The following is a 115343-nucleotide window of genomic DNA, read 5'->3' on the forward strand; positions in this document are numbered from 1 at the left end:
ACTTGAAATCCGTCATCGTTCCGTCCGTCCAATCTCCGCCAAGCATGCTCAAGCTTCACGATTTTTGCAACAGAGCCATCACGGGCGAATCCATCCCCGCAGAGAAGAAGGACGGCGACCAGGTCTTCGCCGGCACCTGGCTGCGCAGCGGCGCGCTGCGCGTCGAGGCTGTGGACATCGGCTCGGATACCACCCTGGCCAAGATCATTCACCGCGTCGAGAACGCCCAGGATGACCGCGCGAAAACCCAGACCTTCCTGGAGAAATTCAGCCGCTGGTACACGCCGGCCGTCATGATCGGCGCGATTCTGGTCGGCCTGATCACCCGCAACACGGAGCTCGCCCTGACCCTGCTGGTCATCGGCTGCCCAGGCGCGCTCGTCATCAGTATCCCGGTGTCCATCGTGGCCGGTATCGGGCGCGCGGCCCGCGACGGCATTCTCATCAAGGGTGGCGAGTACCTGGAGCAGGCCGCGAAGGTGGACGCCGTGGTCGTCGACAAGACGGGCACGCTGACCCTTGGCCGCCCGGCGCTGACCGATGTGCGCACCCTGCCGGGTTCGCGCTGGTCGGAAAAGGAAATCCTCCAGATTGCCGCGGACGTGGAGAGCGCCTCCGAGCACCCCCTGGCCGCCGCCATTGTGGAAGGCGCGGTGGACCGGAGCGTGCGTGAGGCCGGATTCGTCGCTGATATTCAGGACGCCGATCCGGTGGTGGCCCAGGGGATCACAGCAACCGTGCCGGGTGTCGGCCGAGTGTCCGTGGGCACTGCCGAGCTGCTGGATGATGCGGCGAGCGGCGTTAATGCCGCCCTGGCAGCGGTGGCCGAGCTCAACGAGCAGGGCAAGACCGCGATGATCGTTGGCGTGGACGGTGCGCCAGCCGGCGTGGTGGCCGTGGCTGACGAGGTACGGCCGGAAGCGCGGCCTGCGGTGGAGGCACTCCACAAGGCCGGGGTGAAGGTCGTCATGGCAACGGGTGATGCCGAACCGGTGGCGCGCAACGTCGCCGCCGAGCTGGGCATCGATGAGTTCCACGCAGGCATGCTGCCCGAGACGAAGGTGGACGTGGTCCGCGGGCTGCAGTCTGAGGGCCACACCGTGGCGATGTTGGGCGACGGCGTGAATGACATGCCCGCGCTAGCCACCGCCGAGATTGGCGTGGCGATGGGCGCGGCCGGGTCGCCGGCAACCATCGAGACCGCGGATATCGCGCTCATGGCCGATCGGCTCACGAGGCTTCCTCAGTCGCTGATCCTGGCCAAGCGCACCGCACGCACCATGCGGGTGAACATCTTCATCGCGCTGGCAACGGTGCTGGTCCTGCTGCTGGGAGTGTTCCTCGGTGGCGTGACCATGGCGGTGGGCATGCTGGTCCACGAGGCGAGCGTGCTGCTGGTCATTGTGATCGCCATGACGCTGCTGCGACCCGTGCGGACCTAAGGCCCGCTGGGCGGGGGCCGGCCCTTTCTGGGCCGGTCGAGGCTTGGACCAGTTTCCTCTGGGCTTCAGCCCTGCTACTCCGGGCGCTCGAAGCGCTCCTGGCGGCCCAAAGTGTGCAGCTGGAGCCACTCGCGGAAGCCGGCGACGTCCTTCCTCTGGACCAGGAAGAACCACGCGAAGCGCGCGTACTCCTGCGGCAGCAACCGCCGCATGCCCGGCTGCGACATGAGGTAACCGCGGTTACGGTACGTGAAGTAGCGCTTGAACTCGCCGTCCGGGTACTGCGTGTGCATGCGCCCGCCGAGGATCGGCTTGAACTCCTCCGAACCATCTGGGTGCGCATAAGCACAGGTCAGGCTCGTGCCGAAGCGTAGGCCGCTGCGGACGATGCGGCGGTGGTATTCGACCTCGTCGCCGCGGATGAACAGCCGATAATCCGGCACGCCGATGATCTCCATCGCGCGGGCGGAAATCAGCGCACCGTTGAAGAGGCTCGCGATGCCCGGCAGGAAATCCCCCTCCAGCTCGGATACGCGGCGGCGCCACGTCAGCCCCTGGCGCAGCGGGAACGCCAGGCGATCTGGGTTGTTGATGTTCGTGACCAGCGGAGATACCTGCGCGAGCTGCTCGCGTTCGGCGACGTCCAGCAGAGTGGCGAGGACGTTCTCGTCGGCGGGGCGGCCGTCGTCGTCGGCGCACCAGATGGCGTCCGCGCCCAGGGCCAGTGCCGCGAGGAAGCCGAGGGCGAAGCCGCCCCCACCGCCCAGGTTCGTGCGGCTGGGCAGGTACATCGGGCGGGGACGTCGCTGGGGGACGTCGCCGGCGGAACCGGACGCGCCGGAGCTGGGCGCGGACGTTGACGTCGTGTCGTCGTCGTTGTTGGTGGCGGCGCCGGTGGTCGGGACGTCGTTGGCAGCCTCGTCGGAGGCCTTCGTGATGGCGGCCCCGACGGTCTGGATCTCCGCGAAACGGCGGGCGGCGATCTCAGCGGACGCGCGGCGGGACTGCGGCTCACCGCCGAGCTTCGCGTGGACCAGGGTTTCGACCGCGGGGTCGGCGCCGTTGTCCACGACGATGACCCAGTCAGGACGACGGGTCTGCTTGGCCACCATGTCGAGACTGCGTTCCAGCAGGTCAACGCGGTTGTGGGTGACGATCACGGCGGCGATGGTGCCGCGCGGGTCGATGGCATAGCGCCCCGGGTTGGGTGCGGTGTGAGTCGCGGCCGGGGTGTGCGGGCCGGCGGTGGTGTTCGGGGCGTGCGGGCCGGCGTGTGAGTGCGCGGTGTGCGGGCCGGCGGTGGTGGTGTCCGAGGATTGGTCGGTGGTGTTGATGGTGCCCTGGGAGCCGGTGATGCGGGCGATAGTGCTGGTGGCAGCGTTTTTGAGTCCTCGGAGCGCGCGTTTCATGGGTGCTACTTTACCCGGTCTGCGTGAGGCCTCTGGCGATGCGCGCCGGGCTGGCGCGTGCCCGCGCCCCTGCCCTGGCGTGGGGCCGAGCATGAGCCCGTGCTCCTTGCACTTCACCCGGTTGCGCTCCACCCCACCCGCACCCGGTTTTGGGCTGTATCGTGTCAGGTTTTGTTTGTTTTGTGGCACGGCACGGCCCAAAACCGCGTTTGCGCGCACCCGGCCATGCGTTTCTCCCGTGTTCCCAACCGTGTGCCCGTACGTGCCCCATCCCCTGGCGATGCGCGCCGGGCTGCGCGTGCCCGGCTCCCTGTTCCGGTTTTGGGCTGTAGCGTGTCAGGTTTTGTTCGTTTTGTGGCACGGCACGGCCCAAAACCGGGCCGGGAACCTCAGCCTCGAGACTTGTGGCGGATGATGGCGCGCACCCGGTCCAGCACTCGCTCTGGATCGCGCATGCTTCGGGCGCTCAGCCTCAACGGGGTGAGGCCAAGGGCGGTCAGGCGTGTATTCACTTCGGTATCCCATTCGCGCTGGTCGGACGACGAGTGATACGCGCCGTCATAGAAAATCATGAGTCGGGTTTCCCACGAGCCAAGATCAGCAGTCGCAATGGGGCCGTCTGCGTCCGCAATCCGCACCTGGACCTCCAGATCTGGCAGCACAGGTTTGAGAAGAAGACGCAGCCACGTCTCGGGTGGGGAGTCAGCACCGAGCGCACCATGCTTCAGCACTACCTGTTGCACCTCGCGGGAGACGGGGAGCACATCGTTGACCTGGGCGATAAGTTCAGCTGGAGTGAGATTTGTGAAGGTGCACAGGGCGTCGGCTCCTTGAACGATGCGGAGATGGCTGGGTTTGATGCGGGGAAGCTGGGCGCTGTACCAGGTGTGTTTTTGCTGGCAGATGCTAGTTAGGAACTGACTGGCCGCGATCGGTAGCGGAGCCAGCGGTAGGTTCGGCAGGAGTCTGTCGTGACGAATGATGGGCTCGAATGACACCTTCACCGTGCTTCGTCGAGCTTGTCTTGGGTGCTGTGCGCTTTTCCGCGAGCTCGGTGTGATCATCTGAGCCGGCTGACCCTCGTGGAAGTACGGAAATCCCTGTATCGCCAGGGCAGAGATCCCGCCTGCGATCCAGGATGGATGAGCCATGAAATGCCCGCGAACCCGAACATCGTGCGGAAACTCCAGCGGAGGGCGGCTGGCGTGGCGCTCGAGAATCGCAGCTCGTTGCTTCGCGGTTTGGGCCAGTTCCAGAGCGCGAAGAATTTCGGGTGGCTTCGCGAGCCAAGTCTTAAAGGTGCACGGCTCGAAGTATCGATGGAGCATGGTGCGGGTAACCCCAAGCTCTTGCAGCTGTTTCCAGGTGTGGGGCACCTCCTGGTACCTGCGGTTCGTGAAGTTGCTCGGCAATAGCATTGGTCCCCCCGTTTCTTTCGCCGGGCAGCCCGCCGACCAGGTGCGCGGCTATCGCGCGTGGTGAGCAGGGCGCGCTCGCCAGGCTGTCTCACTCCCCACGTGCGCTTGCCTGGCTGTCCCCACGTGTTCGCTCCCCGGGCGTAGCACTCCGGCTAGAGCGCCAGTGAATCCCCCGCAGCGATATCCGCTCAGTGATGTCCCCTGGTAGCCCCTGAGTGTCGGGCCAGTCGAAGTGAATTGCTGTTGGTTTCTTAGCTATTAGACAATCCGGCGGGCGCTTTGGTTCCCGGTCCGGGCAGATGAATGCAGTTTTGGGCCGTCACGTGTCACGTTCTGCCGGTTTTTTGACACGCCACGGCCCAAAACCGGCGTTTGCCCCAAGACAGCCGAAAACCAGCGGTGGATGCCAAGGCGGGGTCAAGGGCTGCCATCATGGCTGCTCCCGCTAACACGGGCAGGTGCGCCCCCGTTTTGGGCCGTCACGTGTCAGGTTTGGCCTGTTTTGTGACATGGCACGGCCCAAAACCGGCGGTAGCCCAGCCACCCCGGGACCAAGCCCAAGCTCTCGCCCCAGCAATCCCCGGTAACCGGCCCGGCTACCGCCCCAAGTCGCGCAGGACGTTGCGCACGTGCTGCCCGGCCTCGGGCCCCTCGTAAGCCTCCACGACCTCATCCACCGGCCCAGCCTGACGAATCTCACCGTGGTCAATCCACAGCGCGCTATCGCACAGCTGCGCCAGGAACTCATTGGAGTGCGAAGCGAACACCAGGATGCCCGAGCGCTTCACCATCTCAACCAGCCGCGACCGCGCCTTCGCCATGAACGCCGCATCCACGGCCCCGATGCCCTCGTCGAGCAGCAGAATCTCCGGATCGATGCTGGTCACCACGCCCAGCGCCAAACGGATGCGCATACCGGTGGAGTACGTCCGCAGCGGCATCGCGAGGTAATCCCCCAGCTCCGAGAACTCCGCGATCTCATCCATCTTCCGGTGCATCGCCTTGCGCGTCTGCCCCAGGAACAGCCCGCGGATAATGATGTTCTCGTAGCCGGAGATCTCCGGGTCCATGCCCACCCCCAGGTCGAACACCGGCGCCACGCGCCCGCGCACCACGGCGGACCCCCGTGTTGGCTCGTAAATCCCGGACAGCAACCGCAGCAGCGTGGACTTACCCGCACCGTTGTGCCCGACCAGGCCCACGCGGTCGCCGTCCTGCAGGTGCAGGTTGATGTCCTTCAGAGCCTCCACCATCACGGTGTTGGACTCGTTCCGCCCGATCGCGCCACCGGCCGCACCCAGGAACGTGTGCTTCAGCGACCTGGTCTTCGCGTCGAAGATCGGGAAATCCACGCAGGCGTTGTAGGTGTCGATGCTGACTTGCTGCTTCATTCTTTTTCTTTCTTTTTTAGGACGCCAACCCGTTCGCCTTGTTACACCCAGTAGCTAACCCGGAAGCGCCACTTCCGCATGGCCAGCAGGGCAAGACCCAGGCCCACCACGGTCATGGCGATCACGATGTACCAGGAGGACGCCTCGACTGGCACGTTGATCATCGGCCCGCGCACGATCTCCAGGTAGTGGTACAGCGGGTTGAGCTTGGCCAGCGCCGCCCGCTCGGCGACCGCACCACCTTGATCGGTGAGGGTTTGTGCGGTCCACACGATTGGCGTCATATAAAAGGCCAGCTGGACGAGGGAGTCGAGCAACGGGGCGACGTCGCGGAAACGGGTCGCGACGATACCGAAGAACATGGTCACCCACACGCCGTTGATGATGAGCAGCGCGAGCCCCGGCACTGCCAGGAGCACCTCCCACCCGACGGGGATGCGGAAGATCGCGAGCAGTGCCAGCCAGATCACGAGGTTGTGCAGCAGGAAGAGGAACTGCCGCCACACGAGCCGGTAGACGTGCACGGATAGGGCGGAGGGTAGCTGTTTGATCAGGCCTTCGTTGGAGATGAAGACCTCCGCGCCTTCCTTGATGCAACCGGCGATGAAACCCCACATGATGAGGCCGACGGCGACGTGCGGCAGGAAAACGGCCACGTCGATGCCGAAGAGCTGGGAGTACAGCAGGCCCAGGGCGGCGGCCATCACGCCGGTGGCGATGGTGATCCACAGGGGGCCCAGGACGGAGCGGCGGTAGCGCTGCTTGATGTCCTGCCAGCCGAGGGCGAGCCAGAGCTCACGCTGCTGGAATCCCCGTGTGAGATCGTCCCAGGCGGCGGCGAAGGTTTGCGAGCGCGAGGCTGGGATGTCGCCGTCGTGGGTTGCGGTGATCCTGCTGAGGTCTGTCATGAGTATCGCATTCTAGTAGGAGGTGCGGACACGGTCGCTCAAGCGCGCCGGGGCTGCCCGCGTGGCCTCTGATGTTGCGACGCGTGTCACGCTGCAGTTTGCGCTTTGTGCGCAGCGGAATCGCGGTTGTGGTGGCCGTGAGCCCGCGGTGCCGCTCCTGAGGCGGGGGCGGAGCAACTCTCGGGTTCAGGCCGGATCGCCCTCGGCTTCTGGGGCGGACGTTGTCAGGTGGCGCTGGTATTGTTTTGGCGTGACGGAGCCCGGGTCGCCGCGGATGCGGTTGGCCTGCGGTTTCACGCCGGTGCCGATGGTCGCTGGTTTGCTACGACGTCAGCGCCTGGTTCCGGTCGGTGTCAGAGCTCGGCGCCAGCGTCCGGTGCCAGCCGCCAGGACCTTAGGACGTCAGCGCCTGGTTCCGCTCGGTGCCAACGCGCGGTGCCAGCGTCCGGCGTCGTTGCCCGGTGACGCCGCGCCGCGAGCGCCGTGGGGTCACGGTGTTGCTAGAGACGTCGGCACCACGGCCCCACCGGCACCCCGGCTCACGCCGGCGCCAGTAGTTTTTCCAGGAAGGGAGATGGCTTGTTCGACAACGCACGGTTCGACAACCCCAGGGTGCGTGGTCTGTACACCTCCCTTTCCGACGGCTGGGTCTATATGAACGCAGCGACGGACCCTCAGCTACCCGAGCGCGTCTCTGGGGCGGTTTCGCGCGCCTTCCGTTCCGCCCCGCTGGCCGCCCCGATTGAGGAAAACCACGGGGAGCACAGCCGCGCCGCGAGCCCTGGCACGCGTATCGGCGAAAGCCACATCAAGTCCGCCCGTGTCGCGATCGCTGACCTGGTCGGCGCCCGCCCGGAGCATGTGATCCTGGGCAGCTCGCGCACGCAGCTGATCAGCCAGCTCGCGGAGAGCCTGTCTCACCGCCTGCGCCTGGGCCGCCAGGTCGTCCTCTCCCGCGTCGACGACGGTGCGAACATCGACCCATGGCTGCGCGCCGCCGACCTCTACGGCGCGGACGTCCGCTGGGCGGAGGCCGACCTGTCCACGGGCGTCCTCCCCGCCTGGCAGTACACGGAGCTGGTCAGCCCGGAGACTGCGGTCGTCGCGGTGGCAGCCGCGAATGAGCACGTCGGCACGGTCACGGACGTCGCCGCGATCGGCTGGACCGTGCACGCGAAGTCGGACGGCATCTTCGTCGTCGACGCGAACGCCGTCGCCCCGTTCCACGTGATCGATATCGCTGACCTGGGCGCGGACGTCCTGGCGCTGGACGTCGCGACCATCGGCGGTCCGTCGATCGGTGCGCTGGTCTTCCGGTCGGTGGAGCTGATGGGGGAGCTGTTCCCGCACCCGCCGCGCCAGTCCCGCGCCCGCGCGGCGGCCCGTTTCGGTGCTCATAAGGACGTCGCCCCCGGCCCGGGTGGTCTCGCGCTGCGCGGTGCGGTGCACCCGTCGGTGGAGCGCGCCCGCGAGTGGCTGGAGCTGGGCGGATTGAGCGAGGGTCTGCTCGGAGGGGTGTCCGCGGCGGTGGATCACCTGGCGGACCTGGCGTCCGATGCGGAGGGGGACTCCCTGCAGGGGACGCGTCGACGTCGCTTGCGTGGTGGGCTTCCCCTGGCGGAGGACTATGTGCACGGCCTGGCCCGGATGCTGGTTGATGGGCTGCACGGTCTGCCGGGCGCGCATGTCATCGGCCTGGAGGGGGAGTATGAGGAGCACTTCGACTACGACTCGGTGGAGCGCATCCCTCGCTTGAGCTTCTTCATCGATGGGGTGCCGGCGGAGGCGGTGCACGCCCGCTTGTTTGCGCAGGGTGTGGTCACCAGTGTGATTCCCCCGGGTGATTCGGAGCTGCTGGAGCAGATGGGGGTTTTCGAGTCCAGCACGGGAGCGGTGTGCGTGGGGCTGAGCGTGCACAACACGGTCGGCGATGTGAATCGCCTGCTCCGCGCGGTCGCGAGCCTGCGCTAGCCGCAGCCCGGCTTGGGTGAGGGGGCCCTAGTCCTGCGGGACCTCGAAGACCACCTTGCCGGTGACCTCGCCTGCCAACAGTGCCTGGTGGGCCGCGGCGGCGTCCTGAATGGGGACGGTGCGGTCGATGTGGTGGCTGATCTTCCCGCTTTCGAGCAGGGGCCACATCTCCTCGAGCGTGCCGCGCACGATGCGGGCCTTATCCTCTGCGTCGCGGTAGCGCAGCCCCGTCGCGGAGATCGTGCCGCGCTTGTTGAGCAGGCGGGCGATGTTGAGCTCGCCCTTCACCCCGCCCTGCATGCCGATGATCACCATGCGGCCGTCCATCGCCAGGGCCTTGACGTTGGAGTCCAGGTATTTCGCGCCGATGATGTCGAGGATGACGTCCGCGCCGCCGAGCTCCCGCAGCACCTCCGCGAAGTCCTCTTCCTTGTAGTTGATCAGCGTGTCCGCGCCGTAGCGGCGGCACACGTCGAGCTTCGCCTGGCTGCCTGCGGTTACCGCGACCTTCGCGCCGATGGCATGGGCGTACTGCGTGGCGAAGAGGCCGATGCCCCCGCCGCCGCCGTGGAACAGAGCGCGCTCGCCTTCGCGCAGCCCCGCGATGTCCGCGACATTCGACCACACGGTGCACGCGACCTCCACGACGCTGGCGGCCTCCGCGAGGCTGTAACCCTTCGGGATCGGCATTAGCTGACCTGCGGGGACGGCCGCGTGCGTGGCGTAACCGCCACCGCTGAGCAGGACGGCGACCTCCTCGCCCTCCTGCCAGGGGGTGCCGTCCGGCTTCGTGGTACCGTTCGGATTTTCGACGACGCCGGCGGCCTCCAAACCGATCGTCTCCGTCACGCCCTTTGGTGGCGGGTAGTGCCCCTGGGCCTGCAGGGTGTCGGCACGGTTGAGCCCGGCGTAGTGGATGCGGATCAGGGCCTCGCCCTCGGCGGGCTGAGGCTTGTCGATGGCCTGCCACTCGAGGGAGCTGGGGTCCTTCGGGTCGGTTTGGATGATGGCGTGGGCGGTGTTTGTGCTGGTGGAAGTCATGGCGCCCAGCCTAGCAACGGCTGCAGACACGGGCCCCGGATTCCGTCGATGCCCTTGTGCTGGCTAGGTGCGCGTGCCAGTTTGTGCCCGCTAATTGCCCAATTTTTGCCCAATCTTGCGTCAGCGGTGGCGACCGTCTGCAAGTGTCGGCTCCCTTGAGCGTTGGGTTGCATTTCGCACGCTGATCGAATGTTCCCGCGCTGACCAGGCGTTTTGGGTGCTGGACTGGACGGCGAAGCTCAAAGAAACGGGGGATGCGAACATCCCCAGGTAGCTGGTGCTACCTGGGGATCTCCATCAGCGGAAGTAGAGGGATTTGAACCCCCGGATGGTTGCCCATCGCTGGTTTTCAAGACCAGTGCATTCGGCCGCTCTGCCATACTTCCGTGCGCGGGTTAGCTTACCCGGTGCCCCTTTAAACCGCACACGGAACTGTGCCACGCCTGGCCCATCGGGGCGTCGGGTCGTGCTGGAGGAGTCCACCTTGGTGACGCTTACCGGTTTTGGGCTGTGCCGTGTCGCATATTGGGCAAAACCTGACACGCTACGGCCCAAAACGCTTCTTGCTCACTCGGCAGGCGGGCGCGCGGGCTCGGGCCAAGCGGGTGAGCGGCGTGCGGGCTCGGGGCCAACTTGGTGACTCTTACCGGTTTTGGGCTGTGCTGTGTCACGTATCGGGCAAAACCTGACACGCTACGGCCCAAAACGCTTCTTGCTCATCCGGCAGGCCGGCGCTGGGCCCGGGTCAAGTGGGTGAGCGGCGTGCGGGCTTGGGGCCATCCCGGGGCATGACTGGTTTTGGGCTGTGCTGTGTCACGTATCGGGCAAAACCTGACACGCGACGGCCCAAAACGCTACTCGCTGGGCCAAACGCTACGGGCCCGCCGAAACCAGTCCCGCGGCCAGGCGACGCTGAGGCCGGCCAGCAAACGAGCACGAGCTCGCCCTAGGCCAGGACCTTCGATTCCGCGATGCCCTCGTCCATGCGCCGGTTGTAACCGTCCAGCCCCTTGCGCAGCACCAGACCCAGCAGCAGCGCCGGCAGGATAAACACCAGCAGCCCCAGGATGTCCAGCCAGTAATCGCCCTGGTAGGTCCCCGCGATGGAGGAGCGGAACGCCCGGATCGCGTACGTCGCTGGCAGGAATGGGCTCATGGACTGGAACCAGCCAGGCAGCAGCTCAAGCGGATACGCGCCACCCGCACCCGAGACCTGGAACACCAGCAGCAGCACGCCCAGCGCCTTACCCGCGTTACCGAAGGAGATCACCAGCGTGTACACCACCAGCATGAACACCATGGAGCTCAGCCAGCAGGCCAGCGTGAACAGGAACGGGTGCGCGGGCTCGATACCCACGAAGAAGATCAACCCGGCCGCCATCAGCAGGCTCTGAACCGTGCCAATCAACGCGAAGATCCCGAACCGGCCCAGGTAGGCCTGCGCGCGGCTGTAGCGCTCCGTGTCGAGCGCCTCCTCCGTTTCATCCCCGTGCTCGGAGATGCGGGTGTGCACCACCACGGAGGTGATCAGCGCGCCAACCCACAGGGCCAGCGAGCCGTACAGCGGGGTCATGCCCGTACCGAAGCTATTCACCTCGTTCAACGGCTCCCGCTTCACTGCCGTGGGGTTGGCCATGTGCTGCGCCAGCAGGCTCGGGTCGTTGCCGATCATCCGTGCCAGCCGGGAGAGGTCACCCGTCTCACCGGCCCGCTTGATCTCCTTGGCCAGCTTGTCCGCGTCACCCGCGCGCTGGTTCAGCTTCTCCGACAGCTCCGCGGTGGTTGCCTGCATCGACCCCAGCGAGTCCGCGAGCGACGCGTCCCCGAGCGTGCCCTTCGCCCGCTGCAGGTCCGCCTTCACGCCCTTCACGCTCTGGCTGAGCTGCTGCACGGAGTCTCCCAGCTTTGCCAGCTGGGGCTGCAGGTCGTTCGCGTAGCTGTTCTTGGCCTTATCGACGGCAGCCACGGCGGTCGCGATCGCGGACTTACTGTCCTTGCGTGCCTGCTCCATGGACGTCTTCCCGGAGCGCAGGTCCTTGGCGGACCGCCGGAACGTGTCCCGCAGCTCGGTGGCCCGCGCGATGGATTCGTCGATGTTGCTCAGTACCCGGTGGTACGCGGGCTTCGCGGTGATCGGCAGCGCTGGGGCCACGCGGGTCTCCAGCGTGTTGCGCAGGTCGTTTAGCCCGCCCAGCTGCGCGTCGAAGCGGTCGGCCATCCGGTCCAGCTCGTTCGCGGAGGCCTCCGGGCTGCTGTTCGCGCGCCCGAAGACGCGGTCGATGCTGTTGCCCACCGCGGTGTAGCTGTCGCTGGTGGCCTGCAGGGACTCACTCAGGGACGACGCCGCCCCGGCGAAGGTCCGGCCCAGGTTGGCCAGCGCCTCGTCGCTCGCGCCGGAAGCCCCGCCAGAGCCACCGGAGCCGCCAGTTCCGCCCAGGTTGAGGGCGTCCATCTGGGCGCCAGCAGAGTCAGTGATGCGCTCGGCGCTCTGCGCCAGGGGGATCGTGGACTCCACCAGGGAGGACAGCGAGGACACGGAGTTGCTGCCCTGCCGCAGCTGGCGGGCCACCCCGTCGACGCTGGCTTCCATCCGGTCGAGAACAGCCTTCGTGTCCCCTTCCGTGAGGACCTTGTTCAGGTCCTTGACCAGCCCCAGGCCGACGTTGTTGACGACCTCAGAGAAGGACTCGTTGATCTGGTCGATCGCGCCGGTGGCCGCCTGCTCGGTGATCATCGGGGCCAGCGAGTTCTTCTTCTGGTTTGTGTACATCGTCAGCTCCGTGGGTTCGGTGCCGGCGATGTAGAAGGTCATCAGATCCTTGGAGAAACTCGGTGGCAGCACGATGCTGGCGTAGTACTCGCCGGAGCGGGCGCCTTCGAGGGCGTCCTCCTTGCTGGTGATGGTCCAGTCGATCTGTTTATTCAGGCTCAGCTGGGCCAGCACCTGCTCGCCCAGGTTGAGGTTCACCTGGGCCAGGTCGGTGTCGTGGCCCTCGTCCTCGCTGCTCACCGCGATCTTGAGCTCGTCGGTGTTGTCGAAGGGGTTCCAGCTGGCGAGCACGTTGAACACGGTGAATACCAGCGGAACCACGGTGAGCCCGAAAAGCACAATCATGGTGATGACGTTCTTGCGGGCAGACCGCAGGTCGTGGCGCAGGATTTCGCGGATCTTGCTCATTAGTTCTCGCCCTCCTGCTTCTCGACGTCACTGTTGCCGCCGCTATCTCCACCGGCACCCTCGCCACCGTCGGCGGCCGCATCGCCACCCCCGGCCTTCTCGGCGTGGGCGCGCGCGAGGTGTTCTTCGTGCTCATCATCAAAGGTATATTCCTTGGACCCGGCCGCCTGGGTGGCGGCAACGTACTGCAGCTCATCGCTATCCAGGTCACCCAGCTCCTGGGCGTGCAGGTAGCTCTGGCCGGTGTACTCCCGCGCGCCGATGATGAAGATGATCAGCAGCGCCCAGGCGATGCCGATCGCGAAGATCAAGGCACGCTCGGTGTCCAAGACGGCGTTGACCACGCCCAGCACCGCGAGCCCGATCAGCCCGATGATGGCCGTTCGGCCGATTTGCTTCGGCGTATCCCGCAGCACCTTTGCTGTGCGCTCCTCGGTGAACTCGTTGAATTGCTCGTGGTTGTTCAGCGCGTGGATGACATCCGCCATCCGGTAGCCGGAACCGACCACCTGAACCTTGTCGGAGACCAGCAGGCCGGAACGGGCGAGCTGCTGGTTCAGGATCAGGTTCACGTGCGACAGGCGTCGTCGGGCGACCATGCCCACGAACAGGAAGGCCAGGGACATCAGCCCCAGCACCCCGAGTGCCTGCCAGTAGTGGGAGCCGTAGAAGCCGCCGATGGTTTCGCGGGCGGCGTCGATGCCGTAGGTCATCGGCAGCAAGGGGTGCACGATCTTGAAGAAGTCGGGCGTCATCTCGATGGGGTAGAGCCCGGACGCACCCGGGATCTGGATGAACGCCATACCCACCGCCAGGCCACGGCCGATGTGACCCAGCGCGGAGACAAGCCCGTAGATCACCCCGAGGTATCCCAGCCCGACCAGCACATTCGTGAGCGTGTACAGCGTTGGGCTGACGGTCTGCACGCCGATCAGCAGGTTACCGATGGATACGATCACGGCCTGGCCCACCACGAAGGCTGCGAGCAGCAGGAAGCGTCCCCAGAAGGCCTGGCTGACACTCACGCGGCGGGCCCTTTTACCCAGGTCCTCGGTGTCCACCTCCACGCGGAAGATGACGACCATCACGAACGCGCCGATCCACAGCGTCAGGTTCGTGAACAGGGCGGCCATTCCGGAGCCGTAGCTTTTCACCGGGTACATTGGCTCGTTGACCAGCGTGGCCGGGGTGGCCATGAACTGCCCGATGTCCTCGGAGTTCAGCCCGCGGACCGTGCGGAAGGCCTCGCCGTCGCCGAGGCGCAGGGCCAGGACGTCCGTCTTCGCGTTCTCGACCCCGTCCCGCAGGCTGCTGAGGTTGCCCTTGAAGTCATCGATGACGTCGGTCGTGGCGCCGATCTGCCGATCCACGCCGTCCAGGACGTTCGAGGCCTCCTTGAGCAGCGCCTGCTGGGAGCTCAAGGACCCGGAGAAGGAACCCGTGGCCGCGCTCAGCCGGTTGATCGCACGGTTGAGCTTGGGCAGGGTGTCGCCCGTGGTGCTGTTCAGGCCCTTCGCGGACTCTCGCGCGGCGGCTGCGGCCTGAGTCAGCTCCTCGGAGCTATCCCGCAGCACCTTGGCGGTCTCACTGGTGCTCTTGCCCGCAGCGTTGAGGTCTGCGAGCAGCTGGCGGTTGGCGTCGTTGCTGCGCTGCAGGTCGTCGATGGTGGCGTTGAGCTGACCAGCGATGGTCGGGCTCACGCCCGCGGCGCCCATCAGGTCGCGGAGCTGCGCGATATTACGGTCCCCGAGGTCGACGAGCTGGGTGGTCTGCTCGCTGGCGCCGGCGATCTGCCGGCCGGCCTGCTCGGCGGCGCCGCTGACCGCGGCGACCGAGGAGTTCGCGGCGGCCGTGCCCTCGGCCAGGGCGGAGGTGCCCTGGGCGTAGGCGTCGCCAGCGGAGTCGGAGAAGTCCGCGACCATGCGCTGCACGATCGCGACGGACTTATCGACCTCCGCGAGGGTGGACTTGGCGTCCTCAAGGGTGCCGTGAGCGGAGTTCAGCGCATCCTTGGTGGCAGCGATGGTGGGGCGGGCACCAGCCACGCGACCCTTCATCTTGTCCAAAGACTGCTGGCCCTTGTCCAATGTTGCGAGGGTTTCGTCCAGCCCGGTGACGGCCTTGTTCTTGCTGTTGTCGAGCCGACCGGAGATGCTGTTGCCCTCTTCCCGGACCTTCTTGGACGCCGTCTCGCCCAGCTGCTTTTTGAAGGAGCTCGTGATCTGGTCGTTGATCGCGGATGCTCCCGCATCGGTGATCAATGGGGCGACGGCGCTGAGCTTCTCGTTCGGCCGGTAGATCAGCTGCGGCTGACTATAGGTTCCCTGAAAGGTGGAGAGGAGATCCCGGGAGAAACGGTCAGGGATCTCGATGCTGCTGAAAACGTCGCCACGGGCGAGGGCGTGGTCGGCTTCGGATTTGGACATGAATTGCCAGCCGAGCTCGTCGTTTTCTTTGAGCTCGGCGACGACTTCGTTGCCGATGTTCAGCGACCCCGTGAGCGGCGATGACGCGCCGCGATCTTCGTTGACGACGGCGACCTTGATGTTTTCGGTGTTGCCGTAGGGGTCCCAGAAAGCTGCGACGTTCACCCAGGAGTAAAGCGCGGGAGTGATCATGACTCCGATGAGAATGACCCACACTTTACGGACGCTCACGAGACGCTTGAGGTCTCGAATAAAGATCTTCCAGGCGGTGTTCACCACGTGACCGTACCATTTTCTGAAGCTGTTGAGCACTCGCTGCTGGCCGGTGAAGGAAAGATCGTCGCGCCAAGCGCTGGAGAAATGCGTTGGGCGGGCAAATATTCAGTATTGCTTCAGCTGGGTGCTGAGTCGCCGTGGGAGGGGGCTACCGGCGGTGCGGGATGCCAGCAGACCAGAGGGCGGCAGCGATGAGAACAGGCTGGCCGAACAGGCGGGCCAACCGGCGCCCGTCGGTATCCAAGCCGAAGGCGTCGTTTCGCTCGGCGTACTGGGCGATATTTCCTGGGAAAATCGCGGTATAAAAGGCCGCCAGCGCGATTCCCGTGCGCTTGTGTTGCTTCGGGAGGCCAAGGAGAGCGGCGCCGAACCCGAGCTCAGCTACACCGGACGCGAGGACGACGAAGTCCTTGTCCATCGGGAACCAGTTGGGAACCTGGGCCTGAAAGTCCTTCCTCGCGAACGTGAGGTGGCTGACCCCGGCGATCGACATGATGCCACCTAGTGCAAGGCGGGTGAGCTTCTGGGATGTGGTGGGTGCGGGCATGAGGGGGCTCCTCGCGGATGGGGGAAGTGTTCCCCAAGCTATACACCTCTTGGTGCAGGGGCGCTGTCCGCAGCGGACCTAGATTGGGAGGATGCGGGTGATCGCACCCAGCTCCGTCAGCTCCGTGGCGGCATCCGCCCGACCCGGCCCTTCGCCCCGTGGCGGGCGGTAGGCCAGCGGGGACCCGACCTCGGCCCGGCTAAGGACTCGCCAGCGCAGGAACTCGTGGGTCACCTCGCGCCGGGCGATATGGGTGAGCCACAGTTGCCGGCCCACGAGCGCGGTGGCTCCCGAATCGAAGCTCAGCATGTACTCCCGGTCGCCTAGCTGGCTGTGCTGCAGGCCGCCCAGTGAGCGCATGCCTTCCGGTTGAGCTGGCAGGTCCAGCACCGTGATGCGGCGCACCAGGCCCAAACGGTGCTCGGAGCCCTGCGCGCTGCGCAGCCGAAGTGGCTCGCCGGGGCGGCAGCGCAACACAGCCTCGTACTCCCACATCACCGGCTGCATCAGGGAAGCCGACGCATCGGCCGAGCCGCGCTGGTTCCGCCGTCCCCCGTGGCGGGACGAGCCGGACCGACCACCACGGCTGGCCGTGGCGGGCCGGGCGTGTGGGGCGGGGAAGCGCGCCGGGCGAATCACGGCCCAGCCGCCGCCGATCGTGGCCACCCGCTCGGGAGCTCCGGCGTTTGCCCCCAATTCGACGCGTGCCAGCTGCTGGGCCTCGGGGGTGGCGCCACGTGGAGGCGTGGTTGCGTCCCCCGTGCTTGCAGCAACGTTTGCGGCCGCAGCGCCGTCAGCGCCGTCCCCATTGTCATCTCCAGCGCCACCCCGGCCTGGTTCGAAAGCCCACGGATGCACCGCCAGTTCGGCCTGCAGGGCCGCGAGCAGCTCCTCATCCGAGGAATTACGGGCCACCCCCAGCGGCTCCAGGCGGGCGAAGAACTCCGCGAAGGAAAGCTCCGGTTGCGCCTCCCACGCCCGCTGCAGCACCCGCATGACCCCGGGTATCCGAGTGGGATCTTTCATCAATACCTCTTAATACCGAGCGCTCAGGGGGAGACGTCCTAAAAATATGGGGGGTCGAACAGGAACCTATCCGACACACAGTGCCCGGGAAATTTTCATTAATGCTGAACATAACCGACAATAGGGGTGAAAACCGCTAGCACCACAACCGGCTAACGGTTGACCCACCTCACGAACACGGCCTAGCCACGCCGCTAGCCCAGAGAAGAATGGGGGAGCTGATGAGCGCACCCAAGAATCGCGATTCGGAGAACACCGTGGTCGAACGCGATGCACAGGACACCGGCACCACGGCCACCGCAACCACCGCGGAGGCGCCCGCCCCGGAGCAGAAGGTCGACGCCGACCTCATCACCGAGCGTGCCGAGCAGGAGCAGAAGGCCCGCCGCCGCGCCGTCGTCGGCCTGTTCGTGGGCGTCCTGCTCGCCATCCTCGTCTACGCAATCTTCCCGGCCGACGCCGCAGACGTCGTGAACAAGGCGCACCCGGACGCGGAAAAGGGGCCCTTCGACGCCGACGCGCTGCGCATCACCGCCGCGATCGCCGTCCTGATGGGCGCCTGGTGGATGACCGAGGCCCTGCCGCTGGCAGCCACCGCACTGGTGCCGCTCGTGGCCTTCCCGATCCTGGGTGTGGTGCCGTTTAAGGAGGTCTCGCCCTCCTACGCCAACCCCACGATCTTCCTGTTCATGGGCGGATTCATCCTCGCGCTGGGCATGCAGCGCTGGAACCTGCACCGGCGCCTCGCGCTGCGCGTCGTGACCCTGGTGGGCACGAAACCGAAGCAGATGGTGCTGGGCTTCATGATCGCCACCGGCTTCATGTCCATGTGGGTCTCCAACACCGCGACCGCCGTGGTGATGCTGCCGATCGGCATGTCCGTGCTGGGGCTGACCGCCGACATGGTGGGTGGCTTCTCGAAGCAGAAGAAGTTCTCCACCGCCCTGATGCTGGGTATCGCCTACTCCGCCTCCATCGGCTCGCTGGGCACCATCATCGGTACCCCGCCGAACACCTTGATGGTTGCCTACCTGCAGGAATCCCACGATATCCACATCGGTTTCGGTCAGTGGATGCTGGTCGGTGTGCCGATGGCTGCCATCTTCATGGTCCTGGCCTGGCTCGTGCTGATCACCGTGTTTAAGCCGGAGATGGACCAGATCCCGGGTGGCCGCGAGCTCATCCAGGAGGAGCTGGAGAAGATGGGCTCGATGTCCCGCGCGGAGAAGACCGCCGGCTCGATCTTCCTGCTCGCTGCCCTGGCGTGGGTCTTCGTCCCGGTCATCTCCGACTGGGCCGGTTGGGAGCACAACATCGACGACGCCACCATCGCCATCACCGCTGCGATCCTGATGTACATGCTGCCGGCCGATGGTTCCGGTAGCCGCGTGATGGACTGGGAGCACACCAAGGAGGTCCCGTGGGGCGTGCTGCTGCTCTTCGGTGGCGGTCTGGCGCTGAGCTCCATGTTCGACAAGTCCGGCCTCTCCCTGTGGATCGGTGAGGTCGCCCGCAGCCTGGGTGGTCTGCCGATCGTGCTGCTGATCGCCGCGACGGCCATCGTCATCCTGGTCCTGACGGAGTTCACGTCCAACACGGCGACGGCCGCGGCCTTCCTCCCAATCATGGGCGGCGTGGCCGTCGGTACGGGCCTGACCGCCGGCAACGACATGAACGTCCTGCTACTGACGATCCCGGTCGCCCTGGCTGCAACCTCCGCGTTCATGCTGCCGGTCGCAACGCCGCCGAACGCGATCGCCTACGGCTCGGGTTACGTCCGCATCGGCGACATGGTGCGCGGCGGCCTGTGGCTCAACCTCGTGGGCATCGTCCTGATCACCATCGTGACCTTCGCGCTGGCTGTCCCGGTCTTCGGGCTGACGCTGTAGCTCGGTCAAGGGAAAGAGCGCGCCACCGGGGCAGGTGGCGCGCTCTTTGTTTTTGGGGTGGAGGTCGGGCCGAGGCTGACCCGTGGCTGGGGGTGGTTCTTGACCCGTGGCTGGGGGTGGTTCTTGACCCGTACCTGGGGGGTGGTTCCGAACCGGCGCCTAGAGCTGGGCCAGGGCGCGGCGCAGCGCTGGGATCAGCTCCTCGGTCTCCGTCTCATCGGTCACCGTGATGCGCACGCCTTCGCCGGCGAAGCAGCGGGTGAGGATGCCCTCCTCCTTCATCGCCGCCTCCAGGGCTTCGGCCTTCTCGCCGACGGGCAGCCACACGAAGTTCGCCTGTGAAGGCACCTGGAGTTCCTCGGGCAGCGATTCGGTCACGCGCTCGCGCTGGTTGATTGTCTCCGTCACCCGCTGCTGCAGCTGCTGCTGAGCCTCCTCCCCGATGCTCTCCAGGCCCGCGACCTGGGCCAACGCGTTGACGCCGAAGGGGATCGCGACCTTAATTAATGCTTCGACGAACTCCTCGGAGCCTGCCAGGTAGCCCAGGCGCGCCCCCGCCAGGCCATAGGCCTTGGAGAAGGTGCGACACACCGCGACATTCGGGAACTGCGCCATCAGCACCAGCCCGTTCACGCTGGCGGCGAAGCCTTCGCCCGGCTCGCCGGCGCCCGCCTCCCTAGCCAGCCCGGAGCGGTCGTATTCGATATATGCCTCGTCCAGCACCACCTGGACGTCCTCCGGCACCTGCTCCAAAAACTCCGCCAGCTTTACCTGCGGCACAACCGTGCCCGTGGGGTTATTCGGGTTGCACACGAAGATCAGCTTCGTGCGCTCTGTGACCGCGGCGAGCATGGCATCCAAATCAACGCGGTAGTCACTGCTCAGCGGTACCGCGACCGGCCGAGCGCCCGCGATCTGCGCGAGGATCGGGTAGGCCTCGAAACTGCGCCAGGGGAACACGACCTCGTCGCCGTTTTGGCAGGTGGCCTGGATGGCCTGCAGGCACAGGGCGCTCGACCCGTTGCCCACCGCGATATTCTCCGCCGTGAGCTCCGGCGCCCCCGGCGTGCGGGACAACCACTCCGCGAGCTCGCCGCGCAGCGCTGCGACACCCATATCCGGGTAGCGGTTCAGCCCCGCCGCCGCTTTCGCCACCGCTTCCTGGACGGCGGGCAGGGGCGCTGCGGCCGTCTCATTGGAGGCCAGGCGCAGCGCATCCGGCAGCGCCTTTCCCGGGACGTAGGCGGGCAGTTTGGAGAGATCGGAACGTACCATGCCTGGCATCGTACTCCGCCGGAATGCCTGGTCGGCGGCGTTTGTCTGCCTAACACCCGTTGTGTATGCTTGAAAATCGTCTAGTCAGGCGGGTTCGCCCTGTCCTGATCAGATGCTGGAGACGTGCCAGAGTGGCCGATTGGGGCTCCCTGCTAAGGAGTTGTCTGCATTGCGCGGACCGGAGGTTCGAATCCTCTCGTCTCCGCTCTTCAACAAGGCTGTTCGCTGATGAGCTGCCGAAACCTTCGAGGTTTCAAGCTGCCCAGTTCTTGTGGTGAGGCGCTGGGGTTTTCAGCTTCGGACAGTGTTGTGGGGCGTGTGGTGCGCCTGTGGTGGTCCGAGTGGATTGTGCCGTCGCGTGGCCTTGTTGGAGTACTGCGCCCGTAGCTCAACGGATAGAGCATCTGACTACGGATCAGAAGGTTAGGGGTTCGAATCCCTTCGGGCGCACTCTTATGACAGCGTCGTCGCTGCCCAGGTGGGTGGCCACGGCGCTGTTTTCTTTCCATTTTCTTTTTACGACGTCAGAGGGTTAAGTAGCAGAAAGTGTGTCTGATTTTCAGCCTATCTGCTGGTCAGGCCGCATAAAACGGGCTTAAATAAGGTTCCAAACCTTATTCAGGCCCGTTTCTTGCCCAATCCACCGGAATGGCTCCTGCATGTGGTAACAGCGGCTTGGTTGTCTTTCTGGGTGACTCCAAACAGACCCCGATGCCCTATATGCGCTGGGCACATGAAGAAAAACGGCACCACAACCAAAGGAACAACCAGATGGCGGTGTAAAAACCCTGACTGCGGATGCTCAACAACACGACACCGCAAAGATCAAGCACTTGCCCGCGACTTCACAACATTTCACCGCTACGTCACTACGACAGCACCACTGACCCGCATCGCCTCGGAAGTCGGCTGCTCACGCTGGACACTGGACCGTAAATTCGAACCATTCTGGCTCATCAATGTCCCTCACACCCCGGACCCCAACCGAGTCTACGACCAAATCTTCATCGACGGCACCTACACCGACGCTGGCTGCTTACTTGTGGCAGCCAGCCACGACCACGTCATCGCATGGCACTGGACACAACGCGAAACCGCCCACGCCTACACACAACTACTGCGTGATATCGCCGAACCGTTATGCGTCGTCCTCGACGGTGGCCAAGGTGCCTACTCAGCAATCAAAGCCTGCTGGCCCAACACACAGATTCAACGCTGCCTCGTCCATGCCCAACGGGTGGTGCGCCGTTACACCACATCCCGGCCACGCACCGACGCCGGCAAAGCCATCTACGCCCTGGCATTGAAACTGACCCGTATCACCACACTCGACCAGGCACGGGAGTGGACGCTGCGTCTGCATGACTTCGGACAGGTATTCAAAGCATTCCTCAACGAAAAAACACCCCTCCCCAAAGAACGCCGCACCCTGAATAAACAGTGGGAATGGACCCACCTGCGAGTTCGCAAGGCATACAACTCCCTGCTGCACCTCTCACGGAAAGGATGGCTGTTTACCTACCTGCAGCCCCCACCAGAAGCACTCGAACCAAAGCGCTGGGCATCAACAACCAACAGTCTGGAAGGCGGCATCAACGCCCAGCTCAAACGCATCGCCGATGCCCACCGCGGCAGATCCGGGGAGCGCCAACGCAAAATGCTCGAGTGGTACCTGCACTCGAAAACGCAGCTGCCTGACGACCCACTAAAGATCGCCAGGCAGTGCAACTTCGGACAAGATCAACTCGCCAAAGTCAACGATCTTGTCCCAGAAGACCACAACAAAGCCGACCACGAAACAGGACGACCAGCCTTCTACGACAACGCTATCCCAACCGAATACCAACACAACATAGGAATCCGGAAAGGGCCCATGAGATAAAAAGGGCCCACCCGGCGACACGCCGAGCAGACACACTTTTTGCTACTTAACCCGCTTTTTGTTTTCCATCACCGCCAGGGGCGATCGTTGTCCTGCGTGAGCTCGGCTCTAGTACTCCCGGTAGCGGCGGTAACCACGCCACACCAACCAGCTCAGCAGCAGCAGGACCGCGAAGAATACACCGGGCCAGGGGGAGGGGTCGGGCTGGAAGACATTCCATACCGCCTGCACCCCGGCCAGCAGGGTGAAGAATCCCACGAAGCCTAGGGCGGACTCCCAGACCAGCTTCTTGCGCTGGCCGTCCGGGTCCACCTCGTCGGCTGGAGCGCCACTCCGGGCAGCTCCACCGGCGCGCTCGTTTGCTCCACCGGCGTGCTCGTCCAGCCCGCTGGCAGCCCCGCCAACTGGCCGGTTCTCGCGCGCGCCCCGCGCCGCGTCCTCAGGCTTCGACACGATCAACCAACCCCTACTTCACGCCGCCGGCGGTGAGCCCGGAGACGATGCGGCGCTGGAAGACCAGCACCATCACGACGAGCGGGACCGTCACCAGCGCGCCGGCGGCCATCGTCGCCGCGTAGGGGAACTCGTAGGCCGAGGCCCCGGAGAAGCGGGCGATCGCCACCGTCACCGGCTCCACGGCGGGGGTGGACAGCTGCTTGGCGAGCATGAACTCGTTCCAGGTCGCGATGAACGCCAGGATGGCCGTCGTAAACAGGGCGGGCGTGGCCAGCGGAAGAATGACCTTCCGGAAAGCCAGGCCACGGGAGGCACCGTCCACGCGGGCGGCCTCCTCCAGCTTCCACGGCAGCTCGCGGAAGAAACTGGTCAGCGTGTACACCGTCAGCGGCAGCACGAAGGAGATATTCGGGATGATCATCGCCTGGTAGGTGCCGATCCACTCGATCTTGGAGAAGAGCTGGAACAGTGGGGTGACCAGCGCGATACCCGGGAACATCGAGGCCGCCAGGATGATGCCCGTGACCAGCCCCTTGCCGCGGAAGTCCACGCGGGCCAGGGCGTAGGCGGTAAACACGCCCACCGTGAGCGCGATCGCGGTGGTCGCGGCACCGATGATCAGTGAGTTGCCGATCGCCCGGAGGAAGTTATTGCCGGCGTCGGTGGCCAGCGCGTCGCGGAAGTTCTCCAGCGTCAGGTGGCTGGGCAGCGGGTTGGTGGAGAAGGTGTAGCGCTTGTCGCGCAGGGCGGTGACCACCATCCAGTAGAACGGCGCGAGACCCCACGCCAGGATCACGATGACGGCGAGGTAGTTGCGCAGAGTCTGGGTTGCCTTCTTCATCGCTGTCCTCCCGTCGCTGCGGTATCTACGGTGTGCGCGCCCTGCGCGCCCGCTGCGTTGCCCTTGTCGGGGACGTCGCCGCGGTCGGTCTCAGCCTTCTGCTCGTTCTTCTTCGTGGCGACGCTCCCGCCGCGCAGCCTGCTCAGCAGAGACTTCTTTGGCTTGCTGCCAGCATCCTGGGTTCCGCCGATATCGGCGCCCAGGAACCTCACCATCACGTATGCCACCCCGAAGATCAGCAGGAAGATGAGGGTGGACAGGGCGGAGGCGGAGTTGTAGTTGCCCTGCTTGGTATCCGTGATCACCAGCTGGCTGATCACAGCAGTGGGGGAGTTGGAGGACTCGGAGATCATGATGACCGGCAGGTCGTACATGCGCAGCGCGTCCAGGGTGCGGAAGAGCACCGCGACCATCAGCGCCGGGCGGACCAGCGGCAGGGTGATCTGGGTGAACTGCTGCCACTTGGAGGCGCCGTCCACGCGGGCGGCCTCGTAGACGCCCTGTGGGATCATCTGCAGGCCAGCGAGGATCAGCAGCGCCATGAAGGGGGCGGTCTTCCACACGTCCGCGATGATCACCGCGAAGCGGGCGGCCCAGGGGTCGGTGGTCCAGTGGATCTGGGTGCCGAGCAGGGAGTTGATGATGCCCTGGTCGGCGAAGATGAACTGCCAGAGCTTCGCGGTAACGGCGGTGGGAATCGCCCAGGGCACGAGCACGGCGGCGCGCAGCAGGCCGCGGCCGAGGAAGCTGCGGTTCATCACCAGTGCCATCCACAGGCCCAGCAGGGTCTCCAGGCTGACGGTGACCACTACGAAGAAGAGGGTGATGCCGAGCGCGGGGTAGAAGTCCGTCGGCAGCATGCCGGAGGTGCATTCCACCACGGTGCCGTTCGAGCTCATGCAGCGCTGGGCGATCCACGTGAGGTAGTGGTCGAAGCCTGCGAAGCCACCCTCCACGAACATGCCGGTGTCCGGGTCGAGGTGCCGGTTGGCTTGGAAGGAAAGATAGATGGCCCGCAGGATCGGGTAGCCGATGACCAGGGCCAGCAGCAGCATGGCCGGGCCGACGAGCCAGACTGCGCGCAGGTCACGGCGTGGCTTGCTGGGGTGCGTCGCCTTCGCCTTTCTGCCGCGCGGCGCGGTGCCCGGTGCAGGCGCCTGGTCGGCCGGTGCCGCCGATGTCGGCGAGGTGCTCACAGGCTTTCTCCTTTTGCCGTTGACGGGCCCGCCGGGGACACCGGCGGGCGGGTTGCATAAAAAGCATAGTCGCCATCCCCGACAGGAATGGCGAGGCGGCCACCACATCATGGTGATGCGGTGGCCGCCTGTGTGTCGCGCACAGCGACGAGAGGGGTGAAGAGGCGCTTAGCCCTGAGCGGACTCGATAGCCTTCTTCATGTCCTCGGTAGCCTTGTCGATTTCGCGCTTCTGGGTCAGCGCTGCGTAGGAGTTATCCTGCACCGCCTTGGACAGGGCGTCGTAGGTCGGGGACGCCGGGCGTGGCTTCGCGTTCTCCAGGGAGACCTTCAGGGCCTCCATGTACGGGAACTCCTCCTGGATGTCCTCCTCGTCGTAGATGCTTGCCAGCACCGGCGGGAAGGATGCCTTGGCGAAGGAGCGCTGGTTCTCCTCGTTGATGATGAACTCGATGAACTCCTTGGCCGTGGCCTTGTGCTTGGAGTTGATGTTGATGCCGTTGTTGTAGCCACCCAGGGTGGACACGCCGACGCCGTCCTTACCGACCAGCGGGGAGACCTCGGTCTTGCCCTTCACCGCGGAGCCCTCCTCCTCGGCGTTGGTGTACATGTACGGCCAGTTGATCGCCATTGCGGTCTGGCCCTGCGTGAAGGCGAGGTTGACCTCTTCCTCGGTTGCGCCGGTGGAGGCGGAGGAGATGGTCTTGTCCTGGTAGGCGTCCACGAGAGCCTGCAGGCCCTCCTGGGACTTCTCATCGGTGACGGTGACGTTGCCGTCCTCGTCCATGATGGCCCCGCCCCAGCCGCGCATGAAGCTGTCGGTCATGACGGTCAGGCCCTCGTACTGCTTCAGGGTCGCGGTCAGGCAGTCCTGGTCCTTGACCTCCTTGCACTCCTCGACGAGCGCGTCCCAGTTCTCCGGGACGTCCTTGACGATGTCGGTGTTGCGGTACAGCAGCTGCGCGTTGGTGTTCTGCGGCAGCGCGTAGAGCTTGTCGTTGTAGGTTGCGGACTCCACGGTCGGCTTCAGCAGCTTGCTGGTGTCGACCTCGAGGTCGCCCTCCAGCGGTGCGAGCCAGCCGTTGGCTGCGAACTGTGCGGTCCAGACGACGTCCAGTGCCATGACGTCGATGTCGTCCTGACCTGCCTGCAGGGACTGCACCAGGGTGTCGCGCTGGGCATCGGCCTCACCGGCGAGCTCCTGGAGCTTCACCTGCTCGTCCGGGTGCTCTTCGTTCCACGCGTCGATGATCGGGCGGAGCTTGTCGGTGTCGTTCTTGCCCATCGCGAAGGTGATGGGGCCGCGGGCGTCGGCGCCCTCCTGGCCCTTGGCGGAGTCGTCGGAGCCGCCGTCGGAGCAGGCTGCCAGAGCCATGCCGGATGCTGCGAGGATCGCCAGCATCTTCTTGTACTGGTTTGCCATAGTGGAGCCTTTCTAGAAGGTATTCCCGGCTGACCTTCCCGGCGAAAGATACAGGGAAGCCACCCACCACCGCGCCGCTGAGGCACGCTGGTGAGTGGCAGTCAGCGGGAAAGCTGAAAAGTCTGCACCCCAAGTTTAGGTAATCGGGGGGTAGATCCCACGATGAATATCTTTCTAGTGGTTAATTCTAGCCCCGGCCGCTACCCCCGACCCGCTCCTGGGTTTGGGCGTCGAAGAAGTGGAACCGGACGCCTGCCGCCGGTGTGAGCACCACGGTCTGCCCGATGGCGGGCTGCTCGCCCGCCCCACCCCGGGCCACGAGGGTGCCGTAGTCCGTCTCCGCATAGATATAGGAGTCCGCGCCGAGCTCCTCGACGAGGCTGACCTCGCCGCGCACGCCGTTGGCCGAGCCCGCGGTGTCGACGGTGAGGTGCTCCGGGCGCACGCCCACGATCAGTTCCTTAGAGCCATCATTTCCCGCGTAGCCAGCCGGCGGGGCCTCGTCGAAGCCCGGCAGCGGCTCGGTGGTGCTCAGCAGGTTCATCGCGGGCGAGCCGATGAAGCCTGCCACGAAGGAGTTATCCGGGTTCTCGTAGAGCTCCTTCGGGCTGGCCACCTGCTGCAGCACGCCGTCGTTGAGGACGGCCACGCGGTCGCCCATCGTCATCGCCTCCACCTGGTCGTGGGTGACGTAGACGGTGGTCACCCCCAGGTTCTTCTGCAGCTTCACGATCTGCGCGCGGGTCTGGACGCGCAGCTTGGCGTCCAGGTTGGACAGTGGCTCATCCATGAGGAAGACCTGCGGCTCGCGGACGATCGCCCGGCCCATGGCCACGCGCTGGCGCTGGCCACCGGAAAGGTCCTTCGGCTTGCGGTCCAGGAACTCCTGCAGACCCAGGATCTCCGCCGCGCGGTCCACCCGCTCGGCGATCTCGGACTTCGAGCGCTTGGCGACCTTCAGTGCAAAGCCCATGTTCTCCCGCACCGTCATGTGCGGGTAAAGGGCGTAGTCCTGGAAGACCATCGCGATGTCGCGAGCGGCCGGCTCAGTGCCGGTGACATCCTTGCCGCCGATGGCGATGTGCCCGCCGCTCGTCGCCTCCAGGCCAGCGAGCGCGCGCAGCGTGGTGGACTTTCCACAGCCCGACGGCCCCACGAGCACCAGGAACTCGCCATCGGCGATGTGCAGGTTGAGGTCCCGCACGCTGGGTCGTTCCGCGCCGGGGTACTGGATCGTTACGTCATCGAATTTCACGTCGGCCATGGGAAAGATGATACTTCAGGACGACGAAGCCCCGCCCCAGCCGACCCTAGAATGTCGGACTATGCCCGAAAGCAAAGTTCCCGGCGCGCTCGGTCACAACCCGCTGAGCACCGGCCCCCTCGGTTCCAACGCGAAGTGGTGGCGCGACCCTGTCCGCCGACTGCAGTTCCTCGTTATCTCGCTGCTTTTCCTCCTGCTCGCCCTCCCGGAGATCGGCTTCGCTTATGGCCAATCCGGGAGGTGGCACGGGCCGGTACTCCTTGCCGGTCTCGCCATCTCCTACGCAGGCTTGGTTGTGCAGCAATGGCGCGTGGAGCTTGGGGCGGCGGTTGTAGCGATCGGTCTGGCTATATCCGCGCTGTCCGGGACTTTCGCAGTGTTACTCGGGTATCCGCTGGTGTGCTGGCAGGTCTACCTGATCCGAGCACACCTGCCACAGCGCCGGGGTATGTGGCTGACGATCGCCGTGGTCGGCAGCCTCGCGGCGATTACCTGGCAGTTCATCGCGGACCGGTTGTATAACCCGATCTTTTCTGAGGAAACCACCCTCAAGGAAGTGGTCGCCGAGCCAGAGATATGGATGACCATCGGCATGGCCAGCCTGCTGGCCCTGGTGTCCATCGCCTTGTGCTGGCAATTCGGCAAGCAGGCTCATGAGCGCCGGGAGGAGGTCGCCAATCTCGCGGCACGGGCGGAGCTGGCCACAGTTTCCGAGCGCAACCGCATCGCCCGCGAGATGCACGATATCGTCGCGCACTCCCTGACCGTGGTGATCGCGCAGGCCGATGGCGGCCGCTACGCCGGACGTAAGGATCCGGAGAAGGCCATTGAGGCGCTCGAGACGATCTCCACCCGCGGCCGCGAGGCGCTGACACAGATGCGCAGCCTGCTCTCCGTCCTCCACACCGAGGAGGGCCGGGACGTTGCCGCCACCCCGGGCGTCTCCGGTATTCAGGACCTCATCAGCGACGCCAACCGCTCCGGTGCCCACGCCACCCTCGCCGTCGAGGGTGAGGAGGTCCCACTCGACGAGACGAAGGGGCTGACCGTCTACCGGGTGGTGCAGGAGTCCCTCACCAACGTCATTAAGCACGCGGGCCCCGTCGAGGTGCGCGTCCGCCTGCTGTGGGAGGATGCGCGCCTCACAGTCACGGTGGATAACGCCCCAGGCGAGGAGCAGCTGACGGGCAGCGGGCGGGGCCTGACCGGTATTAAGGAGCGCGTGCGGATCCACGGCGGCAAGGCCAGCTGGGGGCCCAGCGCGCTCTTTCCCGGCGGGTGGAATGTCACTGCCAGCATTCCGCTCGGCGGGTAGGGGTTGCGTGTCTGACCGCAGTGCTACCGTGACGGCAGTAGTACAAAAGACAGAACTAGTTAACAAGGAACCGGACGAGGCGAGGGGCGCACAAGCATGATCACCGTGGGATTGGCTGATGACCAGCAGCTCGTGCGCGCTGGCTTCGCGATGGTGCTGGACAGCCAGGATGACATCTCCGTGGCCTGGGAGGCCGCCGACGGGGCCGAGGCCTGCGAGCTGGCAGCGGTCCAGCCCGTGGACATGATCCTGATGGATGTGCAGATGCCCACCATGGACGGCATCGCGGCGACCCGCCGAATCCTCAACGAGCTCGCCCCCACGGGACCTGCCGGGGAACCGACCCGGGTGGTCGTGCTCACCACCTTCGATAGCGATAACTACGTCCTCGGCGCGGTCACCGCCGGGGCCAGCGGCTTCCTGCTCAAGGACGCCGACCCGGAGGAGCTCATCAACGCCGTCCGCACCGTCGGGGAGTCCACGGCCGTGATCAGCCCGGCGGCGACCGCCAAGCTCATTCAGCGCCTGCGGGCGGACGGGGCGGCCGCCAGCCCTGCGGAGCCGAAGAGCGTGCCCGCGCCGGGTGTGCAAGCGGAGGACCCTGGCGCCACGGAACCGGCGGCGACGCGGCAGGACACGCCGGATGCCGAGGATGACCTCGGGCTGGTGGACCCGCTCACCCCGCGCGAACGGGAGATCCTCTGCCTCATCGCGATGGGGGAGAGCAACCAGGAGATCGCGGAGAAACTCTTCATCTCCCTGCCCACGGTGAAAACCCACGTCGGGCGGGTGTTGATGAAGACCGGTTCGCGGGACCGAGTGCACGCCGTGCTCTTCGCCCTCAAACACCACCTCGTGGACCCGGAAGAGCTGCTGACCGCCGAAAACTAAGCGTCAACTGGGTCAGGCACGCCAGCCCGGTGGGGGAACACAGCGGCACCACCGCACCACGGTGAGCCCTGGGGATGACCGGAGGGCCGGACGTCATACCTCGGTATGAAAGAACAGAAACGGCGATAATCATCCGCCGGACCGATGTGCCGGGGCGGGGGCAGAAGCGAAACTGTGAAGCATGATCACAGTTGAACAGCTCAGCAAGAGTTACGGAAAGAACAACGTCCTGAAGGACATCAGCTTCCACGTCCCGGATGGAAAGGTCACCGGCTTCCTCGGGCCGAACGGTGCCGGCAAGTCCACCACGATGCGCTGCATGCTCGGCCTGGACCGGCCAACCGCCGGGCACGTCACCTTCAGCGGCGAGTACCGCGACGGGCAGTCCTACGACGGGGCGTTTGCCGCACTAAAGAACAAGTCGCAGGTCGCCGGCGCGGTGCTGGACGCCTCCTGGTTCACCCCGGCACGCACCGGCCGCAACCACCTGCGCGTCCTGGCACACGGCGCGGGCATCAGCGACAAGCGCGTGGATGAGTGCCTCGAGATCGTGGGGTTGAGCAGCGCGGGCAAGAAGAAGGCTGGCGGCTACTCCCTGGGCATGAAGCAGCGCCTCGGGCTGGCGGCAGCACTGCTCGGCGACCCGCAGCACCTCATCATGGACGAGCCGGTCAACGGCCTGGACCCCGAGGGTGTGACCTGGATGCGCAACACCATCCGGGCGCTCGCGGCGGAGGGGCGCAGCGTGCTGGTCAGCTCCCACCTGCTCAGCGAAATGCAGCTCACGGCGGACCGCCTGGTGGTGATCGGCAAGGGGCAGCTGATCGGGGAGTACTCGCTGGACGAGTTCCTCGCCGGCGGAACCGCGGTGTCCGTGGAGTGCCGGGAGGCGGTGCTGCTCAGCGAGAAGCTGCAGCACAAGGGCCTGAAGGTGGAGCTGCAGCGGCCCCGCAGCATGCGCATCGCCCTGCCGGAGGAACTCAGCGAAGCAGAGCTGCGCGAACTGGTGGCGCAGACCGCGCTGGAGGAGAACTTCCTCATCACGAAGCTGGCCGCGGAGACGGCGAACCTGGAGCAGCGTTTCTTGGCGGCGACGTCCGAAGCTCAGGAATACCGCACGGGCGCGGTAGCCGGCTCCGGCGCGAAGCAGTAGGCAGCGGCGGGCAACTGGCGCACAAGGGCTTGACGCCCAGCGCTAGTTACCCAAAACAGCTGAATCTCAAGAAGAAAACACAAGCGCAGAACAAAGAAAGAAGGCGCACCCCATGAGCAGCTTCCTCAGCTCAGTGAAATCCGAAACAACGAAACTCCTCACCCTGCGCAGCACGTTGGTCTACTTCATCCTGCTGGGCGGTTCCATCGGCGGGCCGGTGTTCTTGTACCTCCTCCTGTCGGAGACACCCCTCAAGGTGGACTTCGCGGATGTCGGCATCGGCGGCATGATCGCCCTGATGATCTGCATCGTTTTTGGTGCCTCCACCACGGCCGGCGAGATCAGCACGAAGATGCACGCCCAGGCCTTCCTGACCCAGCAGTCGCGCTGGAACTGGCTGGCCGCTCGTGGCCTCGTCGCCAGCGTCTTCGTGCTGTTCACCCTTGCGCTGGCGATGGCGCTGACGGTGCTGATGATCGTGATCTGGCCAGGCGCGACATTCGTGGGGGAGCAGAACAACACCGTCTGGTCGCTGCTGATCGGCGGGGCAGCGTTTACCTTGCTGGCGATGGGTACTGCCGCCCTGCTGCGCTCCCGCGTCGCAGGCATCGGTGTGCCGCTGGTGTGGATGCTGGTCGTTGAACCGCTGATTTCCCTTGGCGGCGAGCGTTTCTCGGTTCTGCAGAAGGTTTCCGACGTGATGCCGGCGGGCACGATCACTGAGATCCAGCGGTACTACACCTTCCAGGCCGACGGCGTTTTGATGGAGGGTGCGCACACCCCGGCGTTCTACCTGACCGTGCTGGCGGTATGGGTCGTGGTCCTGCTGATCCTGGGCTTCTTCCGCAACTCCCGCACGGACGTGCGTTAGGCGGTCGCCGCAGGGGGTTGGCAATACTGGCGCGTGGCTTCGGCCACGCGCTTTTCGCTTTTCGGCGCTTGTCAGCGGGCTGGGTACCCGCCGTTATTCGTTAACGGGGCGGGCGTTTTCCGAGGTTGCGAGTTCCGCGAGCCGCTCCGGGGTGGCATCCGTGCTCATGACGACGGCTCCGCCCGCAGCCCAGGGCCGGAGGGTTTCCGCGAGCTGAACCGCATTGTCCCAGGGGCCGAAGACCAGGCGCTCGCCGTCGGCGGCGCCGTCGTCGTCCTTCCCGCCGGCCAGCCACTGACCCTCGGTGAGCTGCGCGCCGCCGCTGGCGGCCAGGACTCGGCCCGCATCGGCCGGGGTGGCCGTGCCCAGGAATGCGTCGGGCTGAACCCGCAACTCGGGGGAGAAGTCGTTCAGGCCGAAGGGCAGCTCGCCGCCGGACTCCGTCACGCCCCGGCCGAAGGGGTCGGTGGAGAGGACGAAGACCTCCTCGATCGGCTCGCCCAGCTCACCGAGCCCATCCAGAACATCCACCACATCCAGCCCCTCGTCGGCCAGCTGCTCGGCCAGCTCGACTGAGTCCGTGAACGCGGCGACAGGCGGGCCGGCGGCGTCGGAAAGGGAGTCGGGGAGGGGGCCGCGGGCGTCCACGACGGTCGCGCCGATCAGCCACGCGCCCACCGCGATCGTCACCGGCTGCCAGCCGGGCTCGGCGTCGCAGACGATCACCGAACCGGGCCCGGCGCCCAGGCCGAGCAGGAGGTTGGCCACCTTGGACTGCCAGTTCTGCAGCGTCTGGCCGGATAGCTCCATGCGGCCGGCCTCGGTGTAGGTGGTCAGCCGCGGGGCGGCGGGATCGTTCAGAAGGGCAGAGAGTGCATCCATGCGCCCCATCCTAGAGACCCCCACGCGCGGGCTGCGCTTAGTTCACGCACATCGGGCCGTCGCCGCCTGCGTCGATCTCCTTGACCGGTGGCTTGGCCGTCGGGTCCTCGGTGTTCTCCACCGGGTTGCCGTCGCCGCCGATGCTGCCCGTCTGCCCGACGGTGTTGCTGTCCTCGCCGGATTCGGTGCCCTCGTCCGGGATCCCGTCGCCGTCGAGGTCGCGCATGCCCTCGGTCAGCGTGCCTGCGTTCGGGTCATTCGGCTCGACCAGCGGGGCGGTGCCAGGCACGGAGCCCGGGCCGGAGTAGGTGCCCGCCAAAGTGACGGAGAGTTCCTTGTCATCCAGGGAGGGATCCTCGACGATCTCCAGGCCACCGAGCTGTTTGGCCAGCCCACGGGCGGCCGGGTCGTTCTTATCCTTCGCGTTGACCTGGGACTCCGAGACGCCGGTCTCCTCGGAGTTTCCGACCTCGCCTTCCTTGTATCCGTAGTTTCGGGTCAGCTCGGAGACGTTCGCGGCCACCCCCGGGATGTTGGAGGCGTTGAAGACGTTCACGCGGTACTCCTCCGCGTCGTAGTCCTCGATCGGGCCGTCCTCGCCCTTATCCTTGGTCTCCTTATCTCCGCCGTGCTCTGGGGCGTCCTCGCCGAGCAGTTCGTTGAAGAACTCGTGGACCTGGTCGACGTCGACGGTGACGATGGATTCGCCCATGTCGCCGACCCCGTCGATGGAGGTCACGGGGATGGTCTGGAACTTCACGTTGCCGCCGGCCAGGTCCTGCATCTGGGTGGCCAGGGACATGACGTCCCAGCCCTGGTCCAGGACCACGGAGCGTTCCACGGCGTCGTTGATGCGGTTCAGTGCGGTGGGGTCGGTCAGGGTCTTGGAGGAGAGCACCTTGTTGACCAGGGAGGCCATGTAGGCCTGCTGGCGGGTGATGCGGTCCAGGTCGCCTCGGGGCAGGCCGTGGCGCTGGCGGACGAAGCTCAGCGCCTGCGAACCCTTGAGCGTGGAGCGCCCCTTCGGGAAGTCTGCGCCGGACAGCGGCTCCTTGACCTTCTCCTTCAGGCAGACGTCCACGCCGCCGACCGCGTCGGTGAGCAGGACGAAGCCGAGCAGTCCGATCTCGGCGTAGTGGTCGACGGTGATGCCCGTCAGGTCGGCGACGGAGTGGATCAGCGCCTGGCGGCCGGCCTGCTTGGAGGCTTCCTCGTCGCTCTTCTCCTGCTCAGCGTCCGCCGGCTCGGTGCGGCGCTCGGCGATCTTCTGTTCTTCCTCGAACTTCGCGGTGCCGTAGACGCCGTTGAGCTTCATGTTGCCGTTCGGGGTGGCGACGTACGTGTCGCGCGGCAGGGAGACGGCAGTTGCCCCGGAACCGTCGTTGGGCACGCGGATGAGGATGATCGTGTCCGTGTTGGTGACCTCCTCCTCGCCCGCGTTGAGCATGTCGATCTCCTTTTGGCTCAGGGGGTTGCCCTGGGCATCCGTGCGGGAGTCGATGCCGACCAGGAGGATGTCGGTTGCGCCGTCCTGGTTATCGCCGAGGGCGAGCTCGCCGGTCTGGGCGAGCCGCCCGTCGAGCTGGCCGATCGCCTTATACCCAACCGCGCCGAGCACCAGCACCAACGCTGAGACCGCGGCGAGCACCATGCGCACCGGCTTTGAGCCGATCTGGCGGGTGGCAGTATCCCCGGGGGCGGGCATGATTTGGCGGGAGGAGCGCCGCGGCGTGGCAGGCTCCGAATCCACCCTGCCTGCGCGATCAGTCCGCGAGCGGTAGGCGCGGGGCTGCTGGTCGCCAGCGTTGGGGGGCATAGTCATAGGGTTTTCTTCTCATTCCCGGTTGGCAGATCCGCTGGGGCGCGGGCGGCCTCGTGGCACACAAAACTCCGATAATTATAGGCCTTTTCCCCTGCCAAGCCCACCACCTCCAGGGTGGGCGCAGCGGCCGCCTGGGCGGTTGCTGTTTCCCCGACTGGCTGTGGGGCCTTAGTTGGCTGTGGGGCCTGAGTAATCTGGACGCCATGCCACAGTCACAGGATTCCCCGACCAACCCCGAGCGCCCGTTGGGCGCTCACGGCGACGCTGCCCGCAGCACCGGCGCCGGGCGTGAGGCTGACCGGATGTACGAGAGCCTCGCTGCGGGAACGGGAACAACCGGTGGCGTGGTGCCCGGCATCGTCGTGCTGGGTGCCGGGGGCCAGCTGGGCACAGCGCTTGTGGCCGGGCTGGCAGACCACGCCGCCCCGGTGGTGGCTGTGGGCCGCGCCGAGCTGGACCTGACCGCCAGCGATGAGGAGTGCGCCACCGCCCTGCGGGCAGCCATCGAGCAGGCGGGTGGCCGCGACGTTGTGGTTATTAACGCCGCTGCCTGGACGGCGGTCGACGCTGCGGAGGACGCTGCGAATACAACGACGGTCGAGCGGGTGAACGGGACCGCGCCGGGCGTGCTCGCGCAGGTGGCAGCCGCGCAGAACGCGGGTTTCGTCCACATCTCCACTGACTACGTCTTCAGCGGGGAGGCGGGCAGGCCGCGGGCGGTGACCTCGGAGGATCCCCCGGCGCCGGTGAATGAGTACGGCCGCACGAAACTGGTGGGGGAGCGCGCGGTGCTGGATGCCGGCGGAACCGTGGTGCGCACCGCCTGGGTATTCAGCGGGGCCACCGGGCCCGGCCGGGACTTCCTGGACACGATGGCGGGGCTGGCTGACCGCGGTGTGGACCCGAAGGTGGTGGACGATCAGTGGGGCAGGCCGACCTTTACCGGGCACCTCGCCGCGGGGCTTGTCGAGCTGGCAATCACGCTGTGGCGCCAGCGCCCGGTGGATGCGGAGGCGCGCACGCCGGAGCTGCCGCGACTACTGCACGCCACCGGTAGCGGGGAGGCTACGACCTGGGCGGGGTTCGCCGCCGCAATCTTCGACGCCACCGGCCACGACCCGGCCCGCGTGAGCCGAATCCCGACCGCGGAGTACCCCACCCCGGCGCGCCGCCCGGTCGGGGTGTACCTGGACACGGGCTGCTGGGAGGCGGCCGGGCTTTCCCCGCTGCCAGCGTGGCAGGACGGACTGCGGGCGGCTCTGGGGTAACGTTCCCCCCGTGGCACCCATAGCGATTATCACGGTGACGTACTCGCCTGGCGAGTACCTCACAAAGTTCCTGGACTCCATCCCCGCTGCTGCCGAGCAGGGGGCGCACGTCGTCATGGTCGACAATGGTTCGACGGACGGCGCGCCGGAGGCTGCCGTCGCCGACCGTGGCGGACGTATCAGCGGGCCCGGGGCTGAGTCTCAGGACGCCGCCCCGGATGCGGCTGGTAATGCGAAGGAACTGGGCCTGGAGCTGCGCTATTCGGGCGGCAATATCGGCTACGGCTCCGCGATGAACCTCGGCGCCCGCAACCTCCGCGACCTGCGTGACGCGGGTGAGATCGACGATGAGTTCCTCATCATCTCCAACCCGGATGTCGTCTTTACCCCGGGGTCTATCGACGCGATGCTTGAGTGCGCCCGCCGCCACCCGCGCGCAGGGGCCATCGGCCCACTGATCCGCGAGGCAGACGGTTCCGCCTACCCGAGCGCGCGCAGCGTCCCTCGCCTGGGGGCTGGCATCGGGCACGCCCTGCTGGGTGGGGTGTGGCCGTCCAACCCGTGGACGAAGCAGTACCGTCACGACGATGACCTGGACCGTGAGCGCGAGGCCGGCTGGCTGTCCGGCTCCTGCCTGCTGCTGCGGTGGAAGGCCTTCGAGTCTGTCGGTGGCTTCGACGAGCGCTACTTCATGTACATGGAGGATGTGGACCTGGGCGATCGCCTGGGCCGGGCGGGCTGGCAGAACATCTTCACGCCCACCGCGGAGATCAGCCACGCCAAGGGGCACGCCGCGGGTGAGCACCCGGAGAAGATGCTGCCCGCCCACCACGAGTCCGCGTACCGCTTCCAGGCCGACCGCCTGCCCGGGGCGAAGAATGCGCCGATCCGCCTGCTACTCAAGGTGGGGCTCTCGGTGCGCGCCAAGGTTTCGGTGTGGCTCGCCGCGCGGAAACGCAGGGGCTAGCACCGAAAGCCCCGGCCTCGAAGCGCGCACGCCGAGATGCGCCGTGTTGCGGGGCTGCGCATTTTTTCGCAGAGCCTTCCGCCTGGTCGTGGCGCGCTGACGGGAAAATTTGCCCCAGTGTCTCGGCGCCCCGGCGTGGAGGCGGGATTATCACCCGTTGGCGCGCTAACGTGCCTAAGGACACCAACCCCACGATCGGTCGGCCCCAGCAGGGTGCCGGTGAGCTGCTCGTCTGGGGTGAAGCGAATAGTTTTTTGACTGTCTACAGCAGTTGCCGAACACGAGGGAGTAAGCGATGGCAGAGGTGCCTCAGGACAGCCTTGATACCCGAGCTCTGGCGGAGCAGACTGACGCGGTGATCCTCGTCGGTGGGAAGGGCACCCGGTTGCGTCCCCTTACCAACAGCACGCCGAAGCCGATGCTTCCGGTGGCAGGGGCCCCGTTCCTGCAGCACCTGCTGGCCCGCATCAAGGCTGCGGGGATGACCCACGTGGTGCTCGGCACCAGTTTCAAGGCGGAGGTCTTCGAGCAGTACTTCGGCGACGGCTCCGAGATGGGGCTGGAGATCGAGTATGTCGTCGAGGACGAGCCGCTGGGCACCGGCGGCGGTATCCGCAATGTCGCGAGTAAGCTGCGCCACGACCGCGCGATGATCTTCAACGGTGACGTGCTGGGCGGCACGGACCTCGGCGCGATCCTGCGCACCCACGTGGAGCAGGACGCGGAGGTCACTCTGCACCTGCTGCGCGTGGCCGACCCGCGCGCCTTCGGCTGTGTGCCGACGGACGAGTCCGGTCGTGTCGAGGCTTTCCTGGAGAAGACGGAGGACCCGCCGACGGACCAGATCAACGCGGGCAGCTACGTCTTTAATAGGGACGTCATCGAGTCCATCCCTCAGGGACGTGCGGTGTCCGTGGAGCGGGAGGTTTTCCCGGAGCTGCTGAACCGCGGGGCGCGCGTGTTCGGGCACGTGGATCAGGCCTACTGGCGCGACCTGGGCACCCCGGGGGACTTCGTGCGCGGTTCTTCCGACCTGGTCCGTGGGATTGCTCCCTCGCCGTTGCTGGAAGGACGTCACGGTGAGGCGCTGGTCGACGAGTCCGCCGCGGTGTCCAGCGGTGCGCTGGTTTATGGCGGTTCGGTGATCGGCCGTGGTGCGGAGATCTCCGGTGGTGCTCGCGTGGAGTCCTCGGTCGTTTTTGATGGCGTGCAGATCGAGGCTGGGGCCACGGTGGAGCGCTGCGTGATCGCGGAGGGGGCGCGCATTGGGGCGCGGGCGCACCTCGAGGACTGCGTGATCGGCGAGGGGGCCGTGATCGGTGCCCGCTGTGAGCTGGAGTCCGGGGCGCGCGTGTGGCCGGGCGTTGCGATTCCGGACGGCGGAATCCGCTTCAGCAGTGACGTCTAGCGCAGCCTGGTCGCGCTAGGGGCGGGGGTCGGTAGACCCCACCGGCGACACCGGTGAGGCGTCATGCTGGCCCTGCGGCGGGACTTTCGGGGGTGGAAATAAAAATTCTTCGAATTTCCAATATCTTGTGCGTGAGACGTCACTTCCGCTGATCGCAGGCCCATATGTAGTGGTTCCGGTGGGGGCGTGCGGAATATCTCGTTACCTTCGAACGTCTGTTCTAGATGTCTGCTGCGGACGATATAGTGACCTCTGTGACAGCTGTGGCTTTTGGGGCGGGCGGGATTTTCAGAAAGTTTGACGGGACGTAACTACACGTGTGTAATCTTCGATATAGCTGCAATAACAACACACCCGGTGAGGCGCTTGACTTTCACCTCAGGCGATACCTTCACAGCGCCGGGAGTGCGAACCAGTAAGGAGTATTGCCGTGGATAAGCCAGCGAGCTCGGCCTATCCCGCCCCGCCGCAGCAGGGGTCGGCGGCAATGGAAAGGGAGGCTCGAGTGGACACAGGTGCCCGCCAGCACAACCTCTTCGACCTTACGCAGGACTTCGACAAGCTCTTCGACGCCGTGGAGCAGGACTGGCAAGAGCAGGCGCTGTGCGCCCAGACGGACCCGGAGGCCTTCTTTCCAGAGAAGGGTGGCTCCACCCGCGAAGCCAAGCGGATCTGCATGGCCTGCGGGGTGCGCGATGAGTGCCTCGAGTACGCCCTCGCTAATGACGAGCGTTTCGGCATCTGGGGTGGCCTCTCCGAGCGCGAGCGGCGCAAGCTGAAGAAGCGCCTCGGCTAACAGTCCGGACGACACCCCGGCCGCTATGGCCGGACTGCACGAGTGACCTCACGCGCCCTGAACGGGACCGCGTGAGTTTTTCTTTTCCCTGGGGCTTTCCCCGGCGTTCCCGCGCAGTGGCCGACTAGCGATCCCAGTCGAAGCGCGGGTCGATGATCTCCGGGCCGACGTTCAGGTAATGCGCGACCAACCGGGTCACGATATAGCGGAGCATGTCCGCCCGCTCCTCTTTGCTGCGCGCCCGCATCTCCACGGGGCGGCGGAATACGATCAGCCGGGGACGGGTGGGGGAGCCGCTGGAATCCACGCCCGCGGGGATCAGCCGCCCCAGCGGCACCTTGCCGTCGGCGACGACATCCGAGGGCCACTGTGTGTAGCCGTGTTGCAGGCGCATGCGGGGCACTAGGTCCACCGCCAGATCCAGGGAGACGAGCTGATCGTCGAAGCGGTCGAGGATCCGCTCGTAGGCGTCCAGCACCGCCTGATCGAAGTCCTCAGAGCGGGTCCGGTAGCGTGGCAGATCCGGCAGCAAAATGCCGCGCGGGCCGCGCCCCCGGGGGTCGTTCCTCACTCTGCGGATGTGACTCATGGATATTGAGCCTACGCGGTCGGCGGCCTCGCGCCCCGCGGCGCGCGGGCAGATGTGAAAGCTGGTGAATCTGGCTAAGATGTTCCGCGTGACTGTACACCGAAATTGCTCCCGCCCCGGCTGCCAGCGCCCGGCCGCGGCGACGTTGGAGTTTAATTACGCGGATCAGATCGCCATCATCGGACCGCTGCAGCCGGCCGGCAATCCCCACCGCTGGGATCTCTGCGAGGATCACGTGGAACGCACGTCCGTCCCGCAGGGGTGGCGCCTCGTCCGCAAGACTGAGGACGCGACCCTGCCACCGGCGCTCGGCGGCACGAGCACCATCGGAGCCGCCGACGGCCACGCGGCGGACGACGAGGCTGATGAGGAGGAGCTCCTCGCCCTCGCCGAGGCGGTGCAGCAGGCCTACGAGGAGTCCGGCGAGCTGCCGAACGACCCGGGCCCGCGGCTGGTGCGCCGAGAGGAGATCCCGCTGCCCACCGGCCACCACCCGGCCCGCGGCAACCTGCCGAGCAGCCGCCCCCGCCGCCACCTGCGTGCGGTGCAGGAAAACGACTAGAATCTGACCCAGAACCAACGCCGACCCCGCCCGACCGTCCAGCCTGCGCTGGGCAGCATTGCAATCAGGAGAAAATATGGCACAGCAGTCCGCTCAGCGCGATATCGACGCCGTGAACGCCGTCATCAAGGCCTACGACGTCCGGGGCGTGGTCGGCGACCAGGAGGGTCAGATCAACGAGGGCTTCGTCCGCGACGTCGGGGCCTCCTTCGCCCGCCTCATGCGCGCAGAGGGCGCGAAGAGCGTGGTCGTTGGCCACGACATGCGCGATAGCTCCCCGGGCCTGGCCGCCGCTTTCATCGAGGGCGTGACCGCCCAGGGGTTGGACGCCGTGAACCTCGGACTGACCAGCACCGACGAGCTCTACTACGCGGCGGGCGTGGGGGAGTGCCCGGGCGCGATGTTCACCGCCTCCCACAACCCAGCCCAGTACAACGGCATCAAGCTCTGCCGTGCCGGTGCCAAGCCGGTCGGCCAGGGCACGGGTCTGGAGCGCATCGTGGAGGAGCTCGTCGCTGGCGTTCCCGCGTATGACGGCGAGCCGGGGACGTCCTCCGAGAAGGACGTTCTCGACGGCTACGCGGACTACCTGCTCTCCCTGGTCCCGATGGACATCCGTCCGCTGAAGGTTGCGGTGGACGCCGGTAACGGCATGGGTGGGCTGACCGTCCCTGCCGTGTTCGGCAAGCTGCCGGTGGAGCTGAAGGACCTCTACTTCGAGCTGGACGGCAACTTCCCGAACCACGAGGCCAACCCGCTGGAGCCGAAGAACCTGGTGGACCTGCAGAAGTTCACCGTGGACAACGGCTGCGACCTGGGTATCGCCTTCGATGGCGACGCCGACCGTTGCTTCATCGTCGATGAGAACGGGGATGCGGTTAGCCCGTCCACGGTCTGCGCGATGATCGCCGAGCGCTACCTGGGACAGAATCCGGGGGCGACGATCATCCACAACCTCATCACCTCGAAGTCCGTCCCGGAGATCGTCTCCGAGCTGGGTGGTACCCCGGTGCGCACCCGCGTGGGCCACTCCTTCATCAAGGCGAAGATGGCCGAGACGGGCGCGGTCTTCGGCGGCGAGCACTCCGCTCACTACTACTTCTCGGACTTCTTCAACGCGGACTCCGGCATGCTGGCCGCGCTGCACGTGCTCGCTACCCTCGGCGCGCAGGATAAGCCGCTCTCCGAGCTGAAGGGCAAGTACGAGCGCTACATCGCCTCCGGCGAGATCAACTCCGAGGTCGCGGATCAGGCTGCCAGTACCAAGGCGGTCGTGGCGGCCTTCGCGGATCGCACGGAGAACAGCGACGACATGGACGGCGTGACCGTCGAACTGACCGGCGGCGCATGGTTCAACGTGCGCGCGTCGAACACCGAGCCACTGCTGCGCCTGAACGCCGAGGCGGCGACCCAGGAAGAGGTGGACGCGATCGTCGAGGAGGCTCTGCGTCACATCCGCGGCTAGCTGCGGGAACTCCGCGGGCACGCCCCGCGGATTACCGCCGGCGGGCGGGTGAGAGGCTAGAATAGCCGGCTAGTTGAATGGCCGACCCCGCGGCGGTAAGCGGTCGACGAGCGTTGAAGGCTGAGGAAAGTGTATCTACTGAAGGGCAACATCCACTCTTTCGAGTGGGGCTCCACTGAACTCCTTGCGGGAGTCATGGGGCGTCCTTCGCCGACCCCGGAACGCGAGGCGGAAGCGTGGTTTGGCGCACACCCGGGCGGTCCCAGCGAAATTCTTGCGGGCCCGGCTGGTGCAGGATCGGGGCTGCCCCACGACCTGGCCGAGGCTATTAGTCAGGATCCGGCGGGCCAGCTGGGACCGGACCTGGCTGAGCTGCCCTTCCTGGTGAAGCTGCTGGCCGCCGATAAGGCGCTGAGCATCCAGGCGCACCCCTCCAAGGCGCAGGCCGAGGCCGGGTTCGCCGCGGAGAATGCCGCCGGGTTGCCCGCGGGCGATCCGACGCGTAATTACCAGGATAAGAACCATAAACCGGAGCTGCTCGTCGCGCTGACGGAGTTCCACGCGCTCGCTGGCTTCCGGCCAGTGGCGCAGACCGTGGAGCTGCTGCGCGAACTGGACGTGCCGGAGCTGGCCCCGCAGTGCGAGGCGCTCGCGGCCACCCTGCCGGGGGCGGAAGGTAGTGCGGCTCGGGTCACCGAGTCGGCTGCCCTGCGCGAGGTGCTGGGCGAGTGGCTGAGCCTCTCGCCCGGCGATGCTGAGAAGCGCGTCGCCGCCCTGCTTCAGCGTTGCGAACCGCTATGCGGAGAACCGGGTGTCCTGGGGGAGGCAGCCCGCACGGTGGTGGAGCTGCAGCGTGATTACCCTTCCGACCCGGGCATCCTGGTCGCCCTGCTGCTCAATCGCGTGTCTCTGCGCCCCGGGGAGGCGGTGTTCCTTGCCGCAGGCCAGCTGCACGCCTATCTGAAGGGCATGGGCGTGGAGGTCATGGCGAACTCCAATAACGTGCTGCGCGGTGGCCTGACCGCCAAGCACATGGATGTCGCCGAGCTGCTTAATATTTTGGACGCCTCGCCGCTCGCCGAGCCGCGTTGCGAGGTTTTCGCTGGCGGCGACCAGGCGACGGCTGAGTACCGTACCTCGGTGGCGGACTTCCGGGTGCGCACACTGCGACCAGGGGCCAGCATGGTGGTCGAGGAGCCAGCGGTGGTTCTGGCCGCTGGCGGTGAGCTGACGGTGACGTCAGCGACGCAGGAGCTGCCCGTCGCCTCCGGTTCCGCGGTGTGGGTGGGAGCCGCCGACGGCCGCGTGTCCGTTACTGCTCGCGGTGAGGGGACCCGGGAATCTGAGTTCGACGCCACCGCCTTTATCGTCACCGTGGGGGATGCCGCCGCGCTCGACTAGCCTCGCCGCGACGGTGTCATGTAGTCCCGTGGGCGAATTGCTCTGGCTACGGGGTATCGCTCGACACGCGCGGGGAAGGGGTCTGCCCCGGTGCTTTAGCGCCCTGGGCGGGGCTTCGGCTCGGGGGTTGGGGTCGCCTCAGGCTGCGGAGAGTCCTGCTTGCCTGCTTCCTCACCGTCCGTTTTGGTGCCTTTATCCGGCTTCGTGGATGGGGCGGGCGTGCCGCCCTGGCCACTGTCGCTCGAGCCTGTATTCGGTCGATCGGGCTGCTGACCCGGGTCGGCCTCGCCGGCGCCCGGTGTCGTGGTCGTGCCGTCCTGCACACCTGGCTTCCCTGGCTTCGGTGTCGTTGGATTGGACGGCTTCGGGTCGCCCTTCGACGGTGGCTTTCCAGGAACCCCGGGCAGCTTGGTCGGCCACTCGGAGGGCAGGGGTGGGAGGTTCATGTCCGGCATCTGCGGCTGCTTCGGCAGCTTCTGCGGGGACGTGCCGCTGGGCTCTGCGTCCTCCACGATCGTCTGCTGTGGGGAGGGCGCCTGGTAGCCGCCCCGCCAGGTGTCCGGCGGCAGGAGCGGGTCGTTGCCCAGCGGGGCGAGGTTGCCGCCACGGGCGAGCGCGTCGATCTTCTCGGTCGGGTCCGCCGGGGTCCCGTTGCCATTCATGCCCTCGCCCTGCTCCGGCGCGGGGGAGGACGTGGATCGGGTGGCCTTCGAGCTGGTGTTCGTGGCGGTGGACCGGGAGGCCTGATCGCTGGCGAGCTCGCTCGTCGCCGAGGTGTTCGTCTCGTCCGGGCCGGCCGCGGTGTTGGACACTGCTGAATTCCAGGTCCAGACGGTGATGCCCACAGCGAGTGTCAAACCGGCAGCGGCGAAGCTGAGGATGCCCTTGGAGCCGGAGCGCGGCTCGTCCGTGTTAGTCACGGCACTGTCCTCCTTTGCCTGCTTGTGCTGCGCGTGATGATGCGGAGCGCCGATCGACGTCTTTTATAACGTTTTCATCACGCTATCTGATCTTGGCAGCTCACGCCACCCCCAACGCGAGATTATTTCCCTCCGCCCCACGCCCAGGGCGGCACCGTGTCGGGTGGGGCGGCTAGACTTGGGCGAGTTAAAGCATTCGGAAACCCAAGGAGAGTATTCGACCATGGCAACCCTGACTCCAGACAGCATCGGAGACCTCGAGTTCAAGATTCGTGACCTCAGCCTCGCTGAGTCCGGCCGCCACCAGATCCGCCTGGCGGAACACGAGATGCCGGGCCTGATGGAGTTGCGCCGCGAGTACGCCGACGAGCAGCCCCTGGCCGGCGCTCGCATCGCCGGTTCCATCCACATGACGGTCCAGACCGCCGTCCTCATCGAGACCCTCACCGCCCTTGGCGCGGAGGTTCGCTGGGCTTCCTGCAACATCTTCTCCACGCAGGACGAGGCCGCCGCGGCCGTCGTCGTCGGCTCCGGAACCCCGGAGCAGCCTGCGGGCGTGCCCGTCTTCGCCTGGAAGGGCGAGTCCCTGGCCGAGTACTGGTGGTGCCTCGAGCAGATCTTCACCTGGGGCACCGACGCCAACGGTGAGGCCATCTACCCGAACATGATCCTGGACGACGGCGGTGACGCCACCATGGCCGTCATCAAGGGCAAGGAGTTCGAGCAGGCCGGCCTGGTTCCGGAGCCGGGCGAGGGCGACTCCGATGAATACGGCGAGTTCCTGGGCATGCTGAACCGCGTCTTCCAGCGCGATAACACCTTCTGGACTAACAACGCCGAGCAGATCAAGGGTGTCACCGAGGAGACCACCACCGGCGTGCACCGCCTGTACCACTTCGCCGAGCAGGGCACCCTCCCGTTCCCGGCCATGAACGTCAACGACGCGGTCACCAAGTCCAAGTTCGATAACAAGTACGGCACCCGCCACAGCCTCCTGGACGGCATCAACCGCGCCACCGACATGCTCGTCGGCGGCAAGTCCGTCCTGGTCTGCGGCTACGGCGACGTCGGCAAGGGCTGCGCCGAAGCCTTCGCTGGTCAGGGCGCGCGCGTCGTCGTCACCGAGGCAGACCCGATCAACGCGCTGCAAGCGCTGATGGACGGCTTCCCGGTCGTCACCGTGGACGAGGCCATCGGTGCAGCAGACATCGTCATCACCGCGACGGGCAACCTGGGCATCATCACCTTCGAGCAGATGCAGAAGATGAAGGACCACGCCGTCCTGGGCAACATCGGCCACTTCGACAACGAGATCGACATGGCCAGCCTCCTGCATCGCGACGACGTCACTCGCGTGAACATCAAGCCGCAGGTCGACGAGTTCAGCTTCCCGAACGCCGAGGGCGAGCAGATCAGCATCATCGTCCTCTCCGAGGGGCGCCTGCTGAACCTGGGTAACGCGACCGGCCACCCGTCCTTCGTCATGTCCACCTCCTTCGCGGACCAGACCATCGCACAGATCGAGCTGTTTAAGAACACCGATCAGTACAGCAACGAGGTCTACCGCCTGCCGAAGATCCTGGACGAGAAGGTCGCCCGCATCCACGTCGAGGCGCTCGGCGGCACGCTGACGAAGCTGACCAAGGAGCAGGCGGAGTACATCGGCGTGGACGTCGAGGGTCCGTACAAGCCGGAGCACTACCGCTACTAAAGGCACGTCCCCGCCCGTTGCTGGGGCGGGGAACGGTAGGAAAGTAGAGACCGAGAAGAACCCATGATCATCGCTTTTGAGGGTATCGACGGCGCCGGGAAGAACACCCTGGTCACCGCGCTGGAGGCCGAGCTACTCGCCCGGGAGCTGCCCGTCGCGCGGGTGAGCTTCCCCCGCTACGAGGACTCCGTGCACGCCCAGCTCGCGCAGCGGGCACTGACCGGGAAGATGGGAGACCTCATCGACTCGGTCCACGGCATGGCCACCCTCTTCGCGCTGGACCGCGCGGAGGTCGCCGAGCAGCTCGAGGACCTGGATGCCGATGGCTACATCGTGCTGATGGACCGTTTCGTGGCCTCCAACGCGGCGTACTCCGCTGCCCGGCTGGCTGGCGATGCGGCCGACGGCGAGGAGCCTGTGGAGCTTGCCGAGCACCCGGTGGTTGAGTGGGTTCGCAGCCTGGAGATCGATGATCTGGGTTCCCCGGCGCCGGATCTGCAGGTGCTGGTGGACGCCAGCGCGGAGGTCGCCGGCGAGCGGGCGAAGTCCCGCGAGCAGCAGGACGCCGCCCGCACCCGCGATGCCTACGAATCCGACGGCGGGCTGCAGCAGCGCACCCTCGAGGCCTACCGCAGCTTGGCTGCCGCCGAGTGGCTGAGCCCGTGGCAGGTCGTGGCCTCGGAGGCCGGGGGAGTAGCCGAGCGGGCCAGCCAGCTCGCCGACCGGATTGAGGGCGAGTACCGGGAGCTGGACTCCTAAACCCGGCGGGCGTGTCTGCCCGGCATAGTACAAAGAACTAAAGACTTTAAACTCAAGAAAAGCGAAGGAAGCACTGCGCTCATGACAGCCAAGATTCTGGTGGTCGACGACGATCCGGCGATCTCGGAGATGCTCACCATCGTGCTGCAGAACGAAGGTTTCGACACGGTCGTGGTCGGCGACGGCAACGACGCCGTTACCGCAGCCCGGGAGCACGACCCCGACCTGATCCTGCTGGACGTCATGCTGCCCGGAATGAGCGGGATCGACGTCTGCCGCACGGTGCGCGAGTTCTCCACGGTGCCGATCGTGATGCTCACTGCCCGCACGGACACGGTGGACGTCGTGCTCGGCCTGGAGTCCGGCGCGGATGATTACATCACCAAGCCCTTCAAGCCGAAGGAGCTCATCGCCCGCGTCCGCGCCCGGCTGCGTCGCAGCCCGGAGGAGGCCACTGAGTCCACCACCATTCGCGTGGGAGAGGTGGAAATCGACACGGCTGGCCACGAGGTCACCCGGGGCGGGGAGGTCATCAACCTGACCCCCATCGAGTTCGACCTGCTGACCACCCTGGCCTCCCGGCCGGGGCAGGTGTTCAGCCGCGAGGAGCTGCTGGAGAAGGTCTGGGGCTACCGCAAGTCCGGCGACACCCGCCTGGTGAACGTGCACGTCCAGCGCCTGCGCTCCAAGGTAGAGCGCGACCCGGATGACCCGCAGGTGGTGCTGACCGTCCGCGGTATCGGCTACAAGTCGGGCGAGTAGCGTATGCCCAACCCCGTCCCGCCGAATGGCCCGGCCGAGCCTGATGCGCTGACTGATACCGAGTCGCGCCGCCCGGCCGGCTCGCCAGCGCGCGCGGATGGGGATACCTCGCCGCTGAGCACGGGCGTGGATCGTGTCGCGCAACGAGGGGAGAGTGCCTCTCCGGCAGCGTCCGCTGGGGAGGGCGAGCCACGGGCGGAGGCTGCTGGGGCAGGGGCGTCCTCGGAGCTGGACATCGCGCCGGAGTCGGGGCCGGAAAAGCCCACGTGGCGCTCCGCGCTGCGTCACCCTGCCGCTACGGCGAAAAGCCTGTGGTACCGCCTGCTGTTCAAGTGGCGCACCTCGATCCAGGTGCGCGTGATTGGCTCTGTCTTCCTCTCCTCGGTGCTGGTCATTCTGGCGCTGGGCTTCGTGCTCATCAGCTTTTTGAACCAGCAGCTGCTGAATGCGAAGTACTCCTCGGCAACCGAGGAGATTCACCGGGCACGTGCGACCGTGGAGGAGCAGATCGCCGCCACGGATACCTCGAACCCGCTGCCCGTGCGGCTTAGCGCAGCCAGGGCAGTGCTGGCGGACTCCGGCTCCACCGCGAAGGCCAATTCCGCGGTCTACGAGCCGGTGCTGATGGCGAGCTCCTCCGCTGGCGACGAGGTCCGGGTGCCGCAGGAAGCGGTGATCCCGACGAAGCTGCGCAACTTCGTACAGCAGGGGCAGGTTTCCTACCAGTACACGACGATGACGGAGGGCACGGAGACCTTCAAGGCCCTGGTCATCGGCACGCCCGTGGCCAGCGATGTGTCTGGCATCGAGCTGTACCTAGTGATGCCGCTGGATGCGGAGGAGTCCACCTTGAACCTGATGCGCGGCCTGCTGCTGGCGGGCGCGATCGTGCTGCTGGTTCTCCTGGTGGTCATCGCGTGGGTTTTCGCCCAGCAGCTGACCGTCCCGGTGCGTTCGGCTTCCCGCATCGCGGAGCGCTTCGCGGCCGGCCATCTGCGCGAGCGTATGGTCGTGGAGGGCCAAGACGAGGTCGCGCGCCTGTCCATCTCCTTCAACGAGATGGCTGAGTCGCTGTCCGCGCAGATCCGCAACCTGGAGGAGTTCGGCTCCCTGCAGCGACAATTCACCTCGGATGTTTCCCACGAGCTTCGCACTCCGCTGACGACCGTGCGCATGGCCGCGGACCTCATCAATGACAACGCGGAGAACCTCGACCCGTTGACCGCGCGTGCGGCGGAGCTGATGGACAAAGAGCTCGATCGTTTCGAGATGCTGCTGGGCGATCTGCTGGAGATCTCGCGCCACGACGCGGGCCAGGCGAACCTCTCGGCTGAGAAGATCGATATGCGTGGTGTCGTCCACTCCGCGCTGGCGCAGGTCCGCGGCATCGCGGAGGACCTGGGCGTGGTCTTCAACCTCGACCTGCCGGAGGAGCCAGTGACCGCGGAGGTGGATTCCCGCCGCGTGGAGCGCATCCTGCGCAACCTGCTGGCCAACGCCGTGGACCACTCCGAGGGGCATCCGGTGGAGGTGGCCTTGGCGGCCACGGAGCGCAACGTGGCGATCACCGTCACGGACCACGGCGTGGGCCTGAACCCGGGCGAGGAGGAGATGGTGTTCAACCGCTTCTGGCGCTCGGACCCATCCCGCGAGCGCCGGACGGGTGGCACGGGCCTGGGCTTGGCGATTGCCAGGGAGGATGCCAAGCTGCACGGCGGTGTGCTGGACGCCATCGGCGAGCCCGGGGTGGGCTCCTGCTTCCGGCTGACGGTGCCACGCAAGGCGGGCTCGAAGGCCGGGATCTCGCCACTGCCGCTGGCCGTCCCAGCGGTGGTCGAGCACGATACCGAGGACGTCCAGACCGATGGCGTCCGGGATGCCGAGCCCCAGGACGCCCAGGTCCAGGGCGATGGGCGCCAGGTCGAGGGAATAGGGGCAGCTGGAGCCCAGGCCAATGCGGAGAATGAGGGTCAGCCTGTCGACAACGCGGCGGAGCAGCATGATGAGCACGCGGCGGACCCTGCGCCGGGCGCTTTTAGCAGTGAAGAGGCCCCACGGCCGGAAGGGGAGGACTCGTGAGGAAGCTCAAACTGATTGGCACTACGCTGGTGGCCTGCGGCACTCTCGTGGCCACCGGATGCACGACCTTGCCGGGCGATTCCGCCCCGGAGGTGATCAGCTCCTATTCGCCCATGCCGGACGTGGAGGACGTCGTCGAACCGAAGGACAACCAGCCCTCGGACCTGCTGCTGCGCGACTTCTTCGCGGCGAGTGCCCACCCGGTCAGCGACTACGCTGCGGCCCGGAAGTTCCTCACTACCGAGCGGGCGGATCAGTGGCACCCGGAGCGTAAGACGAAGGTGCTGGACCGCGTGTTCATCAACTCTGATGGCGCGGTGCGTGACGGAAAGATCACCTACCGGGTGCGCGGCAACGTACTGGGCACGCTCTCCCCGGGCGGGGTGTTCACCCCGGAGTTCACGGGCTACGAAACCACCTACGAGATGGTGCAGGAGCGGGGCCAGTGGCGGATTTCCAACCTGCGCGACGCGGTGGTGCTGGACCGCGCGGACTTCTTCTCTGCCTACGAGGCCCGGGACCTGTACTTCGTGAACCCGCGCGGCTCGATGCTCGTACCCGATCGGCGCTGGGTATACACCCGCCAGCAGTCCATCGGGGCCTCGATGGTCTCTCTGCTGAACAATGGCCCGAACCCGCTGCTGGGCGACGCAGTGAACTCGCTGATTCCGCCGATGGCGACGGTGCGAACCCAGCGGACCGGGGAGGGCGAGTTTGAGGTCGAGTTCACCGGCCTGACCGGGCTTAATCCGGAGGCTCGTCGGCTGCTTGGTGCCCAGGTGGTGTGGACGTTGGCGGGTGCGGACGTGCGCGGCCCGTACCGGTTGATCGCGGACGGCACCCTGCTCTCCGAGGAGGTGGGGGAGACGTGGCGGGTCAATGACGTCTCCGAGTTCGACCCACGAGCCAGCGCTGCGGGGACGCTGCGTGCGGTCTCTGGTGGCCAGGTGCGTGAGCTCAGCGAGTCCAATGCCGATGCCGTGGCGATGGGCGGCTGGTTGGCGTCGAACTACATCGAGTCTTTGGCGGTCTCCTCCCAGGAGAACATGTTCGCTGCCGTCGCGGGGATGGGCGAAAGGCCGCGTCGCCTGCTGGTCGGCAAGTCGGAGGGGGCACCGCAGGAGCTGCTGGAATCGAAGTCCCTGACCCGGCCGACGTGGAGTGGCGATGCCCACGCCCTGTACACGGTGGCCGACGGTCAGGAAATCAAGCGCTTCGTGCGCTCGGGCCGTACCGGCAACCTCGTGGAAGAGCCGGTGGATGCCGAATCCGTGGAGCGCCTGGGGCCGGACGCACGGATCAGCATGTTCCGGGTCTCCCGCGATGGCGTGCGCGCCGCCCTGCTGATCGACGGCAAGGTGTACGTCGCGGTCCTGCATGACCGGGAGCGCGGCGGGGTGCGCCTGGGCAAGCTGGAGGAGATCGGCTACCAGCTGGGGGACACGGCCGTCTCCGTGGGCTGGCAGCACGACGGCACGCTGCTGGTGGGCACCCGCGCCAACGACGCCCCGGTGTGGCACCTGGCAGTGGACGGGTCGATGGCCCGGCAGGAGTCCGCACGCAACATCGCGGCCCCCGTGGTGGCGGTGGCGTCCACGACACAGGCGATCTACGCCACGGATGGTCGGGCGCTGGTGATGCTGAACCGAGGTGATTCCGACCCGAAGTACTGGCGCGAGGTGCCGGGGCTGGTGGGGCAGCGGGCGATACCGGTGGTCGCCCACTAGCGTTGCGCGATTGCGGGGGCGGGGAGCCCTGCAAGAAAATGTCCGATCCCGTGGCTCCCTGGGCGATGCCGGGGTAAAACAAGGGGAGTACGGGGACAAGGGGGCTCTACGTGTCAGCTGGGGGCTGGATCGAGACCGCGGCGGATCTACTGCTGCGTAACGACTGCATGTGCTGCGGCCGGGTCGCGGAACGGGCCAGCCGGGCAGGCGGCTTGGCCGGGGCGGCGCTGTGTGCCGACTGCGCCCTCGAACTCACGGTGGCTCCGCAGCGGATCGACCCGCAGGTGCCGAGCGTTCCGGTGTTCGCCTGCGGGCCCTACGGCGGTGCACATCGGGCGATCGTGCTCGCCGCCAAGGACCACATGCGAGCACCTGCCACTAAGGTCATCGGCCGAGTCTGGGCCGGGGCGGTGGAGTACCTCGCGGCCGGGGGAGAACTCCCGCACCCCGGGCTGTGCCCGGTCGCGCTCGTCCCGGCGCCCACGCGCCGGGCGGCGGCGAAGACCCGGGGAGGGGATATCGTTACGGGGGCCGCCCGCGAGTTGGCGCGCACACTGCCTGGGGCGCAGGTGGCGGCCATCGCCGAGCTGGACGACCGCGCCCCGGACGCAGTGGGGTTGAGCAGGCTGCAGCGGCGGGCCTCCCTGGCGGAGAACCTGCGGTTGCGCCGAGGTGACGTCCGAAAACTGGCGGAATTCAGCCGTTTAGGAGGGGAGGTGCTGATCGTGGATGACGTCTGCACGACCGGGGCGACGATCGCCCAGTTGGCGTTGGCCCTGGCAGCCCGAGGCGTGCCCGTCCGGGCGGCGCTGACCGCCTGCCACGCATAGCCGGAAAAGCTCCACCAGGGGTTTGAAAGTACGCTGCAGCCGGGGTGGCGGATCGGTATAGTTGCGGGTGAAGCATTCGTTACCAGCCAGCGGTAATTCCACCGCTGGTCTGAAGCGAAAGAACCAGGAGGGTGAGCATGTCGACCGATAACAAGAAGGCTGATTTCCAGGCTGAGGAGCAGGCTGTGCCGAACGCTCAGGTCGAGATCACCGGTCGCAATGTCACGGTGCCAGAGCACTTCGCGGAGCGCGTCAACACGAAGTTGGCCAAGATCGAGCGCCTGGACCCGACCCTGACGTACTTCCACGTGGAGCTCAAGCACGAGAACAACCCACGCCGCGCTGATGAGTCCGATCGCATCCAGATCACCGCGTCCGGCAAGGGGCACATCGCCCGCGCCGAGGCGAAGGAGGACTCCTTCTACGCCGCGCTCGAGGTCGCACTGGCCCGCATGGAGCGCTCCCTGCGCAAGGTGAAGGTACGCCGCAAGACCCCGAAGTCCGGCCACCGCGCGCCGGTCGGCATGGGCGAGGCAACCGCAGCCCTGGTCGAGGAGGCAAAGCCGCACCAGGAGGAGGCACAGCCGGGCAAGTACGACGTCGACCCGTACGAGGATCAGTTCCAGCCGGGTCAGGTCGTGCGCTCCAAGACTCACTCCGCTAAGCCGATGAGCATCGACGAGGCGCTCAGCGAGATGGAGCTGGTGGGGCACGACTTCTACCTCTTCGTCAACGAGGAGAACTCGCAGCCTTCCGTGGTGTACCGCCGCCACGCTTTCGACTACGGCCTCATCACGCTGAAGCCGGAAAACAACTAGCGGATAACTCCTGAACTCGGGGTGGCCACGAAGCCTAGAGCCGTGTGGCCGCCCCGAGTTTTTATGTGTTGCCGTCAGCCCCATCCAACAGAGTAGAATGATGGGCTGATCATGCGTCGAAGCTAGACAACGAACGTACGAGACGTAGAAAACGAAGAAAAGGACGAGCAGGTCGTGCTAGGACTATCCAAGATTTTGCGCTGGGGCGAGGGTCGTGCCGTCAAGCGGCTCGACAAGATTGCCGATCAGGTTCTCGAGCTAGAGGATGAGTACTCGGCACTCAGCGACGAGGATCTCCGGGCGAAGACGGACGAGTTCAAGAAGCGTCTCGAGGACGGCGAGAAGCTCGACGACATCCTGCTCGAGGCCTTCGCCACCGCCCGTGAGGCCTCCTGGCGCGTGCTTGGCCAGAAGCACTACAAGGTGCAGGTCATGGGCGGTGCCGCGCTGCACTTCGGCTACGTGGCGGAGATGAAGACCGGTGAGGGTAAGACCCTGACCTGTGTACTTCCCGCTTACCTCAACGCCCTCGAGGGCAAGGGTGTGCACGTCGTGACCGTGAACGACTACCTGGCGAAGCGTGACTCCGAGTGGATGGGCCGTGTCCACCACTTCCTGGGGCTCAGCACCAACGTGATCCTCTCCGAGAAGCGCCCGGCAGAGCGCCGCGAGGCTTATAACGCGGACATCACCTACGGCACGAACAACGAGTTCGGCTTCGACTACCTGCGCGACAACATGGCGCACTCCCTCGACGACCTGGTGCAGCGCGGCCACCACTACGCCATCGTCGACGAGATCGACTCCATCCTTATCGACGAGGCCCGCACCCCACTGATCATTTCCGGTCCGGTGGAGGGCTCCTCCCAGTGGTTCACCGCGTTCGCGCGCATCGCGCCCCGCTTGACCCGCGACATTCACTACGAGGTCGACGAGCGGAAGAAGACCATCGGCGTGAAGGAGGAGGGCGTCGAGTTCGTCGAGAATCAGCTCGGCATCGATAACCTCTACGCCCCGGAGCACTCCCAGCTGGTCAGCTACCTGAACAACGCCATCAAGGCCAAGGAGCTGTTCATCCGGGATAAGGACTACATCGTCCGCGACGGCGAGGTCATGATCGTCGACGAGTTCACCGGCCGCATCCTGGATGGGCGCCGCTACAACGAGGGCATCCACCAGGCGATCGAGGCCAAGGAGAACGTGGAGATCAAGAACGAGAACCAGACTCTCGCGACGATCACCCTGCAGAACTACTTCCGCCTCTACGACAAGCTGTCCGGCATGACCGGTACCGCGGAGACCGAGGCAGCGGAGCTGAAGCAGACTTACAAGCTGGATGTGGCTCCGATCCCGACGAACCGCGAGAATCAGCGCGTCGATAACGTGGACCTGATCTACAAGACGCAGGAGGCGAAGTTCGAGGCAGCCGCCGAGGACATCGCCGAGCGCGTGGAGAAGGGCCAGCCGGTGCTGGTCGGTACCACCTCCGTGGAGCGTTCCGAGTACCTGTCGAAGCTGCTGCAGCGTCGCGGCATTAAGCACAACGTGCTGAACGCGAAGTACCACGAGCAGGAGGCGGAGATCGTCGCCCGCGCTGGTCTGCCGGGTGCGGTGACCGTGGCGACGAACATGGCCGGCCGCGGTACGGACATCGTGCTGGGCGGTAACCCGGACATCATTGCCGACCAGGATCTTCGTGAGCGCGGCTTCGACCCGGTGGAGGACCCGGAGGCCTACCAGGAGGCCTGGGATGAGGAGATCATCAAGGCCCGCGAGAGGTCCAAGAAGCAGGCTGAGGAGGTCCGCGAGGCCGGCGGCCTTTACGTGCTGGGCACGGAGCGCCACGAGTCCCGCCGCATCGATAACCAGCTGCGTGGCCGTTCCGCGCGTCAGGGTGACCCGGGTGAGACCCGCTTCTACCTCTCCATGCGCGACGACCTGATCACCCGGTTCGTGGGCCAGTCGATGGAGGCGATGATGACTCGCCTGAACATCCCGGATCACGAGGCGATCGACTCGAAGATGGTCACCAACGCCATCAAGGGTGCGCAGTCCCAGGTGGAGGCCGCGAACCTCGAGATGCGTAAGAACGTCCTGAAGTACGACGAGGTCATGAACGAGCAGCGCAAGGTGATCTACGCCGAGCGCCGCCAGATCCTCGAGGGCGAGGACGTGCAGCGTCAGATCCGCGGGATGCTGGAGGACACGATCACCGCGTACGTCACCGCGGCGACCGCCGAGGGCTACGTGGAGGACTGGGACCTGGACGAGCTGTGGCAGGCGCTGCAGTCGCTGTACGGCCCGACGATGAGCTACGAGTCCCTGATCTCCGGCAGCGAGTACGGCAAGCCGGGCGAGCTGAGCTCCTCCCAGCTGCTGGAGGCCGTTCTGGCGGACGCGAACGCGCAGTACGACAAGCTGGAGGACGCGGTCATCGAGATGGGCGGCGAGGAGCAGATGCGCGGCATGGAGCGCGGCGTGCTGCTGAACGTCGTGGACCAGAAGTGGCGCGAGCACCTCTACGAGATGGACTACCTCAAGGAGGGCATCGGCCTGCGCGCGATGGCGCAGCGCGACCCGCTGGTGGAGTACCAGCGCGAGGGTGGCGACATGTTCAACCGCATGAAGGAGGGCATCCGCGAGGAGACGATCCGTCAGCTCTTCCTGGTGCGCACCCAGCTCGCCCAGGCGGGAGCCTTCCAGGTGGAGGACCCGGCAGAGAGCGACGGCGACGAGAACGCCAAGCCGGAGCACACCATCGGCGGCTAGTCAGGCAGCGGCTAGGTTGGCCGCACGGGTCGGCGGTCGGCTGGTCGGTGGCCAGCTCGTCGGCGGCTAGCTAGATCAGGTGGATGTGTTCCACCCGCCACAGGCCGGCACGGAGCTCGCCCCGCGAACGTTGCGGGGAACGGGTACCGTGCCGGCCTTCGCCGTCGTCGAGGAAGCCCGCGATGGCGCGCACGCGGCCGTCATAGAACGCGGAGGCGGAGAAGCGGATCTGCCCGAAGCGGGTTTTCTGGGCGTGCACCCGCAGCAGCCGGGCACCACCCGTGGCGGGGCTGGTGGCGCGGCGGAGGTCCTCGATCACGGCCGGGGAGTAGGGCCCGCGCCGCAGGCTCATCGGGGCGCGGCGGCCTTCCCTCGCCTCCAACCACAGGACGATCCAGCGGCTCAGCGTCGCTAGGTCCACGGTGTTCTGCGGGGTGCTCTGCGCAGCGGCCGGCGGGGCGCTCTCGATTGCCGCCGGCGCTTGTGCGGTGAGGAAGCGCGCGGCTGGCCCCTCCGCCTGCAGCCCCGCAGGGATGCGCAGGAAGTTATATCCCGGCTTCGGTACGGACGCCAGCGGCGGGATCTTCTTTGGCTTCTTCGCAGGCGGCCTCTCTCCGCTGAGCTGCACCCCGCCACCATGCCGCTCACCTCGAGTGGTGTCACCTCGCGCGGCCACTTGTGACCCACTGGTCTCAGCCCCGCGGCTAGCCGCTTTAGTCAGTGTTGGACTCGTCATCTTTCCCCCTTGTCCCCACGCTGCCTCCCGCGCATCCCCCGATGCGCGCAGCCTGTGCGCCCCAGCGTAGCCGAGGGCTGCGCACCGGTAGCGGAAAATGGCAGAATATAGGGCATGCGAGGACTAGTTGTTGACCATAATGGTGTGCTCGATGGAGCCGAAGAAGACCGCCGCCGCTGGCGCAAGCTGCTGAGCGCTGTCCGCGAGGAGGGGCTGGCCGTGGCCATCGTCTCCAACGCGCCGGATGACGCCTCCTCCGACCCGATCCGTCAGTGGGAGAAGGACGGCTACGTGGACACCGTCGTCCTCTCCGGCGAGGTCGGCGTCGAGAAGCCGGATGAGAAGATCTTCCAGGAGGTCGCGGACCGCCTGGAGCTGCCGGTGAACGACCTGGTGCTGGTGGATGATTCCATCGTCAACGTCAAGGGCGCGGTGGAGGCCGGCATGATCGGCGTGTACTACCAGCAATTCGACCGGATGATCGTCGAGGTGCAGAACATCTTCGAGCTGGAGGGTGAGTTCTAGGATGCGCGTTTTCATCCCGGCGACCCACTCGATGCTCGCGGATTTCGCCCGCGACCAGGTGCTTCCGATCCGTTCCGGGGTGGTGTTCGGGCTGACCCAGGCGGTGCGCGATTTCTACACCTCCGGGGATGACGAGGAGCTGGAGTACACGGCCTTCCTGGATGCCGCGCGTGCGTCGTTGCGGCTGCTGGCGACGGAGGACGCCTCCGGTGCCGACGAGAAGTTCCCGAACCGTCGCGTCGTCTTGGCTGCGGATATTCCGGACGCCAACCTCACCGCCGATCCGACTGGCGGGGATTCCGTGCTGCGAGTAGACCCTGCTCAGCTGGAGCTGACGCAGCTGCGCTCGATCCACACGGATGACGAAGACGCGGAGGCGGCCACGCAGCGGGCCAAGGAGTGCATCGATGATGCGGATCTGGGGGATGAGGACGCGGAACTCGCGCTGGGGGACTGTGAAGATAACCTCATGAGCTGGTACGACAGCAAGGAGCTGGGGGTTCTCGTCGATCTGATGTAGCGGGAGGCTACTGAAAGGTACGGGAGCTACTGCAGCTACGCGGCAAGCCACAGCCCGCGTGCGCCGCCAATTCGGCGGCCCGCGCGGGCTTATTTGTGTCTATGGCCTTGCCTGGGACTGGGGTATGTGGCTATTCCGTCTCGAAGGGGAGCTCCCACTCGTTGTTGCTGCGCAGCGCGGTCAGCAGACGGCGTACCGCGGCGGCCCGGCGCCCGGAGGCGCCCTCCAGGGTGTCGAGCGCGCACTCCGGGTCCGCTGGCGGGCCCAGGTGCGTGCAGCCGCGGGGGCAGTCCTGCACAACTTCACGGAGGTCGTCGAAGACCTGCACCACGGTGTCCGGGTCCACGTGGGCCAGCCCGAAGCTGCGGATGCCGGGGGTGTCGATGATCCAGCCGCCACCGGGAAGGGGCAGGGCGACGGACTGGGTGGAGGTGTGGCGGCCCTTGCCGACCCCGGAGACGTCCCCGGTTTCCCGGTCGGCGTCCGGAACCAGCCGGTTGACCATCGTGGACTTACCCACACCGGAGTGGCCGATCAGGGCGGAGACCTCGCCGGTGATGACCTCGGCGAGCTCTGCCAGCTCGTTGCTGGTGCCGGTGTAGTGCACGGGCACGTCCAGTTCCCGGAATTCGGCGGCGAAGGCCTCCGGGTCTTCCAGGTCGGTCTTCGTCAGGCACAGCACGGGCTGCAGGCCACCGACGAAGGCGGCGATCAGCGCGCGCTCCACGAACCCGGCCCGCGGTGGTGGGTCGGCGACGGCGGTGACGATCAGCAGGTTCTTCGCATTCGCGACGACGATGCGCTCGTAGGGGTCGGTGTCGTCCGCGGTGCGGCGCAGCACGGTGTCGCGCTCGGCCTGGCGGACGATGCGGGCCAGCGTGTCTTTACGGCCGGAGGTATCGCCCACCACACCCACGCGGTCGCCGACGACGATGGGGGTGCGCCCCATCTCCCGGGCGAGCATGCAGGTGACCTCCACGCCGGTCTCGTCGAGAACCACGCCCCAACGGCCCCGGTCGCGGGAGATCACCATGCCCCACTTGGCGTCCTTGTGCTTGGGTCGTTGCTTGGTGCGGGGCCGCGACCCCCGGCGGTTGGGGCGCACGCGGACGTCGGACTCATCCCACTGGTAGCGTGCCATCGTTTAGGCCTCCCCGTTGCCGCTGGCAGCGGTGGTGTCGGTGCCGTCCAGCATCTGGGCCCACATGTGTTCGAAGCCGGGCATGGTCTTGGCGGTGGTGGCGATGTCCTCGACTTCCACGCCGGGGACCAGCAGGCCGATGATGGCGCCGGCGGTGGCCATCCGGTGGTCGGCGTAGGAGCGCCAGCGGGCACCGGCCAGGGGGACGGGGGTGATGTGCAGGCCGTCTTCGGTTTCGGCGACGTTCCCACCGAGCGCGTTGATCTCCGCGGCGAGGGCGTGGAGGCGGTCGGTTTCGTGTCCGCGCAGGTGCGCGATGCCCCGCAGTCGGGTCTCGGTGGTGGCCAGGGAGGCCAGGGCTGCGACGGTGGGGGTGAGTTCACCGATGTCGCCCATGTCCCAGTCCACCCCCTGCAGGGGGCTGGTGGCGCTGGCGGTCAGGGTGCCGCCTGCCAGGGTGACGGTCGCGCCCATGGCTTCGAGGATGGGGCGGATCTGGTCGCCTGGTTGGGTGGTTGTGGCAGGCCAGTGCGGGATGCTCACCGCGCCCTTGGTCAGCGCGCCCGCGGCGAGGAAGGGCGTGGCGTTGGAGAGGTCCGGTTCGATCACCCAGTCCACGGCCTTGATCGGGCCGGGGTGGACCGTCCAGGTGGGGTTGCCGGTGGCTTCCTCTGTCCCTGTTTCGACGACGACGCCCGCCTGGGCGAGCATGTCGATTGTCATGTCGATGTGGGGCTTGCTGGGCACGGAGGTGCCGGTGTGGACGATGCGCACGCCGTCGGCGAAGCGGGCGCCGACCAGCAGCAGCCCGGAGACGAACTGGCTGGAGCCGGAAGCATCGATGCGGACCTGGCCGCCGGTTGGGGCAGCGTCGCCCGCCGCGGGCAGGACGGTGAAGGGCAGGGTGCTGGTCTCCGCGTTGGGCTCGGTGGCGTCCGTGCCCTCGCCGATCCCGGCGCCGAGGCCGCGGATGGAATCCAGGGTTTGGTCCATGGGGCGGCGGCGGGCCTGGGGGTCGCCGTCGAAGCTGACGGGGGCGGTGGCGAGTGCCGCGATGGGCGGGACGAAGCGCATGACGGTGCCCGCAAGGCCGCAGTCGATGTGCCCGCCGGTGAACTGGGTGGGCGGGGTGATGCGCACGGTGGCGGCCGCCCCCTCGGAGCTCAAGACCTCGACACCCACCCCGAGGGTGCGCAGCGCGTCGAGCATGAGGTTCGTATCGCGGCTGATGAGGGTGTTGGTGATGGTGGCCGGCCCGTCGGCGAGCGCTGCGAGGACGAGCGCGCGGTTGGTGATGGACTTGGAACCGGGAACGGGCACCGTCGCGGTGACGGGGCCGCGTGCGGTGGGGGCGGGCCAGGCGGGGTGGGTGCTAGTCGACATGGCTCTAGTCTCTCATCTTTTGGGGATAATGGGTCCCATGTGTGGCCGTTATGTCCTTTACAGCACGCCCGAGCAGCTCGTTGGTGCGGTGCGGCGCCGGACCGGGCAGCAGCGGGTCGCGATGGTTGGGGAGGGGCCGCGGGAGAATTACAACATCGCGCCCACCCACACGGTACCGGTGCTGCGGCCGTTTCGCGGGGTGCCAACCCTGGGGCCAGCGGTGTGGGGCTACCCGCCGAAGACGGTCTTCAACGCGCGTGGGGAGACGGCTTTCGACAAGCCGACTTTCGCGGGCTCGGAGCCGTGCGTGTTCATCATGGACGGTTGGTACGAGTGGACCGCCGATGAGGATCCCGCGCCGGGGGACCGGCGGAAGCAGCCGTGGTTCACACATGCGGGTGGGGAGCCGATCTTCATCGCCGGGCTGTGCAAGGCGGTGGATGGGGTGGTGTACGCGACGATGGTGACCACGGCGGCCACCCCGGAGCTGGAGTGGCTGCATCACCGGATGCCGCGGGTGCTGGTACCGGGGGCGGGGAGTGGCGCCGGTGGCGACGTGGCTCGCGGGGACGGCGCGGCCGATGAGGTGCGCCGCTGGCTCGAAGGTGACGAGGCGACGTTGCGTGCCATGGCAGGGGTTCCTCCCACACACGGTTTGGGTGGCCTGGTGAGCGAGAAGGCGGATAAGGCGGTCGGTAACGTGGCTAATAATGGGCCGCATTTGATCGGCCGGTAGTTCGACGCGCGGGGGTTGAGGGTGGGGTGAGGACGGGGCTTGCCTGCCCGGAATTAGCGGCGCGAGGCAGGGGAGCGGGTGTTGCAGGAGCAGGGCGTGTCCGTGCTGCTGGGGTGGGGTTGTGCCGTGTGGTTGCTTAGGTAGTGCGGGTGTGGGTGGGAATGCGGAAGCGGCGGGGCGCGGGGTGTTCCCCGCGGCTCCCGCCGCTTTTATGTCGGGTCAGTGTTGAGGTGTGGTGGCCTCAATGCTGGCCCGGGGTGCGCTGTTTAGTACAGGCGCTTGCGCAGAGTCATCAGCGCGGTGCCGATGAGGATCAGCAGTGCTGCGATCCCTGCTGGCATGGCGATGCTTGCGCCGGTGCGTGCCAGTGCGGACTGGCTGCTGGACTCGGCCTGCTCTGGCTGGCTGCCCTGCTGGGTAGAGCTGCTGGAGCTACCGGCGGAGCCGGAGGTACCGGCGTTGCCACCCGAGTTACCCGGAGCGGCTGGCTGCTCGCTCGGCTTCTCGGACTCGCCTGGCTTCTTGTCGCCTGGCTTGTTCGGCTCGCCTGGCTTCTTGTCGCCTGGCTTGTTCGGCTCGCCTGGCTTCTTGTCGCCTGGCTTGTTCGGCTCACCTGGCTTCTTGTCGCCTGGCTTGTTCGGCTCACCTGGCTTCTTGTCGCCTGGCTTGCTTGGCTCGCCTGGCTTCTTGTCACCCGGCTTGCCCGGCTCACCTGGCTTCTCGTCACCTGGCTTGCTTGGCTCACCTGGCTTCTTGTCGCCCGGCTTGCTTGGCTCGCCCGGCTTCTCGTCACCTGGCTTGTCGCCCGGCTCCGAAGGATCGTTTGGCTTTGGATCCTTCGGGTTCTCTGGGTCCTTCGGGTCCTGAGGGTTTGGGTTGTCCGGGTTCTCTGGGTCCTTCGGGTCCTGAGGGTTTGGGTTGTCCGGGTTCTCTGGGTCCTTCGGGTCCTCAGGGTTCGGGTTGTCCGGGTTCTCCGGATCCTTCGGGTCCTCAGGGGTCTCGCAGTTGCACTTGGTGCCCACGCGGATCTTACGATCCTGCTTCTCCTGCGTGATGGTTTCGGAGATTTCCGGATCGCCGACTGGAACGCCGTTCTCCAGCTTCCAGGTCTTGGTGATCTCCTTCGAGCCCGTCTTCCCCGCCTGATCCTCGACAACCTTGCCGGCTTCGAGGTTCGGGTCGTATTCAATCAGCGTGTCGTACGGAATTTCTTCCGTGTGCGTATCCGTCAGTTCAGTCTTGCTTTCGGCAGGACCGACCTCGATGATGCGTGGCGACGGCTTGCTGATCTCGGACGTGGACTCCTCCTTCTTGACCTCGCCGTTGTCAACGGTCACCGTGACGGTGTGCTCGATTTCGCCCGGGATGCCCTCCTCGAGGACATTGGTCTCGCCCGGCTTCAGATTCGGGTTGACGCGGATCTCGGTCTCAAATGGGGTCTTCTCAGTCCACTTGACCTCGGTAGAGACAGGGTCAGCCTTGGTGCCCACACGGATGACCGCGTTAGTCGGCTCCTTGGTGCGCTCGGTCGTCACAGTCGGCTCGCCGGAAGGCTTACCGTCCACGATCTTCTGGGTGGAGGTGACAACCTCAGTACCCAGCTCGCCCTGCTTATCGACGACCTGCTCGCCCGCCTTCAGATTCGGATCGAAGACGATCTTCGTCTCGAACGGAACCGGCTTCTCAGTCTTCGTTACGACCTCGCTGTCGTCAGCCTTTGGGCCGTACTCGATGATCTGCTGAACCGGCTGCTTGGTCACCTTCTCGGTGGTGTTCACCGTGGAGGTGTTGTCCTTCGCAGTGAAGTCGGCGGTGAATTCCTTCTCGCCGTACTCACCCTCCTGGACGACCTTCATCTCTCCCGGCTTCAACTCCGGGTTCACCCGCACGATCGTGTCGTACGGCAGCGGCGCAACCCATGTTGCCTTGTTGTTCGCCTCTGCCGGCTTGGTACCGACGGTGACGATCTTCTCAACCGGCTTCTCGATGATCTCCTCAGTGATCTTTGGATCGCCAGGCTTGGAGTTGACGATATCGCGTTCGATCGTCACCTTCTTCTTGCCAGGCTTACCCTCCTGAGTGACCTTGGACTCGCCCGGCTTCAGGCTCGGGTCGTAGACAACCTTCACATCGTACGGAACCTCAGTCTCAATGGACTCAGTGTTCTTTCCGGTGGTCTTGGTACCAACGCGGATGATCTGCTTCTTCGGCTCCTTCGTACGCTCAGTGTTCACCTCAGGATCACCGGACAGCTTGCCATCCACAATCTTCTGAGTAGAGGTCACAACCTCAGTACCGGTCTCACCCTGCTGATCGACGACCTGCTTGCCCTCCTCGAGGGTGTCGTCGAAGACAATCTCGGTCTCGAACGGAACCGGCTTCTCAACCTTGGTCACCACAGTGGTGTCCTCAGCCGCCGGACCGTACTCGATGATCTCGTTAACCGGATCCTTGGTCTGCTTCTCTTCCGGGGTCACCGTTGCCTGGTCACCCTTAGCGGTGAAGTCAGCAGTGTAGGTCTTCTCACCAGGCACGCCCTTCTGGACGACCTTGATCTCACCCGGCTTCAACTCCGGATTCGGACGCGTCTCAACCTCGAACGGAACCTGAGCCTTCCACTCAACCTTCTCGGAGGTCTCCGAAGGCTTGGTGCCGACCTTGATCACCTGGTCAACCGGCTCTTCGGTGACCTTCTCCTCAACGGTGGCTTCGCCATCCGGCTGGGAGTTGGTTACCTTCTGGGTAACCGTGGTGGTCTTCTTACCCGGCTTGCCCTCGGTGACAACCTCGGAGGTACCAGCAGGCAGGTTCGGATCGAACTCGATCTTCACACCGAACGGAACCTCAGACTCAACGGTCTTCTTGGTCTCGCCGGTGGTCTTGGTGCCCACACGAATGACAGCATCCTGCTTCTCAGTCACCGTGGTGGTCTCGACTACCGGGTCACCAGAGGGCTTACCGTCGACAAGCTTCTGGGTGCTTGTGACCTTCTCTTCGCCGACAACGCCTTCCTTATCGACGACCTGCTCACCCGCCTCGAGGGAGTCGTCGAAGACGATCTTCGTCTCGAACGGGATCTTACGGTTGACCTCAGTGACCAACTCCTGGTCCTTTAGGCGCGGCCCGTATTCGACAATGCGATCCTTCGGTTCGGTGCGAGCGTTGGTCTCAGTGACCGTCGCTTCGCCGTTAACACCGTTGAAGATCGCAGCGTAGGAAGCCGCTCCGTCGGAGCCCTCCTGAACAACCTTCACTTCACCCGGAGCAAGATCCGGGTTCTCGCGGACGATGGTGGAGTGCGGGATTGGCTCCTTCCACTCGACCTTCTCGTTCATCGGCTTCGTACCGATGACGACGACCTCATTAACAGGATCTTCAGTGCGCTTCCAGGTACCGTCCTTCTGCTGCTCCTCCTTGCCTGGGACACCCTTGGTCTCGACCTTGTAAGTGCCCTGGTTAACGGTGGCGTCGTACTTGTACTCGACCTTGAACGGCACCTCGCGGGTCGGGACGTCGACGACGTTCACCACGGCGTATGCGGTATCCGTAGAGCCGTCTTCGTAGGTCACGGTAACCGGAATCTTGACCTGGTCGCCTGGCTTCGCGTCCGCAGGTGCGGTTGCGGTGATCTGGCCATTGTCGTCAATGCTGACGTTCCAGCCGGTAGGAACATCGCCCAGCTTGTATGGGTTTTCCTTCGCGACGTTGACGTTCTCCGGCTTGTCGAGAGCGACCGGTAGCGTTGCGGTCTCGCCCGGGTACACCGTCTCCTCAGGATACGTCGGGTTAGCCTCCCATTTGTTGGTCAGCTTGACCACGGTGCCAACAGGGACCTCATCAATCGAGCCGTCAGGGTAAGTGACGGAGACGTGGTACTTGCGCCTATCGCCGGGCTTAGCGTTTGCCGGCGGGGTCACTGAAACTTCGCCGGTGGCGGGATCGATCTTGTACTTCCATCCGTCAACGGTGTCTTCAGTTTTCGGCTTGTCGCCGTCCATGCCGAAGGAGAAGGTCGAACCATCCGGAATGTTATTCCGATTGACGTTTCGCTTCACCTCTTCGCCCGGGGCCGCATCCTGAACGGAGTAGGAAGGCTCATATACATCATTCTGCGACTCCCTCACTTTGAACGGCGCCAAGACAGTGTCCTGAGAACCGTCGAGGTAGGTCACGGTCACAGGCACCTGGATGCCGTCGCCGGCCTTGGCCGTCTTCGGCGGTGTAGCCGTGACGATACCGGCCTCGTCAATAGTGACAGTCCAGCCGTCGACGGTCTCCGGCACGGAGTAGCGCTTCGACGGCTCTGTAGCCAGATCACGCTCAGGAATCTTCGTATCTTCCGTGATGGAGGAAGCGACACCCTCGCCCGGCTTGGTGGTCTTCTGCTCATATTTCGGTTCATAAATCTGACGCTGCGCGCCCTGTGCCACCACAGTAGCGATGGTGAAGTCCTTCGACCCATCCTTGTAGGTCACACGAACTGGAATATCCGCAGACGAGCCCGGAAGAACGTTCTTACCAATTGGCGTGGTGATCTCACCGGTTTCCGGATCGATCTTCACCTGGTCCCAGGTGAGGTTACGCGGCGGCGCAATGTAATCCGGGTCCTTCGGGTCAGTCACGAGGGAGAAGCGCGGCTCAGAAGCATCACTCAGGTGCGTACGGTCGACATGGCTGGTCACCGTGGTCCCGATCTTGCCGTTTACCGTCGGGTAGGTTGGTTGGTTGATTCGCGAGTACGAACCGACAACAGTGAAGTCTGCTGGTACCTCAGCCGTGGAGCCATCCGGATAGGTGACATGTACCGGGATGGAGACAGACTCACCGTTCGGAATGTTCGAGCCCGGGGTTGCTGTAACAGTACCGCTTTCGTCGATACTGAACTCCCAGCCCTTCGGCCAGGTCTTCTTATCAGGCAGCTTGAACTTGGCTAGCTTCGGGTCAGACAGCTGGCTCTGGAAATCGGAAGTAACCGAGGCCCCTGCCTTGGTCAGCTTCGGCAGGTAGTGCGCGGTATCTTCACCCGACTTGTCACCGATCACACTGATGGTGCCGGTGGTGATCTGCGGGTTTGCGCCGGTGGCATAATGCACCTTCACCGGCACGGTCAGCTGCGCACCAGGGAAAACATTATCCGGGATAGTGGTGGATAGGACACCGGTGTTCTCATCAATCTTGATAGTCCACCCACCGGCCTTGTACTCGGTGGTGCCATCCTCGAAGGTGTAGCGGTTCGGCTCTTCGTCCGTTTCCTTGCCGCCCTGACCCACTGGAGGCATGACTGGCTGGAGCGATACCTCTTCACCAACCTGGCCAGAGACTGCGGCGTAGTCCGGCACCTTCACACTGTTGATAACCTGGAAACTCGTCTTGACAGTATCGGTCGTACCATCAGGATAGATAGCCTTGATCTCTGGTGTGATCGTGGAGAAGTTCGGGGCATCCACAGGCGAGGTCGCGGTAACCTTGCCGTACTTATCCACGGTGACCGTCCAACCGTTAGGAACGGTGCCCTCGACCACCTCATAGGAGTCTGGCTGGACCGCGTCCCGCTCCTCAAAGGAGGGATCCACAGTCAGCTGAGCGTCCATGCCTTGGCCTGGAATGCCCGTGGTGGTTCCAGGGCTGACCAGCGTAGTGACCTGAGTGTTATTGGGGTCCACAACAACGAGCAGGGGAATGACGTCCCGGGAACCGTTAGAGTAGGTCACAATGACGCGAGGCTGCGCAAAGGTGCCCGGGTTCGGGTTCTTCGGTGCAGTGACGGTGACCTCGTAGGTGTCGGGGTCCATCTTGGCTTCCCAGCCTGAGTATACGAACTGCTTATCCAGCTTGACCTCGGCTTCAACACCACCGTCCTCACGCTTTTTTACCAGATTGGCGATCTTGTCACCGGCTTGCGGGAACTTGATAACCTGGCGCTCCGTGATAACAGGTCCGTTCGGGCCCTCTACACCGGAGATGATGGCCTGCTGGGCAGGGTCATACTTGGGGTCGTGGAATTGGGTGTCGTCGAAGCTCCACTGGTGGTTGGCAATAACGTTCGCCTGGTTGTAGCGGGTCAGCGAGTTGGAGCTGTCGAAGACCCCGCCGCCGCCAAAGGCGTTGTTGCGAGCAGCAGCCTGCAACTGGTCAACGGTACGCGGCTTAGCAAGCACGCTAAAACGCATACCCTGCTGGTCGCTCAGGTCCGTACCCTTGTACTCCGGCATGGTGTAGAAGATCTCGCCGGTGTCCTGGTCAATGCTTACGCTCGACGTGCCACCACCAGAAGCGTCGGTGTCACTCGTGCCGATGAAGTTGCCCTGCGCGTCGTAAGCCTCCACGACCATGCGGGACAGGGAATCGTCCGTGCCGCCGTTCTGCACCTTGGGAACGTTGATCTTGCCGACCTTGAGCTTCTCGCCGGGCCTAATGACCAGCTTCTCCCGATTCTCCCACGACACCGTGATCGGGTTACATTCAATATTCTCGCTCGGCCACGGGTTTACAGTAGCGCTGAATTCCGAGCTGGAACCTTGTGTGGCTTGCAGCACACCCGAAGGATTGTCCTTCTTGTAATTGCCCTGCCAGGCGTAGCGCACGGGATTGTCGGCAGTGGCCGAAGCGAACTGCCCGACCTTCTCCTCGGTCATCTCTGCGTAGAGATTCAGGTTTCGTTGTGTGCGAGAACCAGTAATGGCGATGCTTTCGTCGGCCTTGTCAGTGACGCTCTTGTCAAGGAGGGTCTGGCCGGCCTCCATGGAAGGCACTTCGCCGGTATTCAAGTAGTCGCCAAGGTTCCCCGCATTGGTGAAGTACCAATCGGCGAATGTGCGGTCCTTCGAGTTATCAAAGGAGACGCTTAAGCCCCACAAGGTCTTGTCGGGGCTGGTCTCACTCGGCTCCAGGGTGTTCCAGCTGAAACCAGCCTGGCTACCATCCGGTTTGTTTGTCGCTGTAACAACACACGACCCGGCCGGCAGGTCGGACGCCTGCTGGGCATCCGTCTCCACCGCGCCGGACTTGTCGCGGATGCCGCCGCTCAGCGTGGCAGCGGTGGCCTCAGGCGTGAGATCACCGTGAGAGAAGATGCTGAGCGAACCCAGCGCGAGAGTGATGGCGGACAGTGCAGCAACGCCAGTGCGTGCGTGACGCCGCGGAACCCTGTTCTGAGAGGAGTTCATTCCCCGGTCCTTCCTTAAAAACTGAGATGTCCCGGTGCACCCGAAGCGTGGAAACGCACAGTCGGGTCTATCTAAGGCCAAAACTGCATCCGCAGCGTGGAAACACTTGAGGTGCAAAATCCCCTTAGAGTGCAGCAAAAATCATACTCCCCTCAGGGTGAGCAAACAATCGGGATTGTTTGCCAAAACCCCTAAAAGTGCAGCTCGAGCGGTGTTCTTAGTCACACGAAGGGGTGCCGACCCTGGAGTACAGGCTTAGGCAACCTTAAAGGGGACGTTAAGGGTTGGACCGCAGCGGAGCGCTCGTTGCGCGGGGAATAGAATGGTTCCACACCACGTTGCAAGAATTGACCCAGCAGAGAGGAGAACATGAGTTCCCCCACCCCCCAGCGCGCCGCCACACTGCGCACCGAGGAGCCCGACGAGGAGCTGCTCGCCCGCTTTGAAAGCGACGCGCTACCGCTGCTGGACCAGCTGTACGGTGCGGCGTTGCGGATGACTCGCAACCCCGCCGATGCGCAGGACCTCGTGCAGGATGCGTACATCAAGGCCTTCCAAGCCTTCCGGTCCTTCAAGCCCGGCACCAACCTCAAAGCCTGGCTATACCGCATCCTCACGAACACTTACATCAACGAGTACCGCAAACAGCAGCGCCGACCCTATGAATCCTCCGCGGAGGACATGACCGACTGGCAGCAGGCCGACGCGATGTCCCATACCCCGGACGGCCTCGCCTCCGCGGAAATCGAGGCGCTCAAACGAATCCCGGACCAGCGCATCATCGACGCACTGATGGATATCAGCGAGGACTACCGCATGGTGGTCTACTACGCGGACGTCGAAGGCTTCGCCTATAAGGAGATCGCGGAGATTCTCGACGTCCCCATCGGCACCGTCATGAGCCGCCTCCACCGGGGCAGGAAGGCGCTGCGCAAGAAACTGAAGGACGTCGCCGCGGAACATGGCATCGGCGTCGAAGAAGAAATCAAGGCGAAGGGATAGGCGAGAAGCACAATGAGTGACAACGTTGAGCCGAATGCAGGCACCCCTCGGCGCGACATCGAATGCCGGGACCTCGTGGACGTCCTCTACGAATATGTGGACGGCGGATGCGATGAGGGGCTCCGGGCCCAGTTGCAGGAACACCTCGACAACTGTCCCAGCTGCGTGGAGAAACTCGGCGTGGAGCGCGAAATCCGCCAACTGCTACGGGTTCGCTGCACCCAAGCCGCGCCAGTGGAGCTGCGCAGCCGCATCACCAGCCAGCTGAGGGTGGTGTACCGCGCCTCCCGGGGATAGGGGATGAGAAAACGGGCCCGGGAGTTTCCTCCCGGACCCGTTCGGCGACACCCCAGCGCGGGGTGATCGGCATTATGCGTTTGGACGCTTGCCGTGGTTCGCCTTGTTCTTGCGACGGTCCTTGCGCTTACGGCCACGCTTGCTCATGAATTCTCCTTAAAGCATGTGCACCAGCGCTCCCAGGGGAGTAGCCGGCGCAGCGATCGGGCAATGAAATTATTTAACCGCTATAGTCTATCCGCCCAGCAGTGGGCAGCGGAAATTAGGGGCAGCGGGAACTATTAAGCGTTCGCGCGGGCGCGGGTGCGAGCGCGGTTGTTGCGGCGCTTCAGCACGCGACGCTCGTCCTCAGACATGCCGCCCCACACGCCGGCATCCTGGCCGGAGCTGATTGCCCACGCGAGGCAATCCGTGGTCACTGGGCAGCGGTTGCATACCAGCTTTGCCTTCGCGGTCTGGGCGAGAGCCGGGCCGGAGTTACCGACGGGGAAAAACAGCTCGGGGTCTTCCTGGCGGCATACAGCCTTGTGGCGCCAATCCATGATCAAGTCCTTTCATGCCAATCGGGCGGTCGTAGCGGTCCGTCACGCCACGGGGGTGGCCTGGCGGGGTTTTCTGCCAGCAGGGAACCGGCAGAAAGGTTAACGGGCGGTTAACTGCGAATCTTTGGGGCATCCCAATGGTTGCTGGCTTGGCTGCCTGTGGGCGGCCAGTGCGCGGGGCCGATGGTGTCGTCGATGGCGCTCCGGGGAAGGAGCGAGCACGGCCTCGCGGCGCCTTGGCGCAACGCAGTGGGATGCGAAGAATCGCGGGTAAGGGCAGATCAGGCGGTGCGGAACGAACATGCGCGCCGGGAAAATGGCACTGCAATACCCGCGCCATGGCATGGCTAAAACGCCACAACATAAACGTGAGTAGGCTGTTGTTCCCCCACCGCCTTCGCGGTTACATCAAGGAGTATGACATGTATTTCCCAGGTTGCCTAGAGTTAACCCAGAAAATGTAACCAAGCTCACACTGTTTCGATTTGGGTAATGGCGCCGAGTGACGTAGGAGCCCCTTATTTGCCTGGTTGGTGCGCCGTGGCTGCGCCTACCGTCCTGCTTCTCACCCGCGGTTTACTGGTCCGTCCATGAGGGCAGAGTGGTCAGAAATGGGAAGCGAGCCTGCTAAGGCTAGACTCATCGGCATGAGCTCCCCGAAGAACTATTCCAAGCCGCCCACAGTGATCCAATACGCCGGCATCTACGGCCTGATCCAGGGCCTCATCGGCATCGCCTTCGGCATCTTCCTCGTCGTCCGCGAAGCCCAAGGCTTCCACGACCCCACCGCGAAAATCAGCGGCTACGGCACCGCCCTGTGGTTCTTCTTCATCTTCGGGGCCGTGGCCGTCTGCGGCTACTTCCTCTACCGCGGACGGTCCTGGGGACGCGGCCCGGTGGTCATGTTGCAGATCTGCCTCGTTCCCGTGGCTTATTACATGTTCCGTTCCGGACGTCCCGAGCTGGCCGTTCCCACCACGCTGGTCCTGATCCTTGGGCTCGCACTGCTGTTCAACCCCACCGCCATCAACTGGTGGACGATGGACCACTACCGCGACTAAGAGCCGAGCACCACGAGCTCGTCACCGCGCTGCTCCACCACGAAATCACCACTGACCCGCAAGTGCACCGGCGCGCCAGCGGCGAGGCCATCCCGGCGCACCGGGAGTGTCCGCTCCTTCTTTTTGTGCTCCGTGTCGAAGATCTGGATGCCGCCCTCGACCGGAACCAACAGCCGGTCAGCCATATTTGCACCTGCGCCCAGCGCGCCGCGCACCGTGAACTCCGGGGCCAGGTGTGTCGGGTGGAAACCGACCACCGAGTCGCCCGTCCACCAGGTCATATTGTGCGGCAGGTCCGCCGTGACCGGCAGCCCCGGGGTGTCCTGCGGGAGGTCTGCCAGCACTGGCGCGGCGGGCATGGGGTGGTGGCTGACCTCGCCAGAATCACTGGCCACGATCAGCTGCGGCGTCCCATCACCACGGGCGCCTGTCGGCGCGTACACCGCCGCATGGTGCTGTGCGATCGCCACCAACTGGCCATCCCGGGGCACGTAAAAGGTGTGCAGGTCCTCCGGAACATCCGAGCGCTCCGGCTTCGTCTTGAGCAACCGCAGCAGCATCTTGTCCTCACCCTCGCAGTGCTGTGTCGTCGCCAACAGCTCGGTGCGGGTCAGGGCAGAGGTGAAAGGACAGTCCGCGTAGCGCTGCTCTTCCTTCTTTACTGGGGCCTCCTGGCGGCCCACCTCCGTGGTGCGCACCAGGTCGCTGCGCCACAGCTCCACCCGGTGCGGGGACACGATGCCCGTGGAGTCATTCGACCGCAGTGCCGTGGCGGAACCCTCCGCCAACGCCGAGCGGGTGTGTGCGTACTCTCCAGTGCCAGCAGCCAGGCTCACCACGTCCCCGCAGCCCTTCGGTCCACGGTAAACCGCGACGATCCGGTCGTTGCTGAAGGTCACATCGCACAGCGGCAGTCCCCGGTCGTAGGTCCACGCCACCTCACCAGAGCGGAGGTCATGCATGGACAGCACATCGTCCTCAGCAGTGAGCACACCACCGGCAAGCAGGATAGGGGCGAGCGTCTGCGGGGAGGAGTCCCGCCACAGCTCCCGGAGCTTTGTTGGCGCGGCCTCAGCCGCCGCCGGGGCGGAAAGAGTGGAGACCTGGGTGCGCTCCACCCGGCGGGCGTCTGAACCCCACCAGCTAGCGAGCAGCACCACCACGAGAACCAGGACGATCGCGCCCACCGCGAGGAAATCCTTGCGAGAGGCCCGCTCCGAACGGGGCCAGCGGTGCTGCTGAGGTGTGGGCGGCGCGGGCTGTGCGGGGGCGTGTGGCGCCATCAGTTCTTTACCCCGCCGTTCCCGCCGCGCGGGCGACCACCACGGCCGCGGCCATGCGCCCTCTGGGCGCGACCGCGAGCCCCGTGACCGCGGCCGCGACCACCCTGGCCACGCGAACCAGCCCCTGAACCACGCTCACCGCGCCCACCGCGGGAACGCCGAGCCGGTGCCGTCGCCGCCGCAGAACCAGCAACCCGACGATTCGGTCCCACCCGGTCACCCAGCTCCTCGTCCGTGGGGAGCCCCAGCACCTCCAGAAGCTCAGGGGACTGGGAGAACCACTGCGGTGGATTCTCCAGGCCCAAGCCCAACGCCTCGCTGATGTGGTCCCACCGGGGCACCTCATCCCAACCGACCAGCGTGATCGCGGTGCCGTCCTTGCCAGCCCGCGCCGTGCGACCAATCCGGTGCACATACGTCCGCTCGTCCTCCGGGACCTGGTAGTTGATCACATGGGTGACATCCGTGACGTCGATGCCGCGGGCTGCGACGTCCGTGGCCACCATGACGTCTACCGCGCCATCCCGGAACAACTGCAGGGACTGCTCACGGTCCGCCTGGCGCATATCCCCATGCACCGCGCCGACCCTAAAACCCCACGCGGCCAGGTCCTCTGCGACCATCGCGGCCTGGCGCTTCGTCGGGGTGAACACGATCGTCCGGCCCCGGCCCGGGCTCTGCAGAATCCGGGAAAGCGTAGACATCCGGTCCAACTTGTGGGACTGGAACGCGATCTGGGTCACCCGCTCGTGCGTATCCGCCGCGGCCGTGGAATCCGCCTGGATCATCACCGGCTGCTTCATGAACTGTCGCGACAGGCTCAGGATCGGCCCCGGCATCGTCGCGGAAAACAGCATCGTCTGCCGGTCCGTGCTGGTCAGCGACATGATCTGCCGAATATCATCCAGGAAACCCTGGTCCAGCATCTCATCGGCCTCGTCCAACACCAGCACCTCCACCCCGGACAGCTCTAGCTCACCACGGCGGTGCAGATCTAGCAGGCGGCCTGGCGTGCCCACCACCACGTCCGTGCCCCGGCCAAGCGCCCGAATCTGCTGGTTGAAGCCCACCCCGCCATAGATCGGCGTGACCGTCACCCGGTGCTTCGTTGACGGAATCACGAGGTTCGCCGCAGCCAGCGTGAGGTCCTCGGCCACCTGCAGGCACAGCTCGCGGGTGGGAACCACCACGAGGCCGCGAACGCTGCCATCGAGTTCGGTGATGCCGGCGTCGTCGAAAATCCGGTCCAACAACGGCACGCCGAAACCCAACGTCTTGCCCATCCCCGTGCGAGCCTGACCGATCAGATCATCGCCCCGCAACGCGATTGGCAGGGTCAGCTCCTGGATCGCAAACGCCGTGGGCATGCCCGCCTGCTCCAAAGCCTCGGCGATCTCGGCTGCCACCCCCAAGGAACGGAACGTGGGCCCAGGGGCAGCCCCCGAGTGATCATCGGAGGGGAGATGGGGCGCTGGCACGGTCGGAACCTCCCTAAAACAAGGCAGTACTATGATGGTCACATTAGCGCACCGACCAGTGCGCCAGATCTTTCAAGAACCAACGGACGGAGATCGAGAAAGCATGCAACTGAAGATCGGCTTCATCAACTCCCAGCGCGAGCTCGCCATCGACCTCGACAAGAACGAGGTCAAGCAGGCAGAACTCGTCGAGGAGCTGCAGAACTTCCTGACCGACGGCACCGCCACCACCACCGTGGTCGAGGACGCCCGCGGCACCAAGACCGTCCTGCTGCGCGAGCAGATCGCCTACATCCAGGTCGGCGCCGAGAAGCCGCGCTCCGTGGGCTTCATCTGATCCATTTGAAGGGCAGATAGAGGTTGAGCGAGGTGAATAACCCCCAGGGCACGGGTAGCGAGAACACGGGCAACGGGCCGCGTCATCGGCGCGCGCGCCGCGAGGAATTTGCGCTGCCCGAGCCCGAACACGCCCACACCCCGCCCCGGATCGACCGGCAGTCTCAGGGGCAGGGGTCTCACTGGCTCAACTTCAGCGACCCCCGCGTCCGCATCGGGATCGTCGGGGTCCTCGCGCTGGTCAGCGTGCTGGTCCTCGTCGACGCCCTCCGCGGGGCAGGGGAGGACGCCGCCACCGACGTGGCAGCCACCAGCAACAGCGACGACCCAGCCGACGGTGCCGCCGGACCCGTCCCCGGTTTCGGTTACGGCGACCTACCGACCGGACAGCTCCCACCTGGCGGACCGGTGACCGAGAACAGCAGCGGCAACTTCCGCACCGTCGGCGCCCCAGGCCCGAAGGTCGGCGACGGGAAACTCTTCACCTACACCGTCGAGGTCGAGGACACGATCAACACCGCCGCCTTCGGCGGGGACGACGCCTTCGCCGCGACGGTGGACGCGATCCTGTCCGACCCGCGCGGCTGGACCGGGCGCGGGAAGTTCGCCTTCCAGCACGTCGCAGCCGGGGAACTACCGGAGGGTGAGGAACCCGACTTGCGGATCCAACTGGCCTCCCAGAACCACACCCACGAGGTCTGCGGCAACACCTTCAAGCTGGAGACCAGCTGCTTCTACTCCGACGGCAACCGGGTTGTCATCAACGAATCCCGCTGGATCCGTGGCGCGATCCCGTTCCAGGGAGACCTCGGGGCCTACCGGCAGTACGTCATTAACCACGAGGTCGGCCACGGCATCGGATTCGCCGCACACCAGCCCTGCCCGAAGGACGGGCAGCTCGCGCCGATCATGATGCAGCAAACCTTGAGCGTGGATAACCGCGTGCTCCGGGAGATCAGCGACGAGGACATCTACGGGGAAAGCGACTCCACCTGCCGTGCGAACCCGTGGCCCTACCCGGTTGCGGAAGAACAATAAGAGGTGACCCGCCGTGAATGATGCCCACTCTGCTCGTGACGCTGGTCGCTCTGCCGGTGCTGCTAACTCCGGCGCAGCTAGCCCTGCTGGCGCGCTGGGAACCCCGCCGCCAGCCCACATCCTCAACGGTTTCCACGCGCACGTGGACAACCCCGTGCAGCTGGACCAGCCTTGGTCATACGGCTGGCGCTGCGACCGCGCGGTGATCTCCCTGGCTGAGGAGCCAATGCGTGCGTCCTGGATCGCCAAAACCACCGCGAAGATGCGGCCCGCCGGGGTAGGCGTTTCGCGCCCCATGCTCTCCACCGACGGCCGGTACACGGTCTCCGGGTGGCGGGCACGGACCTTCCTCTCCGGGCACCGCGCGCCCCGCTTTGACGAGATGGCCGCCGCCGCATTGCGTATTAATGAATCCCTCCGCGGCCTGCCGCGACCGGAGTTCCTGGCACCTCCGGAGCTCACGGGCACCTGGGGGCAGACAGAGATCTTCGCCGCCGCGGATGCCGCCTCCTTCGCCGAGCAACCCCAGGAGTGGATCGCCCCGGCCATGGACGCCACCGCCGTGCCCCGGAAGGACATCGCCGAAGCGCTGGCCAAGGCCGTGGAAGTCACCGCACTGCGCACCGAGATCACGGCGGAGGACCAGCTGGTCCACGGCGACGTCATTGGCTGCATGATCTTCGACGGCGCCGCCGACCCCGCAATCACCGACCTGGTGCCCGCGTGGCACCCCACGGGCTGGTCAGTCGCGCTGCTCGTCGTCGACGCGATGGCCTGGGGCAACGGGGAGGACGCCCTGCTGGACCGCTGGTCCCACATCCCGGACTTCATGCAGCTCGCCCTGCGCGCGGTGCTCTACCGGCTCGCGCTGCACGCCATGCTGCCTAACTCGCGGCCAGAGGCCTGGCCGGGGCTGTCGCGCACCGCGGACGTCATCGCCGCGCGTGAGCAGCAGAACGAAGCACGGCAGGAGTGGGAAGACGAGGGCGAACCTGCGGAAGAAAGCGGGGAGCACGTCGGGAACGAGGCCGAGGAATCGGTGAGCGAGCCGGCCGTGGAACAGGGCAGCGACGAGACCGGCGAGCATGCCGACGAGGATGGCGCCGAGGATTCCGACGAGGGTGGCACCGAGGACGCCGAAAAACTACCTGAGCAGGGGCGAGGGTAGGATAATCGAACACCGCTGAAGGAAGCGGCGGGGCGTGTCTGCACCGGGTGCCATACTGTTGGCATGATGGACACAGCCAAGAATCAACAGCCGACCGCCGTGGCCTCACCGAGCACGCCGGAGGACCGCTTGGGGGCGCGCGAGGCGGCGAAGGTCGTGCTGCAGCCACCACGCCGGGTGGGGGAGGAAGGCCACGAGTGGGACGGGCTTGCTGGGGCCATCGTCACCGGCGATGAACGCATCGATAATTCCGCGCCGTGGACCGTCCTGGGCGGTCCGGGGACAGGTAAGACGAGCCTGCTCGTCGACACGCTGGTCCACTTCCTCGCCGCGGGGGGTTCGGCGGACGAAGTCATGGTGGTCACCCCCACTAAGGACGCCGCCACGGCCGTGAACACCCAGCTGGTAGCCAGGCTGGCAAGCATGAGCAGCTTCGCAGCGACGCGCACGCCGGTGCGTTCTGTGCACTCCTGGGCCTTCGCGGCACTGCGCAGCATGCTACTGGCCAGCGACCGGGAAGCACCGCGGTTGCTCACCGGTGCTGAACATGATGCGGATGTGCGGCTGCTGCTGGCCGGGCACGCCGAAGACGGGGCGGGGGCGTGGCCGGAGCACATCAGACCAGCGTTGGGCTACGTGGGTTTCGCCCGACAGCTGCGCGATCTGCTGCTGCGCGCCGAGGAGCGCGGGGTGGGGCCGGGCGAGCTCACCGGGCTGGGGGAGAAGTACGACCAGCCGATGTGGGTGGGGGCTGGGCAGTTCCTCGACGAGTACCGGCAGACGAGGCGGCTGGCCCAGTCCATCAGCCTCAACGCCTCCGAGCTGCTGCACACCACGCTGCAAGAGATGGCCGATGGGCCGGGGCGGGCTCAACTCGACCGGTGGCGGGAGAAGCTACGGCTGATCCTCATCGATGATGCCCACAACCTCGACCCGGCAGCCGCCGAGTTCCTGGAGCAGTTCTTCACCCCGGAAACGCGGGTGGTGCTCGCCGGGGACCCCGACCAGTGCGTATTCCACTTCCGCGGGGCGGACGAGGAGCTGCTCAGCAAGTACGCCGCCGACGAGAGCCACCGCGTGGTCCTGAGTGGCTCCCAGCGCTTTGGAGTGCCCACCGCACGGGCCATCAACGCGCTGACCGGGAATCTGCCGCACGTGGACACCCGCATTCCGCTGCGCGTGGCCGAGGACGCTGAGGCGGCCCGGAGCATCGGAGTAGCCGGGGAGAATGCCGCGCCGGATGCCAGCGACGCTGGGGCCACGTCCGGTGCCGCGGGGGAGCGGAACCAACCGATCCGAGTGCTGCGGGCGAACTCCGGGACCGCGGAGCGGCTGCACATCACCGACACCCTGCGCCGCGCCCACGTCCGCGACGGTGTGGCCTGGCAAGACATGGCCGTGATCGTGCGCTCCGTCGGGGAGATCGCGCCGATCCGGCGTGCCCTGCTGACCCACGGGGTGCCCGTGCGGGTTGACCAGACCTCCATCATCCTCGCGGAACAGCCCCTGATCCGGCTGCTGCTCACCGCCCTGGAGGCCACCTACCGGCCGCTAGAGAACTCCGAGGTCCGCGTGCTCATGGAATCCATGGTCGGTGGCGCCGACCCCATCATGGTGCGCCGCCTCGAGCGCGTGCTGGCCCAGGCGCTGGCCCGCCAACGCCTGCAGGGCAAGCCGGTGCCGGAAAACGCCGCGGGCCTGCCATACCAATCCAGCGACGCGCTCAGCGCCCTGCTCAACGGCACCGCCAGCGCGGAGGATGCGGCGGAGTGGACCGCGGGATTCAACAACCGCGAGCTGCAGATCCTGCAGGACATGAGCGACGTCCTCACCGCGGGCAGGGAGGCACAACGGGCGGGACAGTCCGTGGAGATGGTGCTCTGGGAGATCTGGAAGGCCACCGGGCTGGACACCCGCCTGCAGGAACGGGCCCTGCGCGGCGGGACCTTCGGCTCCCAGGCGGACCAGGACCTCGACTCGGTGATGATGCTCTTCGACATGGCCGGGGACTTCGTCGAGCGCCACCCCAACGCCTCGATCCGCACCTTCTGCGAGGAAGTTCGCGCCCAGGAGCTGCCCACCGGTGGCCGTGAGCGCGGGATCGCTAGCAACGCCGTGGAGATCCTGCCCGCCCACGCCGCCGTGGGCCGCCAGTGGCATACCGTGGTCGTCTCCCGCGTGCAGGAAGGCAGCTGGCCCGCTGGGCCCACCGTGGGCGGGCTCTTCGGCCAGCTAGAGCTTGTTGATCTACTGGACCGGGGCATTGAACCCGGAACGCGGGTCTCGCGCGTGGCGAGTGCGGTCCACGAGGAGCGGAGGCTCTTCCTCGTCGCCATCTCGCGAGCCACCCACAACACCCTGGTGACCTGCATCGACAACGCCAGCGTGGAAAACGGCGTGCCCTCCCGCTTCGTCGAGGAGATCGCCGACGCGCCGGGAGCGGCTGTGCCGCTGGGAACCGTTGACCAGGTTGAGCAGAACGGTCCGGTGGGGCAGGAGGCCGCGCCGGGCGAGCCCGTGCAAGGGGAGCTTGGGCTGGGCCTGGAACTGGGTGAAGTTGCGCAGCAGGGTGAAGGTGCAGTGCAGGTCAGCTCGGCCGAGCAGATCAGCCCAGCAGAACAGCTCAGCGCCCTGCCGCGAGTGCTCGCGCTCGAGCCGCTCATCGCCGAGCTGCGCGACGTGGTCACCGACCCCACCCAACGGCACCACCGCCGCCGCGCCGCCGCGCGTAACCTCGCCGCGATGGCTGACGCCGGGATCTTCGGCAGCCACCCCGTCGACTGGTGGGGCATGGCCGAACCCACCACCACGGAGCGGATCACCGACCGGCGCGGAGGGGTCTCCCTGAGCCCCTCCAAACTGGACAATATCGATAACTGCGCGCTCAAAACCTTCTTCGACGACCACCGCGGGGCGCAGGAGGAAACCAACGCGATGCGGGTGGGCATCGTCGTCCACGCCATCGCCCAGGCCATCGTCCAACAAGACCTCAGCCTCGAGGATGCTCGCTACGCCGCGCGGGCCGCGCTTCGCTGGGCGGTCGTGGGGCCAGCATTCGAAGTCAACGCAGCACTCGAACGCTGGGAGCAAGGCATCGAGAACCTCCACAGCTGGATCACGGGCACCCGTAGCGACGCCGAGGGCACTCAATGGGAGGTCGAGCAACAGCTTGCAACCTCCCTGGGAACCCTGCCGACCGGGGAGGAGGTCACCCTCCGCGGTCGCATCGACCTCATGGCCACCGATGAGGACGGCCGGGTGATTGTCTACGACTTCAAGACCGGGAAAACTGCCAAAACTTCGGCCGAAGCCCAGGCCAGCCGCCAGCTCGGCGCCTACCAATTCCTCGTGCACGCGGATCGCCACAAGCAGCCATACGGTGCGCATCTGATCTATCCCGCCACCAGCAATGGGCAGCTCAAGAAGTCCAGCCAACCGGACTTCTCGCCCGAGCAGCTCGCCGAGACCAAGCAGAATCTGCTCGCCGCCGCGGACCAGATCAGCGAGCCCATACAGATAGCTACCCCAGGCGATGACCAGTGCAAGTACTGCAGCTACCACCTGATCTGCCCAGCCAAAGACGCCGGCCGGAAGGTGGTCAGCTAGACCATGGGCCAGCCACAATCCACCCGCGCGGAAAACACAAGCAACGCCCAGCCCGCGACCCCGCACAACGCACAGCAGCGAAAGGCAGCAATGCAGAAACCAGCAGGCGGAATCATCAGCCCTGAGGAACTCGCCACCCGGTGGCTCAAGCAGCCCTACCCACCCACCCCACAGCAATCCGCGGTTATCAGCGCGCCACCGCAGGGCAGCTACATCGTCGTCGCTGGTGCCGGGGCAGGAAAGACCGAGACGATGGCCGCGCGCGTGGTCTGGCTCGTCGCCAACGGCTTTGTGCTGCCCGAACACGTCCTGGGCCTAACCTTCACCCGCAAGGCCGCCAACGAGCTTGGCCAGCGCATCCGCGGTCGGCTGGAAACACTGGCCCGCAGCGGCTTCCGCGAGCACCTGCCAGCCGACGACCCGCGCCACGAAGCGCTGCGCAACATCTCGCCCGCCGTCTCCACCTACGACTCCTACGCCGGCAACATCGTGGGAGAGTACGGCCTGCTCGCCCCCGTGGAACCCAGCGGGCGGATCATCAGCGACGCTGAAAAATGGATGATCACCCGCCAGCTGCTCATCGATCACGACCGCGAGCTGACAACCTCCCGTTCGATGAACCGCATGATCGAATTCATCCACACCCTCTCCGAGGAGATGGATAACCACCTCGCTGACCTTAAGGACGTCCGCGGCGAAACCGAAGCGCTGATCGACACCTTCCAACAGGTCGAACACGGCGTGGGCAAGCCCCTCTCCCTCAAGGCATACGAGCTGCGCGACGCCAACCAGGAACGCCTGGACCTGCTGCCCTGGATCCCCAAGTACTGGGAGCGGCTAAAAGAGCTCGACGTGCGCACCTTCGGCCAGCAAATGACCCTCGCGGCGAAACTGGTCTCCGAGCACCCGATCGTCGGCCAATCCCAGCGCGAACGCTTCCGCGTGGTCATGCTGGACGAATACCAGGACACCTCCCACGCCCAGCGCGTGCTGCTGCGCTCCCTCTTCGGGGACGGGCAGGACGACCAGCTCGCCGTCACCGCCGTGGGCGACCCCATGCAGGCGATCTACGGCTTCCGTGGGGCGACCTCCTCCAACCTCGGGAACTTCGAAGCCGACTTCCCCTTCCGCGGGCAACCCGCCCAGAAGCTCGAACTAACCACCTCCTGGCGCAACCCCGCCTCCGTACTGGACCTGGCGAACGTCGTCTCCTCCCGCACCCTGGGTGACAACCGCACCGTCTCCGAGCTGAAACCCCGCGAGGGCGCCGATGACGGCGACATCCAGGTGGCCTTCTTCGACGAAGAGGACCAGGAACTCGAATGGCTCACCGACCAGCTGCAACAACGCTGGGAGAGCTTCAAGAAGCGCAAGGAGGCCGCCGCAGTATCGGGGGAGAAGATCAACCCCTTCAGCGCGGCCGTGCTCGTGCGGAAAAACAAGGAAGCCCTCCCCATCTTCGAACTCCTGCGCGCCAAGGGCGTGCCCGTAGAGCTCACCGGCGGAGCGGGGCTGCTGGACATCCCCGAGGTCGCGGACGTCTACGCCACCCTGCGCGCCCTCGTCGACCCGGAGGACGACCCAGCCATGCTCCGCCTGCTTACCGGCCCGCGCTTCAACCTCGGGGCCCGGGACCTCCAGATCCTCGCCCGCCGCGCCCAACAGCTCCAGCGCCGCGCCAAGGGGGACACCGACCCAGGGGAGATGAACCAGGCCGCAGACAGTACTGCGACCAGCCCTGGTGCAGAGGACCCGTGGATCCACAATCCCGCCTACGAGGAGCTGAAGAGCCTCGAATCCCCACTGCGTGAGCAGCTCCTCGACGCGATTCCCAACCCCGCGGATGCCACCGTGGGGTTGGCAGACGCCATCGCGGACTTCGCGGACGCCGAAGAGCAGGGCATGAGCCCGCAGGGCACGCGAGCTATCGCCGAACTCTCCCGCGAGCTCGGCCACCTGCGCCGCAACTGCCTCACCAAGCCGCTGCCGGACCTCATCGCTGATATCGAGGACATGATCGGCATCCGCACCGAGGTGCTCACCCGCTGGCACCGCAACCCCGATGACTCGATCGGCACCAGCCACCTCGACAAGTTCGCAGAGATCGTCCAGGACTTCTCCCGGCTGGTCGGCAGCAATGCGTCTGCCCTGGTGGACTACCTACGCGCCGCTCACGAGCACGATGCCGGCCTGGAACCCGGCGAAGTGGAAGCGAAAACCGATACCGTGCAGATCCTCACCGTCCACCGCTCCAAGGGGCTGGAGTGGGACATCGTTGCCGTGCCTTATGCGCACCGCAAGAATTTCTACGACGCCGAGGCTCCGGGGATCACCATCGACCGGTGGATCTCGAAGGCCGAGCTCCTGCCCTCCAGCCTGCGCGGCGACGCGGAAACCGAAGGCGAACCCGGTGGTTACCCGATCTACGACATCAGCCACGCCGAGAAGAGCGTGGACCTCACCAATGCCGCTGAGGCCTTCCGGGCCCAGCTGCTCGCGACCGAGGCACAGGAGAGCGAAAGGCTGTTCTACGTGGGCATCACCCGCACCGAGCGGGTGCTGCTGGTGAGCGGGGCCGCGTACCGCCCCGGCAACGATACCGCCCTGGACCCCTCGCTGAACCTGGTGCTGCTGAAAAACCGCATCACCGATGCCCGTGCGCCCCTGCCAGGGGCGAGCGTGCACACCTGGTCCGACCTTGGCCGCACCCCGAGCAAGAAGGATGCCGCGAGGGTGGACAAGGGCAAGGCCACCGAGATTGACCACTACCTCTATCCCACGGCCGAGCAGCTCACCGCGCGCGAGGACTACGCCGCCACCCGCCACACGTCAGCCGCCGAGGAGCAGGCCAGCTGGCCACAGCCCGCACCACTGGCCAGCCGACCTGGCGCGGCCGAGGGGGCAAGCATGGTCGTTGATGCGCTCGGCGCGGCCACCACCGGCGACCCCGCAAGCCAATCCACCGCCAACCAGGATATGCTGACCCGGCAATGGGACGAGGAAACCCGCCTGCTGATCCAAGAGCACCAGCAGCGCACCCTCACCGCCGTGGAGGTCCCGCTCGACCCGATGCTCACCGCAACCCAAGCGGTCGCGATGAACCAGGACCCGGAACAGTTCGCGCGGCGGCGTCGTCGTCCCATCCCGATGCAGCCGCAGCCCTACGCCAAGCGCGGAACGGCCTTCCACAACTGGGTGGAGCAGCACTACAACCAGGCCATGCTCTTCGACGAGGACGAAATGCCCGGCGCCTCCGACGCCACCCTCCAGGACCCGCAGCTCGAGGAGCTAAAAAACAAGTTCCTCGGCTCCGAGTGGGCACAGCGCACCCCGGAGTCGGTTGAGGGCTCCTACCTGGTCAACATCGGCGGCTTCGTCTTCAACGGCCGCATGGACGCGGTCTTCCACGAAGGCGATGACCCCGCCGCGGGCTGGCTCGTCGTCGACTGGAAGACCGGGCAGATGCCCACCGGCCGGGACATGAGGAACGCCGAGCTCCAGCTCGCCGCCTACCGGCTGGCCTGGGCGAAAATCCTGAGCCGCCAGCTGGGTGTGGGGGTGCCGGTGGACAACGTGCGCACCGCGTTCTTCTATGTGCGCACCCAACACACCCACTACGTGCAAGACTTGCCGAACGAAGAAGAACTCATCGCCCGGCTAGGCTTGGACAAGTCCTAAGCCCTAGAATTTGATGGTTCACGACAACCCGCCCCGGGCCACGGGGCAGGGGCCGGGTCCCACTGACGGGCCGGGCACCCAACAACCGATGGGGCAGGGCACGAACCCACCCCACGCACCCACCTCAGGATAGGAAGTCATGCGGTTTAGAATGCGGGAACGCTTCCAGACGGAAGGCGAACTTGACGGTCTCCCGCCGCACGCGCTGCTCAACATCCTCCGCCTGCCGGAAGAGGAATACCGCAGCCCCTGGCGGCTCATCGGCCGCCGCATGCTCTACGCACTCGGCCTCATCCTCGGGGTGGCGCTCCTGACCTACCGGGGCAGGGCGGGATACGCCGGCGTCGAAACCTTCATCGACGCGCTGTACTACTCGACGATCACCCTGTCGACCACCGGTTACGGCGACGTCACCCCGGTCAGCCAGCAGGAACGCCTCATCACGGCGCTGATCGTCACCCCCTTAAGAATCATCTTCCTCGCCCTGCTGGTCGGCACGACGCTGACCGTGCTGACGAAGGAATCCCGCCAAACCTTCATGATCCGCCGCTGGAGGAAAAGAATGCGCAACCACACCATCGTCATCGGCTACGGCACGAAGGGCCGGTCCGCCGTGGCAGCCCTCCTCGCCGACGGCGTCTCCCCATCGCAGATCGTGGTCGTGGACCTCGACCGGGAAGCCCTCGACCTCGCCAACGCCCAGGGCCTGGTCACCGTCCACGGCTCCGCAACCCGCTCCGACGTGCTGAAACTCGCCGGCGTGAACCGCGCCCGGGCCGTCGTCGTCGCCCCGAACCAGGACGACACCGCCGTGTTGGTCACCCTCTCCGTCCGAGAGATCGCGCCCTCGGCCACCATCATCGCCAGCGTGCGCGAATCCGATAACTCCCACCTGCTGCGACAGTCAGGCGCGGACTCCGTGGTCGTGTCCAGTGAGACCGCCGGCCGCCTCATGGGATTGGCAACCGTCACCCCATCCGTGACCGAAATGATGGAGGACCTGCTCTCCCCGGACGAGGGCTTCTCCATCGCCGAACGCCCCGCCAAGGAAGAGGAAGTCGGCGGCAACCCGCGTGTGCTGGAGGACATCGTGCTTGGCATCGTCCGCTCCGGCGCGCTGTACCGCATCGACTCCGCCGAAGCCGAGACCGTCGAACCGGGCGACCGCATCCTCTACGTTCGCGGCATGGGCAACCTCGAGGAGGGAGAGTAATTGGAGACCAGGGATCACCTGGATCCGGAACAACTTCGCGCAGCAACTGCCCCCCGCGGGCCCGTCGCGATCATCGCGGGCGCGGGCACCGGCAAGACCCGCACCATCACCCACCGCATCGCCCACCTCGTGGACGGCGGCTTCGTCAACCCCGACCAGGTGCTGGCCGTGACCTTCACCTCCCGGGCTGCCTCCGAGATGCGGGAACGCCTCGCGATGATGAACGTCGCGCGCGTCCAAGCCCGCACCTTCCACGCCTCCGCCATGCGCCAGCTGGGCTACTTCTGGCCGAAATACGCCGGCGACCTGCCGTGGAAGCTCGTGGACTCCAAGTTCCCGCTCATGAGCCGAGCCGCCCGTGGCGCCGGCCTGGAACCCACCACCACACTGCTCAAGGACCTGATCGGTGAGGTGGAGTGGTGCAAGTCCTCGCTCATCGTCGCGGAGGATTACCCGAAGGTCATGGTGCCGGAGCGCCGTGACTGCCCCGTGAGCCCCGAGCAGTTCATCAAGGTCTTCAAGAACTACGAGCAGCTCAAGGCTACGCCCGAGGGCATGCTGCTGGACTTCGACGACCTGCTGCTGAATATGGCCGCCGCCATCGAGTCCAACGTCGGTATCGCCGAGGAGTTCCGCTCCCAGTACCGCACCTTCGTGGTCGACGAGTATCAGGACGTCACCCCGCTGCAGCAGCGCCTGCTTGATGCCTGGCTCGGTGAGCGTGACGACCTCACCGTCGTGGGCGACGCCAACCAGACCATTTACTCCTTCAACGGAGCCAGCCCCAGCTACCTGCTGGACTTCACCACGAAATTCCCCGAGGCTACCACCGTGCGCTTGCACCGGGACTACCGCTCCACCCCGCAGGTCGTGGAGCTAGCCAACGAGGTGATCGGCAAGGCCAAGGGCCGGGCTGCCGGGACCCGCCTGAAGCTGGAGGGCCAGCGCCCCGACGGCCCGGAGCCGGAGTTCGTGGAGTACCCCGACGAGGCCGCAGAGGCCAAGGGGGTGGCGGAGAAGATCGCCCAGCTGATCAAACAGGGCGTGCAGCCCGCCGAGATCGCGGTGCTGTACCGCATCAACGCCCAGGCCGGTGCCCTCGAGTACGCCCTGGAAGAGGCCGGGATTCCGTACCAGGTCAAGGGTGGAGAAGGGTTCTTCTCCCGCGCTGAGATTCGCCAGGGCCTGGGGGCGCTGGCGAAGAGCGCGCGGAACTTCGGCGGCCAGCCAGGTGGCGGGCCGGATGCCGGACCCGGCGGACCCGGCGGCGCTGGCGGACAAGGCGGCGCTGGCGGAGAAGCCAGCGCTACCGTCGCGGACAGCACAGGCCCGGAGACCCGGGAGGAGATCCTCAACGCCGCGAAGGCGGCACTCGCCCCGGTCGGCCTGACGGCCACCGAGCCCAGCGGTGCGCAGGAACGCCAGCGCTGGCAGTCCCTCAACGCCCTGGTGGAGCTGATCGAGGAGATCCTCACCGCGAACCCACAGATCAGCTACCTCGGGGTCATTGGCATGCTCCAGGAGCGAGTGCGCTCCAAGAACCCGCCCAAGGTGCAGGGCGTGACCCTGGTCAGCGTCCACATGGCCAAGGGCCTGGAGTGGGACGCCGTCTTCCTCGTCGGCCTCTACGAGGGCATGTTCCCGATCCACCACGCCCTCAAGGGCGCGGGCGCTGCCGACGCGATCGAGGAGGAACGCCGCTTGCTCTACGTCGGCGTCACCCGCGCCCGCGAACACCTCCACCTCTCCTGGGCACTCGCCCGGCAGGAAGGCGGTAAACAGTCCCGGGTGCGCACCCGATTCCTCGACGACCTGGTGCCGTGGGAGGACGAGGACGACGGCGAACTGGCCATCGACCTGGACCAGGCGCGGCGTCGTCGGAAAACGGGCGCCCCGAAGAACGCCTGCGCCGTCTGCGGCACGCCCCTGTCCACCCCGGAGGCGAAGATCCTCGGCCGCTGCGGGCAGCACTCGCTGGAAACCGACCAGGTGGTCATCGGGGAGCTACGGCAGTGGCGGCTGGACACCGCAAAGTCCATGGGTGTTCCGGCATACGTGGTGTTCACGGACGCCACGCTGCTGGCCATCGCGCAGCGCATGCCCGCCAGCCCAGAGGAGCTCATCCAGGTCCCGGGCGTGGGGCCGATGAAGATCGAACAGTTCGGGGAGGACGTCCTCGCCATCACCGCGAACTACGCCACGGGATAGTGGTACCCGCGGGCTAGCTGGGTGGGCAGGGGAGGGGTGCTACGACCGGGATAGGGCTGCCGTGGCTGGTGGTGCAGGTGCGCTCCGAAGCCGGGAGCCGGGGCAGCAGAGCCTAGCGAGTCACATGCAGCCCACGGCCAGCCACCGCCATGCGGCAGAGCACGCACTCCGGTTCGCGCCGCACCTCCTCGGGCTGGATGGCGAAACCGGTGGTGTCGAAGAACTGCCGCTGGGTGAGCAGTGGCGGGAGCGCGGCTGGGTCCGAGCCGGCATCGCGCCAGGGGATGATGTGCTCCCGGATGATTTGGGTGGTGATCTCCGCCAGCAGGCCGTGCTCCGCGGTGGTGTAGCTGACCGGCCGGGCCGTGGCCTGCGCACGGGTGCTGCGCCACAGTGCGTCGCGCTCCAGGTAGGCCTGGTCGATGCAGCTCAGGCAGGCGGTGCGCCCGGGGATAATCAGTGGGCCAAAGGTGAGGTACCCGTCGATCACCCCGGTGGGGTAGTGGGGGATGAGCTTTTCGTGCAGCCAGAACTGCACATCCGGTGGCGGGAAGAGCCCGCCCGGCAGGATCAGGACGTCCTTGCGGGCCGTACGCCCCTGGCTGGTGGTGACCTGCCCGGACCGTGCCTCGCTGGTGGTGCGTGGCGCCTCCAACCAGTCCACCTTCACACCGTGGGTGAAGAGGGCATCGGCGAGGGCCAGGGAGGGCTTGCCGAAGCGCAGCAGCGGGATAGCCTGATCCTCAGCGGCGACCAGTACCCCGGCCCGGGCCAGCTCCTCGGCGATGGAACCCGCCTCAACAGACGTGAAGCCGCAGTAGCCCAGGGTGGCGGCGAGATCCTCGGCGGTCATGCCCGCGCGAGCCTGCATCATCACCTGCAACACCTGGCCGGGATCCACGGCGGCCGGCACCGGGAGGATCACTGCGTTGCCGGGGTGGATACCGAACTGGATGCTGCGGTCTGGCCGCAGCAGCACCGCCGTGCCCGGGCGGAGCACCATCCGGGCAGGCGGACCGGAGCTGGCTGTGGCATTCGCGGTTCGCGAGCCCTGCGGCCTGGCTTTTTCGGCGGTTGCGTGCACCATGATTCCCCCTCGGATCTGCAGCTCCCCTGAGGCGCGGCCCGATCCGCGCCCGGGCGGCCCCCGCCGCCCGCGTGCTGTGTCTGCGCAGAATTCTAGCCACGCGGGCACCGGGGCGTGGGCAAAGTGCGAAACCGCGAAGGATTAGCGACAAGCGCGGCGGCTAACATGTGCTTCCATGACCAGAGCCCAGCCCACCGCCACGCAACGCAAGGCCCAGCAGGCTGCCGCGCGGCTCAGCACCCCGGCCCGCCCGGTGGAGGTGCGGCTCTCGGCGCGGCGGAAGAAGACCATCACCGCCCGCTGGGAAGGGCAAACAATCGTGATGCTGGCTCCGGCCGCGATGGGCCTGGAGCGGCTGGTGGCCGCGGGGGAGGGGCTCATCGCCCGGCTAGAAAAGAAAGCCACCCGCGCCACGAACCACAAGCGCAGCGACGATCAGCTCCAGGCCCTGGCCGAGGCCTTGAATGACAAATACTTAGCCGGCCAGGCGGAATGGACGTCCATCACCTGGGTGGAGAGCATGACCACCCGCTGGGGCAGCTGCACCCCCAGCACCGGGCGCATCCGCATCTCCCACCGGCTTAAACAGGTGCCGGACTACGTCCTGAACTCCGTGATCATCCACGAACTCGTGCACACGTGGATCCCCAACCACGGCGCGGACTTCTGGCACTGGGCTAGCCGCGCGCCACAGCTCGAGCGGGCCCGCGGCTACCTCGAGGCCTATCAGCGCTGGGGCTGCCCGGGCGATGGCCCGGAACCGCAGCGCTAGCGCTCGCCGCCAGCGTCGTCCTCGTCGTCCTCAGGCTCCGAGCCCTTATCCGGCTTGTCGTCCTGCTCTGGGCGGCGGCGGTTGGTGCGCTCCTCGCGCGGCCCGCCCTGGCGGTTCAGCTCCGCCTCCAGCTTCTCGATCTCGCTGATCGGGTCGAAGTCCTCCTCCTCGCCGTCGAAGGCCACCTTGCCGATGAATCCAGCCGGGTTGTCCAGGTCTTTGGCCAGCGGTAGCAGGTCCGGGTGATCCCAGATTCCGTCGCGCTTCTCCGCGCCCACGGCCTCATCCAGCTTGTGCCACAGACCAGCGGCATCGTTGGCGCGCGGCGCGAGCAGGGAAATACCCACCGTCTTGCTCAGAGCCTCCATCTCCGGGGACTCGGTGTTGCGGTAGGAGGACCACGCCGCGGTGAGGATCGACGCATTCGGCATCCGATCCGCCAGCGCCTGGCCGACCACGTAGTCCACCCAGCCCTCCACGAGGCTCAGGCTGGTCTCCAGCCGCTCGCGGGCGTGCGCGTTCGCGGACACGACCTTGGGGGAGAGGTCCTGGCCCTGCATCTGAGCCATCATTTCCTGCATCTTTGCGGGATCATTCATGGACTCCGGGTTGAACTCCCGCATCGCTTCCTCCATCGCGGAGGTATCTAGCGCCAGCCCGCGGGCGAACTCCTCAACATCCAGGATGAGGCGCTCGGCCAGCCACGGGACGTGCTTGAACAGGCGGTGGTGTGCGGCCTCGCGGGTCGCCAGGTAGATCAGCGCCTCCCGCTTATCCGTGCCCAGTTTCTCGGCCATGGACTCCAGTTGTGCGGTCGCCACAGCCGCCACGTTGCCGCTTGCCAGCGGCATACCCCACTGCGTGGAGTGGCTGACACCCGTCGCCAGCTCGCCGAGTGTGTGGCCCAACTGCATGGAGAAGTTCATCGCGTTGACCTGGCGCATGATGCCGGCCAACGGGCCCATCTGATCCCGCATCTCCTCCGGGATCTCGCCCATCGCGGCCTCGCCGAGCTTCTCCGCCAGCGGGGTGAAGATCCGCTTCCACGTCTCGAGCGTTTCCTCCAGCCACTGCTCCGGGCCGAAGGCGACGGAGCCGGTCGCGCCCGCAGGCAGCGTGGTCGCCCCGTCCAGCCACAGCTCCGCGAGTCGCACGGATTCCGCCACGGCCTGGGAATCCGACTGGCTCGGCGTGCTGGACCCCGATCCGCGCTGGGGGCCAGCGCCGAAGCCGAAGAACAAACCGCCGAACGGGTGCTGCCCACCCTCGCTGGCCTGCTGCTTGCTGCGGATGTGCTGGCGAGCAGTGCGCTCCACCATCGAATAGTTCACGGCATCATCCGCGTTCGTGCTGTTCAGATCCGCGCCGAAGCCGCTGAACATCGAGCCGAACTGGTTCAGCAGGTCGCCGAGGTTCCCGCTGCCGAAGCCACCGCCGAAGGGATTCGACTGCTCAGAACCACCCGAGCCCGGGCCGCCGAAGATAAATTCGAAAGGATTATTGCCTCGACCGTCGCCCTGGCCGCCACGATCGTCGCCACCGTTCTGACCATCCTTGTGGTCATCATCGTCGCGGCCGTTGTCGTCGCCGTTGCCACCGTTGTTATTGGGGTGCATGCCGAAGCCGAAATTACTCATGCCAACAACCTTACTGATCGCAGCGGACAGCGCCCCACCAAAAACCGCCCGTTCCGTGTGCTGTGAGCGAACGGTCCCGCCATCGCTTCCCGTCACCCTTTCCATATTGAGGACGTCACCCCGCACCCACCGCCCGGCCTTGCCTCAACCCAGCAGTCCCCACGAGCAGGTAGGGTATGAACGATGAAAATCTGGAACCGTCGCAACCGAACGATCGCGCTGGGCGCCGCCCCGGTCGTCGTCTTGGTGACCCTGCTTGGCCTACCGAGCATTCCGGGCACCGATATCGACCTGACGGTTCCCTACGCGGCAGAGGGCAAGGGGCCGACCTTCAACACCCTCGGCGAGGAGGGCGGCAAGCAGGTCGTCGAGATCACCGGTGCGGAGACCAATAAACCCGCCGGTCACCTCAACATGACCACCGTCTCCGTGCACACCAAGCTCACCCTGGGCCAGGCGCTCGCCCGGTGGCTGACCACCGACGACACCCTCGTGCCGATCGGGCAGATCTTCCCCGCGAACAAGTCTCCCGAGGAAGTCCAGCAGCAGAATCAGGCAGCCTTCGCCGCCTCGGAATCCAACGCCACCACCGCGGCGATGAACTATCTCAACAAGCCGCTGGAAACCGCCGTCATCGACGTCCTGGACGACGCGCCGGCAGCGGGGAAGATCAAGGTCAACGACGTCATCCGCGAGGTCGGCGGCCGAACCATCACCACCCCCGACGAGCTCGCACGGGTGGTCGGCGAGCACTCACCGGGCGACGAGATCGACGTCCTGGTCGACCGGCAGGGCAAGGAGGAGACGGTGACCGTCACGCTCGGCGAGCCACCGAAGCACCTCCAGCGGGCCGAGCAGGGCTCCGCCTTCCTGGGCGTGACCTCCGTATCCCAGCCCGCGGGTGAGATCCGCGTGCGCTATAACCTGCAGGACGTCGGCGGCCCCTCCGCGGGGCTGATGTTCTCCCTCGCCGTCGTGGACAAGCTCACCCCGCAAGATCTGACGGGTGGCGCGTTCGTCGCGGGTACCGGCTCCATCGATGCTGCTGGCCAGGTCGGGGCCATCGGCGGGATCACCCACAAGATCCGCGCCGCCGCGGACGCCGGGGCCGAGTACTTCCTGGTGCCCGTCGGCAACTGCGCCGAGGCGCTCACGGTGGAGGACGCCGGGCCGAAGCTGGTGAAGGTCGACTCCCTCGAGGACGCGGTCAAGGACCTGGAGGGCATCCGCTCCGGGGGCGGCTTCGACACCTGCAGCTAGGGCGCAGCTAAGCCCTAGCGAGGCCCTAGTCCACGAAGGTGGCGCGCAGCGCGGCGATCACGCCCGGCGCAATATCCTCCCCGCCCCGCAGCTCCACGCGGTCCTGGCCGAAGGGATCGGCCGCGAGCTCCTCTTCGGTCGGACGCAGCTGCAGCAAGGTGCGCTCGGAACCATCGCCCGCCGCCGCGGCGCCATCCCGGGCACCCGCGTCCAAGATGCCGCTGAACAGTCGTGCCTGCTGCGGGGCTGCGTCCTCGCCCAGGGAGGAGTCCACGAAGGAGATCTCCTGGGCCAGGATCGCGCCCACCACCTGCGCAGGCCAGCGGATGGAGGCGACGAACTCGCCCAGCTCCTCCGAGCCGGGGCGGATGTGCTCCGGCAGGTCGTCCTGCACGATCAGGGAGAGCGGGTTGCGGTCCTCGGTGAGTTCCAGGGCGTCGGCGACCAGCTCCGTCGGAACGAGGGCGAACAGGGTGGCGGGGCGGTCCCAGCCCTCGGCCTGGATGAAGTCCACGGCCTCCATGAGGGCGGCGTTCAAGATGCGGTCATCGTTGAGGTTCATGGCCGCGAGTTTAGCCCGCCGCCCCATACGTGGCGGCAGCCAGCATCGCTAGGGGCAAAAACTCATTTCGCGAGGGAAGTTTTACTACGTATCCTGGACTGTTAGATCTGATTCTGCGTAGGAAGTAGTGAACCCTTGAGTATGTCGGCACAGCCTCCATCTGGCGCCTCATCTGCAAATTTCACGCCCTCGCGCCGTTCCAAGATTATCGCCGGCCTGGTCATGGCGCTGGGCGTGGCGTTCTTCTTGGTGCCCATCGTGGTTGGTGCGTACACGGACTGGCAGTGGTTCCGTGACCTGGAATATCAGGGCGTATTCTTCAGCGTCATCGTGACCCGCGTGATTCTATTCCTGATCTTCGGGCTGGTTGCGGGGGCGATCGTCTGGCTCGCGGCCTTCGCCGCCTACCGCAAGGGGCCGACCAGCCTGGAGTCGCTCGGCTCAGCCTCGCCATTGGCCGCGAACCGACCGACGATCCGGCAGACCGTCCGCCCGATGTTGGTGTGGCTGCCGATCCTGGCGGGCATCGTCGTCGGCTTGGTCTCGCAGGGCAACTGGCGCCGCGCGATGCTGTTCTGGAACTCCTCTTCCTTCGGGGTGGAGGACCCGCAGTTCGGCAAGGACTTGAGCTTCTACGCGTTCAACCTGCCGATGCTGAACCTCATCCTGGGGCTGCTCAGCTTCATGCTCATCATCGCCTTCTTCGTCAACGGCATCGGCCACTACCTGCTGGGCTCTATCACCACCGGTAACCCGCGGGTGGGGGAGAAAGCGAAGGTCGCCCCGGCGGCCCGCCGCCAGCTGGCGATCATCGCCGGCATTTGGATGATCGTGAAGGCCGTGGGCTACTGGTTCGACCGCTACGACCTGCTCAACCGCCAGCACGACACCTTCACCGGTGGCTCCTACACGGATATCAACGCCGTCTTGCCCGCGAAGATCGTCCTGCTCGTCGTCGCCATCTTCGTCGCTGCCTTGTTCTTCCTCACCATCGTGATGAAGGACCTGCGCATCCCGGCGCTCGCCGTGGCCCTGATGCTGCTGACCTCCCTCGTCGCCGGCGTAGCCTGGCCAGCAATCCTGGAGCAGTTCTCCGTCGCGCCGAACCGCGCGGAGAAGGAGCGCGAGTACATCGCCCGCAACATCGACGCCACCCGCCACGCCTACGGCCTCGGGGACGATAATGTCACCTACGAGCGCAACTGGGGCACCAAGCAGGGTGGCAAGAAGGCGGAGCGCTCCATCGCCCAGGACGACGTCACTCTCTCCAACATCCGTCTTCTCGACCCGCAGGTTCTGTCCCCGACGTTCACCCAGCAACAGCAGCTGCGTAACTTCTACGGCTTCTCCGATGAGCTCGCCGTGGACCGCTACGAGGTCGATGGCAAGATGCGCGACTTTGTCGTCGCCGCTCGTGAGCTGAATCCGAACACCCTGGAAGGCAACCAGCAGGACTGGATCAACCGCCACACCGTCTACACCCACGGCAACGGCTTCATCGCCGCCCCGGCCCGCAAGGTCGACGAGGTGGCCCGCGACGTCGGTTCCGCCCGCGGTGGCTACCCGGTCTACACCGTCGCCGACCTGCAGTCCCTGGAGCGGGGTCGCCAGGGTGGCGAGCTGGAGCTGGATCTGAAGCAGCCGCGTATCTACTTCGGCCCGCTGATCGCCTCCAACCCGACGCCGAACTCGGACTACGCCATCGTCGGCCGTACCGGCGGCAACCCGCTGGAGTACGACACCGAGGACAGCAACTACACCTACACCGGTAAGGGCGGGGTGGACGTCAATAATCCATTCAACCGCCTGATGTACGCCGCCCACTTCGAGTCGATGAACCTGCTGCTCACCGACCGCATCGGCGAGGACTCCCGCATCCTGTACAACCGCGACCCCCGCGAGCGCGTGCACAAGGTTGCACCGTGGCTGACCACCGACTCGAAGACCTACCCGACCGTCATCGACGGCCGCATCAAGTGGGTCGTCGACGGCTACACCACCCTGACGGATCTGCCCTACTCCGAGCGCACCAGCCTGACGGAGACCACGACGGACACCACCAACCCCGATGGTGTCCGCCGTGAGCAGCTGGTCACCGACAAGGTCAGCTACATCCGTAATTCCGTCAAGGCCACCGTCGACGCCTACGACGGCACCGTCGAGCTCTACGAATTCGACGAGAAGGACCCCGTCCTGAAGGCCTGGCGCGGCGCGTTCCCGGACGTCGTGAAGCCGAAGTCCGAGATCAGCGACGAGCTGATGCAGCACATGCGCTACCCAGGTGACATGTTCAAGGTGCAGCGCGAGCTCATCGCCCGCTACCACGTCAGCGACCCGGGCGTGTTCTTCCAGAACGACGCCTTCTGGTCTGTGCCTTCCGACCCGACCGCCAAGGAGAACAAGGGTGAGCTGGCGCAGCCGCCGTACTACGTGGTCGCCGCCGACCCGGAGACCGGCAAGCCGAGCTTCCAGCTGATCACCCCGTTCCGCGGTCTGCGTCGTGAGTTCCTGGCCGCGCACATGACCGTTTCCTCCGACCCGGAGAACTACGGCAAAATCCACGTGCGCGTGCTGCCGACCCAGACGCAGACCCAGGGTCCGAAGCAGGCACAGGACACGATGATGTCCTCCGACGAGGTCGCCCGTGAGCGCACCCTGCTTGAGGGCACCAACGACGTCATCAACGGCAACCTGCTGACCCTGCCGGTGGGCGACGGTCAGGTGCTGTACGTGGAGCCGGTGTACTCCAAGCGTAAGGACCAGGAGTCCGCGTTCCCGAAGCTGCTGCGCGTCCTGGTGTCCTACAACGGTCAGGTCGGTTACGCGCCGACGATCGCCGAGGCCCTGGAGCAGGTGGGCATCGACCCGGCTGCCGCCACGGACTTGGAGGAGGTCGACGGTAGCGTCGTGGACCCAAGCAAGGGCGATAAGAAGGACGAAGGCGAGTCCGATAAGAAGGACGAGAACAAGGATCAGGAGCAGGGCTCTGGGGCGGCTGGTCAGCTGCCGCAGGGCGACGCTGCCCAGAAGGTCCGGGATGCGATGGACAAGGTCAACCGCACCCGCCAGTCCGGCTCCTTCGAGGAATTCGGTAAGGCACTCGACGAGCTGGACAAGGCAGTCCGCGAACTGCAGTCCCAGCAGTAGGGGCAGGCTGGGTGGCCGCTTGGCTGCCCAGTAGCTAGCCGCTGATCGCTCGTTGGTCGCAGCGCTCGATGGAAGAGCGCAGGCCAGCGGGCGATTTTGCTTTTGTATGGAGCCTTGTTAGGCTAGTCGATGTTGCAGACAGAGGTCAGCCAAGGAATTGGTTGAGTCTGTACTCGCAAGCGTCGCGGGGTGGAGCAGCTCGGTAGCTCGCTGGGCTCATAACCCAGAGGTCGTAGGTTCGAATCCTGCCCCCGCTACTAAGATAAGGCCCCTACCAGTGGAAACGCTGGTAGGGGCCTTCTTCATTTTGTGCTGAAATCGCCATTTGGTGCACTAGATGGTGCACTAGGCTCAAAATCCTGCACCATGTACGTTGGTGACACTTCAACAGTTTTGGCGACGTTAAGCGATGGTGCGATTTAATACTGACAGGTAACAGGCACTGCATCATGGATAAACGACAACTCGCATCGCGCATCTGGGAATCCGCGAACACCATGCGCTCCAAAATCGAGGCGCAGGAATATAAGGACTACATTCTCGGCTTCATCTTCTATAAGTTCCTCTCTGATCAAGTTGAGCAGCTGATGTACGCCAACGACGTAGAACCCGATGAACTTGCTGAGGTGCTCGTCGAAGACGACCCCGAAACAGTGGAGTTCGTACAGCACCGGCTGGGCTACTTCATCTCGTATAACAACCTTCACTCGACGTGGCGTGCTGCCGGTAGTGACTTCAACGTCGCTGATGTGCGTGATGCACTCGCTGCTTTTGAACGCCTCATCCTGCCGAGCCGCAGCCACGTGTTCAAAGACATCTTCCGCACTCTAGAAACAGGGCTGTCGAAGCTGGGTAGTAGTGCTGTCTCGCAGACCAAGGCGATTAAGGATCTGCTGGACCTTATCAACGACATCCCCACTGATGGTGCCCAAGGCTACGACGTTCTCGGGTTTATCTACGAGTACTTGATCTCGAAGTTCGCAGCGAACTCCGGCAAAAAGGCGGGGGAGTTCTACACCCCGCACGAGGTCTCTGAGATCATGAGCCGAATTGTTGCAGCGCACACCCAAGACCGTGAGACCCTGACCATTTACGACCCGACCTCTGGTTCTGGCTCGCTGCTGCTGAATATCGGCCAGGCCGTTGCACGTCATATGGGTGATCCAGATGCAATCAAGTACTACGCCCAAGAGCTCAAAGACAATACCTTCAACCTCACGCGTATGAACTTGGTTATGCGGGGTGTTAAGGCGGACAACATTGTCGCTCGTAACGGAGACAGCCTGAAACACGACTGGCCGATGTTTGACGAGGCTGACCCGAAAAACACCTATGACCCGCTGTTTGTCGATGCTGTTGTATCGAACCCTCCTTATTCGCAGAAGTGGGAGCCAGAGGGCATGGACACCGATCCACGCTTTACGCAGTATGGTCTGGCGCCACAGAATAAGGCTGATTACGCCTTCTTGCTGCACGAGCTTTTCCACGTCAAGCCAGACGGCATTATGACCATTGTCCTGCCGCACGGTGTGCTCTTCCGTGGTGGGGCAGAAGAGACGATCCGTACGCGCCTTATCGAGGCCAATAACATCGACACCATCATTGGCCTGCCGAGTTCGATCTTCTACGGCACCGGCATTCCGACCATCATCATGGTGCTCAAGAAGCAGCGCAGTCACGATGACGTGCTGTTCATTGACGCATCCCAGGGCTTTATTAAAGACGGCAAGAACAATCTTCTGCGCGCGCGTGACATCGAGCGCATCGTTGATACTGTTCATGCTCGCCGAGACGTAGAGCACTTCGCACGTGTTGTGTCTCGCGATGAGATTCGCGACAACGACTACAACTTGAATATTCCGCGCTACGTTTCTGCAACACTGCCGCCGGAGTCTGTGGACTTCTTCGCCACCGTCAACGGCGGCATCCCTGTGAGCGAGATCGACGCTCTCGCTGAGTACTGGGATGTGCTGCCGGGCCTGCGTGAGACGCTGTTTGAAGAAGGTGCAAACGGGTACGCGACCCTCCGCACTGACGACATTCGCGAAATGGTCTTAGAACACAGTGCTGCCGGAACGCTGGCAGACACATTGAACGCGACACTGGATGGGTTTGCTGGGGCCTTGGAAACAGACCTCATTGACGGTGCGATGGCTGTTCCAGTGAACACTGCTGAGGATGGCATCAAGGCTGATCTGTTCGCGCGCCTAGCCCCGGTGCCACTGGTCAACGAGTACCAGGGATACCAGCTGCTACATGAGAAGTGGCTTGTCATTGCCAACGATCTGACGATCCTGCAGACCGAGGGCTGGGATGCAATGCGGGTCATTGATCCTGTCATGGAGTGGAAGACCAAGGACAAGAAGAAGGTCTACGTCCGAACCGGCTGGGAAGGCCGTGTAGCCCCGTTTGCCATTGTTCGCAGTTTGTATTTGCCCGAATTAGCCGAGAAGGTAGTTTCACTTTCTGGTGAAGCAGAAGACATCAAAGTCCAGCTCAATGGTCTTATCGAAGGCTTGAGTGAAGAGGACAAGCTTGATGTGGATGAAGCGCTCAATGTTAAGGGTGATGCTTTCATTAAGTCAGGTCTAGAGGTCGTTATAGCGAACTTGTCTAAGAGCATTCAGTGGCCTGACGGAAGCATGGGAGCCGTACTGCTTCGAGCTTTAGACTTCATGAATCGTCAAACGATTGTGAAGAAGAAGATTAAAGAGTCAAACCCGCAATCTGATGCTCTGAACGAACTTCGAGATGAAGCTAAGACCATTAAGAACGGGCTACGTTCACTGGTGGACAATCTCAGCGATGAGGACAAGCGCGAGCATGTAGGGCTGCTTAACGTGAAGGGAGATGGTTTCCTCAAGGGTGGTCTTGAAAAAACGGTCAATACTTTACCCATGGGGATGCAATGGCCTGAAGGGAGTATTGAGTCCGTAGTGCTGGAAGCATACGAACTTGTTAACCGTCAGTCAGTAGTTAAAACGCAGTTGAAGGATGCCTCTGAAGCGTTAGAATCTGAAACTCGCGAGATCATTGAGAACTTGACCCCAGAGCAGATTGAAGAAGTTCTTAACACCAAGTGGATCAAGGCTTTAGAGGGTGAACTAGAGCTTTTGCCCGAGTATGTGCTGGTCAAACTTGCAAGCAAGGTGCAGCGCTTGCAGGATAAGTACGCCACGCCGCTGACTGAGCTAGATACGCAGATCGCTACCACTGAGCGTAGCTTGCTTGCATCGCTGGACCAGCTCGCTGGCTCGGATGCGGATATGCAGGCTGTCGCAGCCCTGAAGCAGATGCTGGGCGGTGGTCAGCGTGACTAAGCACAACACACCAGCGCTGCGGTTCGATGGGTTCGATGGTGAGTGGGAGGTAAAAGAGTTTGGCTCAGCTGTCACACGCTCTAGCACCGCATCAGCAGAATCGGCCCTTCCTCGTCTGGAATACGAAGACATTGTTTCTGGTGTCGGTGTTCTCAATAAAGATCTGAACCGAAAGGAGAGCTTTAAAGCTGGCCTTCTTTTTGGGCCAGGTGACGTGCTTTACGGCAAGCTACGCCCGTACCTCAAAAATTGGCTTCTCCCTGATTTTCACGGCATCGCCGTCGGTGATTTCTGGGTCCTACAGTCTCTGACTACTGATCCCAAATTTCTCTATCAACTCATTCAAACCCCGACGTATGACGCCGCCGCCAGTATCTCAAGTGGTTCCAAGATGCCTCGTGCAGATTGGAAACTCGTGTCCCAAGCGCCGATGGCTTTTCCTTCTACTCGCGAAGAACAGCGCGCCATCGGTGAACTCTTCGCTGATCTCGACGCGCTGATCGAGCAGCACCGCATCAAGCACGCGAACCTGCAGCAGACCAAGACTGCGCTCATGCAGCGTATGTTCCCGCAAGATGGTGCTGATGAGCCTGAGCTGCGGCTCGGCGGGTTCAGTGGAGCCTGGGAGATCCAGCCTTTCTCTGACTTGGTTGCCTACCGTGGACATAACAGCTTGAGTCGAGCAGATCTCACAGATGTACCTACCTCGGCAATGAACATCCATTACGGTGACATCCTTGTGAAATACGACTCTGTTGTGGATGTTTCGCAAACCGATATACCTTTCGTTCGCGACGTTGAGCGACTTTCAAACCTTTCTCGGCAGAGTCTTTCCGATGGAGACATTCTTTTCGCTGATGCAGCCGAAGACTCGACAGTAGGGAAATGTGTTGAGATACAGGGTATTTCTGAAAATCTCGTGCTTGCTGGATTACACACGATTTCCGCACGACCTATCAGAACCTTTGCTCCAGGTTTTCTCGGACATGCTCTCAACGCCCCGAGCTTTCACAACCAGTTGCTGTCAAAGATGCAGGGGACCAAGGTTAGTTCTATCTCCATCTCAACCTTGGCTGAAACCGTGTTTTCGTTCCCATCCCTCGAAGAGCAGTGTGCTATCGGTGAAGTGTTTGCCAACCTCGATGCTCTTATCGCAGCTGAAGCCGGCTACATCACGCAACTAGCTCAAGCCAAGACTGCGCTGCTGCAGCGTATGTTCGTCTAAGGAGCGCTCACCATGACTACACCACTGACGTACACAGATGAGAATCGCTTTGAGGATGACGTTGTCGCCATGCTGCGCCGTCACGGCTGGGATGAGGTGCTTGACCGTCCCACTGAGCGCCAGCTCATCGACAACTGGGCGCAGATCCTCTACAACAACAACCGCGACCAGGACCGGCTCGGTGATGTGCCGCTGACATCGTCTGAGATGGACCAGATCATCGAGCAGATCACGGATCTACGCACACCGTTGCGTCTCAATGAGTTCATCAACGGCCGTAGCGTGGCTATTACCCGCGATGCACCTCAGGCGCACAACCTGGGCAAAGAAGTAAGCCTGAAAATCTACGACCGCCGCGAGATCGCAGGTGGGCAGTCCTATTATCAGATCGCACGGCAGCCGAGGTTCTCCACTGCAGCTCACAAGCTCATGCCGGAGCGGCGCGGCGACCTCATGTTGCTCATCAACGGCATGCCGGTGATCCACCTGGAACTCAAGCGCTCTGGCGTGCCTGTCTCGCAGGCGACGAACCAGATCATTAAATACGCCCACGAGGGTGTCTTCACTGGGCTGTTTTCGCTGGTGCAGATCTTCGTCGGCATGACGCCGAGTGAAACTCTGTACTTTGCTAACCCTGGTCCTGGGGGCAAGTTCAATCCTGATTTTTTCTTCAACTGGGCTGATTTCAACAACGAGCCGATCAACGAGTGGCCGACGGTTGTGACCTCGCTGCTGTCTATCCCGATGGCGCACCAGCTCATTGGCTTCTACACGGTGACAGACCGCGCAGCCGGTGCGCTCATGGTCATGCGTTCGTACCAGTACTTCGCTGCGCACCGCATTGCTGACCGAGTGGAAAGCCACGAGTGGGGTAGCGGTAACAGGGGCGGCTACATCTGGCACACCACCGGCTCTGGCAAGACCATCACCAGCTTCAAGACAGCGCAGTTGATCGCCGACTCCAAAAACGCCGACAAAGTGGTCTTCCTGCTTGACCGCGTGGAACTGGGCACGCAGTCGCTGGCGAACTATCGCAGCTATGGTGGCGACACCATCGACGTTGCAGACACCGCCAGCGCTGACGAGCTGCTTCGGCTGCTCACAAACGACACCTCGGTGTTGATCGTGACCTCGCTGCAGAAGTTCCACCACTTGCAGGCTGACACGCTGCGTGAGCCGGTGCTAAAGAAACTGCGTGACAAGCGTATCGTGTTCATCATTGACGAGGCACACCGCTCCACCTTCGGAGACATGCTGCTGGGTATCAAGACCACGCTGCCGGACGCGCTGCTCTTCGGCTTTACAGGCACGCCGATCCACGACGAGAACCAGAAGGTGCATTCCACCACGGCCACCATCTTCGGCGATGAGCTGCACCGCTATTCCATTGCCGACGGTATCCGTGACGGCAACGTGCTCGGTTTTGATCCTGAGATGGTCGAGACCTACCGCGCAAATGACGTGCGCACCTCTGTCGCGCTCGAACAGGCCAAGGCTGTCGATGAGCAGGACGCTTTTAGCGATCCACACAAGGAAAAGACCTTCCTGAAGTACATGGACAAGGCCCAGGTCCCGATGGCTGGTGTGCGCCACGAAGACGGCTCCTATGACAAGGGGATCGAGGACTTCGTTCCGATGTCGCAATACAATCAGCCAGAACACCGTGCTGCTGTCGCTTCTGACATCGCCGAGCACTGGGTGCATTTAAGCCGGAACAGTGCTTTTCATGCGATCTTGGCTACGCACTCCATCGTCGAGGCTATTGAGTATTTCCAAATTTTTCGCGATTCCTACCCGCACTTGAACGTCACGGCGTTGTTTGATGCCAACATCGACAACACAGGTGAGGCCCAACTCAGAAAAGAAGACGGACTACTTGAAATACTTGAGCATTACAACGCCAAGTTTGATCAGCACTTCACCATGACCACGCACGACGCCTTTAAGCGCGATATTGCTGCACGACTGGCACATAAGGCGCCATACAACACGCCGGCGTTTACGCACGACAAGCAGATTGACCTGCTCATCGTCGTCAAACAGATGCTCACTGGCTTCGACTCGAAGTGGCTGAACACGCTGTACCTGGACAAAGTCATCGATTATGAAAACATCATCCAGGCGTTCTCGCGTACCAACCGTGTCTTCGGCCCGGAAAAGCCCTTCGGTTCGATCCGCTACTACCGCAAGCCGTACACGATGCGACGCAACATCGACGATGCTGTCAAGCTGTACTCCGGTGATAAGCCCTTCGGGCTGTTCGTTGATCATCTTGACGAGCACTTGTTGCAGATCAACCAGTGCTTCACGACCATCACGCGACTCTTTGCCGGCATCGGCGACTTCTCTCGCTTGCCCGGCGATGAAGCCGACCGTCTTGAGTTCGCGAAGGTGCTGCCCGAACTCTACGAGCATCTCCAAGCAGCTCAGGTCCAGGGGTTTACCTGGGAGCAAGATACCTACGAGGTTGCCGACACCGAGATTGCCGTGGAACTGACCGAGCCGGTCTACATCGCGCTGCTGTCGCGTTATAAAGAGCTTGGCGGTGCAGAGGGTGAACCAGAGCCAGGCGGGGGAGACGGCGATGACCGCCCGCCGTACGACATCAACGTCCACATCACTCACATCGACACTGCGCGTATCGACGCTGACTACCTCAACGCGAAGTACACGAAGTACCTGCGTGCTATCGAGGCTGGTCTGCCGCAGGCTGAGCTCGATGAGCTGCTCTCAGACCTACACGCAGGCTTTGCGCGTCTCAGCGCCGATGACCAGGTCTTTGCTAACCGCTGGCTTCACGACATTCAATCGGGCGATGCTGACCTGGTGCCCGGCAAAACAGTGCAGGACTACATCAACGAGTACAAACTCTCGCAGCAAGACCGTGAGATCGCGCAGCTTGTGCGTGCTATTGGTGTTGATGCCGAGCTGCTGCGAATTATCCTCGCCGCGCACGTGGATGAGGCGCATATCAACGAATACGGCCGTTTCGATGACGTCATTAGTTCTGTTGATCTCGACGCTGCAACGCAGTACTTCTATCAATCGGCGGGAAGGAAACCATCGCGCTTTAAAGTCCACAGGGCCATCTACAAGCTGTTACGCGAGTACGTGCTGCATCACAACCTTCCAACAGACCTCCAAGAAGCAGCAGAGGAGGCATAACCATGCTTGTTGGTGTCGCGCGTGTGTGTCCACGTCGAGGCAGGGCAAAGTCTCGGCACCTTGCGTGAGGCGCTCATCGACGCCGGCTACGATCCAAACCACGCCTACGCGGAAACAATTTCCGGGACTAAGTGGCAACGCCCGGGACTTGACGACGCTCTGGCGTGCATGAGGCCTGATGGCACTCTCGTTGTGACCAGACTCCACCGCCTCGGTCGTGGCCTGGCTGAGACTGTGAATACGATCGCTGATCTGGCTAGGCGAGATATCAACTTCAAGGTGCTTGAGCCTGAGCTAGACACATCGCGTCTTGGCGACAAGGTGGTGATCAACGCCATGGCAAGCCTTGCTGAGTGGGAAGAGACCTACTGATCCAGCGCACCCGTGAGGGTGTGGAACATGCCCGAGCACAGGGCAGGGGGCGCCGGGTCAAGGCCGAAGCTCAGTAACGAACAGGCGCAAGCCGCCAAGGAGCTAACCGAAGGCGGTAATTCCGTCAGCGTCGTAGCTCGTACGTTCAACGTGTCCAGGCCAACGATTTATAGGGCCATCGAACGTATGGACACTCAAACCCAGCGCTAATCTGCGCCATTTGCATTAGGCTGGGGTGAATAGATGTATCGAAAGGAGTAATAGTCCATGGGGAGCCCAGTTTACGGCAAGGGATTCTTCGACGGCCGTACCACCGGCAGGCAACAAGGAGCTGTGGTTGCGATGATGGCGACAGCGGCCCTCTTGGAGGGCGGTCGTTATCTGAACCGGAAGTTCAAGGATTGGAAGCAACAGCGGGCCAAAGATGCCGAGAAACCGGGCACAGTGCCTTCAGAGGAGACCGAATCGGTCAAAGAGGAAATGATCGAAGAACCCCAGGAAGATTCCGTGCCCCCGAGCTCCGGCTCAGCCTAAAGCGGATCGCCGCAGCTTGCGCAGTACTCTTCGCCGTCTTCGTAGATCATTCCGCAGCAGTAGCTGGGGTAGCCGCTGTCCAGGTTATTTTCGACGTAGCAGTCGTGACAGACGACGTTAACTGGGTCTGGGCGGCCGTCGATCTGAAAGCCATCGATGTCATAAAGGTCACTTCGGTCACCGCGTGCCCCACAAACTCCGCAGATTTCGGTCTCTTCCTCGTAGGCTGCGTCAGTGGCTGAATCGTCGCGGACTTCCTCATCCTTGGATCCGAAAAGCCGACCGAAGATTCCCATCATGCTCCTTAACTTGAAAGGATTGTAAACTGAGCCTAGCACGGTTGGTTATAATCCATTGAGCGCTTCTGGAGGCAATTGTTCGAAGAATCTGAACAGTGTGTCCGACCTGCTGGATGGCAAGCCGCCCAAGGGAAAGTCGAAGAAGAAGCCCACGGCCGGGAGGCGGCACGAATGACAGCATCATTATGGGGACGAGCTGTCAGCCTTCCGGAAATAGAAGCTAATTAGTGATAGGTATTGCCGTTGCCGGTTTATTGAGTTACTGTATTCGAGGACGAAGAAGCATCTGATTTGTCGGCGCCTGACCCCCTTCTACATTTCATTTCTAGTGGGATCTGGTGATGTGCCAGCGTGCCTGTTAGAAGAGTAGGCTCAGCGACGTCGGCGATATACCTTGCGAAGTAAATTGCGCTCCTTCACCGGCGACACACAGGCCCCAGTTGCGCCAGCCCGCTGGATCATGATCGCCACTTTGGTGTGAATCTTCATGGGTACTTGTTTTTCATATCTTCTGATAGCCGCCCCCTGGTTCAATATCTCGTAATCTGAAATCCCGAGGATGTCCGGGCCGAATACTGTGGACGGGGTAAACGCGGCCGATTCCGAGCCGTAGCTGTCGGTGTTTTACTTCTGCGGCAGGAACAGCGGGTGCTGGTGAAGGGGGCTTCGTCACATCCCGGCACTGCTTCAGTGCTCGGCTGTTAACCTTTCACTATGGGCGCTAAAACAATTCTTGGATGGCTGCTTGCAGGAGCTGTGGGCATTCCAGCGCTCACGGTGCTGACGAGCTTCATTATCAATGATCCGAATGCGGCGTGGAGTGTTGTAGATGGGATCATCATTGCCGTGGGGGCGTCGCTGACAACAGTGTGGGTTGCTGTTCTGGGTGGGTACCTTTTCTTGCGGTCGCGCACGGAACCAGCGAGGGGCACCGTCTTGGCTTGGGCCGGGGTGGGGTGCGCGATGCTGCTCCTTGGGTTTGGTTCGACGGCTCTTTATGCATGGGAAGAAGTCGCGGCAGGGCAGGCGCTGCCCATCATTAACCTCTTTATCTTGCTTATCCCGATCGGCATTATCGCGGTAGCGGTTGCTTTTTCGCGGTCTTGAGTCGGGGCGTTGGGGGCCTGTGCTGCCCGCGAAAATAAGCCAGCGCACGCGTGGGGCGGTGCTTGAGCATTGTGGGAAGAAGCGGCCGCTCGCATCGGAGCGTTCATTGGAAACATTGAGGGGGCCTTCATCAACCCCGGGGATGGAATTTTGTGGAAGCATGGGGCCATGAGCGCTAATAAAGACACTCCCACGAAGCAGCCCTACAATTCCGCTGGCGAAGGTTGGATGTACCTCACCCAGCTGGACGCAGAACACAGCCAGGCTGAGGGGGAGGGCCGTGCCATCCCTGAGGTTCGCATCCAGGAAAAGCCCGGACACGCGTCCGTCGTCCGCATTGCTTTCCGAAAGGGCGACGTCATGGCGGATCACCACGCGCCGGCGCCGATCATGGTGCTTGGCCAGACCGGTGAAGTCGAGTTCGACGTGGGTGGGGAGACACTTCTCATCAAGCCGGGCACCGCAATCTCTGTGGATGCGAACGTCTCCCACGAGCTACGGGCGGTCGACGGACCAGCCACGGTGACCTTGGTGCTGATCACCGGGCCCGAGGCTTAAAACTCCGCCACGGCACGAAACGCAAAACAGTGCCAGAATGGAAGCATGGCTGATTTTGAGAACCCCATTGAGATCCTGAAGGAAGACGAGGCCCTGGAGCTGATGGGCAACCAGCAGCTCGGTCGCCTGGTCGTTCGCATCAAGGATGACTTCGACATCTACCCGTTGAACTACGTGGTGAACGAAGGAAAGATCTACTTCCGCACCGCGGAAGGCTCCAAGCTCTTCACCGTGTCCATCAACGACCGGGTGCTTTTCGAAGCCGATGACCACACCGAGGACAAGGCATGGTCCGTCATCGTGAAGGGAAGCGCTCGCATCCTGGAGAGGACGGACGAGATCCAGAAGGCCGACGAGCTGCCGCTGAAGCCGTGGCTGCCGACCCTGAAGTACAACTACGTGGAGATCACCCCAGAGGAGATCTCCGGCCGACGCTTCCAGCTCGGCGAGGAGCCGGAGCGCTACTAGCCCCAGCAATAATCCCCCATCCAGTGAGTGCCAGCACTGACCGAAGTGGGGGATTTTCTCTGCCCAACTGGGCTGAGGTGGGCGTGCCAGTGAGCGAGGAGCGTGCGCTTCTTCGGGAAGGGGAGGGGGCTACTCGCGGGGATCGGTGCTGTTGGTTGAAGCAGTGGACTCGGCATCTTGAGTGGCCTTGGCATCTTTTGTGGCATCGCCAGCCGCCGACTCTCCGGCGGCCTCCTCGTCCTTCGGGTCGGTCAGCCCCCTCGTGGTCCCGGGTTTCCGAAGCTCATAGGCCTCGCCGAGCGCGGGGAACATGTCATTGCCACGCAGATAGCGCACCACCGAGTTCACCAGTGCGGCCACCGGCACTGCGAACACCGCGCCCGCCAGGCCGAAGAGGTACGTGCCCGCGGCCACCACCACGATCACCGCGAGCGGGTGCAGCGCCACAGCGTGCCCCATCAGGAAGGGCTGCAGCACGTGCGTCTCAATCTGGTGCACCGCCGTCACGATGATCACCATGACGATCGCGGTGAACACGCCCTGGTCCACCAGGCCGATCAGCGCCGGCACCGCACCGGAAATCAGCGCGCCCACGATCGGGACGAAGGAAGCGATGAAGACCAGCACCGAAATCGGAATCGCGAACGGCACCTTCATCACCCAGCAGCCAATACCCACCGAGACCGCGTTCAACGCGGCGACCAGCACCTGGACGTGGGCGAACGTCCCGAGCGAGACCCAACCGCGGCGGAAAGCCTCATCCATTGGCACCTGCGATGCCTGGGGCGCCAGGGATACCAGCCACAGCCAGATGCGCCGGCCCTCGTAGAGGAAGAAGAACAGGGTGATCAGGAAGATCAGCAGGGCCGCCCCCGAGTTCACCGCCGTTGTGCCGGTGCGCACCGCGCCGTCCGCAATGGTTTTGGAGTTCTCGGACAGCGCGCCCTGCACGTGGCTAACCATCTCGGAGAGCTTCGCCTGCGTGAGCTTAAATGGGCCGTTCTCCAGCCAATCAACGATCTGATTCACGCCCTGCCGGGCGGAATCCCGCATCGCCGGCACCCCAGAGATCAGCTGGGTCGTGAACAGCGTTATGCCCGCCGAGATGAGCCCGATCAGCCCCAGAACCGTCAGCAAAGACGCCAGAGAGCGGGGGAGGCGCAGCTTGACGTCGAGAAAATTAACGATCGGGGTGAGCATCGCGGAAAACAGCACCGCGATGGCCAGCGGCGCCACAACCACCGCGAGCTTTTCCACCAACCGGGCGCCGACGATCGCCCCGCCCGCGATCAGCAGCAGGCATGCGCTCCACCAGGCGGCGAGCACCAGCCCGTACGGCAGGTGAGCGCGAGAGGGCAGAATCCGCTGCCTCTGCTCGGAGATAGTTTCAGCCATGCATCAAATAATAAGCCCGCGGGCGGCCCGCCACCCACCCTGCTGCAAGAAAATCAGGGGGGCATGCGACCGGGGAAGCCCAACGCATGTGGGCCTCGCGCATTCGCGTTTTAGCGCTTCAGCCCCGCGATCATGGTTTTCAAGTTGCTGCGCAGGAAATCCTCGTAGGTTCCCGCGACCGTGCCCGGCTTGCCGAGCTCATCGGAGTGCAGTGGCTCGTCGAAGATCGGAATCCCGGCCTCCTTCGAGACGGTCTTCATGGGGCGCGTATCCACGTTCGACTCCACGAACAGGTGCTTCGGGCGCTTGTCCTTCAGCTGGCGCACGAGGTGTCCGATCTGCGCGGGGGAGCCGTTTTCATCCGTGTCGATCTGCCAGATATACAGCTGCTCCATGCCGTAGGTGTCGACCATGTATTGGAAGGCATGTTCACTGGCCACGAGCACACGATCCTCCTTCGGCAGCGCACCGATCTGCTCGCGGTAGTCGGCGTCGATGCTCTCCAGCATGGCCTTGTACTCTGCGCCCTTCTCCTCGACTTGATCGGCGCGCTCGGGCAGGGCCTCGGCCAGCGCCGCGGTCACGTTTTCGGCCATCGCGATGCCGACGGTCGGGTCCAGGAAGGCGTGCGGGTTGATCTCCTGATTGCCCTTTTCGTCCTTGAGGTACTTCGGTTCCACGCCCTTGGTGGTCTCGACCATCTGGGAATCGTCCAGGCCCGCGGTGTTCTTCAGTTTCGCGAGCCAGCCGTGCTCACCGCCCTCGAGGTTCAGCCCGTTGTAGAACAGCAGGTCGGCGTCGCTCGTCGCATCCAGGTCCGCGGGCAGGGGGTCGTAGTCGTGCGGGTCCGTGCCGGTCGGCACGAGGTTATGGACGTTCACCGCCTCGCCGCCGATCTCCTCCACCAGGTCTGCCAGCAGCGTGAAGGTGGTGACGACGTTCAGCTGCTCACCGTCTGCCTTCTCCTCCGTCGAGAAGGTCACGGCCCCGAACACGAGGGCACCGCCCACCAGGAGGGCCAACAGCGCGGCCAGTGGCTTATTGCCCAGCGAGCGAGCAATCAGTCCCTTGCCTGGCGCGAAGAGGAAAGCCAGCAGGAACAGCGCGCTGGCGGTCAGCACGATCGTCACGCCGGAGGACACGTTGTAGCTATAGCTCAGGAACAGCCCCACTACGGAGCTGAGCGCCGAGATCGCCACTGAAAGCCCGATCATCACTCCCAGCCGGTTCGTCAGCAGGTACGCCGCCGACGCCGGAGTGATCAGCAGGGAGACCACCAGGATCACGCCCACCGTCTGCAGGGAAATGACCGTCACCAGCGTGAGCACCACCATCAGCCCGTAGTGGATTGCCCGCACGGGCACGCCAGCCGACTGCGCCATGACGGGGTCGAAGGTGCTGAGCTTGAGCTCCTTGTAAAAGACCAGCGTGAGAATCAGCACGGCAGCGGCAATACCGATCGAGAGGTTGCGGTCGGCGTCCTGAACGGTCAGGACGTTGCCGAAGAGGATCTCCGTCAGATCCGTCGCCGTCTGCGCTTTCGCCATGAGCAGCACGCCGATCGCGAAGAAGGTGGAAAAGACGATGCCGATCGCCGAATCATTCTTCACCGTGGAGCGTTCGCTGATCAGCCCGATCGCCAGTGTGGCGAGTAGGCCCGCGACCACCGCCCCGAGGAAGAGGTTCGTGCCGAGCAGGTAGGAGGCCGCGACCCCCGGTAGTACGGCGTGCGAGATGGCATCACCGATCAGGGCCATGCCGCGCAGCACGATGAAGCTGCCGACGATGCCGCAGGCCACGCCCACGATCACCGAGGTGATCAGCGCTTTTTGCAGGTAGCCGTGGCTGAGTAGTGAGTCGAGGAACTCCGCGATCATGCTGTCTCCTCCTGAAGGGCTGCCTGCCGTGGCGTGGGGTGGGCTGGTGCTGACGGCTCGCGGATGACGAGCGCGCCGAAGGCCTTCTGCAGCACGTCGGGGACGAAGACCTCCTCGGTGGGACCCGCCGCGACGAGCTCGCCGTTGAGGACGATGAGGTCGTCGTAGTAGTCGCGCACCGTGTTCATGTCGTGGTGCACGACGACGACGTGCTTGCCCGCGTCCGCCATCTGCCGCAGCAGGGTCACAATCGTCTTCTCACTGGGGACGTCGATGCCGACGAAGGGCTCGTCCAGGAAGATGTACTCCGCGTCCTGGACGATGGCGCGGGCAAAGAGGACGCGCTGGAACTGTCCGCCCGAGAGTTCGCTGATGTGGCGGTGGCGGAAGTCCCACATGTCGACGTCCTTGAGAGCCTGGGTGGCTGCCTTGCGCTCGGCCTTGCCGGGGCGGTGGAAAAGACCCAGGCGTGGGTAGGTTCCCATTAGGACGGTGTCGAAGACGCTGGTGGGGAAGTTGCAGTCGAGGTTCGAGCGCTGCTCGATATAAGCGATTGCGCGGCGCTGCTCGGCGGGGTCCTTGCCGTCGAGGGTGACGGGGTAGCCGGCAGGGGTGCCGGTGGTGCTTGTGCCGTGGACGTGACGCTTGTCCAGGATCTGAAGCATCGCCTTCATGAGGGTGGATTTGCCCGAGCCGTTGGGGCCGATGATGCCGTGCATGCCGGGGGAGTCGAGGGTGAAGCTGATGTTCCGAATCGCGGTGTTCGCGCCGTAGCTCACGCTTAAGTTCTGGACGCTAATACTCATGACAGCCAAGAATAGTGTTCAGTTGGATGAATCACCAAGTTCAATGTATTGAACTTTGGGGTGGGGTGGTGTTGGGGGGTAGCGCCAGGACCGCCATGCGCGTTGGCGTAGGCGGTGTCTGGTGCGGGCGCTATGGTTAGAGGGAATCGAGCCCCACCTGTCACATAAGGAACACGCCATGCAGCGCACCACCCGGACCCATGCCCGCCACCACCGCACCCTGCGCGGGCGCATCCTGCGAGGTGCCGCGGGTCTGCTCGCCAGCCTCGGCATCGCTGCCGGGCTGGGCGTCGGTGCGGCCGGGCAGGCGGCGGCCAACCCGATGGGCTCCCTCGACGCGGCGCTCACGGCCACCGGCCAGCCAGGCCCACACCGCGTGCCGGGGCACTACTTCACCTCGCCCACCGCGCCGGCTGCCCAGCAGCGCATCAAGCCTCGCGCTCTGCTGGGGCCATCCACCCCGATCATGGTGGGCGACAGCATCTGCACCCTCTCGGTGGCGGGCATTGATGCTGCGGGCAACAAGGTGGGAATCACCGCCGCTCACTGTGGCGTGCCGGGCAGCCCGGTGCGTTCCCTCGACGCTCCCGAGGCCGGTGTGATCGGCAAGGTCGTGAAGTTCGGCAACCTGGACTATTCCGTCATCCGCCTGCGCCCCGACGTGCAGCTGACCCGGAACTACGGTCGCGTGGCGCTGAACCGTATCGGTGGCCCGGCGCCTGCTGTGCCAAACGCGGCCTGCAAGACTGGTGTGGCCACCGGTACCAAGTGCGGTCCGGTGCTGGGGCATCTTGGCCAGACCTTCGTGAGCCACATCTGCGCATCCCTCGGGGACTCCGGCGCACCCGTCTACGCGGGCGGCCGCCTGGTCGGCATCCTCAACGGCGGCTTCCAGCCGCTGCCGAGCTGCACCACCCCGCTGCAGGGCCCGCTGCACTCCCCAGCGGTGTCCACCACCTGGGATGCCATCGCGGCGGACATGAACGCGCTCGGCGGTTCCGGTGCGGGCTTCCGCCTGCCCTAACGGATAGCGTTAGCGGAAAACGCTAGTGGCGCGACGCTGGAGTACCGGCGCACAGCAACGTCCCTGGCGCTCAAGCGCGAGCGCAGAACCCTCGGTCATAAAGCTGCCCCCGACGACACATCGTCGGGGGCAGCTGCGCGTTGGGGTAGGGTGCGCAGGGGCCTCAGGGAGTGAAGGCGGGGCTAGCCCAGCCGACCGCGGCCAAGCTGCAGCAGCGCCTTGGCGATCTCCACGCCCTCGGAGCCGAACTCCTCGCGGAACTGGTTAATGATCGCCACCTCGCGGGTGTAGACCAGGCGGGTACCGCCGGAGCCCAGGCGGGTCTTGCCGATGGCCTTCGAGACGGCGGAGCGGCGGTGGATCGCATCAATGATCGTCCGGTCCATCCGGTTGATCTCCTGGCGATACTTCTGAATCTCCTCATCGGAGAGCGGATCATCGGTACCGGAGGGCATGCGCACCTCGAAGTCCTTAGCCGGAGCCTCCGGCCCATCCCCGATGCCGGGGTTCATCGCTGCGCCATCTTCGCTAGTCATAGCTTTGATTGTACGTCGCGCAGCCGTGCCTGGGGCATCTACTAGCCTGGTAGACGATGAACACTCCTGATGAGCAAGACAGCCTCTTTCCCATGACCCCTGGTGCCGCACGTCCGGCGAGCCAGGCGGCCAGCCACGCCGACGAGCAGCCAGCCACCGGTGCGAGCGGACCGGAGGCAGAACAGGCCGAGGAACTGCCGCCGCCAGAGCCGGAGTTCGACCCTGAGTTCGACCCTGGGTTTGATGCGGCCCCGCCCCCGGAGGACGCCCCACCCGCGGGCTACGAGGAGCTGGTCGCGCTCATGAACGAGGCCACGGCCCAGCCGGGTGCGCAGGGCGAGCACGCCCCCGCGCAGCCGACGGACAGCCAGTCGCAGGGGCAGCGCCAGCCACGTCAGGGAGCGCAGCACGCCGGGGACGTCGACGACTTCCTGGGAACTGCAAGCAGCGGGAACCGACGTCCTGACACAACCGCGGTGAGCCCCTTCGACCGACGCCACGCGCCGGACAACCGCGAGCAACTGCTGGCCGGGCTCAACCCGCAGCAGAAGGAAGCCGTGCAGCACACCGGCAGCCCGCTGCTCATCGTCGCGGGCGCGGGATCAGGGAAGACCAGCGTGCTGACCCGCCGCATCGCCTGGCTGCTGTCCACCGGTGTTGCGCCCTGGCAGATCCTCGCGATCACCTTCACCAATAAGGCCGCGGCGGAGATGCGCGAGCGTGTCGCCGACCTCGTTGGCCCCGCCGCCGAGCGGATGTGGGTCTCCACCTTCCACTCCATGTGCGTGCGCATCCTGCGCAGCAACGCTCACCTCGTGGCGGGGCTGAATACCAACTTCACGATCTACGACTCGGATGACTCCAAGCGCCTGATCACCATGGTCATCAAGGACCACAACCTGGACGTCAAGGAATTCGCGCCCCGCGGTGTGCTGTCCACGATCAGCAACTGGAAGAACGAGCTCGTCGGACCTGCCGCTGCGAAGACCGAGGCGGACGCGGACAGCAACCTCCACAAACAGACCGTCGCCTCCCTGTACGCGGATTACCAAAAGCGCCTCCGGGCGGCGAACGCCGTGGACTTCGACGACCTGATCGGCGAGGTCGTCGGTATCCTGCGCAATAACCCGCAGGTTGCGGAGCACTACCGCCGCCGCTTCCGGCACGTGCTCGTCGACGAGTACCAGGACACCAACCACGCGCAATACGTGCTGGTCTCCACCCTGGTCGGCGAAGAGGGCAGCGGTGGCGGTGAGCTCGCCGTGGTGGGTGATGCGGACCAGTCCATCTACGCCTTCCGCGGCGCGACGATCCGCAATATCGAGGAATTCGAGCGCGACTACCCGAACGCCCACACCATCCTTCTGGAGCAGAACTACCGCTCCACGCAGACCATCCTCTCCGCGGCGAACGCCGTGATCGAACGCAACACCGAGCGGCGGCCCAAGAAGCTGTGGACCGACCTCGGGCAGGGCGAGAAGATCGCCGGTTACGTGGCGGATAACGAGCACGACGAGGCCCGCTTCATCGCAGGCGAGATCGACCGGCTCGTCGACGAGGGCGTGCCCTACGGGGATATCTCCATCATGTACCGCACCAACAACGCCTCCCGCGCGCTGGAGGACGTGCTCATGCGCTCCGGGCTGCCGTACAAGGTCGTGGGTGGCACCCGCTTCTACGAGCGCAAGGAGATCCGAGACATCGTTTCCTACCTCAAGGTGCTCGATAACCCGGAGGACACGGTCGCTCTGCGCCGCATCATCAACACCCCGCGGCGGGGCATCGGTGATCGGGCGCTTGCGCAGGTCACCGTCCACGCTGAAGCGCAGGGGGTGAGCTTCGCGCAAGGGCTGCGCGACGCCGCCGAGGACAAGGTCGCCCGTCTCGGCGGGCGCGGTCGCAACGCCATCGCGGGCTTCCTCAGCATGATGGAGAAGTTGCGGAAAACGGTCGAGGATGCGGAATTGCGCGCCTCCGATGGCAGCCCGTTGGGCCTGCCGGACCTGGGCGCGATCATCGCCGCCATTGTGGAGCAGAGCGGCTACCGGGCCGAGCTGGAGAAGTCCAATGACCCGCAGGACCAGACCCGGCTGGATAACGTCAACGAGCTGATCAGCGTGGGCCACGAGTTCAGCCAGGAGGCCGCCCACCAGAAGGCCTACGAGGAGATGCCCGCAGGCAAGGCGGTGCAGCCCGAGGTGCAGCTCAAGCAGGACGTCGCCGACGCGATGCTCGACGAGGGCGAGGCCCCGCTGGGCAGCGTGCAGGCCTTCCTAGAGCGGGTCAGCCTGGTCGCGGACGCCGACCAGATCCCGGAGGAAGGCGCTGGCCAGATCACGCTGATGACCCTGCACACCGCCAAGGGGCTGGAGTTCCCGGTGGTTTTCCTCACCGGCTGGGAGGACGGCCAGTTCCCGCACATGCGTGCGCTCAGCGACCCGACGGAGCTCGCCGAGGAACGCCGCCTGGCGTACGTGGGCATTACCCGTGCGAAGGAAAAGCTTTACATCTGCCGCGCGATCACCCGCTCCGGCTGGGGCGCGCCCGTGAATAACCCGCCCTCGCGCTTCCTCTCCGAGGTGCCCGAGGAACTGGTGGAGTGGCTCCGCGAGGAACCGGACTGGGCGGGATCCTGGGGCAGCGGTGGCTATGCCGATGGCTCCAGCTTCGGCGGTGGCTCTGGTTACTCGGGTGGCTGGGGGCGCTCCGGGGGCTGGGGCTCGGGTGGTTCTGGCGGCTACGGCAGCCGGAGTGGCGGTTTCGACGGCGGGCGTACCTTCGGTGCGGGCCGTGCTGGTTCCGGATTTAGCTCTACAGGAAGTGGCTCTGGTGGCGCGTCCGGCGGCAACTCCACCGGCTTCCGGCCGGGCAAGCCTGCGGGCAAGGGTGCGGCCGCGAAGGGCAAGAAGAAGGCCACAGACCGCAGCGGCAAGCCCCTGGAGCTGGCCGTGGGGGATCGCGTCAACCACGATAAGTACGGCCTGGGCACCGTCAAGAGCGTCGACGGTGCGGGCAGCCACACCACCGTCATGATCGACTTCGGCAGCCGCGGCACCGTGCGCCTCATGCTCTTTGGTGGCGTGCCGATGGAGAAGCTCTAGGGGAGGGGTGGCACCGCCCCTAGGGTCGTGCTCTATAACAACCCCAGAGCGGGTCTTTCTAACTAGCTCAGAGCGGTCGCTCTAACAAGCCCGGAGGGATCGTATAACAAGAAGAAAAGCTCCCGACCCCGTGTGCAGCAGGGTGGGAGCTATTCGCGTACGCGTCGAGCTAGATCTCGATGCCCAGGTCACGCAGCCACGGCACCGGGTCGATCGGGCCGGAGCCATTCGGGTGGATCTCGAAGTGCAGGTGCGGGCCGGTGGAGAAGCCCTCGTTGCCCATACCGGCGATCTTCTGGCCAGCGGTCACGCGGTCACCGACGGAGACGTCGATGGTGGCGATGTGGCCGTAGACGGTGATGTCACCGTTGTCGTGCTTGACGCGCACCCAGTTGCCGAAACCGGAAGCCGGACCAGCGTCGATGACGGTGCCGTCCTTGACTGCGCGGATCGCGGTGCCGATGGCGTTCGCGATGTCCACGCCGTTGTGGTTGGTGCCCCAGCGAGCGCCGAAACCAGAGGTGAAGGAGCCCTCGGCAGGCTTAGCCGCCTGCGGGGCGCGGGATGCGGCATCAGCGGCAGCGCGCTGCTTGGCGAACTCCAGAGCGGAGGAGAGCTGTGCGGACAGGTCCGCGGTGGTCTCCTGCAGCTGCGGGACCTCGAGGATGCGCGGGGCGTCAGCCGCGGAGCTGCCCCCGGCCTCCTGGGCCAGGAAAGAGGAGTCGGCGGCCAGCTCGATGGAGCCATCGGCTGGGGTAGCGGAGTTTGCCTGCTGAGCGCCAGCAGTAGCGCCTGCGGCGCCAGCCGTGGAGACGGCACCCGTTGCAACGGCGACCAATGCGAGACGGCGCTTGGCGCTGTTATCTACCTTGCGGTGCTGGCCAACGCGCCGGGTGCTGGAGGTCTTCTGCACGTTCCTTGCCCTTTCAAGCTTTGGAGACAGTGATCTAC

At 65.0% G+C, this 115343-nt stretch carries 86 protein-coding genes and 4 tRNA genes; 53 read left to right on the forward strand and 37 right to left on the reverse strand.

All coding sequences use genetic code 11. The annotated features are described in order from the left end of the window. Positions 1-1442: heavy metal translocating P-type ATPase (locus tag QP997_RS01700; RefSeq protein ID WP_284846015.1), on the forward strand; the 1442-nt coding region annotated here is incomplete at its 5' end. Between the two features lie 74 nt (positions 1443-1516). Here QP997_RS01700 and glfT1 read toward each other — a convergent pair. From glfT1 to wzm, 4 genes are all read right to left on the reverse strand, one after another. Next, positions 1517-2554, reverse strand: coding sequence for a galactofuranosyltransferase GlfT1 (gene glfT1, locus QP997_RS01705; protein ID WP_502870425.1), 1038 nt, complete (start codon positions 2552-2554; stop codon positions 1517-1519). 686 nt (positions 2555-3240) lie between these two features. Beyond that, complete coding sequence (locus tag QP997_RS01710; protein ID WP_246818010.1) at positions 3241-4263, reverse strand: endonuclease domain-containing protein; 1023 nt, start codon at positions 4261-4263, stop codon at positions 3241-3243. A 602-nt stretch (positions 4264-4865) separates the two neighbouring features. Continuing rightward, entirely contained in the window at positions 4866-5660 is a 795-nt protein-coding gene (gene wzt, locus QP997_RS01715) for a galactan export ABC transporter ATP-binding subunit Wzt/RfbE (protein ID WP_284846017.1), read from the reverse strand. A 41-nt stretch (positions 5661-5701) separates the two neighbouring features. Continuing rightward, positions 5702-6568 carry a galactan export ABC transporter permease subunit Wzm/RfbD gene (gene wzm, locus QP997_RS01720; RefSeq protein ID WP_012361173.1) on the reverse strand — a complete coding sequence of 289 codons (867 nt, stop codon included), beginning with the start codon at positions 6566-6568 and terminating at the stop codon, positions 5702-5704. A 579-nt stretch (positions 6569-7147) separates the two neighbouring features. On the opposite strand from wzm, the gene QP997_RS01725 reads away from it, so the two are divergent. Continuing rightward, positions 7148-8539 carry an aminotransferase class V-fold PLP-dependent enzyme gene (locus QP997_RS01725; protein WP_502870421.1) on the forward strand — a complete coding sequence of 464 codons (1392 nt, stop codon included), beginning with the start codon at positions 7148-7150 and terminating at the stop codon, positions 8537-8539. Between the two features lie 27 nt (positions 8540-8566). Here the strand turns inward: QP997_RS01725 and QP997_RS01730 are convergent, their stop codons facing one another. The 6 genes from QP997_RS01730 to QP997_RS01755 form a co-directional block, all read right to left on the reverse strand. Beyond that, positions 8567-9580 carry an NAD(P)H-quinone oxidoreductase gene (locus QP997_RS01730; protein WP_284846018.1) on the reverse strand — a complete coding sequence of 338 codons (1014 nt, stop codon included), beginning with the start codon at positions 9578-9580 and terminating at the stop codon, positions 8567-8569. Positions 9581-9881: 301 nt separating this feature from the next. Next, positions 9882-9966 (reverse strand) — tRNA-Ser (locus QP997_RS01735). A gap of 560 nt (positions 9967-10526) precedes the next feature. Further along, positions 10527-12758 (reverse strand): YhgE/Pip domain-containing protein, encoded by a 2232-nt coding sequence (locus tag QP997_RS01740; protein WP_284846019.1) that lies wholly within the window; start codon positions 12756-12758, stop codon positions 10527-10529. Further along, complete coding sequence (locus QP997_RS01745; protein ID WP_284846020.1) at positions 12758-15463, reverse strand: YhgE/Pip domain-containing protein; 2706 nt, start codon at positions 15461-15463, stop codon at positions 12758-12760. The genes QP997_RS01740 and QP997_RS01745 overlap by 1 nt, the downstream gene beginning before the upstream one ends. A gap of 145 nt (positions 15464-15608) precedes the next feature. Beyond that, entirely contained in the window at positions 15609-16007 is a 399-nt protein-coding gene (locus QP997_RS01750) for a DoxX family protein (protein WP_284846021.1), read from the reverse strand. 78 nt (positions 16008-16085) lie between these two features. Then, a complete protein-coding gene (locus QP997_RS01755; RefSeq protein WP_284846022.1) occupies positions 16086-17033 on the reverse strand; it encodes a hypothetical protein in 948 nt (315 codons plus the stop codon). 221 nt (positions 17034-17254) lie between these two features. On the opposite strand from QP997_RS01755, the gene QP997_RS01760 reads away from it, so the two are divergent. Beyond that, positions 17255-18922, forward strand: a complete 1668-nt coding sequence (locus QP997_RS01760; protein ID WP_284846023.1) for an SLC13 family permease — start codon at positions 17255-17257, stop codon at positions 18920-18922. Positions 18923-19081: 159 nt separating this feature from the next. On the opposite strand, the gene QP997_RS01765 is transcribed toward QP997_RS01760, so the two are convergent. Further along, a complete protein-coding gene (locus tag QP997_RS01765; protein WP_284846024.1) occupies positions 19082-20197 on the reverse strand; it encodes a histidinol-phosphate transaminase in 1116 nt (371 codons plus the stop codon). Between the two features lie 117 nt (positions 20198-20314). Here QP997_RS01765 and QP997_RS01770 point away from each other — a divergent pair. From QP997_RS01770 to QP997_RS01780, 3 genes are all read left to right on the forward strand, one after another. Next, positions 20315-20402: transfer RNA gene (locus QP997_RS01770), tRNA-Ser, on the forward strand. A 172-nt stretch (positions 20403-20574) separates the two neighbouring features. Continuing rightward, positions 20575-20647, forward strand: a tRNA-Arg gene (locus QP997_RS01775). A gap of 241 nt (positions 20648-20888) precedes the next feature. Next, positions 20889-22079: an IS1249 family transposase gene (locus tag QP997_RS01780; RefSeq protein WP_284846025.1), complete on the forward strand. Its 1191-nt coding sequence runs from the start codon at positions 20889-20891 to the stop codon at positions 22077-22079. Between the two features lie 108 nt (positions 22080-22187). Here QP997_RS01780 and QP997_RS01785 read toward each other — a convergent pair whose 3' ends face one another. The 5 genes from QP997_RS01785 to QP997_RS01805 all read right to left on the reverse strand — a co-directional run bounded on the left by QP997_RS01785 (position 22188) and on the right by QP997_RS01805 (position 27258). Then, positions 22188-22532 (reverse strand): hypothetical protein, encoded by a 345-nt coding sequence (locus tag QP997_RS01785; protein ID WP_284846026.1) that lies wholly within the window; start codon positions 22530-22532, stop codon positions 22188-22190. A 13-nt stretch (positions 22533-22545) separates the two neighbouring features. Further along, positions 22546-23376 carry a carbohydrate ABC transporter permease gene (locus QP997_RS01790; protein ID WP_070759584.1) on the reverse strand — a complete coding sequence of 277 codons (831 nt, stop codon included), beginning with the start codon at positions 23374-23376 and terminating at the stop codon, positions 22546-22548. Beyond that, positions 23373-24431 carry a carbohydrate ABC transporter permease gene (locus QP997_RS01795; RefSeq protein ID WP_246818143.1) on the reverse strand — a complete coding sequence of 353 codons (1059 nt, stop codon included), beginning with the start codon at positions 24429-24431 and terminating at the stop codon, positions 23373-23375. The genes QP997_RS01790 and QP997_RS01795 overlap by 4 nt, the downstream gene beginning before the upstream one ends. A 309-nt stretch (positions 24432-24740) precedes the next feature. Further along, complete coding sequence (locus QP997_RS01800; protein WP_148813275.1) at positions 24741-25994, reverse strand: ABC transporter substrate-binding protein; 1254 nt, start codon at positions 25992-25994, stop codon at positions 24741-24743. Between the two features lie 187 nt (positions 25995-26181). After that, positions 26182-27258 (reverse strand): ABC transporter ATP-binding protein, encoded by a 1077-nt coding sequence (locus QP997_RS01805; protein WP_284846027.1) that lies wholly within the window; start codon positions 27256-27258, stop codon positions 26182-26184. Positions 27259-27319: 61 nt separating this feature from the next. Here QP997_RS01805 and QP997_RS01810 point away from each other — a divergent pair, with 61 nt between their 5' ends. From QP997_RS01810 to QP997_RS01825, 4 genes are all read left to right on the forward strand, one after another. After that, on the forward strand, positions 27320-28573 hold the full coding sequence (locus tag QP997_RS01810) for a sensor histidine kinase (RefSeq protein WP_284846028.1): 1254 nt from the start codon (positions 27320-27322) through the stop codon (positions 28571-28573). Between the two features lie 96 nt (positions 28574-28669). Further along, the gene (locus QP997_RS01815; protein WP_284846029.1) at positions 28670-29464 is read left to right on the forward strand and encodes a response regulator; all 795 of its coding nucleotides are present in this window, start codon (positions 28670-28672) and stop codon (positions 29462-29464) included. Positions 29465-29645: 181 nt separating this feature from the next. Beyond that, entirely contained in the window at positions 29646-30617 is a 972-nt protein-coding gene (locus QP997_RS01820; protein WP_284846030.1) for an ABC transporter ATP-binding protein, read from the forward strand. Between the two features lie 112 nt (positions 30618-30729). Next, positions 30730-31488 carry an ABC transporter permease gene (locus QP997_RS01825; RefSeq protein WP_284846031.1) on the forward strand — a complete coding sequence of 253 codons (759 nt, stop codon included), beginning with the start codon at positions 30730-30732 and terminating at the stop codon, positions 31486-31488. A 93-nt stretch (positions 31489-31581) separates the two neighbouring features. On the opposite strand, the gene QP997_RS01830 is transcribed toward QP997_RS01825, so the two are convergent. Continuing rightward, positions 31582-32370: a TIGR03089 family protein gene (locus tag QP997_RS01830; RefSeq protein ID WP_284846032.1), complete on the reverse strand. Its 789-nt coding sequence runs from the start codon at positions 32368-32370 to the stop codon at positions 31582-31584. A 37-nt stretch (positions 32371-32407) separates the two neighbouring features. Further along, a complete protein-coding gene (locus QP997_RS01835; RefSeq protein ID WP_284846033.1) occupies positions 32408-34192 on the reverse strand; it encodes an LCP family protein in 1785 nt (594 codons plus the stop codon). A 203-nt stretch (positions 34193-34395) separates the two neighbouring features. Between QP997_RS01835 and QP997_RS01840 the strand changes: the two genes are divergently transcribed. From QP997_RS01840 to QP997_RS01855, 4 genes are all read left to right on the forward strand, one after another. Further along, a complete protein-coding gene (locus tag QP997_RS01840; protein WP_284846034.1) occupies positions 34396-35460 on the forward strand; it encodes an SDR family oxidoreductase in 1065 nt (354 codons plus the stop codon). A gap of 10 nt (positions 35461-35470) precedes the next feature. Then, positions 35471-36427 (forward strand): glycosyltransferase family 2 protein, encoded by a 957-nt coding sequence (locus QP997_RS01845; RefSeq protein WP_070761502.1) that lies wholly within the window; start codon positions 35471-35473, stop codon positions 36425-36427. A gap of 295 nt (positions 36428-36722) precedes the next feature. Beyond that, entirely contained in the window at positions 36723-37835 is a 1113-nt protein-coding gene (manB, locus tag QP997_RS01850) for a mannose-1-phosphate guanylyltransferase (protein ID WP_070758273.1), read from the forward strand. 487 nt (positions 37836-38322) lie between these two features. Then, positions 38323-38631 carry a WhiB family transcriptional regulator gene (locus QP997_RS01855; protein ID WP_012359725.1) on the forward strand — a complete coding sequence of 103 codons (309 nt, stop codon included), beginning with the start codon at positions 38323-38325 and terminating at the stop codon, positions 38629-38631. Positions 38632-38755: 124 nt separating this feature from the next. Here the strand turns inward: QP997_RS01855 and QP997_RS01860 are convergent, their stop codons facing one another. Further along, complete coding sequence (locus QP997_RS01860) at positions 38756-39220, reverse strand: metallopeptidase family protein (protein WP_070758275.1); 465 nt, start codon at positions 39218-39220, stop codon at positions 38756-38758. Positions 39221-39299: 79 nt separating this feature from the next. Between QP997_RS01860 and QP997_RS01865 the strand changes: the two genes are divergently transcribed. From QP997_RS01865 to manA, 3 genes are all read left to right on the forward strand, one after another. After that, positions 39300-39782, forward strand: coding sequence for a DUF3499 family protein (locus tag QP997_RS01865; RefSeq protein WP_284846199.1), 483 nt, complete (start codon positions 39300-39302; stop codon positions 39780-39782). A gap of 76 nt (positions 39783-39858) precedes the next feature. Continuing rightward, on the forward strand, positions 39859-41247 hold the full coding sequence (locus tag QP997_RS01870; protein WP_070761499.1) for a phosphomannomutase/phosphoglucomutase: 1389 nt from the start codon (positions 39859-39861) through the stop codon (positions 41245-41247). A gap of 129 nt (positions 41248-41376) precedes the next feature. Further along, the gene (manA, locus tag QP997_RS01875) at positions 41377-42648 is read left to right on the forward strand and encodes a mannose-6-phosphate isomerase, class I (protein ID WP_284846035.1); all 1272 of its coding nucleotides are present in this window, start codon (positions 41377-41379) and stop codon (positions 42646-42648) included. A 95-nt stretch (positions 42649-42743) separates the two neighbouring features. Here manA and QP997_RS01880 read toward each other — a convergent pair whose 3' ends face one another. After that, positions 42744-43568 carry a hypothetical protein gene (locus QP997_RS01880; RefSeq protein WP_284846036.1) on the reverse strand — a complete coding sequence of 275 codons (825 nt, stop codon included), beginning with the start codon at positions 43566-43568 and terminating at the stop codon, positions 42744-42746. A 223-nt stretch (positions 43569-43791) separates the two neighbouring features. On the opposite strand from QP997_RS01880, the gene ahcY reads away from it, so the two are divergent. The 8 genes from ahcY (at position 43792) to secA (ending at position 55023) form a co-directional block, all read left to right on the forward strand. Further along, on the forward strand, positions 43792-45279 hold the full coding sequence (gene ahcY / locus QP997_RS01885) for an adenosylhomocysteinase (protein WP_070761492.1): 1488 nt from the start codon (positions 43792-43794) through the stop codon (positions 45277-45279). 63 nt (positions 45280-45342) lie between these two features. Next, positions 45343-46038: a dTMP kinase gene (locus QP997_RS01890; protein WP_284846037.1), complete on the forward strand. Its 696-nt coding sequence runs from the start codon at positions 45343-45345 to the stop codon at positions 46036-46038. An 81-nt stretch (positions 46039-46119) separates the two neighbouring features. Then, the gene (gene mtrA, locus QP997_RS01895; protein WP_070761489.1) at positions 46120-46800 is read left to right on the forward strand and encodes an MtrAB system response regulator MtrA; all 681 of its coding nucleotides are present in this window, start codon (positions 46120-46122) and stop codon (positions 46798-46800) included. Positions 46801-46803: 3 nt separating this feature from the next. Then, the gene (gene mtrB / locus QP997_RS01900; protein WP_284846038.1) at positions 46804-48879 is read left to right on the forward strand and encodes an MtrAB system histidine kinase MtrB; all 2076 of its coding nucleotides are present in this window, start codon (positions 46804-46806) and stop codon (positions 48877-48879) included. Further along, entirely contained in the window at positions 48876-50606 is a 1731-nt protein-coding gene (gene lpqB / locus QP997_RS01905) for an MtrAB system accessory lipoprotein LpqB (RefSeq protein WP_284846039.1), read from the forward strand. Before mtrB ends, lpqB begins: the two co-directional genes overlap by 4 nt. A 110-nt stretch (positions 50607-50716) precedes the next feature. Next, on the forward strand, positions 50717-51436 hold the full coding sequence (locus tag QP997_RS01910) for a ComF family protein (protein ID WP_284846040.1): 720 nt from the start codon (positions 50717-50719) through the stop codon (positions 51434-51436). Between the two features lie 137 nt (positions 51437-51573). Further along, positions 51574-52254, forward strand: a complete 681-nt coding sequence (gene hpf / locus QP997_RS01915; protein WP_284846041.1) for a ribosome hibernation-promoting factor, HPF/YfiA family — start codon at positions 51574-51576, stop codon at positions 52252-52254. 174 nt (positions 52255-52428) lie between these two features. Then, the gene (secA, locus tag QP997_RS01920) at positions 52429-55023 is read left to right on the forward strand and encodes a preprotein translocase subunit SecA (RefSeq protein WP_284758027.1); all 2595 of its coding nucleotides are present in this window, start codon (positions 52429-52431) and stop codon (positions 55021-55023) included. Between the two features lie 70 nt (positions 55024-55093). Here the strand turns inward: secA and QP997_RS01925 are convergent, their stop codons facing one another. After that, on the reverse strand, positions 55094-55651 hold the full coding sequence (locus QP997_RS01925; RefSeq protein WP_284846042.1) for a hypothetical protein: 558 nt from the start codon (positions 55649-55651) through the stop codon (positions 55094-55096). A 222-nt stretch (positions 55652-55873) separates the two neighbouring features. Here QP997_RS01925 and QP997_RS01930 point away from each other — a divergent pair, with 222 nt between their 5' ends. Continuing rightward, positions 55874-56284: an HAD family hydrolase gene (locus QP997_RS01930; RefSeq protein WP_284846043.1), complete on the forward strand. Its 411-nt coding sequence runs from the start codon at positions 55874-55876 to the stop codon at positions 56282-56284. 1 nt (position 56285) lies between these two features. Further along, positions 56286-56804 carry a DUF6912 family protein gene (locus QP997_RS01935; protein ID WP_284846044.1) on the forward strand — a complete coding sequence of 173 codons (519 nt, stop codon included), beginning with the start codon at positions 56286-56288 and terminating at the stop codon, positions 56802-56804. A 130-nt stretch (positions 56805-56934) separates the two neighbouring features. Here QP997_RS01935 and rsgA read toward each other — a convergent pair whose 3' ends face one another. After that, the gene (rsgA, locus tag QP997_RS01940) at positions 56935-57945 is read right to left on the reverse strand and encodes a ribosome small subunit-dependent GTPase A (RefSeq protein ID WP_284846045.1); all 1011 of its coding nucleotides are present in this window, start codon (positions 57943-57945) and stop codon (positions 56935-56937) included. Positions 57946-57948: 3 nt separating this feature from the next. Beyond that, positions 57949-59328, reverse strand: coding sequence for a 3-phosphoshikimate 1-carboxyvinyltransferase (gene aroA / locus QP997_RS01945; protein WP_284846046.1), 1380 nt, complete (start codon positions 59326-59328; stop codon positions 57949-57951). 37 nt (positions 59329-59365) lie between these two features. Between aroA and QP997_RS01950 the strand changes: the two genes are divergently transcribed. After that, positions 59366-60064 carry an SOS response-associated peptidase gene (locus tag QP997_RS01950; RefSeq protein ID WP_284846047.1) on the forward strand — a complete coding sequence of 233 codons (699 nt, stop codon included), beginning with the start codon at positions 59366-59368 and terminating at the stop codon, positions 60062-60064. Positions 60065-60330: 266 nt separating this feature from the next. Here the strand turns inward: QP997_RS01950 and QP997_RS01955 are convergent, their stop codons facing one another. Next, positions 60331-67230 (reverse strand): G5 domain-containing protein, encoded by a 6900-nt coding sequence (locus QP997_RS01955; RefSeq protein ID WP_284846048.1) that lies wholly within the window; start codon positions 67228-67230, stop codon positions 60331-60333. Between the two features lie 369 nt (positions 67231-67599). Here QP997_RS01955 and QP997_RS01960 point away from each other — a divergent pair, with 369 nt between their 5' ends. Then, positions 67600-68232: a sigma-70 family RNA polymerase sigma factor gene (locus tag QP997_RS01960; RefSeq protein WP_070761648.1), complete on the forward strand. Its 633-nt coding sequence runs from the start codon at positions 67600-67602 to the stop codon at positions 68230-68232. Positions 68233-68244: 12 nt separating this feature from the next. Further along, entirely contained in the window at positions 68245-68529 is a 285-nt protein-coding gene (gene rsrA / locus QP997_RS01965) for a mycothiol system anti-sigma-R factor (RefSeq protein ID WP_070761649.1), read from the forward strand. Between the two features lie 72 nt (positions 68530-68601). Here rsrA and QP997_RS09925 read toward each other — a convergent pair whose 3' ends face one another. Together QP997_RS09925 and QP997_RS01970 are read right to left on the reverse strand one after the other, a co-directional pair. After that, positions 68602-68676, reverse strand: a complete 75-nt coding sequence (locus tag QP997_RS09925) for a 50S ribosomal protein bL37 (RefSeq protein ID WP_012359748.1) — start codon at positions 68674-68676, stop codon at positions 68602-68604. A 134-nt stretch (positions 68677-68810) separates the two neighbouring features. After that, positions 68811-69071 (reverse strand): WhiB family transcriptional regulator, encoded by a 261-nt coding sequence (locus QP997_RS01970; protein ID WP_148812280.1) that lies wholly within the window; start codon positions 69069-69071, stop codon positions 68811-68813. A 647-nt stretch (positions 69072-69718) separates the two neighbouring features. Between QP997_RS01970 and QP997_RS01975 the strand changes: the two genes are divergently transcribed. Beyond that, positions 69719-70132 (forward strand): hypothetical protein, encoded by a 414-nt coding sequence (locus tag QP997_RS01975; RefSeq protein ID WP_070758715.1) that lies wholly within the window; start codon positions 69719-69721, stop codon positions 70130-70132. Here the strand turns inward: QP997_RS01975 and QP997_RS01980 are convergent. Beyond that, positions 70129-71415, reverse strand: a complete 1287-nt coding sequence (locus QP997_RS01980; protein WP_284846049.1) for an Rv3212 family protein — start codon at positions 71413-71415, stop codon at positions 70129-70131. The two genes, QP997_RS01975 and QP997_RS01980, sit on opposite strands and share 4 nt — an antisense overlap. Continuing rightward, entirely contained in the window at positions 71415-72893 is a 1479-nt protein-coding gene (locus QP997_RS01985; RefSeq protein WP_284846050.1) for a DEAD/DEAH box helicase, read from the reverse strand. The genes QP997_RS01980 and QP997_RS01985 overlap by 1 nt, the downstream gene beginning before the upstream one ends. 103 nt (positions 72894-72996) lie before the next feature. Between QP997_RS01985 and QP997_RS01990 the strand changes: the two genes are divergently transcribed. The 7 genes from QP997_RS01990 (at position 72997) to QP997_RS02020 (ending at position 86140) form a co-directional block, all read left to right on the forward strand. Beyond that, a complete protein-coding gene (locus QP997_RS01990) occupies positions 72997-73230 on the forward strand; it encodes a DUF3107 domain-containing protein (protein ID WP_070761653.1) in 234 nt (77 codons plus the stop codon). Between the two features lie 32 nt (positions 73231-73262). After that, a complete protein-coding gene (locus QP997_RS01995; RefSeq protein ID WP_284846051.1) occupies positions 73263-74267 on the forward strand; it encodes a DUF3152 domain-containing protein in 1005 nt (334 codons plus the stop codon). A 13-nt stretch (positions 74268-74280) separates the two neighbouring features. Then, positions 74281-75435 (forward strand): TIGR02569 family protein, encoded by a 1155-nt coding sequence (locus QP997_RS02000; RefSeq protein WP_284846052.1) that lies wholly within the window; start codon positions 74281-74283, stop codon positions 75433-75435. A 63-nt stretch (positions 75436-75498) separates the two neighbouring features. Beyond that, positions 75499-79041, forward strand: a complete 3543-nt coding sequence (locus QP997_RS02005; protein WP_284846053.1) for an ATP-dependent DNA helicase — start codon at positions 75499-75501, stop codon at positions 79039-79041. A gap of 3 nt (positions 79042-79044) precedes the next feature. Then, positions 79045-82719, forward strand: a complete 3675-nt coding sequence (locus QP997_RS02010) for an ATP-dependent helicase (RefSeq protein ID WP_284846054.1) — start codon at positions 79045-79047, stop codon at positions 82717-82719. 139 nt (positions 82720-82858) lie between these two features. Then, on the forward strand, positions 82859-83932 hold the full coding sequence (locus tag QP997_RS02015) for a potassium channel family protein (protein ID WP_070758697.1): 1074 nt from the start codon (positions 82859-82861) through the stop codon (positions 83930-83932). Further along, positions 83933-86140 carry an ATP-dependent DNA helicase UvrD2 gene (locus QP997_RS02020; protein ID WP_284846055.1) on the forward strand — a complete coding sequence of 736 codons (2208 nt, stop codon included), beginning with the start codon at positions 83933-83935 and terminating at the stop codon, positions 86138-86140. Positions 86141-86252: 112 nt separating this feature from the next. Here QP997_RS02020 and QP997_RS02025 read toward each other — a convergent pair whose 3' ends face one another. Continuing rightward, positions 86253-87227: a type 1 periplasmic-binding domain-containing protein gene (locus QP997_RS02025; protein ID WP_284846056.1), complete on the reverse strand. Its 975-nt coding sequence runs from the start codon at positions 87225-87227 to the stop codon at positions 86253-86255. Positions 87228-87402: 175 nt separating this feature from the next. Here QP997_RS02025 and QP997_RS02030 point away from each other — a divergent pair, with 175 nt between their 5' ends. After that, positions 87403-87999, forward strand: a complete 597-nt coding sequence (locus QP997_RS02030; protein WP_284846057.1) for a M48 metallopeptidase family protein — start codon at positions 87403-87405, stop codon at positions 87997-87999. Here the strand turns inward: QP997_RS02030 and QP997_RS02035 are convergent. Continuing rightward, the gene (locus tag QP997_RS02035) at positions 87996-89636 is read right to left on the reverse strand and encodes a zinc-dependent metalloprotease (RefSeq protein ID WP_284846058.1); all 1641 of its coding nucleotides are present in this window, start codon (positions 89634-89636) and stop codon (positions 87996-87998) included. The genes QP997_RS02030 and QP997_RS02035 overlap by 4 nt on opposite strands. Positions 89637-89819: 183 nt before the next feature. On the opposite strand from QP997_RS02035, the gene QP997_RS02040 reads away from it, so the two are divergent. Then, a complete protein-coding gene (locus QP997_RS02040) occupies positions 89820-90896 on the forward strand; it encodes a YlbL family protein (RefSeq protein WP_284846059.1) in 1077 nt (358 codons plus the stop codon). 25 nt (positions 90897-90921) lie between these two features. Here QP997_RS02040 and QP997_RS02045 read toward each other — a convergent pair whose 3' ends face one another. Further along, positions 90922-91458 (reverse strand): PPA1309 family protein, encoded by a 537-nt coding sequence (locus tag QP997_RS02045; protein WP_043951981.1) that lies wholly within the window; start codon positions 91456-91458, stop codon positions 90922-90924. 141 nt (positions 91459-91599) lie between these two features. Here QP997_RS02045 and QP997_RS02050 point away from each other — a divergent pair, with 141 nt between their 5' ends. The 8 genes from QP997_RS02050 to QP997_RS02085 all read left to right on the forward strand — a co-directional run bounded on the left by QP997_RS02050 (position 91600) and on the right by QP997_RS02085 (position 103221). Next, positions 91600-94605, forward strand: coding sequence for a UPF0182 family protein (locus tag QP997_RS02050; RefSeq protein WP_284846200.1), 3006 nt, complete (start codon positions 91600-91602; stop codon positions 94603-94605). Between the two features lie 183 nt (positions 94606-94788). Next, a tRNA-Met gene (locus tag QP997_RS02055) sits at positions 94789-94862 on the forward strand. 192 nt (positions 94863-95054) lie between these two features. Then, the gene (locus tag QP997_RS02060; RefSeq protein WP_284846060.1) at positions 95055-97925 is read left to right on the forward strand and encodes a type I restriction-modification system subunit M; all 2871 of its coding nucleotides are present in this window, start codon (positions 95055-95057) and stop codon (positions 97923-97925) included. Further along, a complete protein-coding gene (locus tag QP997_RS02065) occupies positions 97918-99150 on the forward strand; it encodes a restriction endonuclease subunit S (RefSeq protein ID WP_141759430.1) in 1233 nt (410 codons plus the stop codon). Before QP997_RS02060 ends, QP997_RS02065 begins: the two co-directional genes overlap by 8 nt. Before the next feature lie 12 nt (positions 99151-99162). Then, positions 99163-102315 carry a type I restriction endonuclease subunit R, EcoR124 family gene (locus QP997_RS02070; protein ID WP_070758689.1) on the forward strand — a complete coding sequence of 1051 codons (3153 nt, stop codon included), beginning with the start codon at positions 99163-99165 and terminating at the stop codon, positions 102313-102315. Positions 102316-102375: 60 nt separating this feature from the next. Continuing rightward, entirely contained in the window at positions 102376-102687 is a 312-nt protein-coding gene (locus tag QP997_RS02075; RefSeq protein ID WP_246818057.1) for a recombinase family protein, read from the forward strand. Positions 102688-102714: 27 nt separating this feature from the next. Next, a complete protein-coding gene (locus tag QP997_RS02080; RefSeq protein WP_083317325.1) occupies positions 102715-102897 on the forward strand; it encodes a helix-turn-helix domain-containing protein in 183 nt (60 codons plus the stop codon). Positions 102898-102954: 57 nt separating this feature from the next. Continuing rightward, positions 102955-103221, forward strand: a complete 267-nt coding sequence (locus tag QP997_RS02085) for a hypothetical protein (protein ID WP_070758688.1) — start codon at positions 102955-102957, stop codon at positions 103219-103221. On the opposite strand, the gene QP997_RS02090 is transcribed toward QP997_RS02085, so the two are convergent. Then, positions 103218-103520 carry a hypothetical protein gene (locus QP997_RS02090; protein WP_070758687.1) on the reverse strand — a complete coding sequence of 101 codons (303 nt, stop codon included), beginning with the start codon at positions 103518-103520 and terminating at the stop codon, positions 103218-103220. The genes QP997_RS02085 and QP997_RS02090 overlap by 4 nt on opposite strands. Positions 103521-104234: 714 nt before the next feature. Here QP997_RS02090 and QP997_RS02095 point away from each other — a divergent pair. From QP997_RS02095 to QP997_RS02105, 3 genes are all read left to right on the forward strand, one after another. Beyond that, a complete protein-coding gene (locus QP997_RS02095; protein ID WP_284846061.1) occupies positions 104235-104627 on the forward strand; it encodes a hypothetical protein in 393 nt (130 codons plus the stop codon). Positions 104628-104795: 168 nt separating this feature from the next. After that, a complete protein-coding gene (locus tag QP997_RS02100; protein ID WP_148812309.1) occupies positions 104796-105185 on the forward strand; it encodes a cupin domain-containing protein in 390 nt (129 codons plus the stop codon). Between the two features lie 45 nt (positions 105186-105230). Beyond that, the gene (locus tag QP997_RS02105; RefSeq protein ID WP_284846062.1) at positions 105231-105653 is read left to right on the forward strand and encodes a pyridoxamine 5'-phosphate oxidase family protein; all 423 of its coding nucleotides are present in this window, start codon (positions 105231-105233) and stop codon (positions 105651-105653) included. Between the two features lie 129 nt (positions 105654-105782). Here QP997_RS02105 and QP997_RS02110 read toward each other — a convergent pair whose 3' ends face one another. The 3 genes from QP997_RS02110 to QP997_RS02120 form a co-directional block, all read right to left on the reverse strand. Beyond that, on the reverse strand, positions 105783-107048 hold the full coding sequence (locus tag QP997_RS02110; protein WP_284846063.1) for an AI-2E family transporter: 1266 nt from the start codon (positions 107046-107048) through the stop codon (positions 105783-105785). Positions 107049-107158: 110 nt separating this feature from the next. After that, positions 107159-108925 (reverse strand): metal ABC transporter solute-binding protein, Zn/Mn family, encoded by a 1767-nt coding sequence (locus tag QP997_RS02115; RefSeq protein WP_284846064.1) that lies wholly within the window; start codon positions 108923-108925, stop codon positions 107159-107161. Then, complete coding sequence (locus tag QP997_RS02120) at positions 108922-109731, reverse strand: metal ABC transporter ATP-binding protein (protein WP_284846065.1); 810 nt, start codon at positions 109729-109731, stop codon at positions 108922-108924. The genes QP997_RS02115 and QP997_RS02120 overlap by 4 nt, the downstream gene beginning before the upstream one ends. Before the next feature lie 178 nt (positions 109732-109909). Here QP997_RS02120 and QP997_RS02125 point away from each other — a divergent pair, with 178 nt between their 5' ends. Beyond that, a complete protein-coding gene (locus QP997_RS02125; RefSeq protein ID WP_284846066.1) occupies positions 109910-110755 on the forward strand; it encodes a S1 family peptidase in 846 nt (281 codons plus the stop codon). Positions 110756-110937: 182 nt separating this feature from the next. On the opposite strand, the gene QP997_RS02130 is transcribed toward QP997_RS02125, so the two are convergent. Then, positions 110938-111267 carry a chorismate mutase gene (locus QP997_RS02130; protein WP_210398572.1) on the reverse strand — a complete coding sequence of 110 codons (330 nt, stop codon included), beginning with the start codon at positions 111265-111267 and terminating at the stop codon, positions 110938-110940. 80 nt (positions 111268-111347) lie between these two features. Between QP997_RS02130 and QP997_RS02135 the strand changes: the two genes are divergently transcribed. Then, the gene (locus tag QP997_RS02135; RefSeq protein WP_284846067.1) at positions 111348-114392 is read left to right on the forward strand and encodes a UvrD-helicase domain-containing protein; all 3045 of its coding nucleotides are present in this window, start codon (positions 111348-111350) and stop codon (positions 114390-114392) included. Positions 114393-114561: 169 nt separating this feature from the next. On the opposite strand, the gene QP997_RS02140 is transcribed toward QP997_RS02135, so the two are convergent. Then, the gene (locus QP997_RS02140) at positions 114562-115305 is read right to left on the reverse strand and encodes a M23 family metallopeptidase (protein ID WP_070761796.1); all 744 of its coding nucleotides are present in this window, start codon (positions 115303-115305) and stop codon (positions 114562-114564) included. Positions 115306-115343: the final 38 nt, after the last annotated feature.

The sequence above is a fragment of the Corynebacterium sp. MSK039 genome, assembly GCF_030232315.1.
Classification (GTDB): Bacteria; Actinomycetota; Actinomycetes; order Mycobacteriales; family Mycobacteriaceae; genus Corynebacterium.

Bases quoted from the DNA above. Each gene is read 5' to 3' on its own strand.
- QP997_RS01935 (WP_284846044.1), top strand. From the start codon at position 56,286: ATGCGCGTTTTCATCCCGGCGACCCACTCGATGCTCGCGGATTTCGCC.
- QP997_RS01760 (WP_284846023.1), top strand. From the start codon at position 17,255: ATGAGCGCACCCAAGAATCGCGATTCGGAGAACACCGTGGTCGAACGC.
- mtrA (WP_070761489.1), top strand. From the start codon at position 46,120: ATGACAGCCAAGATTCTGGTGGTCGACGACGATCCGGCGATCTCGGAG.
- QP997_RS02090 (WP_070758687.1), bottom strand. From the start codon at position 103,520: ATGATGGGAATCTTCGGTCGGCTTTTCGGATCCAAGGATGAGGAAGTC.
- QP997_RS02060 (WP_284846060.1), top strand. From the start codon at position 95,055: ATGGATAAACGACAACTCGCATCGCGCATCTGGGAATCCGCGAACACC.
- QP997_RS01975 (WP_070758715.1), top strand. From the start codon at position 69,719: ATGAGCTCCCCGAAGAACTATTCCAAGCCGCCCACAGTGATCCAATAC.
- rsrA (WP_070761649.1), top strand. From the start codon at position 68,245: ATGAGTGACAACGTTGAGCCGAATGCAGGCACCCCTCGGCGCGACATC.
- QP997_RS01820 (WP_284846030.1), top strand. From the start codon at position 29,646: ATGATCACAGTTGAACAGCTCAGCAAGAGTTACGGAAAGAACAACGTC.
- QP997_RS01960 (WP_070761648.1), top strand. From the start codon at position 67,600: ATGAGTTCCCCCACCCCCCAGCGCGCCGCCACACTGCGCACCGAGGAG.
- QP997_RS01970 (WP_148812280.1), bottom strand. From the start codon at position 69,071: ATGGATTGGCGCCACAAGGCTGTATGCCGCCAGGAAGACCCCGAGCTG.
- ahcY (WP_070761492.1), top strand. From the start codon at position 43,792: ATGGCAACCCTGACTCCAGACAGCATCGGAGACCTCGAGTTCAAGATT.
- QP997_RS01860 (WP_070758275.1), bottom strand. From the start codon at position 39,220: ATGAGTCACATCCGCAGAGTGAGGAACGACCCCCGGGGGCGCGGCCCG.
- QP997_RS02115 (WP_284846064.1), bottom strand. From the start codon at position 108,925: ATGATCGCGGAGTTCCTCGACTCACTACTCAGCCACGGCTACCTGCAA.
- QP997_RS01810 (WP_284846028.1), top strand. From the start codon at position 27,320: ATGCCCGAAAGCAAAGTTCCCGGCGCGCTCGGTCACAACCCGCTGAGC.
- QP997_RS01950 (WP_284846047.1), top strand. From the start codon at position 59,366: ATGTGTGGCCGTTATGTCCTTTACAGCACGCCCGAGCAGCTCGTTGGT.
- QP997_RS01765 (WP_284846024.1), bottom strand. From the start codon at position 20,197: ATGGTACGTTCCGATCTCTCCAAACTGCCCGCCTACGTCCCGGGAAAG.
- QP997_RS01955 (WP_284846048.1), bottom strand. From the start codon at position 67,230: ATGAACTCCTCTCAGAACAGGGTTCCGCGGCGTCACGCACGCACTGGC.
- QP997_RS02035 (WP_284846058.1), bottom strand. From the start codon at position 89,636: ATGAGTAATTTCGGCTTCGGCATGCACCCCAATAACAACGGTGGCAAC.
- QP997_RS02135 (WP_284846067.1), top strand. From the start codon at position 111,348: ATGAACACTCCTGATGAGCAAGACAGCCTCTTTCCCATGACCCCTGGT.
- QP997_RS01930 (WP_284846043.1), top strand. From the start codon at position 55,874: ATGCGAGGACTAGTTGTTGACCATAATGGTGTGCTCGATGGAGCCGAA.
- QP997_RS01755 (WP_284846022.1), bottom strand. From the start codon at position 17,033: ATGAAAGATCCCACTCGGATACCCGGGGTCATGCGGGTGCTGCAGCGG.
- QP997_RS01730 (WP_284846018.1), bottom strand. From the start codon at position 9,580: ATGACTTCCACCAGCACAAACACCGCCCACGCCATCATCCAAACCGAC.
- QP997_RS01990 (WP_070761653.1), top strand. From the start codon at position 72,997: ATGCAACTGAAGATCGGCTTCATCAACTCCCAGCGCGAGCTCGCCATC.
- rsgA (WP_284846045.1), bottom strand. From the start codon at position 57,945: ATGGCACGCTACCAGTGGGATGAGTCCGACGTCCGCGTGCGCCCCAAC.
- QP997_RS01795 (WP_246818143.1), bottom strand. From the start codon at position 24,431: ATGCTGCTGCTGGCCCTGGTCATCGGCTACCCGATCCTGCGGGCCATC.
- QP997_RS02005 (WP_284846053.1), top strand. From the start codon at position 75,499: ATGATGGACACAGCCAAGAATCAACAGCCGACCGCCGTGGCCTCACCG.
- QP997_RS02085 (WP_070758688.1), top strand. From the start codon at position 102,955: ATGGGGAGCCCAGTTTACGGCAAGGGATTCTTCGACGGCCGTACCACC.
- QP997_RS02080 (WP_083317325.1), top strand. From the start codon at position 102,715: ATGCCCGAGCACAGGGCAGGGGGCGCCGGGTCAAGGCCGAAGCTCAGT.
- QP997_RS01815 (WP_284846029.1), top strand. From the start codon at position 28,670: ATGATCACCGTGGGATTGGCTGATGACCAGCAGCTCGTGCGCGCTGGC.
- QP997_RS02130 (WP_210398572.1), bottom strand. From the start codon at position 111,267: ATGAACCCCGGCATCGGGGATGGGCCGGAGGCTCCGGCTAAGGACTTC.
- QP997_RS01855 (WP_012359725.1), top strand. From the start codon at position 38,323: ATGGAAAGGGAGGCTCGAGTGGACACAGGTGCCCGCCAGCACAACCTC.
- QP997_RS01825 (WP_284846031.1), top strand. From the start codon at position 30,730: ATGAGCAGCTTCCTCAGCTCAGTGAAATCCGAAACAACGAAACTCCTC.
- QP997_RS02015 (WP_070758697.1), top strand. From the start codon at position 82,859: ATGCGGTTTAGAATGCGGGAACGCTTCCAGACGGAAGGCGAACTTGAC.
- QP997_RS02045 (WP_043951981.1), bottom strand. From the start codon at position 91,458: ATGAACCTCAACGATGACCGCATCTTGAACGCCGCCCTCATGGAGGCC.
- QP997_RS01790 (WP_070759584.1), bottom strand. From the start codon at position 23,376: ATGAAGAAGGCAACCCAGACTCTGCGCAACTACCTCGCCGTCATCGTG.
- QP997_RS01800 (WP_148813275.1), bottom strand. From the start codon at position 25,994: ATGGCAAACCAGTACAAGAAGATGCTGGCGATCCTCGCAGCATCCGGC.
- QP997_RS01750 (WP_284846021.1), bottom strand. From the start codon at position 16,007: ATGCCCGCACCCACCACATCCCAGAAGCTCACCCGCCTTGCACTAGGT.
- QP997_RS01835 (WP_284846033.1), bottom strand. From the start codon at position 34,192: ATGACTATGCCCCCCAACGCTGGCGACCAGCAGCCCCGCGCCTACCGC.
- QP997_RS02025 (WP_284846056.1), bottom strand. From the start codon at position 87,227: ATGGTGCACGCAACCGCCGAAAAAGCCAGGCCGCAGGGCTCGCGAACC.
- hpf (WP_284846041.1), top strand. From the start codon at position 51,574: ATGTCGACCGATAACAAGAAGGCTGATTTCCAGGCTGAGGAGCAGGCT.
- QP997_RS01865 (WP_284846199.1), top strand. From the start codon at position 39,300: ATGTTCCGCGTGACTGTACACCGAAATTGCTCCCGCCCCGGCTGCCAG.
- mtrB (WP_284846038.1), top strand. From the start codon at position 46,804: ATGCCCAACCCCGTCCCGCCGAATGGCCCGGCCGAGCCTGATGCGCTG.
- QP997_RS01805 (WP_284846027.1), bottom strand. From the start codon at position 27,258: ATGGCCGACGTGAAATTCGATGACGTAACGATCCAGTACCCCGGCGCG.
- QP997_RS01830 (WP_284846032.1), bottom strand. From the start codon at position 32,370: ATGGATGCACTCTCTGCCCTTCTGAACGATCCCGCCGCCCCGCGGCTG.
- QP997_RS02105 (WP_284846062.1), top strand. From the start codon at position 105,231: ATGGCTGATTTTGAGAACCCCATTGAGATCCTGAAGGAAGACGAGGCC.
- QP997_RS01980 (WP_284846049.1), bottom strand. From the start codon at position 71,415: ATGGCGCCACACGCCCCCGCACAGCCCGCGCCGCCCACACCTCAGCAG.
- QP997_RS02125 (WP_284846066.1), top strand. From the start codon at position 109,910: ATGCAGCGCACCACCCGGACCCATGCCCGCCACCACCGCACCCTGCGC.
- wzm (WP_012361173.1), bottom strand. From the start codon at position 6,568: ATGACAGACCTCAGCAGGATCACCGCAACCCACGACGGCGACATCCCA.
- QP997_RS02010 (WP_284846054.1), top strand. From the start codon at position 79,045: ATGGGCCAGCCACAATCCACCCGCGCGGAAAACACAAGCAACGCCCAG.
- QP997_RS02030 (WP_284846057.1), top strand. From the start codon at position 87,403: ATGACCAGAGCCCAGCCCACCGCCACGCAACGCAAGGCCCAGCAGGCT.
- QP997_RS01890 (WP_284846037.1), top strand. From the start codon at position 45,343: ATGATCATCGCTTTTGAGGGTATCGACGGCGCCGGGAAGAACACCCTG.
- QP997_RS01870 (WP_070761499.1), top strand. From the start codon at position 39,859: ATGGCACAGCAGTCCGCTCAGCGCGATATCGACGCCGTGAACGCCGTC.
- QP997_RS02095 (WP_284846061.1), top strand. From the start codon at position 104,235: ATGGGCGCTAAAACAATTCTTGGATGGCTGCTTGCAGGAGCTGTGGGC.
- QP997_RS02100 (WP_148812309.1), top strand. From the start codon at position 104,796: ATGAGCGCTAATAAAGACACTCCCACGAAGCAGCCCTACAATTCCGCT.
- aroA (WP_284846046.1), bottom strand. From the start codon at position 59,328: ATGTCGACTAGCACCCACCCCGCCTGGCCCGCCCCCACCGCACGCGGC.
- QP997_RS02070 (WP_070758689.1), top strand. From the start codon at position 99,163: ATGACTACACCACTGACGTACACAGATGAGAATCGCTTTGAGGATGAC.
- QP997_RS02110 (WP_284846063.1), bottom strand. From the start codon at position 107,048: ATGGCTGAAACTATCTCCGAGCAGAGGCAGCGGATTCTGCCCTCTCGC.
- QP997_RS02120 (WP_284846065.1), bottom strand. From the start codon at position 109,731: ATGAGTATTAGCGTCCAGAACTTAAGCGTGAGCTACGGCGCGAACACC.
- manB (WP_070758273.1), top strand. From the start codon at position 36,723: ATGGCAGAGGTGCCTCAGGACAGCCTTGATACCCGAGCTCTGGCGGAG.
- QP997_RS01840 (WP_284846034.1), top strand. From the start codon at position 34,396: ATGCCACAGTCACAGGATTCCCCGACCAACCCCGAGCGCCCGTTGGGC.
- QP997_RS02040 (WP_284846059.1), top strand. From the start codon at position 89,820: ATGAAAATCTGGAACCGTCGCAACCGAACGATCGCGCTGGGCGCCGCC.
- glfT1 (WP_502870425.1), bottom strand. From the start codon at position 2,554: ATGGTGGCCAAGCAGACCCGTCGTCCTGACTGGGTCATCGTCGTGGAC.
- QP997_RS01740 (WP_284846019.1), bottom strand. From the start codon at position 12,758: ATGAGCAAGATCCGCGAAATCCTGCGCCACGACCTGCGGTCTGCCCGC.
- QP997_RS02050 (WP_284846200.1), top strand. From the start codon at position 91,600: ATGTCGGCACAGCCTCCATCTGGCGCCTCATCTGCAAATTTCACGCCC.
- wzt (WP_284846017.1), bottom strand. From the start codon at position 5,660: ATGAAGCAGCAAGTCAGCATCGACACCTACAACGCCTGCGTGGATTTC.